Genomic DNA, 86,446 nt, shown 5'->3' with positions numbered 1-86,446 from the left:
AGCCAGCGCAGCGCGTTGAAGACTTCGCGCAGATCGTGCTCGCGCTGGGGCGCGCGCTGGTCCATCAGGCTCAAGTAGGGCGCAGCGAAGCTCCATTCTTCATCGCTGACATCCGTCAGGTACGGCTTGCGGGGCATCCGCAGACTCTACCTTTGACTTCCACTCCGAGGAACGAAGTTCATAACACGCTCTAGCCAACTGCCATCTTGCAGTCGCTCTCGCGCTGGCTGCTGAGGCTGGTGATCGACTACCGGAACCCCTGCCAGGTTCGCCACACCTACGCCTCCACGCTGCTGACGGCGGCCACAACCTCTGGTACGTGGCCGCCCAGCTCAGGCACGAGGACGTGCAGATGCAGATGGTCTTCCGTACCTACGGCAAGTTCATCCGCGAGGACTACCAGATGCCGGCGCCGGAGTTGCGGATGGTAGGTGGGTCTTAGATCGGTGCGAATTTCAGGACACCACCAGACTCCACAAGGCATAAAAAAACCGCCACACGCTGGGGCTTCCAATGTGTGGCGGTGCCTTTGTATGGTGGAGCTGGCGGGAATTGAACCCGCGTCCGCAAGCCTTCTTCGGGCAGATCTACATGTTTAGCGGTCTGTTTTGGATCTCACCTTCCAGGCCGCGCAGTCGCACGCTGCAAGGAAGGCCAGCACCCTTGGATCTCGCCCCATGCCAAGGTACCCGGCAGGAGGCCAGCTGACGTGAATAACCTTGCAGCCGGGAGGCCTTGCGGCCCCCTTGCCCAGCCCGTCAGCGTGCTGTTGCAAGGCTCACCGGTGTTTAAGCGGCGAGTGCGAAACGTTCGTCGTTTGCAGTTGGTTTGTTGAATGCAGATTTACGAGCGCCACTCAAGCTCGACATGCACCACACCGATTCCGAACCCACGTCGAAACCAGGGCAGCCCCAAGCCTCCATTTTAGGCCTTCGGAAGCCATTGCAAGAGGTCGAGGGGAAATTTAATCGCGCAGTGCGCACCCCAGAGCTCCGGCTCCTTGTGCTTGCCGAGGTACCCGTAGAGCGCCGCCACCGTTCCCATGCCGGCGGCATTGCCCGCGACGATGTCGCGCTCATCGTCGCCGACATAGAGGCACTCTTCGGGCGGCACGCCCAGGCGGACAGCGGCTTCCAGCAATGGCGCGGGATGCGGCTTGGAATGCGGCGTGGTGTCGCCGCTCACCAGCACGCCGGACGTGCGGAACATGGGAATCGCCTCCGTCAGCGGCACGGAGAAACGCGCAGCCTTGTTGGTGACCACGCCCCAGGGCAATCCCGCCCGGGCCAGCCGCTCCACGAGCGCTTCCACGCCGTCGAACACGGTCGTGCGGTCATGGATGCAGGCCTCGTAGTTGGCGAAGAACTCCTCGCGCAACGCCGGGAAATCGGGATGGTCGGGCGCCATGCCGAGCGCCACGGCGAGCATTCCGCGCGCACCAGCGCCGGCCATGGGCCGGTAGTCCGCCAGTGGCAGGGACGGCAGACCACGGTCCGTGCGGATCTTGTCGGCGGCCGCAGCGAGGTCCGGCGCGCTGTCCACCAGCGTGCCGTCGAGGTCGAACAGCACCGCGCTCACGCGCGAGGGAAAGGGAGACATGTCGGCCATCACGCCTCCACCCGGCGGCATGCCATGAGGTAATTGACACTGGTATCCCCGCTCAATGCATAACGGCGCGTGAGGGGGTTGTATTCCATGCCGCGGGTCTGCAGGACATCGAGCCGCGCCGCACGGCACGCCGTGGCCAATTCACTGGGCTTGATCAGCTTTGCATATTCATGCGTTCCACGTGGCAGCATGCCCAGCACATATTCAGCGCCCACGATGGCCAGGAGAAATGCCTTTGCATTGCGGTTGATGGTCGAGAAAAACACCCACCCGCCGGGCTTGACCAGCCGGGCGCATGCCTGCACCACCGATGCCGGATCGGGAACATGCTCCAGCATCTCCATGCAGGTCACGGTGTCGAACGATGCCGGCGACTCTTCCGCCAGCGCCTCGACGCTGACCTCCCGGTACTGGATATCGGGCGTGCCGGCCTCCAGCGCATGGAGCTGGGCCACCTTCAGCGACTTGGTGGCGAGGTCGATGCCCGTCACCGTCGCGCCCTTGCGAGCCATGGCGTCGGCCAGGATGCCGCCGCCACAGCCGACATCCAGCACCCGCCGCCCCTGCAATGGGGCCAGGCCATCGATCCAGCCCAGCCGCAGCGGATTGATCTCGTGCAGGGGCCGGAATTCGCTTTCGAGGTCCCACCAGCGGTGGGCCAGTTCGGAGAATTTGGCCAGTTCGGCCGGATCGACATTGGCAGTGGAAGAGCTCATTGACAAATTGTGCCCGCAATTGCCGCGGGCATAAAAAAAGCCCCGGAGACCGGGGCTTTCAGGGAAAGGAAACTGACCGAAATCAGTTGGCGCGGGTGCCAACCACTTCGATTTCCACGCGGCGGTTCTTCGCGCGGCCTTCCTTGGTCTTGTTGTCGGCGATCGGCTGCTTCTCGCCCTTGCCTTCGGTGTACACGCGGTTCTTCTCGATGCCCTTGGACACGAGGTATGCCTTCACGGCTTCAGCGCGGCGCACGGACAGCTTCTGGTTGTAGGCATCGGTACCGATGGAGTCGGTGTGACCCACGGCGATGATGACTTCCAGGTTCACGTTCTTGACCTTGGAGACCAGGTCGTCCAGCTTGGCCTTGCCTTCGGGCTTCAGCACGGACTTGTCGAAGTCGAAGAAAGCGTCGGCGGCGTAGGTCACCTTGTTGGCCACGGGAGCTGCCGGTGCGGGGGTGGGTGCAGCGGGAGCGGCAGGTGCGGGAGCAGCGGCAGGAGCCGGTGCCGGAGCCTGGGCCACCAGGGCGCCGTCGCAGCCTGCTGCGGCGGTGGCGGGCGTCCAGTTGGCATCGCGCCAGCACAGTTCGTTCGTGCCGTTCTTCCACACCAGCTCGCCGGTGCCGTTTTGCCAGTTGTCGATCACCTTGCCGCCGTCAGCGGCCTTGACTTGGGCACCAGCCGAGGTAGCCAGCACGGCAGAGGCCAACAACATCGCCACTTTGTTCAGTTTCTTCATGGTTCTCCTCTTGGGGAAAAAGCCGCAGCCGCGCTGCGAATATGGACGTCGTCAGTGACCATCACCAAAAACGCTGAATTGATTGTGCCATACGTAACAAGGCAAAGTGACCGCCCCCCAACCCTCAACCGTAGGACAAAAGCGCTTTACCCCCCGATCTGTTGCGCACTTGCGACAAGGCGTTGCGCCTAGAATGTCCGACCTCCGCCGCCTGATCCCGCATCCCCGATCCCATGACCCAGTTCGCCAAAGAAACCCTGCCCATCAGCCTCGAAGAGGAGATGCGGCGCAGTTATCTCGATTACGCGATGAGCGTGATCGTCGGCCGCGCGTTGCCGGATGCGCGGGACGGCCTCAAGCCGGTGCATCGCCGCGTGCTGTTCGCGATGCACGAACTCAATAACGACTGGAACCGCCCCTATAAGAAGTCGGCCCGTATCGTGGGGGACGTCATCGGCAAGTACCACCCCCACGGCGACAGCGCCGTGTACGACACGATCGTGCGGATGGCGCAGGATTTCTCGCTGCGGCACATGCTGGTGGACGGCCAGGGCAATTTCGGCTCCGTGGACGGCGACGGAGCGGCCGCCATGCGGTACACGGAAATCCGCCTGTCGAAGATCGCCCATGAGATGCTGGCCGACATCGACAAGGAAACCGTCGATTTCGGACCCAACTACGACGGCAGCGAGAAGGAGCCGCTGGTGCTGCCCAGCAAGCTGCCCAACCTGCTCGTGAACGGCTCGGCCGGCATCGCGGTGGGCATGGCGACCAACATTCCGCCGCACAACCTCAACGAGGTGGTGGACGCCTGCCTGCACGTGCTGCGCCACCCGGACGCCACGGTGGACGAGATCATGGAGATCATCCCCGCGCCGGACTTCCCGACCGCGGGCATCATCTACGGCATCAACGGCGTGAAGGAAGGCTACCGCACCGGCCGCGGCAAGGTGGTCATGCGGGCGCGCTGCCACTTCGAGGACATCGACCGCGGCCAGCGCCAGGCCATCATCGTCGATGAGCTGCCCTACCAGGTCAACAAGAAGACGCTGCAGGAGCGCATGGCCGAACTGGTGCATGAGAAGAAGATCGAGGGCATCAGCCACATCCAGGACGAGTCCGACAAGTCCGGCATGCGCCTGGTGATCGAGCTCAAGCGCGGCGAAGTGCCCGAGGTGGTGCTGAACAACCTCTACAAGCAGACACAGCTGCAGGACACCTTCGGCATCAACATGGTGGCGCTGGTGGACGGCCAGCCCCGCCTGTGCAACCTGCGCGACCTGATCGTCGTGTTCCTGCAGCACCGCCGCGAGGTGGTCACGCGGCGCACGGTGTTCGAGTTGCGCAAGGCCCGCGAGCGCGGCCACGTGCTGGAAGGCCTGGCGGTGGCGCTTGCCAACATCGACGAGTTCATCCGCATCATCCGCGAATCGCCCACGCCGCCGATCGCCAAGACCGAGCTGATGAACCGTGCGTGGGACAGCCAGCTGGTGCGCGAGATGCTCACGCGCACCCGCGCGGACGGCGGCGTCGTGAACGCCGACGACTATCGCCCCGAGGGCCTGGAGCGCGAATACGGCATGGGCCAGGACGGCCTGTACCGCCTCTCCGAAACGCAGGCCCAGGAAATCCTTCAGATGCGCCTGCAGCGCCTGACGGGCCTGGAGCAGGACAAGATCGTCGCCGAGTACAAGGACATCATGGCGGTCATCGAAGACCTGCTGGACATCCTTTCCAAGCCCGAGCGCGTCTCGGTCATCATCGGCGACGAGCTCACCGCGATCAAGGCGGAGTTCGGCCAGCACAAGCTCGGCATGCGCCGTACCCTGGTCGAGCACAGTGCGCAGGACCTCTCCACCGAGGACCTCATCACGCCCACCGACATGGTCGTGACGCTCTCGCACACGGGCTACATCAAGAGCCAGCCGCTGTCCGAGTACCGTGCGCAGAAGCGCGGCGGGCGCGGCAAGCAGGCCACGGCGACCAAGGAAGACGACTGGATCGACCAGCTCTTCATCGCCAACACGCACGACTACATCCTGTGCTTCTCCAACCGCGGCCGGCTGTACTGGCTCAAGGTCTGGGAAGTGCCGGCAGGCTCGCGCGGCTCGCGCGGCCGGCCGATCGTGAACATGTTCCCGCTGCAGGAAGGCGAGAAGATCAACGTGGTGCTGCCGCTGACCGGGGACATGCGCACCTTCCCCGCCGACCGCTTCGTCTTCATGGCGACCAGCATGGGCACGGTGAAGAAGACGGCGCTGGACGAGTTCAGCAACCCGCGCAAGGGCGGCATCATCGCCGTGAACCTGGACGACGGCGACTACCTCATCGGGGCTGCGCTCACCGACGGCCAGCACGATGTGATGCTCTTCTCCGACGGCGGCAAGGCCGTGCGCTTCGACGAGAACGACGTGCGGCCGCTGGGCCGCGCCGCGCGCGGCGTGCGCGGCATGATGCTGGAGGACGGCCAGAGCGTGATCGCCATGCTGGTGGCGGAAGACGAGACGCAGAGCGTGCTCACCGCCACCGAGAACGGCTACGGCAAGCGCACCAGCATCGTCGAATACACCCGCCACGGCCGCGGCACGAAGGGGATGATCGCCATCCAGCAGAGCGAGCGCAACGGCAAGGTCGTCGCGGCCACCCTGGTCCACGCGGAAGACGAGATCATGCTGATCACCGACAAGGGCGTGCTGGTGCGCACGCGCGTGGCGGAGATCCGCGAACTGGGCCGCGCGACGCAGGGCGTGACGCTGATCGCCCTGGACGAAGGCGCGAAGCTGAGCGGGCTGCAGCGCATCGTCGAGAACGACGCGAACCCGCCGGCCGCGGACGACGACGCGCCCTCTTCCGCCACGCCGGACGCGGACGGATCCGCGACCGAATGACGGCACGACGCGCCTGCGGAAAGTGCACGGCGCGCCGGAATGCTCCCTCCACCGGCCAGCCGCCCGGAAACGGCATGGCCTTCGACCGCTTGAACCGATGAACCGCCCCTACAACTTTTCCGCCGGCCCCGCCGCCATTCCCGCCGAAGTCCTCCAGCAGGCCGCTTCCGAAATGCTGGACTGGCACGGCAGCGGCATGGGCGTGATGGAGATGAGCCACCGGGGCAAGGAGTTCATCTCGATCTACGAGCAGGCCGAGGCGGACCTGCGCGAACTGCTCGCCGTTCCGCAGCATTTCAGGATCCTGTTCATGCAGGGCGGCGGCCTGGCCGAGAACGCGATCGTGCCGCTGAACCTCTCGCGCGCCGCGACGGTGGACATGGTGGTAACGGGCAGCTGGAGCCAGAAATCGCTCAAGGAAGCGCGCAAGTACGCAGCCGAGGTCCACGTGGCCGCATCGGCGGAGGACGGCGGTTTCACCACCCTGCCCGACCCGGCGAGCTGGCAGCTGAGCCGCGGTGCGAGCTACCTGCACCTGTGCAGCAACGAGACGATCCATGGCATCGAGTTCCACGAGCTGCCGGACCTGCGGGCTCTGGGCAGCGACGCACCACTGGTGATCGACTTCTCGTCGCACGTGGCCTCGCGCCCGGTGGACTGGTCGCGCGTGGGCCTGGCATTCGGCGGCGCGCAGAAGAACCTCGGCCCCGCCGGCCTCACGCTGGTGGTGGTGCGCGAGGACCTGCTGGGCCACGCGCTGCCGGCCTGCCCGAGCGCCTTCGACTACAAGGTGGTGGCGGAGAACCAGTCGATGTTCAACACCCCTCCCACCTGGGGCATCTACATGGCGGGCCTGACCTTCCAATGGCTCAAGCGCCAGCGCGAGGGCGAGCTCTCCGGCATCGCGGCCATGGAGCAGCGCAACATCGCCAAGGCCCGCCTGCTCTACAACTTCATCGACCAGTCGCAGTTCTACGTGAACAAGGTGTCGCCGAACGCGCGGTCGCGCATGAACATCCCCTTCTTCCTGCGCGACGAAACGCGCAACGAAGCCTTCCTGGCAGGAGCCAGGGAGCGGGGACTGCTGCAGCTCAAGGGCCACAAGTCGGTGGGCGGCATGCGTGCGAGCCTCTACAACGCCATGCCGCTGGCCGGCGTGGAGGCACTTGTCGCCTACATGCAAGAATTCGAACAGCGCAGCGCCTGAAACGGCGCGCGGCGCCCTACCGCCTGCTGACCGCAGACCGACCGATCCATGTCCCAATCCCCACAAGCGTCTCCCGATCTCGCCAGCCTGCGGGTGCAGATCGACAACATCGACCAGCAGCTCCTGACCCTCCTGAACCAGCGCGCGCTGGTGGCCGAGCGCGTCGGCGAGGTCAAGAAGCGCGAAGGCTCGCCCTTCTTCCGGCCCGACCGCGTCGCGCAGGTGATCGAGAAGATCCAGACCGCCAACCCGGGCCCGCTCAAGGGCCCGCACGTCGCGGCGATCTGGCGCGAGATCATGTCCGCCTGCCTGGCCCTGGAATCGCCCCAGCGCGTGGCGGTGCTGGGCCCGGCCGGCACGTTCTGCGAGCAGGCGGCCGTGGAATTCTTCGGCGGTGCCGCCGACCTCATGTACTGCGCCAATTTCGACGAGGTGTTCCATGCCACGGCGGCCGGCAGCGCACAGTACGGCGTGGTGGGCGTGGAGAACTCCGTGGAAGGCGTGGTCACGCGCTCGCTCGACCTGTTCCTGCACACGCCCTGCCACGTGGTGGGCGAGGTGAGCCTGCTGGTGCGCCACAACCTGCTGCGCCTGTCCAATTCGCTGGACGGCATCGAGGCCGTGCTGGCCCACCCCCAGGCGCTGGCCCAATGCCAGGCCTGGCTGTCGAAACACCTGCCGCACGCGGAGCGCCGCCCGGTTTCCAGCAACGCCGAAGGCGCACGGCTGGCCGCCGGAAACCCGGCCTGGGCAGGCATCGCGAGCGAGCGAGCCGGCGCGCAGTTCGGCCTGCACCTGGTGTCGCACGCCATCCAGGACGACGCCTACAACCGCACGCGCTTCGCCGTCATCTGCCTGCCGCACACGCTGCAGACGCCTCCGGCCTCCGGCAAGGATTGCACCAGCCTCGTGGTGTCGGTGCCCAACCGCCCGGGCGCGGTGCACGACCTGCTGGTGCCGCTCAAGACGCACGGCGTTTCCATGACCCGCTTCGAATCGCGCCCCGCGCGCACGGGCCAGTGGGAATACTATTTCTACATCGACCTCGACGGCCACCCCAGCCAGCCCCACGTGGCCAAGGCCCTGGAGGAGTTGCGCTCGCTCTGCGCGTTCTACAAGGTGCTCGGCGCCTATCCGGTGGCGCCGTGACGGAAGCAGGCACTCCGGTTTTCGAGCAGCTCGGCCTGCTGGGCTGCGGGCTGATGGGCGGGTCGTTCGCGCTGGCGATGAAGAAGGCCGGGCTCGTCAAGCGCGTGGTCGGCTACAGCAAATCGCCGTCCACCACCGACCGTGCGCGCCAGCTCGGGGTGATCGACGTCGAGGCCCCCTCCGCCCTGCTCGCGGTCGCGGGCGCGGACATCGTGCTGCTGGCCGTGCCGGTGGCTGCCACGGAATCCACGCTCAAGGCGATCAAGCACCTGGTCACTCCCAGGATGCTGGTCATGGACGTGGGCTCCACCAAGGCCGACGTGGTGCAGGCGGCGCGCGGCGCACTGCGCGACCAGTTCGGCTCCTTCGTGCCGGCCCATCCGATCACCGGCAGCGAATCCTCCGGGGTGGAGCACGCACAGGCGGATCTCTACGCAGGCCGTCAGGTGATTCTCACGCCGACCGAGCGCACGCTCACCGACCAGCTGGGCAAGGCCGAGGCCGTCTGGAGCGCGCTGGGCTGCCGCGTGCGCAGCATGTCGCCGGAGTCGCACGACGCGGCCTTCGCCGCCGTGAGCCACCTGCCGCACCTGCTCGCGTTCGCGATGATCAACAGCATCAATGCGCAGCCCGAAGGGGACGTATTCCTGTCGCTCGCCGGCCCCGGCTTCCGCGACTTCACGCGGATCGCGGCCAGCGATCCGAAGATCTGGCGTGACATCCTGCTGGCCAACCGCACCGAACTGATCGCCCAGTCGCGCCATTTCACCCAGGCGCTCCAGCAGATGGAGCAGGCCATGCAGCAGGGCGACGGCCAGGCGCTCGAAGACCTCATCACGCTGGCCAGCGAAACCCGCGCCCATTGGCGCATGGGCGCGCGCCGCACCTCCTAGATTCCCGCAGCCGATGTACAGCACCGCGTTTCTCGACCTCCCACCCCTGGACACCGCCGGAGGAGCCGTGCGGCTGCCGGGCTCCAAGAGCATTTCCAACCGGGTCCTGCTGCTGGCCGCGCTGAGCGAGGGGACGACGGAAGTCCATGACCTGCTGGCGTCCGACGATACGCGCGTGATGCTGGATGCGCTGCGGGAGATCGGCTGCGGCGTCGATGAAAGCGCCGCCGCGCGGGGCACGGTGCGCATCACCGGCCTGGGCACGACCCCGGCACGTTCGCCCGCGAAGCTCTTCCTCGGCAACGCGGGAACGGCCATGCGGCCGCTGACGGCGGCGCTGGCCCTGCTGGGCGGCGAATTCGAGCTCTCGGGCGTCCCCCGCATGCACGAGCGCCCGATCGGCGATCTGGTGGAAGCCCTTCTGCAGCTCGGCTGCCACATCAGCTACCTGGGCAACCCCGGCTTCCCGCCGCTGCGCATCGCACATGCGGGCGGTGTCCCGCCGCTGGCGCTGGACGCTCCCGTGCGGGTACGGGGCGACGTATCCAGCCAGTTCCTCACCGCCCTGCTGATGGCCCTGCCCCTGGTGGCACGCGAGCAGGACGTGGTGATCGAGGTGGTGGGCGAGTTGATTTCGCGCCCCTACATCCACATCACGCTGCAGCTGCTGGAGCGCTTCGGCATCCCGGTGCGGCACGACGACTGGCAGCGCTTCACCATACCGGCCGGCAGCCGCTACCGCTCCCCGGGCACCGTCCATGTCGAGGCCGACGCCTCCTCGGCCAGCTATTTCATTGCGCTGGGAGCCCTGGCGGCCCCGGCCCCCGGCCAGGAGCCGCTGCGCATCCTCGGCGTAGGCCTGGATTCGATCCAGGGGGACATCCGCTTCGCCGAGGCGGCCCGTGCCATGGGCGCGGAGGTCACGGGCGGCCCGAACTGGCTGGAGGTGCGCCGCGGCGCCTGGCCGCTGCGGGCCGTCGATCTCGACTGCAACCAGATCCCCGACGCGGCCATGACGCTGGCGGTGATGGCGCTGTACGCGCAGGGCACGACCACGCTGCGCAACATCGCGAGCTGGCGCGTCAAGGAAACGGACCGCATCGCGGCCATGGCGCAGGGGTGCCGGCGCCTGGGCGCCACCGTCCTGGAAGGCCCGGACTTCCTGCGCGTCACCCCGCCCGCCTCGCCGGCCGATTGGCGCGCGGCAAGCATCCATACCTATGACGACCACCGTATCGCCATGTGCTTTTCGCTGGCGGCGTTCAACGTGGCGAAACTCCCGGTGCGCATCGAGGATCCGAAATGCGTGGCCAAGACCTTCCCGGACTATTTCGAGGCCCTTTTCTCGGTCGCAGGAACACCCGTGGAGCACGTTCCCGTGATCTGCATCGACGGCCCCACGGCATCGGGCAAGGGAACGGTGGCGGCAGCGGTGGCGCAGCGGCTGGGCTACCGCTTCCTGGACTCGGGCGCGACGTACCGCATCACGGCGCTGGCGGCGCTGCGTGCCGGGCTGTCCATCGACGCGGCCCACCAGGACCGGATCGCGGCCCTGGCGCGCACCCTGCCGGTGCGATTCGAGTCCGGCCGGATCTGGCTGGGCGAGGACGATGTGACGGACGACATCCGCACCGAGGAGGCCGGCATGAACGCCTCCCGCGTCTCGGCCCTTCCGCCGGTGCGCGAGGCCCTGGTGGCGCTGCAGCACAGCTTCCGGCGCCTGCCCGGACTGGTCGCGGACGGCCGCGACATGGGCACGGTGATCTTCCCGGGCGCCGCATTGAAGGTCTATCTCACGGCGAGCGCGGCCTGCCGGGCGGAGCGGCGCCATAAACAGTTGATTTCAAAGGGAATTTCCGCTAATATCGACGATCTTCGCGCAGATCTCGAGGCGCGTGACATCCGGGACAGCACCCGGCCGGTCGCGCCCCTGAAGCCTGCGCAGGATGCGCTGGTGCTGGACAACTCCCTGCTCTCGGTCGAAGAAGCCGTCGAGCAGGTACTTGCCTGGTGGCAGCAGCGACAGCCCTTCGCGCACCCCGCGCAGGACTGAACCGGGCCCGCAAGGCCCCCCTACCGCGCCTGCAGCGCACGGCCTTGCGATGTGTTCAACCCCAACCGTGGCCACCCGCCACACAACCTTCCGCAGGCAACGATAGAAACGCCGGCAATGGTGCCGGCGGAAACGCGCCCGCGGACCTAGGAAATACATGTCTGAATCTTTTGCCGCCCTTTTTGAAGAGTCGTTGACGCGCACCGAAATGCGCCCCGGCGAAGTCATCACCGCGGAAGTCGTGCGCGTCGAGCACAACTTCGTCGTGGTGAACGCAGGCCTCAAGTCCGAAGCCTACGTGCCGCTGGAAGAGTTCAAGAACGACAAGGGCGAAGTCGAAGTGCAAGTCGGCGACTTCGTCTCCGTGGCCATCGGCTCCATCGAGAACGGCTACGGCGACACCATCCTGTCGCGTGACACCGCCAAGCGCCTGGCCTCCTGGCTGGCGCTGGAAAAGGCCCTGGAATCCGGCGAATTCGTCACCGGCACGACCAGCGGCAAGGTCAAGGGCGGCCTGACGGTGCTGGTCAACGGCATCCGCGCCTTCCTGCCCGGCTCCCTGATCGACACCCGCCCGATCAAGGACCTGACCCCCTACGAGAACAAGACCCTGGAATTCAAGGTCATCAAGCTCGACCGCAAGCGCAACAACGTGGTGCTGAGCCGCCGCGCCGTGGTGGAAGCCTCCATGGGCGAAGAGCGCGCCAAGCTGATGGAAACCCTCAAGGAAGGCTCCATCGTCCAGGGCGTGGTCAAGAACATCACCGAATACGGTGCGTTCGTGGACCTGGGCGGCATCGACGGCCTGCTGCACATCACCGACATGGCATGGCGCCGCGTCCGCCACCCCTCCGAGGTGGTGCAGGCTGGCCAGGAAATCACTGCCAAGATCCTCAAGTTCGACACGGAGAAGAACCGCGTCTCCCTGGGCTTGAAGCAGATGGGCGACGATCCGTGGCTGGGCGTGTCGCGCCGCTACCCCTCGGGCACGCGCCTGTTCGGCAAGGTCACGAACATCGCCGACTACGGCGCGTTCGTGGAACTCGAGCCCGGCATCGAAGGCCTGGTGCACGTTTCCGAAATGGACTGGACGAACAAGAACATCGCCCCGTCCAAGCTCGTGTCGCTGGGTGACGAAGTCGAAGTCATGGTCCTCGAGATCGACGAAGACAAGCGCCGCATCAGCCTGGGCATGAAGCAGTGCAAGGCCAACCCGTGGCAGGAGTTCGCGCAGAACACCAAGCGCGGCGACCGCGTCAAGGGCCCGATCAAGTCGATCACCGACTTCGGCGTGTTCGTGGGCCTGGCTGCCGGCATCGACGGCTTGGTGCACCTGTCCGACCTGTCCTGGAACGAGCCCGGTGAAGCCGCCGTGCGCAACTACAAGAAGGGCCAGGAAGTCGAGGCGATCGTGCTGGCCGTGGACGTGGACCGCGAGCGCATCTCCCTGGGCATCAAGCAGCTCGACGGCGACCCGTTCACCACCTTCGTGACGGTGAACGACAAGGGCCAGACGGTGACCGGCAAGGTCAAGACCGTCGATGCCCGCGGCGCCGAGATCGACCTGGGCGAAGACATCGTGGGCTACCTGCGCGCTTCGGAAATCTCCCGCGACCGCGTGGAAGATGCCCGCAACGTGCTGAAGGAAGGCGACGAAGTCACGGCCGTGGTGGTGAACGTGGATCGCAAGACCCGCAACATCCAGCTGTCGATCAAGGCCAAGGACATGGCCGACGAGCAAGGCGCCATGGCGTCGCTGTCGCAGCAATCGGCCCGCGAAAGCGCCGGCACGACCAGCCTGGGCGCCCTGCTGCGCGCCAAGCTGGACAACTCCGACAAGTAATCGGAACCTGAGCCCGCAAGGCAGAGAAAGGCCGTGCCTGCACGGCCGCAAGCGGCGGGCGCCTCGTGCGCCCGCCGCTTTTTTCCAAGTGCGCATTCCCGACCCATGCCACAGCGCCGCGCACAACGTCGGCGCTCCGGCATGGACCACATTTTTCGCCGACCCCCTGGCGCCACAGACCGGACCCCATGACCCGATCAGACCTCGTCGAAGAACTTGCCGCCCGCTTCGGCCAGCTCACGCAACGCGATGCCGAAGCCGCCGTCAAGACCATCCTGGATGCCGTGGGCGATGCGCTGGTGCGTGGCCACCGCATCGAAGTGCGCGGGTTCGGCAGCTTTTCGGTCAACCGCAGGCCGCCCCGCATGGGGCGCAATCCCCGCAGCGGTGAGGCAGTCCACATTCCCGAGAAGCGCGTTCCGCATTTCAAGCCGGGCAAGGCGCTGCGCGAGGCCGTGGACCGGCGTACCGCCGAGATGGGCATCGGCACCGCGACCGACGCATCCGACGCCGCCTGACGGAGCACGCCGCACCCATACCCGGCACGCGTGCGCGGGGCGGGCCTGACCGTAGAATCCTCCCACCATCGAGGAGACGCATGGCATGAAGTATTTCCTGTGGCTGCTCAAGGCAGCCATTTTTTTCACCCTCTTCGCCTTCGCACTGAACAACCAGCAGGACGCGACGGTGCATTTCTTCTTCGGCACCCACTGGACCGCGCCGCTGGTGCTGGTGGTGCTGTCAGCGTTCGCCCTCGGGGTCGCCGTCGGCGTGCTGGGCATGGTGCCCCGCTGGTGGAAGCACCTGCGCGCCGCGCGCCGCGCCGAGGCCGCGCTGCCGCCTTCGCCGGCTTCCGCACCTGCGTCCCCCCCCTCGGCGGGCAGTGCCGCTCCCGTGACCGACCTGCAGCAGCAGCCGCCCATCCATGGAATTTGACCTGAGCTGGCTCCTGCTGGGGCTTCCCTTGGCATTCGTGCTGGGCTGGCTCGCGTCCCGCTTCGATCTGCGCCAGCTGCGCCAGGAGAACCGCCGGGCGCCCAAGGCCTACTTCAAGGGGCTGAACTACCTGCTCAACGAGCAGCAGGACCAGGCGATCGACGCGTTCATCGAGGCAGTTCAGAACGACCCGGACACGTCGGAACTGCATTTCGCGCTCGGCAACCTGTTCCGCCGGCGCGGTGAATACAACCGCGCGGTGCGCGTGCACGAGCACCTGCTGTCCCGCGGGGACCTGGGCCGGGCCGACCGCGAGCGCGCACAGCACGCACTCGCGCTGGACTTCCTCAAGGCCGGGCTGCTGGACCGCGCCGAGGATGCGCTGCAGCGGCTGGAAGGCACGCCCTTCGAGGGGCAGGCCCGCATGGCGTTGCTGGCCATATATGAACGTTCGCGGGACTGGCCCCAGGCCACGGCGATCGCGCGCAAGATGCACGGCTCCCACCAGGGTGATTTCAGCGCCCGGCAGGCCCACTATCTGTGCGAGCAGGCGCTGGCGCACGCCGCACAGGGGGACCTGGATGCGGCGCAGGCGCAGTTCGAGGAAGCGCGGGCCGCCGCGCCGGATGCGCCGCGGCCGCGCATCGAGCTCGCGCGGCTGCAGCAGCGCCGCGGCGAGGCCGAAGCGGCCTTGGCCACGCTCCAGGAACTGGCGCGACAGTCACCCAGCGCACTGCCTCTGGCCGCGCCGCTGCTGATCGAACTGGCGGCCGCGACCGGGCGTCAGGGCGACGTGCTGCGTTTGCTGCAGGAGCACTATGCCCGCGCGCCCTCCCTGGACGTGCTTGACGCGATCGTGGCCATGGAAGCGGCCGCGGGCGATCCCGCGCGGCCACCGCGCGACTGGTATGTGCGCCACCTGGACAAGGAGCCTTCGCTGGTCGCCGCTGCCAAGTGGTTGTCGCAGGAGAAGCTCGAACACGAGGACTTCCACCCGCAGGTGCAGCGGGCGCTCGACCAGGCTGCGAAGCCGCTCACGCGCTACCGCTGCGCGGCCTGCGGGTTCGAGGCGCGCCAACATTTCTGGCAATGCCCCGGCTGCCAGAGCTGGGACAGCTATCCGGCCCGGCGCGTCGAGGAGCTGTGAAGGCGTGCATGCCGTCCACGCCGCCCCCTTGGAGGGGTGCGCCGATTCACCGTAGCCTGCTCGGGTTTTCATAGCGGCGCACGCGGACCTTCCCCGTAGAATGGTCCGCACATGCCCCTGATCCTCCTCGTCCTCCTGCCATTCGCCGGCAGCGTGCTCGCCGCGCTGCTGCCCGCGAACGCGCGCAATGCCGAATCGACGCTCGCCGGCGCGGTGGCACTGTTCTGCGCGGTGCAGGCGGCGCTGTATTTTCCGGAGGTGGCGGCGGGCGGCGTGGTGCGGCAGGAGTTCGCCTGGCTGCCTTCGCTGGGCCTGAACCTGGTGCTGCGCATGGACGGGTTCGCCTGGATGTTCTGCATGCTGGTGCTGGGCATCGGCTCGCTGGTGGTGCTTTACGCGCGCTACTACATGTCGCCTGCCGATCCGGTGCCGCGGTTCTTTTCATTCTTCCTGGCCTTCATGGGCGCCATGAGCGGCGTGGTGCTCTCGGGCAACCTGGTCCAGCTGGTGTTCTTCTGGGAGCTGACCAGCCTCTTTTCCTTCCTGCTGATCGGCTACTGGCACCACCGCAAGGACGCGCGCAGCGGCGCCCGCATGGCGCTCACCGTCACGGGCACGGGCGGGCTGTGCCTGCTGGCAGGCGTGCTGGTCCTGGGCCACATCGTGGGCAGCTACGACCTGGACCGGGTGCTTGCGGCAGGCGACCTCGTCCGCGGCCACCCCCTCTACCTGGCCGCGCTGGTATTGATGCTGCTGGGTGCGCTGACCAAGAGCGCGCAGTTCCCCTTCCATTTCTGGCTGCCCAATGCCATGGCGGCACCCACGCCCGTGTCGGCTTACCTGCATTCCGCCACCATGGTGAAGGCCGGCGTCTTCCTGCTGGCGCGCATGTGGCCCGTGATGGGCGGCACCGAACCGTGGTTCTGGATCGTGGGCGGGGCCGGCCTGCTCACGCTGCTGGTGGGGGGCTACGCGGCCATGTTCCAGCATGACCTCAAGGGCCTGCTGGCCTATTCCACCATCTCGCACCTGGGACTCATCACCCTGCTGCTGGGTCTCAACAGCCCGCTGGCGGCCGTGGCTGCAGTTTTCCACATCATGAACCACGCCACGTTCAAGGCATCGCTGTTCATGGCCGCCGGAATCATCGACCACGAGAGCGGCACGCGCGACATCCGGCGCCTGTCGGGTCTGCGGCGCATGATGCCGGTCACCTCCACTCTGGCCACGGTGGCTAGCGCGGCGATGGCCGGCGTGCCGCTGCTCAACGGCTTCCTGTCGAAGGAAATGTTCTTTGCCGAGACCGTGTTCCTCGAAGCCTCGCCCTTCGTGGCCACCGCGCTGCCCGTGGCGGCCACGATCGCCGGTGTGTTCAGCGTGGCCTATTCGCTGCGCTTCACGGTGGACGTCTTCTGGGGACCGAAGGCCCAGGATCTGCCGAGCGAGCCGCACGAGCCGCCGCACTGGATGCGCGTGCCCGTCGAACTGCTGGTGCTCGCCTGCCTCGTGGTCGGCATCTTCCCGGCCTGGTCGGTCGGCCAGTACCTGGCCGCCGCCGCCCTGCCCGTGGTGGGCGGCGACCTGCCCGAGTACAGCCTCGCGATCTGGCATGGCTTCAATACGCCGTTCGTGATGAGCCTGATCGCGCTCGCGGGAGGTGCCGCGCTCTACCTGCTGCTGCGCCGCCAGCGCGAGGCGGGCCGGATCGACGCCCCCCCGCTCATCTACCGCGTGAGCGGCAAGCGCATCTTCGAGGCGCTGCTCACGCTGCTCACGCTGGCCGGTTACCGCGGCCGCCGCATGCTCGGCACGCCGCGGCTGCAGTGGCAGATGCTGTGGCTGGTCTGCGCGGCGCTGGTGGCGGGGGCGCTGCCGCTGTGGTCCCGCGGCCTGCAGCTGGGCGACCGCGGCACGCTGCCGCTGTCGCCGGCCTTCGTCGCGATCTGGATCGTCGGTTCGGTCTGCGCCGTGGCCGCGGCCTGGCAGGCGAAGTACCACCGGCTGGCCGCGCTCACCCTGCTGGGCGGCGCGGGGCTCTGCACCTGCATCACCTTCCTGTGGTTTTCCGCGCCCGATCTCGCGCTGACGCAGATCGTGGTGGAGGTCGTCACCACGGTGCTCGTGCTGCTGGGGCTGCGCTGGCTGCCGCGGCGCGACGAGCGGCTGCGGGAGATGGCGCCCGCCGTCGGCCTGCCGAGGCTGCGCCGTGCGCGCGACCTGATGATCTCGCTGCTCGCCGGCGGCGGACTGGGCTGGCTGGCCTATGTGATGATGAGCCGGCCGTTCCCCGAGAGCACATCCACCTTTTTCCTGGAACGTGCGCAGTCCGAAGGCGGCGGCACCAACGTGGTGAACGTGATGCTGGTCGATTTCCGCGGCTTCGACACCTTCGGCGAGATCGTGGTGCTGGGCATCGTGGCGCTCACGGTGTACGCGCTGCTGCGCCGCTTCCGCCCAGCGCGCGAGGCCATGGACCTGCCGGAGCAGCAGCGCAACATGCCTGCCGACCTGCAGACCGACCTGCTGAATCCGCGCCACGCGACGGACACCGCCGTGGGCTACCTGATGGTGCCGGCCGTGCTGGTGCGGCTGCTGCTGCCGTTCACGCTGCTGGTCTCGTTCTACATGTTCATGCGCGGCCACAACCAGCCCGGCGGCGGCTTCGTGGCGGGCCTCGTGCTCTCCGTCGGCCTGCTGATGCAGTACATCATCTCGGGCACGCAGTGGGTCGAGGCCCACCTGTCCCTGTACCCCCGCCGCTGGATCGCCACCGGGCTGCTGTTCGCCCTGGGCACGGGCGCGGGCGCGCTCTTCTTCGGCTATCCCTTCCTGACCAGCCACACCGCCCACCTGCACCTGCCGGTGGTGGGCGAGATCCATGTGGCCAGCGCCCTCTTCTTCGACATCGGCGTATTCTCGCTCGTGGTGGGTGCCACGCTGCTGATGCTGACGGCGATCGCCCACCAGTCGGTGCGCGGCCACCGCTACCACGCGCGCCTCGCGGAAGAGCGCGAGGCGGAAGAGTCGGCGCAGTCCGCGCAGGCGGCCCACGCCGCCGAGAGCAAGCTGCCGGTGGCACTGGAGGGCGCCCGCGGTGGAGCCGCTGCCACGGCACCGGGAGGAAACCGCTGATGGAAATCGTTCTGGCCGTCGCGATCGGCGTGCTGACCGGATCGGGCGTGTGGCTGGTGCTGCGCCCCCGCACCTACCAGGTCATCATGGGGCTGGCACTGCTGTCGTATGCCGTGAACCTGTTCATCTTCAGCATGGGCCGCCTGGGCCTGGCCGTGGGCAAGGAGCCGGTGCTGGTGGACGGCGTGCCGAAGGACCTGCTGCACTATGCCGACCCGATGCCGCAGGCGCTGGTGCTGACGGCCATCGTGATCGGCTTCGCCATGACGGCGCTGTTCCTGGTGGTGCTGCTCGCCTCGCGAGGCATGTCGGGCACCGACCACGTGGACGGATCGAACTCGCGCGACGTGCAGGAGATGCCATGACCTGCACGACCCTCTCCACCCATCGCCGCATGGAACACCGCCGCGCTGCGGACGGGAGCTGCCTGTGAACGCGGCCATGCAGGCACAGTTCTCGCACTGGATGTCGGCCGCCATGCCGCACCTGATGCTCGCGCCCATCATGCTGCCGCTGCTGACGGCGGCGCTGATGCTGCTGTTGCGCGAGGAGCGCCAGCGGCTCAAGCTGGGCATGAACCTGCTGTCCACGCTGGCCGGCCTGTGCATCGCGCTGGCGTTGCTGTTCTGGACCCATTTGGGGGGCAAGCCTGTCACGATGGGCGTGTACCTGCCGGGCAACTGGCCCGCGCCCTTCGGCATCGTGCTCGCGCTGGACCGGCTGTCGGCGCTCATGCTCGTGCTCACGAGCTTCGTCGCTCTGTGTTCCATCGTTTTTGCCGCGGCGCGCTGGCACCGTGCGGGCGTGCATTTCCATCCGCTGTTCCAGTTCCAGCTGATGGGGCTGGCGGGCGCCTTCCTCACGGCGGACCTCTTCAACCTGTTCGTGTTCTTCGAGATCATGCTGGCGGCGTCGTACGGACTGCTGCTGCACGGCTCGGGGCGCACGCGGGTGCAGGCCGGGCTGCACTACATCGCCATCAACCTCGCGGCCTCGTCGCTCTTCCTGATCGGCGTGTCGATGCTCTATGGCATCACGGGCACGCTGAACATGGCAGACCTCGCGCAGACCATCCCGTACGTGGCCGATGCCGACCGGGGCCTGCTGCACGCGGCCGCCGGCATCCTGGCCACGGCCTTCCTCATCAAGGCGGCGGTGTGGCCGCTGAACTTCTGGCTCGCGCCGGCCTACAGCGCAGCCAGCGCACCTGCCGGGGCGCTGTTCGCGCTGATGACGAAGGTGGGTGTGTACACCATCCTGCGGCTGTGGACGCTGATGTTCGGCGCCGAGGCCGGCCCATCCGCGATGTTCGGCAGCCTGTGGCTGATCGGCGGCGGCCTCGTGACCATGGCGTTCGGCGCGATCGGCATGCTGGGATCGCAGCGCGTCGGCGTGCTGGCCGGCTATGCGGCCATCCTGTCATCGGGCACGCTGCTGGCGGCCGCGGGTTTCGGGCAGAACCTGCTCACGGCGGGCCTGCTCTTCTACCTGCCCAGCTCCACGCTGGCCATCAGCGCTCTCTTCCTGCTCACCGACCTGATCGACCGCTGGCGCAACGACGGTGCCACGCTCGCGCCCCACGAGCTGGACGACGATGCCCCGTTCCTCACACCCGAGCTGGTGCCCGCCCAGCGCCTGAACCTGGACGAACAGGAGATGGTGCTGGTCGGCCGCGTCATCCCGGCGGCGGCAGCCTTCCTGGGCCTGTCCTTCCTCGTGTGCACGCTGGTAATCGCAGGCCTGCCGCCGCTGTCGGGCTTCGTCGGCAAGTTCGCGATGCTCACGGCACTGCTCAATCCCCTGGGGCTCGGCGCGTCGGCCGGCGTGCGGGCCTCGTCGCTCGGCTGGTTGCTGTTCGGCATGCTGATCGCCACGGGGCTCATGGCACTGCTCGCACTCACCCGCACGGGCATGCGGCATTTCTGGACCACGCACGACCGCCCGGCCCCGCAACTGCGCGTGCTCGAAGGCATTCCCATCGCCCTGATGCTGGCCTGCTGCGTGGGCCTGACGCTGCAGGCGGGCCGGGTCATGGACTTCACGCAGGCCACGGCGAACGCGCTGCATGCGCCCGGCGGCTACATCGATGCGGTGATGTCGGCCCGGCCGAAGCCGGGACCCGCCACGCCCGAAGGCACGGGCGCCACCGTACGGAGGATGCCTCCCGCGCCTGTGCTCGCGGGCCCGCCGGTGGCCGACGCCGCGGCGGCGCCCCTGGTCGAAACCAAGGCCACGCCATGATGAAGCGCTTCTTTCCCGCCCCGCTGCTGTCCGTCGCGCTGGCCGGCATGTGGCTGCTGCTCAACCACTCGGTGAGCGCGGGACAGCTGATCCTTGCGGCCATCGTCGGCGTGGCGATCCCGCTGCTCACGCGCGGCCTGCGGCCGGTGCCGGTGCGCGTGCGCCGTCCGGGTGCGATCCTGCGCCTCGCGCTGTCGGTGGTGGTGGACACCTCGCTGTCCAACCTGAACGTGGTGCGCTTCCTCCTGTTCAAGTCGCAGCGCAGGCATCCGCCGGGCTTCGTGCAGATCCCGCTGGACCTGCGCGATGCGAACGGCCTGGCCGTGCTGGCGGTGATCGTCTGCATCACGCCCGGCACCTCGTGGGCCGAACTGTCGCTGGACCGCTCCGTGCTGATGCTGCACGTGCTGGAGCTCGACAGCCACGAGGCCGTGATCGGCCACATCAAGCAGCGCTACGAACGCCCCCTGATGGAGATCTTCGAATCATGACGATGACCACCAGCCCCGTGCTCTCCTGGGCCCTGCCCGTCGCGCTGGCCATGCTCGCGCTGGCCATCGTCTTCGCGCTCGTGCGCATCCTCAAGGGCCCCTCGGCGCAGGACCGGGTGCTGGCACTGGACTGCATGTACCAGAGCGGCATGCTGGCGATGCTGGTGCTGGGCATCTACTACGGCAGCACCCACTATTTCGAGGCGGCGCTGCTCATCGCCCTGCTGGGGTTTGCCAGTTCCACGGCCATGGCGAAGTTCCTGCTGCGCGGCGAGGTGATCGAATGATGCAGGCGATCCCGCTCTGGGCCGAAATCGCCGTGGCCGTGCTCGTGCTCTTCGGCGCCGCCATCGCGATGCTGGGCTCGCTCAGCCTGCTGCGGCTCAAGACCTACTTCGAGCGCGTGCATGCGCCTTCGATCATCGCCACCATGGGCTGCTGGTGCATCATGCACGGCACGCTGCTGTATTTTTCGATCGCGGGCCATGGGCTGGCGCTGCATCCGCTGCTGATCGCGCTGTTCGTCGCGGTCACGGTGCCGGTGACCAACATCTTCCTCATGCGCGCCGCACTGTTCCGCGCCCGGCGCGCGGGCCGGGACGTGCCGCCCAGCCTCAGCCGCCGGACGGACGCCACCACCTCGCAGCGCGATTCCTGACGGCCCCGGGCGGCGACCCCGCGCAGGGCCGCTCACGCCCCGGCCGCCATCAGGAGGCGCTGCCGAACCCGCCGCCACCAGGCGTGTGGATCTCGAACACGTCGCCCGCGCGCATTTCCGCCTGGCCGATATGGCCCAGCGCCTCCGCGCTGCCGTCCGCCCGCACGACCCTGTTCATGCCTGGCATGCCGGCCGCACCGCCAGCCATGCCGAAGGCCCCGGCCTTCCGTCCGTTGGAAAGGATGCTTGCCGTCATCGGCTCCAGGAAGCGGATGCGGCGCACTCCGCCGTCGCCGCCGCGCCAGCGTCCGGCGCCACCCGAGCCGGGCCGCAACGCGAAGCTCTCCAGCCGCACGGGAAAGCGGAATTCCAGCACTTCCGGATCGGTGAGCCGCGAATTGGTCATGTGGGTCTGCACCACGCTGGTTCCGTGGAAGCCCCCTGCCAACGCACCCGCAGCATCGAAAAGCCCACCCGCACCGCTGCCGCCGGCAACGGTTTCGTAGTATTGGAAACGCTCGTTGCCGAAGGTGAAGTTATTCATGGTGCACTGGCTGCCCGCCGATACGCCCAGGGCGCCCAACAAGGCATTGGTGATGCAGGTGGAGGTCTCCACATTGCCGGCGACCACCGCTGCCGGGGGCAGCGGGTTCAGCATGGAGCCCGGCGGGATGATGACCTGCAACGGCTTGAGGCAGCCCGCGTTCAAGGGAATATCGTCGTCCACCAGGCAGCGGAAGACGTACAGCACCGCCGCCATGCACACCGCGGTAGGCGCGTTGAAGTTGTTCGGCTGCTGCGGCGAAGTGCCGGTGAAGTCGATCACCGCACTGCGCTGCGCGGCATCGATGCGCACCGCGACCTGTATGCAGGCGCCGTTGTCGAGTGCCAGCGCGTAGGCGCCCTCGGGAACGCGCGCGGCCAGCCGCCCGATGGCCCGCCGCACCGATTCCTCCGCGTTGTCCTGCACATGGCCCATATAGGCCTGCACGACGGGCAAGTCGAACTGCGCGACCATCCTGCGCAGTTCCTGCGCGCCCTTTTCGTTGGCGGCGATCTGCGCCTTCAGGTCGGCGAGGTTCTGCTGCGGGTTGCGGGCGGGGTATTCGCCGCCGGACAACAGGGCGAGCATCCCGGCCTCGCGCAGCACGCCGCCCTCCACCAGCAGGACATTGTCGATCTGCACGCCCTCTTCCTCGATGCGCGCGGAAAAAGGCGGCATCGACCCCGGCGTGGCACCGCCCACGTCGGCGTGGTGGCCCCGGCTGCCCACGTAGAAAGAGGGGCGGGCGGCCTCCGCCTTCGCACCCTCCTCCAGGTACACGGGCGTGATCACGGTGATGTCCGGCAGGTGCGTGCCGCCGTGGTAGGGGTCGTTCAGCACGTACACGTCGCCGGGCCGCATGCGGCCGGCGTTGCGCGCGATCACCGTACGGATGCTTTCGCCCATGCTGCCCAGGTGCACGGGCATGTGGGGCGCGTTGGCGATGAGATGGCCTTCGGCATCGAACAGTGCGCAGGAGAAGTCCAGGCGCTCCTTGATGTTGACCGAATGGGCAGTGTTCTGCAGTTGCAGCCCCATCTGCTCGGCAATGTTCATGAACAGGTTGTTGAAGACCTCCAGCAGCACCGGGTCCACCGTGGTGCCCGCCGCATGGCGCTCCGCGCGGGCCACGCGGCGCTCCAGTACGAGATGGTCCTGCGCGGTGAGGCGGACCTCCCAGCCCGGCTCCACCACGGTGGTGGAGGTGCGCTCCGCGATGATGGCCGGGCCCTGCAGCACGTCGCCCGGGCGCATGTCGTCGCGCACGACCAGAGCCGCCTCGTGCCAGCGCGCACCGCCGTCGGTGCCTTCGGTATAGACGCGCACCGTGCTGCGGCGCGGCACCTCGCGCGGCGGATGGAGCGGGTGCAGGCTCTCGGCCGGCGCTTCGCCGGGTGCGACGGCTTCCACCGACACGGCCTCCACCACCATTGCCCGGCCCGCCATGAGGAAGGCGAAACGCTGCCGGTAGGAGGCCTCGAACGCGGCCCGCACCTCCGCCGGACTGCCGAAGGGAACGGCCAGGGCGGTGTCCGACCCGGCATAGCGCACGTGCATCCTGCGCAGCATGCAGGGCGCACCCGCCTGCACGCCCGGCCCCTGGGCGTGCAGTTCCTCCTGCGCGCGGGCGGCCAGCAACGCCAGGGCTGCTTCCACTGACGGCCACTCCTGCGGATCCAGCGGCACTTCCAGCGCCTGCTCGCGGATCACGCTCTGGTCTGCCAGACCCATGCCATAGGCCGACAGCACGCCGGCCAGCGGATGCACGAAGACGCGCTGCATGCCCAGCGCGTCGGCCACCAGGCACGCATGCTGTCCGCCCGCCCCGCCGAAGCACTGCAGCGTGTACGCGGTGATGTCGTAGCCGCGCGCGACCGAGATCTTCTTGATGGCGTTGGCCATCTGCTGCACCGCGATCCGGATGAAGCCGTGCGCCACGTCCTCGGGTGGCCGGCCCGTGCGGGCGGCCCATTCGCCGAAGCGCTCACGCACCACGTCCGCGTCGAGCGCCATGTCGCCGGACGGACCGAACACCTGGGGAAAGTGCGCGGGCTGGATCTTGCCCACCATGACGTTGGCATCGGTCACTGCCAGCGGGCCGCCGCGCCGGTAGCAGGCCGGGCCCGGATGCGCGCCGGCGCTCTCGGGGCCCACGCGGAAGCGCGCGCCATCGTAGTCCAGCAATGAGCCACCTCCCGAGGCCACGGTATGGATGCCCATCATGGGTGCACGCATGCGCACGCCGGCCACCTGCGTCTCGAACTCCCGCTCGAACTCGCCCGCGAAATGGCTCACGTCGGTGGAGGTGCCGCCCATGTCGAACCCGATCACCCGGTCGAAGCCGGCCGCCACGGCGGTGCGTGCCATGCCCACGATGCCGCCCGCCGGGCCGGAAAGGATCGCGTCCTTGCCCTGGAAGCGGCGCGCATCGGCAAGCCCGCCGGACGACTGCATGAAATAAAGGGGCACGCCCGGCATCTCGGCCGCGACCTGCTCCACATAGCGCCGGAGGATGGGCGAAAGGTAGGCGTCCACCACCGTGGTGTCGCCGCGGCTGACGAATTTCATCAGCGGGCTGGTGGCATGCGAGGTACTCACCTGCGTGAAGCCGGCCTCGCGCGCGAGCCGTGCCGCGGCAGCCTCGTGGGCGGTGAAGCGCCATCCGTGCATGAACACGATGGCCACGCTGCGCAGTCCCGCGTCGTACGCCGCCCAGAGGCGCTCGCGCAGGTGCGCCTCGTCCAGCGGCTGCTCGACCTCGCCGTGGGCACCGACGCGTTCCTGGGCCTCGATGACGCGGTCGTAGAGCAGCTCGGGCAGCACGATGTGCCGGTCGAAGAGGCGCGGCCGGTGCTGGTAGGCGATACGCAGCGCGTCGCGGAAGCCGCGCGTGGTCACCAGCAGCGTGGGCTCGCCCTTGCGCTCCAGCAGCGCGTTGGTCGCCACCGTCGTGCCCATCTTCACGCACTCCACCCGGTCGCGCGTGACCGGCGCGCCGGCCGGCAACCCGAGCAGATGGCGAATGCCAGCCACGGCCGCATCGCGGTAGTGCTCCGGGTTTTCCGACAGCAGCTTGTGCGTGGCCAGCGAACCGTCCGGCCCCCGCCCGACGATATCGGTGAAAGTGCCACCGCGGTCCACCCAGAACTGCCAGCTGTTTACTGCCATGTCGCGTCCTCTTCCGGAATTGCGTTCTGCGGGCTGACGCGCATGCGCGCCTGTCCGCCGGTTCCCATAATGTAGGGGTGACCCGCATCGGCCACCGTCCAGCCAGCCACCGAATCTTCGCCCCTCCCATGCACACCGCCCACCCGGACACGCCCCGAACGCTCCTGCTGCTCGATGCCACCGAGCCCCGCACCCTCGATGAATGGGTCGAGCGCTTCACCGCTCCCGGCTGGCGCGGCTGCTTCGTGGAAGGCTGGCTCTTCGAAGGCGCCTCCGCCAGGCGCGCGGCCGAACAGCGCCTGGCGGAGACCGGCGTGCAGGCACGGCTGCGCAGCGCCTACAAGCCGCTCGTGCACTGGTTCATCGAAGAACTGCCCGCCTGCTGCGGCAGAGAGCGGCCGGTGAGCGCCCGGGTGCGTTATCCAGTGCATCCCGATGCAGGCGCACAGCGTTTCCGCCTGGAAGCCTATCCGCTGGCCGCACTGGTTCCGGGCTGCGAAATGGCATTCGAAGCGGGTGGAAGCGATCTCCACTACGAAGTGACGCTGGCGTTCGCCGGCGGGGCGACGCATGTGCACCGGGTGTTCGCACCCAACCACGTGCGGCCCGATGTGCTGGGCACGCCGCAGCTCTGCGCCACCGGCTGGCTGCGCGCAGGCCGCTCGGAAGGTGCGGGCGATCTCCTGGACACCGCGCACGCAACGGAGTTCGAGTGCCTGTTCTGGCGTGCCGTGCAGGCCGTGGAATCCCATCCGTGGCCGCGGCAGGAGCCCTACTTCGAGCGGCTGGACCTGCGCGTGGACCTGCCGGGCTACGAATGCCCGCTGAATGTGCCCAACGAGTGCATCAGCACTTTCGAGGCGCTGCACGAGGACCTGTACTTCGGGCTGCTCGAGCTGTTCCAGCGGCACTCGGGCCGCGCCCAGGGCAGCCGGCTTCTGCAGCCGGGACAGCTCGTGCCGGATGTGCGCCCCTGCGCTCCCGGAGCCCCGCCGCGGGTGCGGGTGGAGGTGCGGCCTTTCGACACCGCCGCACAGGATGCCGCCGCGTGGCCGGACACGGACACCGGGCAGGCCCTCGAGGATCTCGACAGGAGCCCCGCGCCCGCGCGCATCGCGCAGGAACTGGAGCAACTGGGCGGCGAGCCTTTCGGCGCGCACTCGCGCCAGGGACGCGGCGTGTGGGGGCGCTACCTGCGCGGCAGCCGGGCTCCGGTCTTCGTGAGCGGCGGACAGCATGCCAACGAGACATCGGGCGTGGTGGGCGCGCTGCGGGCGGGCCACGCGCTGGCGGCTCAGACGGGAGCGCATTTCGCGCTGCTGCCCCTGAAGAATCCCGACGGCTACGCGCTGCACCGGGAACTGGGAGCGCACCATCCCCACCATATGCACCATGCTGCACGCTACACCGCGCTGGGCGACGACCTGGAATGGCGCGAGAGCGCCCCGTGGTACGAACGGCAGGCGCTCGAGCAGGGCCTGGCCCTCTCGGGCGCGCAACTGCACCTCAACCTGCACGGCTACCCTGCCCACGAGTGGACGCGCCCGCTGACCGGCTATGTGCCCCGCGGCTTCGATCTCTGGACCATTCCCAAAGGCTTTTTCCTGATTCTCCGCTACCACGCGGGTTGGGAGGCGCGTGCCGGGGCGCTGCTGGAACACGTGGCCGCGGAACTCGGCAAGGTGCACGGGCTGGAGGAATTCAACGCAGCGCAGATCGCTCTCTACGAGCGCCATGCCGGTGCCCTGCCGTTCGAGCTCATCCACGGCACGGCCTGCACCCGCTCCGAGGTGCAGCGCGGGGCCCCGGTCACGCTCATCACCGAGTTTCCCGACGAAACCATCCACGGGGATGCATTCCGGTTCGCGCACACAGTGCAATGCGCCACCGTGCTGGCGGCGGAGCGGGCCTGGCAGGACATCATGGCCGGCGGCTGATGCCCCATGTCCGGCCCGCGGCGCGCCTGGCACGGGACATGCATAGCACCAGCGCGGAGCTGGGGGCATCGGGGTCGCACCCGGGGTGCCCCTCCCCGGTACCCCGCTTACATTCGATGCGCCCTGGCGGCCTGCGTCGGCGTTCGCGCGGTGCCGGACCGCACAGCCCTTCCTGGATGACCTTCCTTCCGGAGCACCTATGCAGCGCAGAGCCCTTCCCCTCCTCGCCCTCGCCCTCGCCCTGGCCGGCGTCCTTTCCGCGGCGCCATCGGCCGCGCAGGTCCGCTGGGACCTCGCGGCCGCGTATCCGGCCACCAACTTCCATACCGAGAACCTGGTGCAGTTCGCCAAGGACGTGGAAGCCGGGACCGGGGGCAAGCTGCGCATCACGGTGCACGCGAACGCATCGCTCTTCAAGGCCAATGAAATCAAGCGCGCGGTCCAGGGCGGCCAGGCGCCGGCGGGGGAGATCCTTCTGCCCAACTTCGAGAACGAGAACGCGGTCTTCGGCGCGGACGGCATCCCGTTCCTCGCCACCTCGTACGCTGAATCCCGGCGCCTGTACGAAGCCCAGAAGCCCGTGCTGGAGCGCCTGCTCGGCGCGCAGGGGCTGCGCCTGCTCTATACGGTGGCATGGCCGCCGCAGGGCATCTACAGCAAGAAGGAAATCACCTCCGTGGCGGACCTGCGCGGCATCAAGTGGCGTGCCTACAGCCCTGCCACCGCCAAGATCGCGGAGCTCATCGGCGCGCAACCGGTGACCATCCAGGCCGCGGAGCTTTCGCAGGCCATGGCCACCGGCGCCGTGGAATCGATGATGACCTCCGGCTCCACCGGCTACGACAGCAAGCTCTACGAGAGCATCAAGTATTTCTACGACACGCAGGCCTGGCTGCCGAAGAACGCCGTCATCGTCTCGCGCAAGGCCTTCGATGCGCTCGACAAGCCCGCGCAGGACGCGCTGCTCAAGGCCGCCGCGGAGGCCGAGGCACGCGGCTGGAAGCTGAGCGCCGACAAGAACGAGTGGTACAAGAAAGCCCTGGCCGACAAGGGGATGAAGATCCTGCCGCCGCCGGCCAAGCTCACCGCGGACCTGCGCCAGGTGGGCGACGTGATGCTGGCCGAATGGCTGCGCAAGGCAGGTCCGGACGGCGAAGCGATCATCGCGGCCTACCGCAAGTCCACCCCCGCCGCGGCGGCCAGGTGAGGCGGCCGTGCGTCGCTTCCTCGACCGGCTGTACCTCGCGGCAGGGGCCCTGGGCGCCGCCTGCGTCGCGCTGATCTGCGCGCTGATGATCGCCCAGAGCATCCTGCGCGAGGTGGGCGTGCGCACCGGCGCGCTGAACGACGTGGTCGCCTGGCTTTGCGCTGCCGCTGCCTTCTTCGCCATGGCCCATGCGTTCAAGCACGGCGATTTCGTGCGTGTCACCCTGCTGCTGGAAAAGCTGCCACCGCGCCCGCGCCGTGCTTTGGAGCTGGCGGCGCTCGCCATCGGCACGGTGGCGACGGCCTACCTCGCCTGGTCCGCCTGCCTGTTCACCTACGAGAGCTGGGAATTCAACGACGTGGCCCAGGGCCTGCTGCCGCTCCCGATGTGGATTCCCCAGCTGAGCTTCGCCATCGGCTCGGTGCTGCTGCTGGTGGCGGTACTGGACGAATTCCTGATCGTGCTGCGCGGCGGCACGCCGAGCTTCGTGCGCGCGGTCGAGGAGCGCCACGCGCGCGGGGACTTCTCCGCCGACATCTGAGGCGCCGCCGTTTCCAAGAATCCAGGCTGCGCCATGCGCGGCAGAAAGACCAGTGCCATGGACATCCTGATGGTGGGCGGCATCCTGCTGCTGCTGATGATCGTGCTGCTCGCGGGCGGCGTCTGGATCGCGATGACGCTGGCCATCTGCGGCTGGGTGGGCCAGGCCTTCTTCACCAGCACCCAGCCTGGCAAGAACCTGTTCTCGGCCTTCTGGGAAAGCAACGCGAGCTGGGAACTGGCGGCGCTGCCCCTTTTCATCTGGATGGGCGAGATCCTGTTCCGCACCCGGCTGAGCGAGGAGATGTTCGAAGGGCTGCGGCCCTGGCTCAACCGGGTGCCGGGCCGGCTGATGCACACCACCATCCTGGGCTGCGGCATCTTCGGCTCGGTGTCGGGATCCTCGGCCGCCACCTGCGCCACCATCAGCAAGGTCGCCCTGCCGGAGCTGCTGCGGCGCGGCTACGACGAGCGCCTGGCCCTCGGCTCGCTGGCCACGGCCGGCACGCTGGGCATCCTCATCCCGCCTTCCATCACCATGGTGGTGTACGCGGTGGCCGCCGATGCCTCCATCATCCGCATCTTCCTGGCGGGCTTCCTGCCGGGGTTGCTGCTCATGCTTCTCTTCTCGGGCTACATCGGCTGGTGGAGCCTGCGTCATCCCGACCGGGTGCCGGCGGCCGACCCACCCACCACGCTGCGCCAGAAGATACGGCAGTCGGGCCACCTCATCCCCGTCACGGTGCTGATCGTGTTCATCGTCTGGGTGCTGGTGGCAGGCTATGCCACGGCCACCGAGTGCGCGGCCTTCGGCGTGGCGGGATCGCTGGGCCTGGCACTCTGGAGCCGGTCGCTGACATGGCGGAATTTCTGCGAGGGCCTGATGGGCGCGACCCGCACCAGCTGCATGATCATGTTCATCCTCGCGGGCGCGGCCTTCCTCACCAAGACCATGGCCTTCACCGGCATACCGCGCGAACTGGCCGAATGGGTCGAATCCATGCACCTGCCACCCTACGCCCTGATCGCGGTGCTGACGATCGTGTACCTGGTGCTGGGCACGGCGCTCGACGGCATCAGCATGATCGTGCTCACCAGCGCGGTGGTGCTGCCGATGATCCAGAAAGCCGGCTTCGACCTGGTGTGGTTCGGCATCTTCATCGTGCTGCTGGTGGAGATCGCCGAGGTCACGCCGCCGGTAGGGTTCAACCTCTTCGTGCTGCAGAACATGACGGGCAAGGACAGCAATACCATCGCCCGCGCAGCGATTCCCTTTTTCCTCTGCCTGGTGGCCTGCATCGCGCTCATCACCCTCTTCCCGCAGATCGTCACCGTGCTCCCCGACCTGGTGATGGGCAAGGACGGAGGGTAAGCCCCCGGGCGCCCGCGCGTCCTGACATACTCCGGGGCATGCTGCTCAACATCGTCGTCATCTGCCTGGCCGCCTGCGTCGGCGCCCTGATGCGCTGGGGATTCGCACTCTGGCTCAATCCGGGCGGGATCATTCCCTGGGGCACGCTGGCCGTGAACCTCATCGGGGGCTACTGCATCGGCATCGCGCTGGCGGTATTCACCAGCCGCCCGGACATCGATCCCGCGTGGCGCCTGCTCGTGATCACCGGCTTCCTGGGAACGCTCACCACGTTCTCCAGCTTCTCCGGCGAAGTGGTCACCATGCTCATGCAGCAGCGCTTCGGGCTGGCGTTCGGCACCATCGCGGTGCACCTGGGCGGTTCGCTGGCCCTCACCTGGGCCGGCATGCGCACGGCACTGTGGTGGCTGGCCCGCTGATTTGTCGCACACTCGCCACTGTCTCCCCGGCATGGCCACGGCCGTGCCATCTTTCCCCCGCACCATCGCTTCCATGGAATCCAATACCGAACTCAACGAAAGCCGGCTGGCCAACGCCTGGGCCGAGCTGCACAACCATGCCGTGAACGGCAACCCCCTGCATGCGGATGCCTACCGGCTCGCCTTCGCGGATCCGGAATTCATGCTGCGCCGCGAGACCCGCGGCATCCGCTTCCAGCTCGAGATGCTCAAGCCCGACCTGGGCCAGACCGCCCAGGGCATCGAGAACACCGTGGTGGTGTACGGCAGCGCGCGCTTCCTGGCACCCGAAGACGCCGCCCAGCAACTGGCCGACGCCGAAGCCAGCGGGGACGCTTCCCGCATCGCGCGCGCGCAGCTGGCCGTGCGCAATGCCCGCTACTACGACCTCGCGCGCCGCTTCGCCGGCGTCGTGGCGAACTACAGCCAGCAGCTTCCGCCCTCCGACCGCATCTACATCTGCACCGGCGGCGGCCCGGGCATCATGGAGGCCGCCAACCGCGGCGCGCACGAAGCCGGGGCGCTCAACGTGGGCCTCAACATCGCCCTGCCGCACGAGCAGAGCGGCAACCGCTACATCTCGCCGTCGCTGTCCTTCAAGTTCCATTACTTCGCGCTGCGCAAGATGCATTTCATGATGCGGGCGAAGGCGCTGGTGGCCTTCCCCGGCGGCTTCGGCACGCTCGACGAGTTGTTCGAGGTGCTCACGCTGGTGCAGACCGGCAAGGCCAAGCCCGTGCCCATCGTGCTCTTCGGCACCGAGTTCTGGAAGAGTCTCGTCAACTTCGACGCGCTGGTGGAACAGGGCACGATCTCGGCGGCCGACCTGAACCTCTTTCACTACACGGATGATCCGGAAGAAGCCTGGGGGCTCATCAAGGCGTTCTACAAGCTCTGACGCCCTGGCGACGCGAGGGAGCAGGAGCAGTCCTGGGCAGCATCTCGCGTACGGCGACCGGTCTTCGCAAAGACCGGTAACCGGTTCGGCCGGGAGGCCCCCGGCCCGCGCGGGCGTCGCAAAGAATGGAAGCAATCCAATTCCATGCAGACACTTATGCGCCGCATCTCCAACAGCGCCCCCAGCACATCCCGCGCCAGTTCATCGCGCAACGACGACTCCGATACGTCTCCCACGCGAGCACGACCAAGAGCCCGGCACGAAGCGCCCGAAGGCATGCCCCAGCGTCGAGCTGCCGGAGCCGACTTGCCGTCTCCCCGCACGATCTTGAGCCGTACCTACAACACCACGGCCGTGGGATTGATGGCCACGGGAGCCTTCCAGGCGGTGACCAACAGGGCACGCGGAGATGGAACGGCCGCGGCGCAGGGCGTCCAGATGGCGGGGTTGGGTTTCCAGATGCTCGCCGGGCGGGCGATCGTCCAGCTAAGTGCTGGACTGTTGCAGGAGGGCATCGCGGCTGTCAGAAGGATGCTCGCCCCGCAGATCGACCGCAGCCTGCTGCTCGGTGCCCTGAACCATGTCACCGTGGCCGCGGAAGGCGACCCCGACGACATGACCGATGCAACAGGGGTTCACACCCAGCAGGTCGTCGATCACCTTGCCGACCTGGCGGACGGCATCGCTGCCCCGAGCGTTGTGGACGCCGCCAGCAGGGCCCGGGACTCCAGGGCCCTGATCAATATTCTGCTGGGCCTTGTCAGAGGAGACCACGGCGAGCCGGTGCGCTCCCGCCGCGCCACTTCGTCCTCCCCCGGTCACTGACAGGGACAGCCAGGTCCCAGGTCAATCCTGCACCGCACCGTGCAGGGACCCGCTGCCTTGCCCCAGGTTGCGGGCGACCCGCGCACCCAGCCCCACGACGCCCCCCACCACCCAGAACAGCCCGGCCACTCCGATCAGCGCACCAGCCGAGCCGAACAGCACGGGCATCGCCACGCTGGACGCGTTGATCGCCATCAGGCGCAGGCCCAGCGCCTCGCCGTGGCGGTGGTGGGGCGTGATCTGGTGCAGCATGCTCATGATCATCGGCTGCACCGAGCCCAGCGCGAAGCCCAATAGGACCGAGCACAGGCCCAGCGCCCAGGCGGTGGGCAGCAGCGGATAGATGGCGAAGAGGCAGGCCGTCGCCACCATGGCCCACATCACCACGGAGGCCTCTTTCAGGCGCGCGGCTACCAACGGCATGAGCACGCGTATGGCCGCGGCGGCGATGGCGAACGCGCCCAGGATGGAGCCGATGACCGAGGCGGACAGCCCCCGCTCATGCCCCAGCAGCGGCACCACGAAGGTATGCACGTCCCAGCAGGACGACAGCAGCCAGTTCACCAGCAGCAGGCGGCGGAAGCCCGTGTCGCCCAGCAGGTCCCACGCGCGGGAGCGCGGGCCCCCTTGCGCCGCCGCGATGGGCGGCAGCTCCACCGTCGCACGCACCCAGAACCATGTGGCCACCGGCAGCAGCGCCGTGAGCGCGAAGGCTGCGCGGTAGCCCGCCGTGCTGCCGGGCACCGGCCCTGCATGGTCGATCAGCAGGCCGGTGAAGAACGGCCCCACGAAGTTGGACACGGCCGGGCCGATGGCCAGCCAGCTGAACACCCGCCGCAGTTGCTCGGAGCCATGCGCGGCGCGGCCGACGTGGCGCTGCAGCGCGATCATGGCAGCCCCGGACGCACCGCCGGTCAGCAGCGCGGCCAGGCAGAGCATGGGAAAGGACGGCCAGACAAGCGCGCCGGCCGCCCCCGCGCTGGCCACGCCCACCGCCCAGCCGACGGGCCGCTTCAGTCCGTGGCGATCGGCGTACCGCCCCGCCGGCAGCGACAGGAACACCTGGGTGAGCGCGAACAGCGCCAGCAGGGCACCGACGGCCGCCGCGCTGTAGCCCTCGCGCAGTGCCAGCAGCGGGGCTGCCAGGCGCATGCCGGTCATGCTGGCATGGATGCATATCTGGCCGGCGATCAGCCGTGCGAGCGCGGTGTCCATTTCAGTTCGGCGCTTCCGGGCGGTGGCCCGCCGGTGCTTCCACGGCCGGTACCGCACCGGCTTCGTCCGCAGGCAGCTCCTGCACGTCCCGCAGCCGCCGCTGGATGGCGCGCGTGCGCACGCCCACCTCGTCGAAGCGCTTGGCCGCGGCGTCGATCGACTTGCGCGTGGCCTCCACCACGTCGCCGAACTTGGCGAATTCCGTCTTCACCGCGCCCAGCAGCCCCCACACCTCGGAAGAGCGCTTCTCGATCGCCAGCGTCTTGAAACCCATCTGCAGGCTGCTGAGCATGGCCGCGAGGTTCGCGGGCCCGGCCACCATCACGCGGCATTCGCCCTGCAGCGCCTCCACGAGGCCCGGACGGCGAACCACTTCGGCGAACAGCCCTTCGGTGGGCAGGTACAGCACCGCGAAATCCGTGGTGTGCGGCGGCGACACATACTTGGCGGCGATCTTGCGCGCTTCGAAGCGGACCGCGGCCTCCAGCGCGTTGCCCGCCGCCAGGACGGCCGCCTTGTCCGCCGCGTCGTGCGCGTCCAGCAGGCGCTGATAGGACTCCACCGGAAACTTCGCGTCGATGGGCAGCCAGACCGGCTCCTCCTGGCCCCGGCCCGGCAGGCGAATGGCGAACTCCACCATTTCGTCGCTGCCCGGCACCGTCTTCACGTTGCGCGCATACTGCTCCGGCGCCAGCACGTTCTCGATGATGGCGCCCAGCTGCAGTTCGCCCCAGGTGCCGCGCGTCTTCACGTTGGTCATCACGCGCTTGAGGTCGCCCACGCTGGCGGCCAGCGTCTGCATCTCTCCCAGGCCGCGGTGCACCTGCTCCAGCCGGTCGCTCACCATCCTGAACGATTCGCCCAGCCGCTGCTCCAGCGTGGCGTGCAGCTTCTCGTCCACGGTGCGGCGCATCTCCTCCAGGCGGGCCGCGTTGTCCGACTGGATGGCCGCCAGACGCTCGTGCAGCGCGGTGCGCAGCGACTCCGAGGTCTGCGTCAGTTCGGCGCGGAAGGCGCCCAGGGCTTCCGCCAGTTCGCGGCGGGCCACGGCGGCATCGGCCTGCGCCTGGGCCATCCGTTGCCCCAGCCGGGCCTCGAAGGCATCGAAGCCTTCGCGCAGTTCCGCACGGCCCGAGCGGGCGTCGTGCACCGCCTGCGCAAGCCGCTCGTCCAGCACTTCCCGCTGGCCCTCCAGGTGCGCGTGCGTGGCCTGCGTGAAGCCGCGCAACTGCTGGGCCATGCCTTCCAGCGCGCCGTCATTCTTCGCCACCGCCAGTTGCGTGGCCTGGGCCACCTGCTCCAGGCGCTGCAGGCGCATGGCCCATTCGGGGGGAAGCTCGGGTCGGGGGCTGCGCAGCAGCAGCACTCCCAGGAGCACGGTGATGAGCGCGAGCAACGCGACCACCACCAGCCATTCGATCGACATGCCAATCCAGACGTTTCGTTGTCAACTGCCGGCCCCGCGGACCGGCGGGCAGTGGGGAGCCCCTCAGCGGGGCCGGGGCGTGTTCACGGGCGTGAGCGCACCGCGTCCATCGAAGAACGCGATCAGGTTGTCCGCCGCGAGGTTGGCCATCGCGCGCCGCGTGGGCACCGTGGCGCTGGCGATGTGCGGCGTGAGCACCACGTTGGGCACCGCCAGCAGATCCGGATGCACCTTCGGCTCGCCCTCGAACACGTCCAAGCCCGCCGCGGCGATGCGCCGCTCGCGCAGCGCCTGCGCCAGCGCGGCGTCGTCCACGATGCCGCCGCGTGCGATGTTGATCAGGTTGGCCGTGGGCTTCATCTGCGCGAGTTCCGTCGCGCCGATGGCGTGATGCGATTCCGGCGTGTACGGCAGCACGAGCACGAGGTGGTCCGCCTCGCGCAGCAACTCTTCCTTGGAGACGTACCGGGCCTTGCATCCGGCCTCGAGTTCCGGCGAGAGGCGCGAACGGTTGTGGTAGATCACGTTCATGCCGAAGCCGTGCGCGCCGCGCCGCGCGATGCCCTGCCCGATCCGGCCCATGCCCAGGATGCCCAGCGTGGAGCCGTGCACGTCCGAGCCCGCGAACATGTCGTAGCTCCACTTGCTCCAGCGGCCTTCGCGCAGGTAGATCTCGCTCTCGGTCACGCGCCGGGCCGTGGCCATGAGCAGCGCGAAGCCGAAATCGGCGGTGGTCTCGGTGAGCACGTCGGGCGTGTTCGTGGCCTGCACCCCCGCGGCCGTGAGCGCATCCACGTCGAAATTGTTGTAGCCCACCGCCATGTTGGCCACGATGCGCAGGCGCGGGCAGGCCGCCACGAGCGCCGCGTCGATACGCTGGCTGCCGGTGGTCAGCGCGCCATCCTTGTCGGCGAGGCGCCGGGCCAGTTCCTCGGGGCTCCAGATCGCATCCTCGGGATTGGCCTCGACGTCGAAATGCCGGGCGAGGCGGTCCACCACGTCCGGGAAGATGGCGCGGGCGACGAGGATGCGGGGTCGGGTCATGGAGCGTAGGTTCCTGGTGAAGAAAGGGACAAGGCCGAAACGCCTGCGGCCGGCGACGCGCGCCGGGCGGTCTCAGGCCGGCGCGGGAATCTCGAACACCTGGCGCAGATAGGCGAGGTATTTCTCGTCATCGCACATGCCCTTGCCGGGCGTGTCGGACAGCTTGGCAACGGGCTGCCCGTTGCAGCGCGTCATCTTGATGACGATCTGCAGCGGCTCGCAGCCCAGGTCGTTGGTCAGGTTGGTGCCGATCCCGAAGGCCAGCTGGCAGCGGCCGTGGAACTGCCGGAACAGCTCGATCGTGCGCGGCACCGTGAGCGCATCGCTGAAGATCAGCGTCTTGGTGAGCGGATCGACGCGGTTGCGGCGGTAGTGTTCCAGCAGCCGCTCGCCCCAGGCGAACGGGTCGCCGCTGTCGTGCCGCGCGCCGTCGAACAGCTTGCAGAAATACAGGTCGAAATCGCGCAGGAAGGCGCTCATGCCATAGACGTCGGACAGCGCGATGCCCAGGTCGCCGCGGTATTCGCGCGCCCACATCTCGAAGCCGTAGATCTGGCTGTCGCGCAGCCGCGGGCCGAGCGCCTGGCAGGCCTGCAGGTATTCATGCGCCATGGTGCCGAGCGGCGTGACCCCGAGCTTCATCGCATAGAGCACGTTGCTCGTGCCCGCGAACTGCCCGGGTCCCGCGCGGCCGTCGGTGCGCCGCTCGCCCGTGCCCAGACGGGCCAGCAGCACGCGCAGCACCTCTTCGTGCCACGCGCGGCTGAAGCGCCGCCGGGTGCCGTAGTCGGCGATCTTCAGTGGCCCCAGCCCGTCCGCCTGCAGCTGCGTGATCTTGGTATCCAGCCGGCGGCGCCCCTCCGGGAAATCCGGCACCTTCTGCGTATTGCGGAAGTACACCTCGTTCACGATCGCCAGCACCGGGATCTCGAACAGGATGGTGTGCAGCCACGGCCCGGTGATCCGGATGTCGATCTCGCCCGAGGCCAGCGGCGTGACGGTGATGTATTTCTCGTTGAGGCGAAACAGCCCCAGGAAGTCCACGAAATCGCTCTTCACGAAGCGCAGCGAGCGCAGGTACATCAGCTCCGCGTCCTGGAACTGCAGGCTGCAGAGCGAGCGGATCTCGTCGCGGATCTCGGCCGCATGGGGCGCGAGCTGCACGCCGGGGTTGCGGCACCGGAAGCGGTACTCCACCTGCGCTCCGGGAAACTGGTGCAGCACCACCTGCATCATGGTGAACTTGTACAGGTCGGTATCGAGCAGGCTGGTGATGATCATGGAAGAGGCATCGGCGCGCGGACCGGCAGCGGAGGCCGGGGCGCGGAAGGGAAAGCTGCAGGCGCGCCGTGCATTGTGTCACCAAGCGCGCCATCGCGTGCGCGCCTCCTGCACCGCGGCCGCGCCCTGCCCGCTGGCGCCGGCTGTGCAGTTCCACGATGCGGGCCGGACGCCCCCGGCGCCCCGCGCCCCCGGCGAACCACCTATGCTTGCGGGGCGCCCCGGGAAGGGAGACTCCCGGCCACCGCGCACTTCTCCACATCCTCTACCAAAAAAGAAAGCGATTCCGGATGCACAGCCTCGGCAAGCCTCATTCACCCTCTTCCCCGCCCCCCGCATGGGGCCTTCCCGCAGCGCTGGCCGCTGCGCTGCTGGCCCTCTCGGGCTGCGGCGGCAGCGGCAACGGCGGAACGGCCCTCGTTCCCAGCCAGGACAATGCCTGCGCCGTGACGAGCGACAACGGCCTGGTCACGGTCGGCTCCGGCCTGCCGGGCGATCCGGCCGCGCCGGAGCCGGCCTCCGGCTACCGGGTCGGCAAGACCGCGGTCCACGCGAAGCAGTACATGGTGACCACGGCCAATCCGTATGCGTCGCGTGCTGGCTGCGAAGTGCTGAAGAAAGGCGGTTCGGCCGTGGACGCCGCCGTCGCCGTGCAGATGGTGCTCGGGCTGGTGGAGCCTCAGTCCTCCGGCCTCGGGGGCGGCGCCTTCATGCTGCACTACGACGCGGCCCAGAAGAAGGTCCAGGCCTACGACGGCCGCGAGACCGCGCCTGCGGCCGCGACCGCCGACTACCTGCGCTGGGTCAGCGACGCCGACCGCACCGCGCCGCAGCCAGGCGGTGCGCGCGCCAGCGGGCGCTCCATCGGCACGCCCGGCGCCGTCCGCATGCTCGAACTGGCCTACCGCGACCACGGGCGGCTCGCCTGGGGCGACCTGTTCCAGCCGGCCGAGCAGCTGGCGCGCGGCGGCTTCCCCATCGGCGGCCGCATGGCCGCGGCCATTTCCGGCTCCGCCTCCGGCCTGGCGCGCGACGCGGAGGCCGTGGCCTACTTCTTCAATGCCGACGGCACGCCCAAGGCCCTGGGCACGGTGCTGAAGAACACCGCCTATGCCGACACGCTGTCCGCCATCGCCCGCAACGGCGCCGATGCCTTCTACACGGGCCCGATCGCTCAGGGCATCGTCGCGAAGATCCAGGCCACCAGCGGCGGCTCGCCAGCCGTCGCCATCACGCCGGGCCTCACGCAGTTGAGCGACCTGGCGAATTACCGCGCCAAGCGCCGCGACCCGGTGTGCACCACCTACCGCGACTATTGGGTGTGCGGCATGTCACCGCCCTCCTCCGGCGGCATCGCCGTGGCCTCCGCGCTCGGCATCCTGGAGAACTTCGATCTCTCGCAGTACAAGCCCACGGCCATCGACCTCGAAGGCGGCAAGCCCACGGTGATGGGAGTGCACCTGGTCAGCGAAGCCGAGCGCCTGGCCTATGCCGACCGCGACAAGTACGTGGCCGACACCGATTTCGTCCCCCTGCCCGGCGGCTCCCCCGCACGCATGCTCGACAAGTCGTACCTGCGCACGCGCGCCGGCCTGATCAGCACCACGCGCAGCATGGGCACCGCCGCGGCGGGCGACTTCGGCACCGGCGCGGCCGGCGTCGTGCCGCTCGAGGAACGCGGCACCACGCACTTCACCATCGTGGACAAGGACGGCAACGCCGTGGTCATGACCACCACGGTCGAGGCCAGCATGGGCTCCTTCCACATGACCCAGGGTTTCCTGCTCAACAACCAGCTCACCGACTTCGCCTCCACGCCCACGGACGCCTCCGGCGCTCCGGTCGCCAACCGCGTGGAGCCCGGCAAGCGACCGCGCAGTTCCATGGCGCCGACCCTGGTGTTCCGCAAGGCCGCCGATGGCAGCATGGGCGATTTCGTGATGGGCACGGGCTCGCCCGGCGGCGGCACCATCATCCAGTACGTGGTGAAGACCGTGGTCGGAGCGCTCGACTGGGGCCTGGATGCCCAGCAGGCCACGTCCCTGGTGGACTTCGGTGCCAGCAACAGCGCCACCACCTCGGTGGGCGGCGAGCATCCGAACGTCAACACGGCGAACAACGGCAACGATGATCCGCTGGTCACGGGCCTGCGCGCGCTGGGCCATACGGTCTCGACCTCCGCCCAGTCGAGCGGCACGGCCACGATCCTGCGGGTGAACCGCAACGGCGCCAGCGTGCTCCAGGGCGGAGCCGATCCGCGGCGCGAAGGCGTGGTGCTGGGCGACACCTTCAAGCCCTGACGCGCCGCCATCCGGTGCCGGTGCCGGATGCGGCGCCTGCCGGCGCGGCCCGCCTCAGCGGGCGGCGCCGGCGGCCTGGTTCAGCGGCTCCAGCGCCCGGCGCAACGGCTCCGGCAGCGTCCGCGGCCGGCGGTCCTCCCGCCCCACATATACGTGCACGAAGTGGCCTGCGGCGGCCGAGAACGGTTCGCCCTGGGCGAACAGCCCCACTTCATAACGCACGCTGCTCGATCCCAGGTGCGCGACGCGGATACCCGCCTCGATGGTCTGCGGGAACGCCAGCGGCGCGAAGTAATTGCACTGCGTCTCCACCACCAGCCCGATGGTGTCCCCGCCATGGATGTCGAGCGCGCCCTGCTCGATCAGGTAGGCGTTCACGGCGGTGTCGAACCAGCTGTAATAGACGACGTTGTTGACGTGCCCGTAGATGTCGTTGTCCCCCCAGCGGGTGGTGATGCTGCGGAACACGGGATAGCGGTCGCGCGCCTCGGGCGCGCGCCGCGGCGCTGGCGGGGCGGCCGAGAGCTTGGCGGTGGTCATGGCGGCCCATTCTGCCAGCCGCTCCGTGCCGGCCACGAGGGATGGGCCTCAACAGGTTTTGGAGGCACGACTCTAAACATGCTGCAGTGCAGCAAAAAGGCTTGCACCGCCCGGCAAAGTCTCTAGAATTCGTTCCATGCTGCACTGCAACATGAACATGGCGTAGCGCGGTTCCATCCACTTGGCTTAGGTCCGGCCACCGGACTGTTTTCAGAGGAGATACCTATGTCGCTGACCCCCGAACAACTCATCGCTTCCCAGAAGGCCCACCTCGACACGCTGTTCGGCCTGACGAACAAGGCCTTCGAAGGCGTGGAGAAGCTGGTCGAACTGAACGTGACCGCCTCGCGCGCCACCCTCAGCGAAGCCGCCACCCATACCCAGGCCCTGCTGTCGGTCAAGGATCCGCAGGAACTCCTCTCGCTGCAAGCCGCCTTCTTCCAGCCCCTGGCCGAGAAGACCGCCGCCTACAACCGCCACCTGTACGAAATCGCCTCCGGCACCACCGCCGAGTTCGGCCGTGCCTTCGAAGCCCAGGCCGCTGAAATCCAGCGCAACTTCAGCAACCTGGTGGACACCGCCGCCCGCAATGCCCCCGCTGGCACCGAAACCGGCGTGGCCGTGTTCAAGAGCGCCGTGTCCGCCGCCAACAATGCTTTCGAAACCGTCCAGAAGGTCGTCAAGCAGGCCAGCGACGCGGCTGAAGCCAACTTCAACGCAGTGACCAACACGGCCACCGCCAATGCCGCCTCGGCCACCAACGCCGCCGCAGCAGCCACCTCGGCTGCCCTGCGCAAGCGCTGAGCCGCGGGCTACCCGTTGTCTCCTTGGATCCTCCCGAACGCCACGTTCCTGGATCCATTTCAAAGCCCGGCGCCCGCCGGGCTTTTTTTTGCCTGCACGCAGCGGGACCTGCAGGCTGCACCACGGATCGGGAACATTCTTGCGGCGTCGGACTCCAATGATTGCAAATGCGATGAATTCGCATTTATAATGCATCGTCGTCCACACCAGCCAAGACTTCAGCCCCATGATCGTTTGTGTATGCCGCCGGGTTTCTGACCGGGAAATCGCACGCCACGCGCATGCGGGGTTGAGCTTCGACGAGATCCAGTTCGAACTCGGCGTGGCCACCCAGTGCGGCCGCTGCGAATCCTGCGCACGCGACGTCATCGCCCGTTGCGGCACCAAGCATTCGGTGGCCGCCCTGCACAAGGAAGAGATCGCGCCGCAAACCATCCAGCTTGCCGCTGCCATCCTGGAAAGCAAGGCATGGAACTCCTCTTCATCCTCGCTGGCAGCCTGATCCTCGTCGTGGGATCCATGTGGTGGATCTTCCGCAAGTAAGCAACTCCCCTTTGCCTTTGCCCTGCACGGTGCGCCTGCACCGACCTTCCCTCCACTGCGCAGGCAAATACCCATTCTTATGTCCCAGTTTGATCGCTATGGCTCCCCCGGGGGCGTGAGCCGCAATGCGGTGATCGCCGGTTCGGTCGTATTGCTCCATGTGGCGGGCCTCTGGGCCCTGCAATCCGGCCTGGTGCGCAAGGCGGCCGAAGTCATCATTCCCGCGGAAGTGCTGAGCGAATTCATCACGCCCCCCGCACCTCCGACGCCGCCGGCTCCACCGCCCCCGAAGCCGGCCCCTCCTCCACCCAAGCCCGCACCGCGCACGCCGGCCCCGCGTCCCGCGCCCATGCCCGTGGCCATCCCGGATCCCGCACCGGCGCCGAGTGCGCCGGTCGGCATCACCGAGCCGCAGCCGCCTGCGCCCCCGATCGCGGCGCCCCAGGCGCCGCCCGCACCGCCTCCGGCCCCGCCAGCGCCGCCCGCGCCCCCCAAGGTCGAGCTGCCCTCCAGCGATGCGGCCTACCTGAACAACCCCAAGCCCTCCTACCCGGCGATCAGTCGCCGGCTGGGCGAGCAGGGCAAGGTGGTGGTGCGAGTATTGATCGGCGCAGACGGCCTTCCGCAAAAGGTGGAACTCAACAAATCCAGCGGTTATGACCGGCTGGACCGCCTGGCGATGGAAACGGTGATGCGCTACAAGTTCGTGCCCGGAAAGCGCAACGGTGTCCCCGAAACCATGTGGAACCTGGTTCCGTTCAATTTCGTCCTCGATTAAACGTCTCGCATATCTCTTTCAGCTTCAGGAGTTCTCATGGAATCGCATTTCGGCATTGCCAACGTCTGGATCCAGGGTGATTTCGTCACCCGGGCCGTCGCCGTGCTGCTGCTCGGCATGTCGCTCGCCTCGTGGATCGTCATCCTCATCAAGGCGCTGGACATCATCAAGTTCAAGAAACACGCCCGCGCGGCACGCGACTTCTGGCACAGCGAGGATTTCGCCGCCGGCATGGAAAAGCTGGGCAACGATCCGTCGAACCCGTTCCGGCACCTTGCGCTCGAAGGCCGCGAAGCCACGGCGCACCACCGCAACACCAAGGCACACCTGCACGACAGCCTGGACGTCAGCGACTGGATCACGCGCAGCCTGCGCAACTGCATCGACGAATTCACCGCCCGCCTGCAATCGGGCCTCGCCATCCTGGCGTCGGTCGGTTCCACCGCGCCGTTCATCGGCCTCTTCGGCACCGTCTGGGGCATCTACCACGCCCTCGTGGCGATCGGCACCTCGGGCCAGTCCACCATCGACAAGGTGGCCGGCCCGATCGGCGAAGCGCTCATCATGACCGCCCTGGGCCTGGCCGTGGCCATTCCCGCGGTGCTGGGCTACAACGCACTGGTGCGGGGCAACAAGTCCATCCTGAACGGCCTCAACAGCTTCGCGCACGACCTGCATGCCTACTTCGTGACCGGCGCCCGCGTCAGCGCCCCTGCCGACCAGGGCAAGGTCCTGCCCATCAAGAAAGGCTGACGCGCCATGGCATTCGGAACCCAGGACGACGCCGACGAGGTGATGAACGAGATCAACATGACGCCCCTGGTGGACGTCATGCTGGTGCTGCTCATCATCTTCATCATCACCGTGCCGGTCATGAAGCATGCCGTGCCGGTGGACCTCCCGCGCGCCTCCGCGGAGCGCGAGAACGTCAAGCCCGAGACCATTCGCCTGAGCGTCACGGCCGACGGCAAGTACCACTGGAACGAGACGGACATCAGCGACGAGGAGCTGGAGCCGCGCCTGAAAGCCGAGGCCGCCAAGGACCCGCAGCCCGACCTGCACATCCGCGGCGACAAGAGCGTACGCTACGAGCGCGTGGCCCAGGCCATGGCGGCCGCGCAGCGCGCAGGCGTACGCAAGATCGGCTTCGTCACCGATCCGCAGTGAGGCAACAAATACTTGCAATAAAGCCGGGTCCGGACTTGACGCTCAATTGAGAATGGTTATCATTAATCCATTGCCAACGCACCGAGGATCCACCCCATGCACGCCAGCTTGACCGCCCTGTCCCCTTCCGCAGCCTTCTTCGGCGCCCCGGGCTCCGACCGGCAGGCCGAGGCCCATGGGCGCGCGGCGCCTTCGGCCCCCGCGGTGGACAGCAGCGAACTGCTCAAGGGGCAGAAGACCGTGGCGATCTTCCACAACGGCTCCATCTACCGCCTGCAGGCCACCAAGCTCGGCAAGCTGATCCTCACCAAATAGGTTTCATCGTGGGGCGACTCCCGGGCCGCCTGCCGGTCCGCCGGGTCGTATTCGCCAGCCAACGGTTCGCCCGCGTAGCCAGGCTTTTTTTCCCCACTGCATCTCCCAAAGAAAAACCGGCCTCTCGAGGCCGGTTTTTTTGCTTGCGTCCTGCACCCCGGGGGCGCCGGCGGGGGCGAGGTCAGAGGCCGATGGCCGCGATGCCGGCGCGGGCGATCTGCGCGTCCTCGCTCGATTTGACGCCGCTCACGCCGACGGCGCCCAGGCACTGGCCGTCCTTCATGATAGGCACGCCGCCCTCGAGCATGCCGTCGATGAACGGGGCCGTCAGGAAGGCGGTGCGGCCGCCGTTGATGATGTCCTCGTACACCTTGCTCTCGCGGCGGCCCAGGGCCGCCGTGCGGGCCTTGCCGGGGGCGATGTGGGAAGACAGGGGCGCGGCACCGTCCAGGCGCTGCAGCGAGAGCAGATGGCCACCGTCGTCCACGATGGCGATGGTCACCGCCCATCCGTTGCGCAGGGCTTCCGCTTCCGCGGCAGCGGCGATTGTCTTGACGTCGGCGAATTCGAGCTCGTGTTTGGTCTTCATGGGATCCGGTGGAATGGAAAACGGGTGGAGGAACGGCAGGCCGCAGCCGCGTCCTGCCGGTACGGAACCTGCGGAGGATATCGCCCGCATCGCCCGCCAACGGGCTGTCCACGGCAAAACACTGCATCCCAAAAGGTCGGGAGTGGCAAAGGTTATTTGAAAGCCTGCAGAAAGCCACCACCTAGAATTTGCCGGTCTGCACTTCGCAGGCCTCAACAGGCAAAGGGAGCAAGAGAAGATGAATGATCAAGTCACCGTTCTGGGTTCTGCGGGCTACGGCGTCTCGCAGGAGCAGCGCCAGCGCGTGCTGCGCAATACCTACTGGCTGCTCGCACTGAGCATGGTCCCCACCGTGCTGGGCGCCTGGCTGGGCGTGGCCACCGGCATCACACAGTCCCTGCGGGGCGGCGTGGGCCTGATCGTCTTCCTGGGCGGCGCCTTCGGCTTCATGTTCGCCATCGAGAAGACCAAGAACTCGGCAGCCGGCGTGCCGGTGCTGCTGGGCTTCACGTTCTTCATGGGCCTCATGCTCTCGCGCCTGATCGGCATGGTGCTGGGCTTCAAGAACGGTACCGACCTCGTGATGACGGCCTTCGCCGGCACGGCGGGCGTGTTCCTGGTCATGGCCAGCCTGGCCACGGTGATCAAGCGCGATCTCTCCGGCATGGGCAAGTGGCTCTTCGTGGGTGCCATGGTCCTGCTGGTGGGCTCGGTCATCAACGTGTTCGTGGGATCCTCGGCCGGCATGATGGCCATCTCGGTGGCGGCCATCGGCATCTTCAGCGCCTACATGCTGTATGACCTGAAGCAGATCATCGACGGCGGCGAGACCAACTACATCAGCGCCACGCTGGCGCTGTACCTGGACCTCTTCAACGTGTTCCAGAGCCTGCTGGCCCTGCTGGGCATCATGGGCGGCGAGCGCGACTGACGCCCCGGCATGCCCGGGGGGGCCCCGGCCCTCCCGGCAGGAAAAGAAGGCCTCCCGCGTGGAGGCCTTTTTGCTTTTCCTCAGGGCGGGCGCACACGGGCCTCAATGATCCGGCGCCGCGGCCGATAATGACTGGAAGATGCCACACCGCCTCACAGCCCTCCCCTTCGCCCGGCCGCCCGGCCGCCGGCTTTCCTGGCTCGTGGCATGCGCGGCGGCCCCGCTGCTGCTGTCGGGCTGCGACATTCCAGGGCTGGGCCCCGATCCGCGCGCGGTGCAGAAGGAAGCCGAGGCCAAGGCCATCGGCGGTGCCTGCCGCCACGCCCTGCGGGGCCTGGAGGACTGCTTCACCCTCAACCCCAAGGCCTCGAAGGCCCAGGTGTTCGCCGGCTGGAAGGAAATGGACCAGTACATGCGCGAGAACAAGCTGGAGGGCGCACCCTCGGTACTGGGCAACCTGGAGAAGCCTCCGGCCACCCCGGCCCGCCGCACGGAGGAAGGCCGCACCGACGAAACCCGCGAAGGCGGGTCGGGCCGCAGCCGGAGCTGAAGCCGGCTTTACCTGGCAGGCCTGCCGGTCTGCGCCACCCGAGCCCGCCAGCGCGGCCCGTGGGCCGCTCAAGCAACGGCGGCCAGGCTCACGGAACCATTCCCGATCTCAGGCGCGCTCGAACACCGCCATGCTCTCGACGTGCGCCGTGTGGGGGAACATGTTCACCACACCGGCCGCCACGCAGCGGTAGCCCGCCTGGTGTACCAGCAGGCCTGCATCCCGAGCCAGCGTGGCCGGATTGCAGCTCACGTAGACGATGCGCTGCGGCGGCGTCCAGCCTTCGGCCGAGGCGGGCAGCGCTGGCGCATCTTCCGCACCGATGCGTGCCTGGTGGATGTCGGCCAGGGCCTTGGCGAGCGCGAAGGCCCCCTCGCGCGGAGGATCCACCAGCCACTTGTCGGCCACGCCGTCGGCGACGAGCATGTCGGGCGTCATCTCGAACAGGTTGCGCGCCACGAACGTGGTGGGGGCCAGTACCTGCCCCTGCGGCCGGTCGTCCTGGTTCTTGCGGTAGTTCTCTCGCGAGCGGGCGACGAGCGCCTCGCTGCCCTCGATGCCGACGACCTCGCGGGCCTGCGTGGCGATGGGCAGCGTGAAGTTGCCCAGGCCGCAGAACCAGTCGATCACCCGATCATCGCGGCCCGCATCCAGCAGGCGCAGCGCACGCGTGACCAGCACGCGGTTGATGTGCGGGTTGACCTGCGTGAAGTCGGTGGGCTTGAAAGGCATGGTGATGCCGAAGTCCGGCAGCGCGTAATTCAGCTGCGGACCGCCTTCTTCCAGCAGGTGCACGGTGTCCGGGCCCTTGGGCTGCAGCCACCACTGCACGCCATGCGCGGCGGCGAAGGCGCGCAGCCGGTCCATGTCGGCCTCGGACAGCGGCTCCAGGTGGCGCAGCACCAGGGCGGTGACGTCGTCGCCGCAGGCCAGCTCGATCTGCGGGCAGGTGTCCCGCGCATCCATCGAGGCGATGAGCGCGCGCAGGGGCAGCAGCATGGCGCTCACGTGGGGCGGCAGCACGGGGCAGACTTCCATGTCGGCGATGTAGCGGCTCTTGCGCTCGTGGAAGCCCACCAGCACCTTGCCCTTTTTCTCGACATGCCGCACGGCCAGGCGCGCCCGGTAGCGGTAGCCCCAGGCGGGCCCTTCGATCGGCCGCAGCACGGTCTCGGCCTTCACCTTGCCCAGGTGCCAGAGGTTGTCCTCCAGCACGCGCTGCTTGACGGCCACCTGGGCGCCGACGTGCAGGTGCTGCATCTTGCAGCCGCCGCAGGCGCCGGCATGCAGGCCGAAATGCGGGCAGCCGGGACGCACGCGCTGCGGCGATTCGCGGTGGATGGCCGTGAGGCTGGCCTGTTCCCAGTTGTTCTTCTTGCGGTGGGTGTTGGCGCTCACCCATTCGAAGGGCAACGCGCCGTCGATGAAGACGACCTTGCCGTCGGGCCTGCGGGCCACGCCCTGGGCGTCCATGTCCATGGAGGTGACCTCCAGCCAGCCCGGCGGGAGGTCGGTGCGCCCTTGCGCGGGTGCGGAAGAAGATGGGTCCTGGAGGATCTCGGGATGTTCTGTGGGGTCGCTCATCCCCCGATTGTCTCAGGCCGGCCATCGGACGGACGGCGGCGCGCGGCGCTCAGTGGATGCCGCTGACGAGGCCGCTGCGTCCGTCCTTGTCCAGGCGCAATGGCGGCAGCGAAAATTGGTCCAGGTCCTGCTTCGTGGCCGCGATGTCGAGCCCGACGACAACGGACGTGTCCGGATCCACCTCCAGGCCCAGTGGCATCCTGGCGAACTGGACATAGTCGCGGCTGGCGTTCCACCGGGGATGCCCACCGATCGCCTGGAGTACCGCGCCCGCGTCCGCCCCCAATGCCAGCCCCGGGAGACCGAAGCCGGGCAGCTCGCCGTGGGGCCCGAAGGCGATGACGTTGACCACATGGTCGTCGCGGACACGGATGGCCAGCTCTCCATGGGCCAGCGAGCCGGCGGGCAGTGGATGGCGAGCCAGCCGCTCGTTCAGTCCGCGCGGGTACAGGTACACGAGGACCGTGTCCGGCCGGGCCGCACCGTGCCGGGTGGCGTCCGGCTTGCCGAGCGCGTCCACCACATCCTGCTGACGCATGCCCAGCGCCACCGGCCCGAGGCGCCGGCATGCCTCAGGAAGCGCTGCGGCCGGGTCCTGCGCCGAGAAAGCCTGGCGGAGGGCCCCACTGCACGCGGCGCCTTCCTGCACGCCATCCGGCGCGGGAGCCGCCTGCGCGAGGCCCAGAAAGACCACTGCGCACAGCAGGCAGGCGAAAGATGGGGGCCTGGGAATCATCGGGCGCTCCTTCGTGGACCGCGATCGGAAAGGATGGGGACGTGGTTGCCCGGCAGTCAGCTGCGTGCGGGGCGTACCAGCCGCGGCACGGGATCGGAAGGCGGCAGGCCCACGCGGGAGCCGGGCACCGAGGCACTGGCCGGAAGGCGGTTGAACTCGATCTGGCAATCGCCGCTGTCCAGCGAGAAGACCAGGGTGGAACCCGGCGCGATGCGCGGCAGCGTCTGGTGGATCTGCTGCGCCAGGTCGACCGGCGGCGTCTGCGACCGGTAGATCACCTGCTGGCTGGAGGAATAGACCACGTAGCACGCGGCGGAGGCCGAGGCGCTCCACAGTCCGGCGGACAGCGCGGCGGCGGCGAACAGGACGGAACGGCAGGCGGACATCGGCGAAGCTCCTGGGTAGGGGTGGCGGGACGGCCGGAACCGGACGGCGCGAGGCCGATTATTGCGGACTTTGCGGCGCCTGCCCTCCCCTGCAGCGCGGTCAGGCGCGCACGGGGCGCTCATCCAGCGCGAGATGGAACGAATGCTTGACCTCTTCCATCACCGCATAGGTGCGCGTCTCGCGCACACCCGGCAGCTGCCAGAGCACCTCCCCGGCGAACTGCCGGTAGGCATTCATGTCGGCCTGCCGGGTCTTGAGCAGATAGTCGAACCCGCCCGCCACCATGTGGCACTCCATGATGGCCGGATGGACCTGAACGGCGGCCTTGAACTGGTCGAACACATTGGGCGTGGTGCGGTCCAGCAGCACCTCGACGAACACGAGCATGCCGGCGCCGAGCTTCTGCGGATTGAGCCGGGCCTCGTAGCCCAGGATGTAGCCCTCGCGAGTGAGCCGCTGCACCCGCGCGAGCACGGCCGTGGGCGACAGCGCGACGCGCTCGGCGAGCTTGATGTTGGAGATGCGGCCGTCGTCCTGCAGGATTGCCAGGATCCTGCGGTCCACCCTGTCTATCTCATCCACGTCACATCCAATCCATAGTGAAAGATTCATTCATGTCCGGCATTTTTGCGCATTAATTCAATCGCCTCGGCGAGATGATCGCAGGCATTCCCTCCACCTTCGTCCCGCCCCCGGACCGCACCGCCATGAACGCCCCGCCCCCTTCCCTGCATACCCGGCCTTTCGCGGCCTTCGCACCGCGGCCCCCTGCCGGGGCCGCGCCGCTGCGCGACGCGATCACCGCGGCCTGCCGCATTCCCGAGCCGGAAGCCATCGCGCCGCTGCTGGAGCAGGCGCGCATCGAAGGTGCTGCGGCGCAGCGCGTGCATGCCCTGGCACTGCGGCTGGCGGGCGGGCTGCGCGAGCGCAAGGGCGCGGGCGGACGGGCCGGCTGGGTGCAGGGCCTGCTGCAGGAGTTCGCGCTGTCCTCGCAGGAGGGCGTGGCGCTGATGTGCCTCGCCGAGGCGCTGCTGCGCATTCCCGACAGCGGCACGCGCGACGCGCTGATCCGCGACAAGATCGGCGGCGGCGACTGGGAATCGCACCTCGGCAAGAGCCCGTCGCTGTTCGTGAATGCGGCCACCTGGGGCCTGCTGCTCACCGGCAGGCTCGTGGCCACGCACAGCGAGCAGGGCCTGGGCGCTGCGCTGCGCCGCATCACGGCGCGCGGCGGCGAACCGCTGGTGCGCAAGGGCGTGGACGTGGCGATGCGCATGATGGGCGAGCAGTTCGTGACCGGCGAGACCATCGCCCAGGCGCTGTCCAATGCCCGCCCGCGCGAGGCCCAGGGCTTCCGCTATTCCTATGACATGCTGGGCGAAGCCGCGCTCACCGCGGCCGATGCCGGGCGCTACCTGCAGTCGTACGTGGACGCGATCCATGCCATCGGCAAGGCGTCGGCGGGCCGCGGCGTTTACGAGGGCCCCGGCATCTCCATCAAGCTGTCGGCGCTGCATCCGCGCTACAGCCGGGCACAGCACGGCCGGGTGATGCAGGAGCTGCTCCCCCGCGTGCTGGAACTCGCGGAACTGGCGCGCGGCTATGACATCGGGCTGAACATCGATGCCGAGGAAGCCGACCGGCTGGAGATTTCGCTGGACCTGCTCGAAGCGCTGTGCGCGGCGCCGTCGCTCTCGGGCTGGAACGGGATCGGCTTCGTCATCCAGGCCTACCAGAAGCGCTGCCCGTTCGTGATCGACCACGTGGTCGATCTTGCGCGCCGCACCGGCCACCGCCTGATGGTGCGGCTGGTCAAGGGCGCCTACTGGGACAGCGAGATCAAGCGGGCCCAGGTGGACGGGCTGGAGGACTACCCGGTCTATACGCGCAAGGTACACACCGACGTGTCCTATATCGCCTGCGCGCGCCGGCTGCTCGCGGCGCCGGACGCCGTCTATCCGCAGTTCGCCACGCACAACGCGCACACGCTGGCCGCGATCCACGAACTGGCCGGCCCGGATCGTTACACGCCGGGCCAGTACGAATTCCAGTGCCTGCACGGCATGGGCGAGCCGCTGTACGAGCAGGTCGTGGGCGCCGCAGGGTTGAACCGGCCCTGCCGGGTCTATGCGCCGGTCGGCACGCACGAGACGCTGCTGGCCTACCTGGTGCGCCGGCTGCTGGAAAACGGCGCCAACACCTCGTTCGTGAACCGCGTGGCCGACGCCACGCTGCCGCTGGACAGCCTCGTGGCCGACCCGGTGGCGGCGGTGGCCGCTGAACCCGTCCCGGGCCGGATGAACCCGCGCATTCCGCTGCCGCCCGCGCTTTATGGACCGGCGCGCCGCAATTCCGCGGGGCTGGATCTCGCGAGCGAGGCGGTCCTCGCGCCCCTGGCCGATGCCCTGCAGCACTACGCGCAGCAGGATTGGGAGGCGGTGCCGCTGCTCGCCGGGCCTGTGCAGGAAGGCCCTCGCCTGCCGGTGCGCAACCCCGCCTGGCATGCGGACGTGGTGGGCACGGTGCAGGAGGCGAGCGCCGGCGACGTGGACCAGGCGCTGCAGTGGGCGCAGGCAGCAGCCCCCGCATGGGCCGCAACGCCCCCCGCGGAGCGGGCCGCCGCGCTGCGCCGCGCCGCCGACGCGCTGGAGCAGCGCACGCCCGCCCTGCTGTCGCTGCTGGTGCGCGAGGCGGGCAAGACCTGCGCGAACGCCGTGTCCGAGGTGCGCGAGGCGGTGGACTTCCTGCGCTTCTATGCGGCCCAGGTGGAGACGCTGTTCGGCCCGGGAGCGGAAACGGGCGGGGACGCATGGACGCCGCTCGGCCCCGTGGTGTGCATCAGCCCCTGGAACTTCCCGCTCGCGATCTTCATGGGCCAGGTGGCGGCCGCGCTCGCCGCCGGCAACGTGGTGCTCGCCAAGCCCGCCGAGCAGACGCCGCTGGTGGCGGCCGAGGCGGTGCGCATCCTGCACGCTGCCGGTGTGCCGCGCGCGGCCGTGCAATTGCTGCCCGGCCAGGGCGAGACCGTGGGTGCCCGGCTGGTGGGCGACGGGCGCGTGATGGGCGTGCTGTTCACCGGCTCCACCGACGTGGCCCGCATCCTGCAGCGCAGCGTGGCGGGCCGCCTGGACGCTACCGGCCGGCCGGTGCCGCTGATCGCCGAGACGGGTGGCCAGAACGCGATGATCGTGGATTCTTCCGCCCTGGCGGAGCAGGTGGTGGCGGACGCCGTCGCCTCGGCCTTCGACAGCGCAGGCCAGCGCTGCTCCGCGCTGCGCGTGCTGTGCCTGCAGGACGACGTGGCGGACCGCGTGCTGGAGATGCTGCGCGGCGCCATGGCGGAACTGTGCATCGGCCGGCCCGACCAGCTCGCCACGGACGTGGGGCCCGTGATCGACGCCGAAGCGCGCGAGGGCATCCTGCGCCACGTGGCGGCCCTGCGCGAGCGTGGCCGCACGGTGCACCAGGTGCCGGTGCCGCTGCAGGCCGGGGCAGAGGGCACCTTCGTGCCACCCACGCTGATCGAGCTGCAGGACCTGTCGGAACTGGAGCGCGAGGTCTTCGGCCCGGTCCTGCACGTGGTGCGCTATCCGCGCAGCGGGCTGGACACGCTGCTGGACCGCATCGCGGGCACCGGCTATGGGCTCACCCAGGGCCTGCACACGCGCATCGACGAAACGGTGGAAGGCGTGCTGCGCCGTGCCCGCGCGGGCAATCTCTACGTGAACCGGAACATGGTGGGCGCGGTGGTCGGGGTGCAGCCCTTCGGCGGCGAAGGTCTGTCGGGCACCGGGCCGAAGGCCGGCGGCCCGCTGTACCTGCTGCGGCTGGTGACCCAGGCACCCACCGGCGCGGCGCGAACTGCCATCGCAGCGATGGCCGCCCCGGGCTCCGGTGAAGGCAATGCGCCCACCGTCCCAGCCCCGCTGCAGGCGCTGCAGGAATGGGCGCACGGCGCCGGCCAGGGCGCACTGGAGTCGGCCTGCCGCCAGTTCGCGCAGGACACGCCCACCGGCCGCCTGCGCACGCTGCCCGGCCCCACCGGCGAGCGCAACCAATACGGCGTGGCACCCCGTGAACGCGTCCTCTGCCTCGCCGATGCCGATGCGGACAGGCTGGTGCAACTGGCTGCGGTGCTGTCCGTGGACGGGCACGCCGTGTGGCCGTCGGCCGCAGCCACGCTGCGTGCCAGCCTGCCGGCGATGGTGCAGGAGCGCATCGTGCTGGTAGCCGACTGGCGTGCGCCCGCGGTGGCCGTGGATGCCGTGTTGCACCATGGCACCGAGGCATCGTTGCGGGAGGTGTGCCAGGCCATGGCAACGCGGCCGGGGCCGATCGTGGGCGTCGCGGGCCATGCGCCCGGCGATGCCGCGGTACCGCTCGAACGCCTGGTCCTGGAGCGCGCGGTCAGCATCAACACCGCGGCGGCTGGCGGCAATGCCAGCCTGATGACCATGGAGTGAGCCGGCAGCCGGCCCGGGCGGAATCAGCCTTCGGCGACGGCCGGGGCCGCACGCGCCAGGCCGCGCATGACGTGCACCACCTGCGGCTGGTCCACCAGCACGCAGGGTTTGCCGGTACGGCGGCAGTGGTCCTGCACGCGCCAATAGTCGTCGTGGCCCACGCAGCCGGTCTGGCAGATCACGAAATCCGCGGCCCGCAGGCTGGCCTCGAAGGCCGCCGCGTCGCCGGGCAGGCTGGAGGCCGCGTCAGCCTGTCCTGTATCGCTGGAAGCGGGAAGCTCGCCCGGGCCGAGAGGTCGCGCCACCAGCGCCCCGCCCGGTCCGCGCGCGATGCACACCACGGCCTGTGGAGCCGGCCCGTCCGGCTCTGCCCGCTGGGCCGTGCCCTTCCCTGCTCCAGCGGCATGGTTCGCACCGGCCGGCGCGGCCGCGCGCCACTGCCAGTGCAGCACTTCCCGCATCAGGCCCTGCAGCCGCTGCGTGAGCCCCTCCACCTGCCGGGCCAGGGCCCGGCGGCGGCGCAGGCCCGGCAGTGCTTCTTCCTGGCAGCGCCGATCCTCCCGTGCATACGCCAGCGCGGTTTCCGCCACGAGCGCGCGCGCCCGCAGCCTCAACACTTCGGCCTGCAGCACCTCGATCTGCCGCGCCTGCTCTGCCAGGTCGCGGCTGCAGCGCTGCTGCGCCCGCCCGTACTCCGCCAGCAGCGCTCGGTGCTCATCCAGCACCGGTCCAGGAAAACCTTCCATGCAACGTCCCTCCAGAAGGCATGGCCAGTGGCCATGGCAATGACCACCCGGCAAAAATGTATTGATAAGCATTCTCATTTAATGCTACACTGCCGTCAATCGCTGCCCCACCCCACTTGCGGTGGGGCAGCCGCCCAGACAGGTTTCATCGTGGGGCGACTCCGGGCCTGAACCAGGCCCCATGGGTCGTTTTTGCCAGCCAACGGTTTGCCCGCGTAGCCAGGCTTTTTTTGCGATGCCCTGTCGAGACTCACATGGTGCCGCTGCCGCGCCGCAGCAGCACGATCACGAAACACGCCCCCAGCCCTGAAGTCACGATGCCCACGGGCAGTTCCTGCGCGCCCAGCAGCGACCGGGCCACGAGGTCGCTGGCCAGCAGCAGGGCCGCACCCGATACGGCGGCGACCACGGAGGAGGCCCGGTGCAGCGGCCCGGCCAGGCGGCGCGCCAGGTGGGGCACCATGAGACCGACGAAACCGATCAGGCCGGAAAGGGCCACGCAGCAGGCGGTGGCGAAAGCCGCCACCACGAAGGCCTGGCGGCGCAGCCGCTGCGGCTCCACGCCCAGGCTGTGGGCGGTGTCGTCGCCCGCCAGCAGCGCGTCGAGCGCCCGGTGGCGCCGCGCAATGAACAGTGCCGTCACCAGCAGCCCGGCACCGGCCAGCCAGAGGTTGTCCCAGCGGGCGAGGCCCAGTCCGCCCAGCGACCAGAACACGACGGAATGCGCGGCGCGCTGGTCGCCCGCAAAAATCAGCGCATGGGTCAGCGCCCCGAAGAGGAACGACACCGACACGCCGGCCAGCACGATCCGCGCGGGCCCCTGGCCCTGGCCGCCCTGCACGATCAGCAATACGGCCCCGGCGGCAACCAGGGCTCCCGCGAACGTGGCCAGCGGCAGCGTCCACATGCCCAGCGCGCTTCCAGCCAGGGTGATGACGGCGACCGCGCCGGCGGACGCGCCGGACGACAGACCGAAGAGGAACGGGTCGGCCAGGTCGTTGCGCGTCGTCGTCTGCAACAGGCTGCCCACGAGGGCGAGCGCCGCACCTACGGCCATGGAGAGCAGGACGCGCGGCAGGCGCAGATCGCGCACGATGGTCTGCGCCATGGCGCCTGTGCCGTCAGGCGCGCAGGCGCCCAGGGCTGAAAACACGTCCTGCCAGCCGACCTCCACCCCGCCGAACTTGAGCGACAGCAGGGCCAGCGCCGTGAGCGCCAGCCCCAGCAGGCCGGGCATCCAGCGCTGCCAGTGCGCCGGATGCGCGGTTCCCGGGGCGTTCAACGCACGCCCCGCAGCGCCCGTGCGATCTTCTCGATCGCCCCGATGTTGAAAGGCCCGGGCGTGAGCTCGGCATAGCGCAGCACGATGAAGCGCCCTTCGCGCACGGCATCCGCAAGGCGCATGGCGGGATGCTCCCGCAGTACGCGTTCAAGATGGTCCGGCCCCTGCCCGTTCTGGTAGTCGAGCAGGATCACGAATTGCGGATTGCGCTGCGCCACGGCCTCCCAGGAGGCGGTGCCCCAGCTCATGGGCAGGTCGTCCAGCACATTGCGCCCCCCCGCGGCATCGATGAGCGCGGTGGGCATGGCGGCCCGGCCGGCGGTGAAGGGCTTGTCCTCGCCGGAGTCATAGACGAAGACGCCGGGCCGGTGCGCCAGCGCGGGACGGTTGGCCGCAGCCACGCGCGCTCGCCAGCCTTCCACGAGGCGCTGCGCCTCCGCGTTGCGGCCGAACACCTGGCCCAGGCGCAGCACGTCGCCGTAGAGCAGGTCCATGGTGGCGCGGGGCTTGTCCGCCTGGTTCTGCGCGCAGCTTTCGGTCAGCACCAAGGTCTGGATGCCCCGCCGCGCGAGCGTGGCGGGAGTCACCTCGCCACCGGGTTGCATGCCGTAGTACCAGCCCGCGAAGAACAGGTCCGGCCGCGCCGCCACCAGCGTTTCCATCGTGGGGTACTTGGGCGCCAGTTCGGGCACCCCGTCCAGGGTGCGCAGCAGAGCCTCGCCCGTCTGCTTGTACCAGCCGGTGATGCCCGTCACGCCGACCAGCACCGGACGCAGTCCGAGGGCGAGCGCCATTTCGGTCATGTTGAGGTCGTGCACGACCAACCGGCGCGGAGGCCGCTCGATGCGCAGCGGCTCCCCACAGTTGGACACCGTCACGGGAAATGCGGCACCGGCATCCGGCGGGGCCACGCCCGCCGCCACGGCAGCCGGCAACAGCGCCATCGGTAACGCCAACCCGGCAATCCGGCGCAACCAGCCCGTCATGCGGCCTCCCGCTCGAAGGACCAGAGCGTGCCGCCGTGCCGGGGGTGCCGAGTGTGCACCAGCTCCATGCCGAACACCTGCGCCACACATTCCACGCCCAGCGCCCGGGCGGGCGGCCCCTCGGCAACCAGGCGGCCAGCCTGCAAAACCCAGGTCCGGTCGGCGAATGCCGGTACCAATGCGAGTTCATGCAGCACGGCCACCACGGTGATGCCGAGGCCGCGCACCAGGGCCAGCACGTCGGCGCGCGCCGCCAGGTCGAGGTGGTTGGTCGGCTCGTCGAGCAGCAGGAGTTCTGGCGCCTGGGCGAGCGCCCGGGCCAGGTGCATGCGCTGGCGCTCCCCGCCCGACAGGCTGCCCAGCGGCCGCTCCGCCAGCGCCTGCACGCCACAGGTGCGCAGCGCGCCCTCCACGGCGCGTGCGTGGTCGGCGGCTGCCACGCGGCCTTCGTGCGGCAGCCGGCCGAGCGCCACATAGTCCCGGGCCCGCAGGCGGCCCTGCGCCCCGTCATCCTGCCCCAGCACCGCCACGCTGCGGGCGCGCTCGGCCGCCGGCCAGCGGGCCACGTCCCGGCCGCAGCAGCGCACCGAGCCCGCGGAAGGCGCCATCCGGCCCGCGAGCAGCTTCATCAGCGTGCTCTTGCCCGCGCCGTTGGGGCCGACCAGCGCCACGCACTCGCCGCGCATGGCTTCCAGGCCCACGCCCTGCAGCAGCCAGTCGCCGCGCGGCGATTTCCATCCGAGGCCCTCGGCCTGCAATGCCACGACCATGCCGCCGTCCGCGATCAGAGCGTCCAGCGCAGGGCCAGCTCGAAACTGCGCGGCGCGCCGAGCAGGATCTGGTCCGGGTAGAACGGATCCGCCCAGGCGGCATAGACTTTGTTCGCCAGGTTGCGGCCCCGCAGGGTGAGCTGGGTGCCCGGGGCCACGTCCACGCTCCAGGCCGCATCGATCACGCGGTAGGCCGACAGGCGGACCGTGTTGGCGTCGCTGTGGAAGCGCTCGCCCACGTGCCGCAGCGAAGCAGAGACCTGCATCGGCAGGCCCGCGTTGAAGCGGTAGGCTGCGCCCACGCTGGCCATCACCTTCGGGGTATTGGGGGGCATGTTGCCGGAGAAGGAAGTGCCATTGGCGAGCACGAAATCGTCGTAGCGCGCGCGGTTGAGGGCGAGCTGCGCCCAGACGCTCCAGGCGGCCGCGGGCCGCAGTGCCAGGGACATCTCCGCGCCGCGCGATTGCAGCGCGCCAGCGCGCGCCAGCGATTGCCCGCCCTGCCCGGCATAGACATTGCGGCGTTCGGCGTCGTAGAGCGCCAGCGTCCATTCCCCACGGTCCTGCCAGAAGCCCTGCTTCACGCCCACCTCGGCATTGCGCGCCCGGGTGAGTTCCAGCGGCTGGGCGGGGCCGAGCAGGAAGATGTTGTTGGCGGCCACGTCGGCACCTGTCGCGGCCTGGGCGTAGAGCATGGTGCCCGCCGCGGGCTCCCAGGTCAGGCCCAGCCGGCCGGTGGTCGGGTGCCAGGTCTTGCCGTAGGGAAAGCCGCGCCGCGCCGCGCCGGCCGCGTCGGTGGAAGTGCGGTCGAGCTCGATGGATTCGTGCCGCAGGCCCGCGATGAGGGCCACGGCGGGCGTGATGCGCAGCCGGTCTTCCAGCGCGATCGCCGCATTGCGCAGCTGCGTCGTCTGCCGCTGCTGCACCAGCGGTCCGTAGAACCCGCGGTCGGGCGCAATCAACGACACGCTGTCGCCGGGGAAGTTGGCGGCGCCGGGGCGGTCCAGGTCGGTATCGCTCAGCTCCAGGGCGGCGACGAAGCGGTTCTCCCGGCCCGCGAGGCGGCCGTCCCACTGCACTTCTGTCTTGTTGCCGGAGGTCGTCTGGTCCTGCGCCACGAAGAAACGCTCGCGGTCCACCAGCCCGGTGCCGGTATTGAACGCGAGCACTTCGTTGTTCAGCCACGAGCGCGTGGCGGTGTAGCGGTAGAACTGGCTGCGCAGCGACCACGCCGCGTCGATGCGCCAGTCCACGCCCGTGCGCAGCCAGGTCTCGCGCGCTTCGTTGCGGTTGTCCAGCACGTTGTAGTTCGTGCGCAGCGTGCGGCGGTCGATGGCCACCGGTGCGAGCACGCTGCCGTTGAAGCCCGAGACATAGGTGCCGGACACCACGCCCGGCTGCGACTGGATGCCCGGGGCCGACGCGGAGACCAGGGGCGTGCCCCAGTACGGATGGCCGCGGTCGCGCTGCACTTCCGCGGCCACGAACAGCTTGAGCCCCGGCCGCAGGTACCAGTCCAGGCCGCTCGACAGGTGCCACAGGCGCTGGCCCGTGTCCCGCACGAAGCCGTCATTGTCCGAGCCGCTCGCGTCGAGGCGGAAATCCACGTCCTTCCAGGCCGTGGTGCCGCCGGTGCCGATGGACAGGCGCCGCTCGCCGAAGGATCCGGCCGCGGCGGCCACTTCGGTCTCCACCGGGCCGCGGTGCGGGGCGCGCGTGACGAAATTCACCGCGCCGCCGGCCGCGCCTTCGCCCGACATCAGCGACGCGGGCCCCTTGAGGAACTCAACGCGCTCGAGGTTCGCCGTGCCCATGACGCGCGAGGTCATGTTCGGCGGGCCGATCTTGATGCCGTTGTAGAGGGTGTTGATCTGGCTGTTGGCGAAGCCGCGCATGGAAAACGCGGCCGGCTCTGCCGGGAAATCCCCCGCCAGCACGCCCACCGCGGCCTGCGCGGCTTCGGACACCGTGCGCAGCCCGCGCTCGGCGAGCATATCGCGCGGCACCACGTCGATGGAGGCCGGCGTATCGCGCACCGTGAGCCCGAGGCGCGAGGCCGCGGCGGCAGGCTGCGCGAGGCGCGGCGTTTCCGCGCGTTCGTGCACCTCCACCGCCGGCAGCTGGGTGGGCGACGGCCCGGAAGCGGACGACTGCGCCATAGCAGCCACGGGCACGGTACCCAGCAGGACGGCCCACGCGCGGGGCCGGGAAACGGAACAGAGAGGCATGGAATATTGTCGGCGACGCGCGGGCACGAACCGCCGTGCCGCTGCCTCCGATGTTAACGCAATCGTGTTGCATTAACAAAATGCATGCCCCCCATGCAATGCGTCAGATGTAGGTCGATGCCAGTCCACCGTCCACGGGCAGGTTCACTCCGCTCACCCAGCGCGCCGCGTCGCTGCAAAGGAAGCCGATGGCGGCCGCCACTTCGTCGCTGAAGGCGGGCCGTTTCATGCGGTGGGCATCCTTGCGCACGCGCTCGTCGCCCAGCATCCGCACGAAGTCGCCCAGGATGGGCGTCATCACCGGGCCCGGCGCCACGCAGTTCATGCGCACGCCGCGCCCCATGAAGATCGCCTGCGACTGCGTGAGCGTCCAGACGATCAGCGCCTCCTTGAAGTACTGGTAGCACGTTTCCTGGGGCACCGGATGCTCCGCCAGCCAGGCCTGCCCCGCCGCGAAGTCCGGCGTGGCCGCGAGCGCGCGGTGCGGCTCGAGCCGCTGCGGCCACTCGGCCCCCAGGATCGAGGCCACGTTCACCACGCTGCCGCCCTCGGGCATGCGGGGCAGCAGCGCCTGCGTGAGGTGCCGCAGCCCCAGGTAGTTGATGCGCGCCACGAGGTCGGCCGGCGCGGTGCCCGGCACCCCCGCGATGTTGCACAGCGCATCGATGCGGCCGGGCAGCTGCGCCACGGCGGCATCGATGGCCTCGGGCCCGGACAGGTCGGCCTTCACGAAGCCGTCCAGCGTGAGCGCCGGATCGTTGCGGTCGATGCCGATGACGCGGGCGCCCTGTCCGCGCAGCAGCTTGGCGGTGTCGCTGCCGATGCCGGAACTCACGCCCGTGATGACGATGGTCTTGCCGTGGAATTGCATGGTGTCTGTCTCCTGGTCGTTGTCGCTGTCTTCAGAACGGGAAGGCCGGCGGCGCGGCCTTGACGGTCAGCCACTGCCAGCGGGTGTATTCGTCGAGGTCCGCGGGACCGCCGACGGAACTGCCGTTGCCGCCCAGGCCCGGGCCGCCGAAAGGATTGGTGCAGTCGTCGTTCACCGTCTGGTCGTTGACATGCACCATGCCGGCATGGAGCCGCTGGGCCAGCGCCATGGCGCGCGCCACGTCGCGGCCGATCACCGCCGCGGCCAGGCCGCCTTCGCTGTGGTTGGCCAGGGCCACGGCCTCGTCGTCGGTCTGGAAGGTGACGAGGTTCACCAGCGGCCCGAAGGGTTCTTCGTCGAAGCTGCGCATGCCGGGCCGCACGCCCGAAAGCACCGTGGGCCGGTAGCACAGGCCGTCGTGCGTGCCCCCGGCCTCCAGCGTGGCACCCTGCCCCACGGTGTCCCGCACGATGGCGTCGAAGCGCGCCAGCTGCCGGGCGTCGATCATCGGCCCGAGGGCCACCTGCCCGCCGGCGCCGTCGCCGACCGGGAGGTGCCGCGCCTTGGCCACGAGGCGCTCCCGGAGGGCCGGCGCGATCGAGGCATGCACCAGCACACGGTTGGCGGCCATGCAGATCTGGCCCTGGTGGAACCAGGCACCGAAGGCGGCTGCGCTCGCCGCGGCATCCAGGTCCGCATCCTCCAGGATCACGAGGTTGTTCGCGCCGCCCAGTTCCAGCGACACCTTCTTGAGATGGCGCCCCGCCAGTTCGCCGATGCGCCGTCCCACCGAGGGCGAGCCGGTGAAGGCGATCATGGGCACGCGCGGATCGGCCACCAGTGCCTCGCCGGCTTCGGCATGCCCCGGCAGCACCTGCAGCAGGCCGGCGGGCAGGCCCGCTTCCTCGAACACGCGGGCCAGCAGGTAGCCGCCGGCGGCCGGGGTGCGCGGGTCGGGCTTGAGGACCACGGCATTGCCCAGCGCCAGCGCCGGGGCCACCGAACGCAGCCCCAGCACCAGCGGGAAATTGAACGGCGAGATCACGCCCACCACGCCGTGCGGAACGCGCCGCGCGATCGAAAGCCGGCCGGGCGTGGACGGCAGCACCTGCCCCTGTGCCTGCAGGGGCAGCCCGCCGGCGATGCGGCACAGGGTGGCCGCCTCGCGCGCTTCGAGCTGTCCCTTGGGCAGGATGCCGCCGGTTTCCCGGGCGATGGCCAGGGCCAGCTCGTCGAGATGCCGCTCGAACAGGCCGGCGGCGGTGAAAAGGATGGCGGCGCGTTCGCGCGGCCCGGTGGCGGCCCAGGCCGGCTGCGCGGCGTGGGCGCGGCCGATCGCGGCCTGCATGTCGGCGGCGTCCGCGATCCCCGTGCCCCACAACGGCTGGCCGGTAGCCGGCTCGATGACCTCCTCGCGTCCGGCCAGGCGGGTGGACCAGCCGCCATCGAAGGCGGCGCCGTCCCAGCACTCCGGCCGGGCCCAGGCCAGGTGCGCATGTTCGGATGAACCCATGTCTGTCTCCTCTGAAGATGGAAAAAGCGCGGTTGGAACCGTCCGCGCCGGCCTGCATTGCGCAATCCGCATACCAGCACGGCCTGCGGCAGGCCCGGGCCGGGCGCAAGGCAGTCCCCTTCCCGAGGCGATCTCGGGGGTTTTCCCTGATGCAAAGGCAGCATCGGGCCATGCACTCCACCCTGCCCCCAAAGTTATGCTGGCATGCATTCGTGGATGCCGAAAATGGATGCTGACAGACAAAAACAGATGAACCTACCCACCCGCGTTTCACTTGCGGAGCTGGCGAAAGTGGCTGGCGGGGGCGCGGGCTGGCGTTTCGACCTGCGCGAGGTCGATGCCGACAGCCACCCCACGGTGGCGGACCTGAGCGAATGCCTCTTTTTCTCACCTGGCGACGGCCGCATCTGGCTGCAGGACCAGCGCATGGTGCTGGTGCATGCCCAGGCGCTGGGCTCGCTGCGGCGCGAACTCATCGAGACCATCGGCCTGGACGCCGCCAGGGGCCTGCTCACGCGCACCGGCTATCTCTCGGGCGTGCGCGACGCCGAGCTGGTACGGCGGCAATGGCCGGACGCCGACCCGGCGGTGGCCGCCGTGGCGGGCGCGCGCCTGCACTCCCTGGAAGGCGTGGTCCATGTGGAGGTCGTGCATGTGCGCTATGACGCGGCCACGGGTGACTACGACGGCGAATTCCTCTGGCACAACGCGAGCGAGGACGACGGCCACATCGCCGCCTACGGTGTGACCGGCTCGCCGGCCTGCTGGATGCAGACCGGCTATGCGACCGGCTACGTCAGCACCCTGTTCGGCCGGCTGATCCTGTTCCGGGAAACGGAGTGCCGCTCGGCGGGCGATGCACACTGCCGCGTGGTGGGCCGCACGCTCGAACGCTGGGGCGGCGACGTGCAGGAAGAACTGCGCCACTTGCAACTGGGTAACTCCGCACCGGCCGCCCCGGCTGCGGCTCCGCCGGCATGGCGCCCGCCCGCCAGCACCGTGGCGGCCACTACCGGGCCGGGAGACAGCACCTTGATCGGTGCCTCGTCCGCCTTCAATGCGGCCTTCCACATGGTGCGCCGCGTGGCGCCCACGCAAGCCACCGTGCTGTTCACCGGCGAATCGGGGGTCGGCAAGGAGATGTTCGCACGCGCCCTGCACCGCGCCGGTGGCCGCACGCAACGGCCGTTCGTGGCCCTCAATTGCGCCGCCATTCCGGACACGCTGGTCGAGACCGAACTCTTCGGCGTGGAGCGCGGCGCATACACGGGTGCGGGCGCCTCGCGGCCCGGTCGCTTCGAGCGTGCGGATGGCGGCACCCTGTTCCTGGACGAAATCGGCACCCTGGGCCTGGCGGCCCAGGGCAAGCTGCTGCGCGCGCTGCAGGAGGGCGAGATCGAGCGCGTGGGCGGCACCCGCACGCTGAAGGTGGATGTGCGCGTGGCCGCAGCCACCAACGTGGATCTGCGCGAGGCCGTGCGCGCCGGGCAGTTCCGCGCCGACCTGTTCTACCGCCTCAACGTGTTCCCCATCCACCTGCCGCCGCTGCGCGAGCGGCGCGACGACATCCCGCTGCTGATGCAGCACTTCCTCGCCCACTACCGGAAGCGCCACCAGCGCGACGCGCCCGGATTCACGCAGCGGGCAGTGCAGGCGCTCTTCCACTACGGCTATCCGGGCAACATCCGCGAACTGCAGAACCTGATCGAGCGCGCGGTCATCATGGTCAACGACGGCGAGGCCATCGATGTGCACCACCTCTTCCGGGGCGGGGAAACGCTCCCCACGGGCGTGCTCTCCCTCGGCGCGGGCGGCCGGAAGGATGCCGGCGGCAGGCTGGCTGGTGAATGGTCCGGCGCCCGGCAACCGGATGCCGCACCGGCCGCGGGAACGCTGGAAGAAGCCGAGGCTGCGCTCATGGCCGACGCCCTGCGGCGGACCGGGGGAAACGCCGCAGCCGCCGCACGGCTGCTCGGCATCACCCGGGCGACGCTGCTTTACCGCGCCCGGCGGCATGGCCTGGCTGTGGGCCGGCAGCGGCGCTGAACCGCCGGGCCACGCACCTCCCGCCCAGGCCCGCACGCCAACCCCTGGCAGCGGCGCGACACGGGCAACCCAGCTTTTACCGCAATACAGAAAAATCACCACCCCGGTGCGGGCAGCCGAGCCGCGCGCCGCCATGGCACGCCCACCGTGCCTGCACGCACCTCCATGGCGCGGAACAGCCTTTTTTTTGGTGTTTACACCAGTATTACCCACGCCAATTGATTGGCACATTTATCGCATAGCAGTAATTCAACAATTTTTTGATCACCAAAAAGGCCATCCGCCATGAAGCTTTATCACGAAGTCCGAGGATGCTCGCTCGCTGTGGACATCGTCGCGAGGGAACTGGGCCTGCCGCTCGATCTGGAATGGGTGGACATGAAGACAAAGCGGCTGCAGGACGGCACGGACTACCTGGCCATCAATAACAAGGGCACCGTGCCCACGCTGGAGATGCCGGACGGCCAGCACCTGAGCGAGGGCTGCGTCATCACCCAGTACCTGGCGGACCAGTGCCCCGGCAATACGCTGCTGCCCGCGGCCGGGCTGGCGCGCTACCGGGTGCTGGAGTGGATGAGCTTCGTCGCCGCGGACCTGCACAAGGGCGGCTTCATGCCCCTGTTCAAGGCCGTCACCCCGCCGGAGTACAAGGCGATTGCGCGCGGCTACCTGCATGCCAGGCTGGGCTGGCTGGACAGCCGGCTGGAAGGCCGCGACTACCTCACCGGCAGCACCTTCACGCTGGCCGACGCGCACTGCTACACGATCGCGATGTGGACGCGGGCGCACGCCATCGACACCGGCGGCTGGCCTCACCTCGAGGCCTACCTGGCACGCTGCGGCCGACGGCCCGCCGTCCTGGCGGCCGAGGCCGCCGCCGCGGCCCAGGGCGAGCGGGAACGGGCGGCCGCGCGCTGAGCCGCCGCCGAACACGCGCCAGCACCCTCCACGACAGGACCGACACCATGCGCACGATCCGCCGCCTGCTGCTCCTCGCCTGCCTGGCCGCCGCCCAGGCTCCCGCCCTGGCCGGCGGCTATCCCGACGCACCCCTTCGGATGGTGGTGGCGTTCCCGCCGGGCGGGGGTACCGATGGCGCGGCACGGCTCATCGCGGAGAAACTGGCAGTGGAGCTGGGCCAGGCCGTGATCGTCGAGAACCGGGCGGGCGCCGGCGGGGTGATCGGAGCGCAGTCGGTGGCACGCGCCAGGCCGGACGGCTACACCCTGCTCTTCGGCACCGGTGCCGAGTTGCTGATCAATCCCGTCACCCGCAAGGTGGCGCCCTACGACCTGCTGCGGGATTTCGTGCCGATCACCGAGGTGGGCAGCGTGGGTTTCGTGCTGGCCGTGCCGGGCGCGTCGGCTGCACGCAATGTGCCCGACCTCGTGGCCGCGGCGAGGGCGCAGCCCGGCAAGCTCAATTACGCCTCTTTCGGGATGGGCTCCACCAACCACCTGATCGGCGAGCTGTTCCTCCATTCCACCGGCACCCGGGCCACCCATGTCCCGTTCCAGGGCAGCCAGCAGGCGATGGGTTCGCTGCTGGCGGGCGATGTGGATTTCACCTTCGATACCGCCGCCGTGGTGTTGCCCCAGTTGAAGGCCGGCAAGCTCCGCGCGCTGGCCACGCCTTCGCCCCGGCGGCTGCCCTCCCTGCCGGACGTGCCCACGCTCCAGGAGCTTGGATATGGCGCAGTGGTCGCCGAAGGATGGATGGGCGTGTTCGCTCCCGCCGGCACCCCGGCCGATATCGTGAAGACGCTGGCCGCTGCACTGGACAAGGTGATCCGCGCGCCCGACATGCAGGCCCGCCTGGACGCACGCGGCGTGGCCGCGAGCGCCGCCGACGGCGCGCAGTTCACCCGCAAGCTGCAGGCGGAACTGGAGAAGTGGCGGCGCGTGGCCCGCCAGGCCGACGTATCGCTGGACTGATCCACCACACGGGAAACCCCATGAACCGCAGACTCCTCTCCGCCGCGCGTCCGGCCGGCCTGCTCCTCGCCGTGGTCGCGGCCCTGTCCGGTCCGTCGCCGGCCACGGCGCAGGGCTACCCTTCGCGCCCCATCACCCTGATCGTCTCCTTCGAGCCCGGAGGGTCCACCGACGTGTCGGCACGGGCCGTGGCCCAGGAACTGGGCGCGCAGCTCGGGCAGCCGGTGATCGTCGAAAACCGCTCCGGCGCGGGCGGGCGCATCGGCACCAAGGTCGCGGCACAGGCCCGGCCGGACGGCTACACGCTGCTGTGGGGCAGCGGCAGCAGCCTCACGGCCGCGCCGGCGCTCTATCCCCAACAGGAACATGTGGCCACGCTCGTGCCGGTGAGCCTCGGCGCCACCCAGCCCTTCGTGTTCGCCACCGGCCCGGCGGTCGGTGTCCGGTCGGTGCGGGAGTTCATCGCACTCGCCCGCAGCCGCCCGGGACAACTGAATTTCGCCTCGGCAGGCATGGGTTCCAGCAACCACCTGCTGGGCGAGATCTTCATGGCCGTGAGCGGCATCCAACTGGCGCATGTGCCCTACAAAGGCGCCATCATGGCCAAGGACGCGGTGATCCGGGGCGACGCCCAGCTCATGGACGAGGCAACCGGCCCCCTGCTGGGCGCCCTGCGTGCCGGGCAGCTGGTGCCTCTCTTCACGACCGGCGAGCAGCGCGACCCCGCCCTGCCCGACACGCCCACCGCTGCCGAGGCCGGCCTGCCCGAACTGACGATCCAGGGCTTTTTCGGCCTGCTGGCGCCCGCGGGCACGCCCGCGGACATCGTGGCCCGCCTCAACGGCGCGATGCGCTCCGCGCTGGCGTCCACGGCCGTGGCGCGCGCGTTCGCCCCGCTGGGCTTCACGCCGGCCTACAGCACGCCCGGGCAGATGGCTGCGCGCATCGCCGAAGGCCGTGCCGTCTATGCCCGCATCGTCAGGGAGCGGCAGATCCGCCCCGAGTGATTCCCAGCCCTCCACCGGACACGCCATGCCGTCTTCTTCACCGACCGTTCCCCGCCGCCAGGTCCTCGGCGCCCTTGCCGCGCTGGCCGCCGCGCATGCCGCGCCAGCGCGGGCCGCGCACTGGCCGGAGCGCCCCGTCAGCCTCGTCGTGCCCTTCGCCGCAGGAGGCGGCACCGACACCATCGCCCGGCTGATCGCGCAAAAGCTCCAGGCCCCGCTGGGCGTCCCGGTGGTCATCGACAACCGCCCAGGGGCGAACGGGCTGATCGCCGCGCGCAGCGTGCTCCAGCAGCCCCCGGACGGCCACACCCTGATGTTCGGCAGCAACTCCACCCACGTGATCGCGGCCCTGGCATCCCACCAGCCAGTCGCCCCGGGGAAATCGATGCAGGACAGCTTCTCGATCGCCAGCGTGCTCGCCAATGCACCGCTGGTGTGGGCCGTGCGCGCCGCCAGCCCCGCCCGGGACCTGCCGGACTTCCTGCGCCGCGCGAAAGCGGGCCGCCTGAGCTACGGCAGCTTCGGCGCCGGATCGTCCGCCCACGTGACGGGTGAGACCCTGGCGGAATCGGCGGGCGTGGAATTGCTGCATGTTCCCTACAAAGGCTCTGCCCCGGCGCTGACGGACCTGCTGGGCGGCCAGGTGGACGCGGTGTTCCTCACCGTGGCCGCCATCGAGGGCATGGTGGCCTCCGGCGCGGTGCGCCCGCTGGCCGTCACCGGCGAGCGGCGCGTGCGCTCCCTGCCGCCGGTACCCACCTTCGAGGAGCTGGGCGTTCGCGACATGGGCAATGCCGGCTGGTTCGCGGTGTTCGCTGCTGCTGGCACGCCCGCGCAGACGATCACGGCGCTCGCGAAGGCGCTGCGCGACATCGTCGCCCAGCCCGATGTCCAGGCCCGCATGGTGGCGCTGGGGCTGGAACCCGTGCTGAGCACGCCGGAGCAGGCGGCGGAGATCTGGCGCCGCTCGCTGTCGCGCGCCGCCCCGATCGTCCGGCGCGCGAACATCACCCTGTGACGGGCGGGCGATGCCTCCTGCCTACAGGTGGCCGTCGGCCGAAAGGCGCACGCTGACCATGTGGGCCGTGCGCCGCACCAGTTCGGCGATCGCCTCCTCCTTGAAGAGCGCCATCCGCGCATCGCTGCCCAGCGCAGTGACGCTTGCCACCACCAGTCGCCCGCGTCCGAAGATCGGCGCGGACACCCCCGTCCGCCCCTCGTTCAACTCGCCCGACGTGCGGCAGTAGCCGTCGCGCCGGATGCGCTGAGCCATCTCGTAGAACTCCTCCCAGGAAGGCACCTCGCCGGATTCGCCGGCCAGTTCCTGGTGCAGCCGCCGCAGCCGCGCGGCAGGCAGGAACGCCACCAGCGCCTTGGAGCTGGCCCCCTGCAGCACGGGCACCGGGCGGCCCCGCCCGTAGCGCAGCCGCGGCTGCGGATCATGGGACTCCGTATGCACCGTGATGATCGAGTGGCCGTATAGCTTGGACAGGAACACGTCCAGCCCGGTCTGCTCCGCCAGTTCGCGCATCGGCGGCACTGCAGCGCGGATCACCGGATCCGATTCACGGATGCAGCGGTCCAGCTCGATGATGCGGGGGCCGAGCGTGATGCTGCGGTCCAGACGCACCAGCAACCCGACCTTCGTGAGCTCCTGGATGTACCGGTAGGCCGTGCTCTTGGGGACGCCCAGCTCGGCGGCGATCTCATCGGCCATCAGCGACGGCCTGGCCGTGGAGAACAGCCCCAGGGTCGCGAGCAGGCGCGACAGGCTGGACTCGGATGAGCGCCCCGCGCCATCCGGTCCCGAGCCGCCATCGGCCACCTCTTCGGGCCCGGCCATGGACTCCGCCATGGCAGGCCTGCGACCACGGCCTGCGGCCGGCGGTGCGGCATCCGCCTCGGCGCGCGCGCTTCTACCCTGGTGCCGGCCCCTTTCCTGCGGCGACCTGCGCCCCGCTGTCTGCTCCATGAAAACTGTGCCTCCCTCGAATGCGATGACCACACCCGCATGTTAGCGAAGCGCGGATGGCCGGAGGATGGGCGCGAATGGCAGGAGCCCGCCTGCAGCATCACTCAGAGGTACGCGACCGCGGTCCGGTTGCGGCCCTCCCGCTTCGCGCGGTAGAGCAAGGCATCCGCAGCCTCGAGCAAGCCATCCGGTCTCCGCTCCGCGACCTGCAGGCAGCACGCCGCGCCCACGCTGGCCGTCACCCGGCCGGAGGCCGCTGCGGCGTGGGGAATAGCCAGCGCCTCGATCGCTCGGCGCAGTCCCTCGGCCATGTCCGACGCTTCCTCCAGGCCGGAAGCGGGCAGGATGCAGGCGAACTCCTCCCCCCCATAGCGCGCTGCCAGATCGCAGGGCCATCGCATGCGGGTGTCGATCGCGGCGGCGACGCGCTGCAGGCAACTGTCTCCGCCCGGATGCCCGTAGTGGTCATTGAAGGCCTTGAAATGGTCGATGTCGATCAGCACGACGCATAGTGGCTCGCCGCTGCGTGCATGGCGCGCGAACTCGCTGCCCAGCATTTCGTCGAACCGGCGCCGGTTCGCAATGCCCGTCAGGCTGTCCGTGATGCTCAACTGGTAGATGCGCTCGTTGAGCGCCTGGCGCTCCACTTCATTGCGGCGGCGCTCCGTGATGTCGCGCACCACCGAACAATTGAACAGGGAGCCATCGAACACCACCAGACTGGCGGTGACCTCGATGGGAACGCTGGTGCCATCCTTGCGGGTGTTCACGGTTTCCAGCGTGACAGAGCCCAGGCGTTCCAGGTCGGCCCAATGGCTGCGCCAGCGCTCCTCGCTGAACAGCGGATCCACATCGCACACGCGGAGGCTGCGGAACTCCTCGGGCGTATAACCCAGAAGTTGCTGCGCCGCCCGGTTGACCGTGACATACCGACCGTCGCGATCGGTCCAGATGATCATGTCGGCAATGGCATCGATCGAATAGAGCGCCAGCCGGGCGTTCAATTCGAGCAAGGACGCACTCGTCGTTCGGTCATCGGTGAGCTCGGCCATGCGGTGGATGATAGCCGCGGGGCCTTCGCGCATGCGCAGGCGGGACGGCCTGCGAGAGTCCCTGGATGTCCTGCCCGCCGCTGGCAGACCCGATGGCCTTGGGGTGCGCCTTCGCTCGGCTCGCCCGACGCGGGCTGACCATTTCCGCCCGAAGCAGCACCCTGCATGCAACGGAAAGTAAACAGCTTGGGCTGATGGGATGGCAAAACGAAACCAGGTGTTACGCTATACCGACCCAGGGGGGGTGCCACGGCATAGCCGGGAGATAAAAACTGCCAGGCCCAGGAAGAAGGCCCCATCGGGTCCATGCGGGTGCGCTTGCCGCGCCCTCCCACCTCGGCCATTACTGCCCGCCCGTACACGGTCGCTGCCACATGCCGCATGCCAAGCCACAGGCCTGCGCCGGCACGCCGCCGCCCGGAGGCTCCATCCATGCAAGGAGAAACCATGAAAAGAATCCACCCCATTTCCAGGGCAGCCGCTGCCCTGCTCGGCACGATGGCCGTCGCCGGAGCAGCCCATGCGGGCGTCATCGCCGGAACCGGCGCCACCCCCTCCGGCGCGCAGCTGGGCTATACCAACGCCGCCGCCACCCGGGTGGTGGAAGGCAAGACCGGCCACGCCCTGCTGGTGCCCTACTTCACCGCGCAGAACGGCCAGATGTCCGTGCTGCACCTGGTGAACATGGACCGGGACAACGGCAAGGTGGTGAACGTGCGCTTCCGCGGCGCCAACAACGGCGACCGGCTGCTGAGCATGCATGTGCTGCTGGGGCCCGGCGACATCTGGACGGGGGCGGTGACGGCCGGTGCCGACGGCACCGCGCAACTGACCACGGACGACCTCACCTGCACAATGCCGCAACTGTCCCGGAACGTGCCACAGCCCTTCTCCACGGACCGCCTGGACCCCGCATGGAGCGCGGCCACCAAGGCCGCCCAGACCCGGGAAGGCAGCATCGAAGCCATCGTGATGGCCGACGTACCGGGCGCCCGCGCGTATGGCGACGACGGGGCCAGCAACTCGACCCTGTTCACATTGATCAAAGCAGTGAATGGCGTCCAGCCCTGTACCGAGCGCTACGGAACCCTCAACACGCTCTTGCTGGACGACATCAGCGGTGAACCCGCCGCCGCCTCCCGCGGGCTCGCCACTCCTACGGGACAGGTCTCGGCCACGTGGTACATCATCGACGTGCCAGGCTCCACCACGTTCTCCGGCCCGGCCACCGCCATCCAGGCCGTCGACATCGCCGGCCAGCCCGCGCGCGGCAACTACATGCTGTTCCCGCCCACGGACGGGGTGGTGGGGCAGCCCGAGCTCTATACGGCCGACCCTCTGCTGGTGTCCGCAGGGCTGGCCTACCGCTACAAGGATGCCCAGGGCAGTACCGCGCAGCCCACGGCCGCCCCCGTGCTGGCAGCCCGGTTCAACGACCTGCCCGACCTCTCCACCCCCATGTACCTGCCGCCTTCCGCCGAGAACGCCCGGCGGACCGCCGGCGATCTCTCCCGGCTGATGGCAACGCGCGAGGTCAGGAACCAGTACGTCGTCGAGCAATCGATTTCGGCCCGGACAGACTGGGTGCTCGCCACCCCCACCAAGCGGTACAGCGTCGCGAAGGACTACAGCCAGTCGGACGCGTCGAGCCAGCGGGTGTATTCCGTCGTTCCGCCCGTCGGTGCAGGCCCCCAGTATTTCCATGCCGCCAATACCCAGGTCGGTCAGAGCGTCTGCAGCCTGTCCAGGAGCTGGGGCATGGCAATTTTTGATCGCGCCGCGACCCTGTCCGACCGCTCCGTGCCTCCTGCATTCGAGCAGTACGAAAGTTGCGGTGCCGTCTCGGTTCTGAGTTTCGCCTTTGAAAGTAACGCATTGGCGTCTTCGGTCAATTGGCGATCCATGTCTGCAGCCTTCAAATATGGCTGGGCCAGCATCCTGGTGCCCGATGCCCAGGGCCTGCCGATCATCGGCGCCTCGTTCATGAAGCTGAGCAACCCCAACGCCACGCCCGGCATCGCCGCCAACTACGGCATGAGCTACCCCCACCTCTTCAAGACGCCCTGAGAGCGCAAGCCAGAGCACTGCCGCCCGCCCATCGGCGCGGGCGGTGGAACCCGGGCTTCAGTGCCCGGTGGTGAACACCCTGCTGCCGTTCACCCAGGTCTCCAGCACCCCGATGTCGCGCATGCCGGCGGCGTGGGGTGCCGACCACTGCAGCGGGTTCTTCGCCAGGATGACGAGGTCCGCCTGCTTGCCCGGCAGCAGCGAGCCGATCTGATGGTCGAGGTGGCACTGCCAGGCGGCGTCGATGGTCACGGCGCGCAGCGCCTGGGCCACGTCCAGGCACTCCGGCGCATTCAGCACCTTGCCTTCGCCATGCGCCGGAGCCCCGTGGGCCGGGTGCTTCACGGTGGCCTCCATCACGCGGCCGACCGCCTGCTCCATGCAGCGCAGGGGTCCCAGCGGCGTCACGAAATGGTCGCTGTGCAGGCTGATCCGCAGGCCGGCCTGCAGGGCGGAGGCGCAGCGATCGAGCAGCAGGGAGCGGTCCTTGCCGAGGATCGTGTCCTGGAAGGCCTTGCCCCAGTAGCCCACGTGGCCGATCAGGAAGCTCGGCGAGATCTCCATGCGCCGCATCAGGCCGATCGTGTCATCGTGCAGCAGCGAGGCATGCTCGATGCGGTGCCGCTGCCGTGCCCAGGCCGGCGCCTGCGGCAGGGAAGCCGCGGGCGCATCCGTCGGCGCCGGGGGCGGCACCTTGCTCAGGGCCATCTGGTAGGCGGCCAGCACGTTGGTGATGGCTTCGTCGCCATTGGCGTGCGTGAGGATGGGCCAGCCCGCCGCGGCCACCACGGCCATCACGTCCGCCAGCTTGCGCGCCGGATCGAAATTGAACAGGCCCCAGGCACCGACGCCGGGCACCGAATGCTCGTTGCAGCACAGGTACGGCCGGCTCTGGAATCCGGTCAGGCCCTGGTTGGAGCCGTCGGAAATCAGTTTCAGCGCGCGTATCGTGAACAGGCTGTTGCCGTCGCTCGACAGCTCCGGCTGGTAGCAGTTCACCCAGGTCATCAAGTCGTTGCTGTTGCCGTACAGCGCGCCGCCCATGCGCACGGTCATGGCCGGTGTCTGCGCCAAGGCCTTGAGCATGGTCACTTCCTTCGGCCCGTTCAGCAGCCCGACGCTCGCCTCGAACACCGTCGTGATGCCGCGCTGGTTCGCCTGCTGGAAGACGCGTTTCAGGCCATCGAGCATCTGCTCCGGGCCCGGCTGCGGCATGGCCACCAGCATCGCTGCGGACTGCTGCTCCGTGAGCACGCCGTCCGGAAAATCCTTGTCGAGCTTCGCCGCCTGCAGCGCGGGCGTGTTCGCATAGCTGATGTGGCCCGATGCATTGAGCAGGAACATCTTCACCTCGGTGCTGATGCCGTCGAGGAACTTCGCATCGATATCCGTCCAGACCTTCATCAGCGACGGGTCCACGCCGAAGCCCATCACCCAGGGCTTCGGCGGCGTCGCCTGCTGCGCCGCCTTCACCGCCGCACGCAGCCGCTTCTCGATCAGCTGGATGTCGTAGTGCGTGTCCAGGTCCTGCCCGTCGAACGGCGACAGGTCAGTCCAGTCGATGATGAGCGCGCTGGTCAGCGTGTGGGCATGCGCGTCGATCAGGCCGGGCAGCAGCGTCTGCTCGCCCGACAGCGGCCGCTCCAGCGGCTCGAACACGGTCATCGCCTTGCGCACGTCGTGCAGCCTGCCGCTCACGATGACCTTGCCGTTGGCGATGCCGATCGCCTCGACCTTCCTGTCGGGATGCTCCGGATCCGGATGGATGTGTCCGCCGTGGAAGATCACGGCCTGCGGCGCCCCGCGTGCCCCATCCTGCGCAGCGGCATCCGCGAGCAGGGATTGCCATTCCGCATGGTCGTGCCGGTACGCAGGCAGCATGCGGGGGCTGCAGCAGGCGCAGCCGAATGAAACGCTATCGGACGACATGGAAACCTCCCTCGGTTCGTGATGGTGTGGCGGTCGTGGCTTCTGCCACGGGCCACGATATCGCGGGAACGCACCGGGAAAGGCGGGATTCGGCTACATCCCATTACACGGGGACCCAGGCCGTCAGCCGTCGCGGCCCCGGGACGGACCCAGCAGCCGGTCCTTCGCCTTGAGCAACTTCTGGACCTTGGAGCCCATCTTCATCAACTGCGCCATGGACTCGGGCGACAGCCGCTGCAGGTCGTCGAACCAGTTGTTGGCCAAATCCACCAGGTCGTGCATCTCGCGCATGCGCTGCTGCGCGAAGGCGTCCTCAGGCGACGTCGTGCCGGCCATGAGCGACTCGCGCAACACGGACAGCGTGGGAGCGATCTCGCGGCGGCGGCGCTCGGCCGCCACGACGCGGAAGATTTCCCACACGTCGCCCAGGGAGGAGAAATATTCGCGCCGGTCCCCCGGAATGCGGCTTTGCCGCACCAATCCCCACGACTGCAGTTCCTTGAGTCCGATGCTGACGTTCGAGCGGGAAATGCCGAGCTGCTCGCCGATGTCGTCTGCGTGGAGCTGCCGCTCGGTGACGAACAGCAGGGCATAGATCTGCCCCACCGTCCGGTTGATACCCCAGCGGCTGCCCATCTCGCCGAAGTGGCTGACGAAGGTGTGAACGAGTGGCGTCAATTTATTGAAATTTTCGAAGATTCAGAAATTTTCATTATCACACGGGCTTTTGTCCTGCATCAAACGAAAGCCCCGTTCTTGCCCGGGATCAAGACTTTCCAGTGACGCGGTTCGCGGCGACACCTAAAATTTCAGAGATTTCTGAATTTTTGGAAGCTTTCACAGCACAGCTGCGAAGGCGACGCCCCTACCGCATGTCCCGGCACCGTCCGCGCTCTCCCTTCCTCTGGCTGGCCATCGTGGCCATCCTGTGGGGGAGCCTCATGCCTGCATGGAGCAGCGTGCTGGCCGCCCCGGCCGGAAAGACCTGGATCGAGGTATGCACCTCGCAGGGTCCCCGGCTGATCGCCGCGGACACGCAAGGCCTGCCCGCCGACCATGCACTGCCCTCGGGCATGGATTGTCCCTTCTGCCGGCTGCTGCAGGACGTGCCCGCCATCGCGTGCTTGCCCGGCACGCCGGTCGTTGCCGGCACCGCCGCGCGCGGCATGGCCGCGACATGCCTGCCGTTGCCGCCCCGCCTGGTGGCGGTCTGGTCCGCGCACCCCAGCCGCGCGCCCCCGAGCCTTTCCTGACGCCCCCTCCTTCGCGGTCCGCCAGCCGCTGCCCGCCGCCACCGGCACGGGCAGGCCGGCCTGCGCGCCGCCCTCCGCGATTGCCTTTCTGGAGAGTTTCCATGCCCCATCCTGCAGCGGCAGGCACGCCCACGGCCGATGCGCCCGCGGAGCCGCCGCTTCCACGCTTCGATCCGCCTTCCGGATACCGGGTCGGCGCAGCCTGCATCGCCGCCGCCTCGCTGCTGTGGATGCCCCAGGCGGCCCTGCTGGCCTGGGCCGTGCATCGCCTGGCCGCCGGCGGCGGCTGGCAGGACGTGACCTGGCATGCGGCGGCCTACGCGGCATTGGGCGCCGCGCGCGCCACCGGCGAAGCCTGGGGTGCCCGCAGAATCTTCGCCGCATCGCGGCGCTACATCAGCCAGTTGCGCGGGCAGGCCTGTGCCGCGCTGGCCGGCAGCTCGCCGCTGGACCGTGGCCGACCCGCCTCCGGCCGGGCCGCCAGTGCCGTCGCCGAGCAGGCCGACGCCCTGCTGCCCTGGCTGCTGCGCTACGAGCCCGCGCGCTGGCGCGTGATGGCCGTGCCGGCCGCGATCGCATTGGCCGTTGCGGGCGTGTCCTGGGCTGCCGCACTGATCCTGGTCGCCGCCGCACCGCTGATTCCAGCGGCCATGGCGCTGATCGGCTGGCGTGCCCAGGCAGCCAGCGCGGAACAGCTGCAGGCGCTCGGGGGCATGAACGGCTTCCTGCTCGACCGCCTGCGCGGCCTGAGCACCCTGCGCGCGCTGGGCGCGGTGGATGCCACGGCCCTGCGCCTGCGCGCCTCGGCCGAGGACCTCCGGCGGCGCACCATGCGCGTGCTGCGCATCGCCTTCCTGTCCTCGGCATCGCTGGAATTGTTCTCCGCGCTCGCGGTGGCCTTCGTGGCGGTGTATGTGGGCTTCCACCTGCTGGGCCAGATCGGCATGGGCAGCTGGGGCCGGCCGCTGGGACTGGGACAGGGGCTGTTCATCCTGCTGCTGGCACCCGCATTTTTCGAACCGCTGCGCGACCTGTCGGCCGCCTGGCACGACCGGGCCGCGGGCCGGGCCGCGCTGCAGGCGCTCGCCGCACTGCGCGGCGCGCGCCTGCCCCTGCCCGGCGCACTGGATGCTTGCGCCGCAGCACCGGGCAGCGCCGCGCCGCGTCCGCCGGCCGTGGACATCGAAGGGCTGGGCTTCTCGTATCCCGGCGGCGATGCCGTTTTCGAAGCAGCGAACCTCCGCATCGGCGCGGGTGAACACGTGGCGCTCGTCGGTGCCAGCGGGGCCGGCAAGTCCACCCTGCTGTCGCTCATCGCCGGCCTGGTGCCGGCGAGCAGCGGGACGGTGCGCATCGAGGGCATTCCGCTGGACAGCGGCAGTGCCGCCGCCCTGCGCGGGCGCATGGCCTGGGTGGGCCAGAAGCCGCACGTCTTCGCGGGCTCACTGCATGACAACGTCGCGCTGCACAGGGCGGAGATCACGCGCAGCGATGTCGCCACAGCACTGCGCCGCGCCGGCCTGGAGCGGGGCACCCCCCTCCTGCCGGAAACCCCGCTGGGAGAAGGGGGAGCGGGGCTGTCCGGTGGAGAGGCGGTCCGGCTGGCTCTGGCCCGCGCTGCCGCGACGCCGCAGGCCGGCCTGTGGCTGCTCGACGAGCCGACCGCACACCTGGACCGCGGGACCGCCCTGGCCGTGGCCGATTCCCTGGCGCGCATGGCACACGGGCGCACGCTCATCGTCGCGACCCACGACAGGGCGCTGGCGGCCCGCATCGGCCGCGTCATCGACATCGGCGGCATCGACGCCGCCGGCATGCACCGGAGGGCCGCATGAACGCCCGCGCCCGGTCCCGCCACGCGCTGGCAGCGGTGCTGCGCCTTTTCATGGAGGCAGGCGGCCGCCGGATGCTGCTCGGAGCGGCGCTGTCGTGCGCCACGGTGCTGGCAGGCATAGCCCTGCTGGGCCTCTCCGGCTGGTTCATCACGGCGACCGCGCTCGCCGGCCTGGCCAGCGGTGCCGCCCTGGCATTCAACGTGTTCATGCCCAGCGCCGGCATCCGCCTGCTGGCGCTGGGGCGCACCGCGGGGCGGTACGCCGAGCGCATCGTGACCCACGATGCCACCCTGGCCGTGCTGGCCGCGCTGCGCGAGCGCCTGCTGCGGGGCTGGGCCCGTCCGCAGGCTGCGCAGGCGCTGCTGCGCCGTCCGGCGCGCCTGCTCTTTCGGCTCACACAGGACATCGACGCGCTGGAATCCATCTACCTGCGCGTGCTGGTGCCCGCCGCCGCCGCACTGGGCGCGGCGCTGCTGGCGGCCGGCGTGCTGGGCTCCCTGGATGCACGCCTGGGCGCCGCGGCCTTCGCCTGGCTGGTGGGGTGCGGCGGCGGCGCGGCCCTCCTCGCGACCCGCCGGGCGCGCGCCGCCGCGCTGCGCCGCGCCCTCGGCATGGAGCGGCTGCGCGCGCAGGCCATCGACCTCGTCGCAGGCCAGACCGAACTGGCCATGACCGGGCAGTTGCCGACGCAGTGCCAGCACATCGCGCGGACCGACGCCCGCCTCGCACGCGCCGACGACGAACTCCATCGCATCGACACCCGCTGCGGATGGCTCCACGCCGTGGCCGGGCACCTGGGCGTGGCTGGCGTCCTGCTCGCCGCTGGCGCACTGGCGGGTGCCGGAGCGCTGGGCGCACCGCTCGCGGCGCTGGCCCTGCTGACGGCGCTCGCCGCGCTGGAGCCCTTCCAGGCCTTGCGGCGGGGTGCGCTGGAGGCCGGCCGCAGCATGCTGGCCGCGCGCCGCCTGGCTCCCCAATGGGCCGGACCGGACCTGAAGCAGCGCGCACCACGTTCCGGCCATGCGGCCTGCGACATCGAAGCCGCCGCCTGTCTGGCGGGTGTCGAGGCCGGCGGCGCGGCCACCGGCGCACCGGTACTGCGCGGCATCGACCTGCGCCTGGCCCCCGGCGAACGGGTGGCCGTGGTGGGTGCGAGCGGCGCGGGCAAATCCACGCTGCTGTCGCTGGTCGCGGGCGAGCTGCCCGCGCGCGCGGGCACCGTGCAGGCGCAACCCTGCACGTGGCTCACCCAGCGGACCGAACTGTTCCAGGACAGCATCCGAGACAACCTGCGGCTGGCCGACCCCGCCGCCACCGACGATCGGCTCTGGACGGCGCTGCAGGCCAGCGGCCTGGCCGGCGACGTCCAGCGGCTGCAACACGGCCTGGACACCCGGCTCGGCGAAGGCGGGCTGGGCCTGTCGGGCGGGCAGGCGCGCCGCCTCGCCCTGGCACGGCTGCTGCTGCATCCGTCCGCGTTCTGGCTGCTGGACGAACCCACCGAAGGCCTGGACGGCCCGACGGCCTGCGACGTGCTCGCCCGGCTGGACCGGCATGCCGGGCGCAAGACCCTCCTGATCGCCACGCACCTGCGCCGAGAGGCCCGCCTGGCCGACCGGCTCGTGGTGGTCGTGCACGGACGCATCGCCGCGCAGCACCAGCGCGGCACGCCGTCTTTCGACGCCGCGCTGCAGGCATTGCGCGCCCACTGAGTCAACGCTTTTTCCCTCCAAGAAAGGATTTCCACCATGGACCTCGACGTCGTCGGCCTGTCGCGACTGCAGTTCGCGATGACCGCGCTCTACCACTTTCTTTTCGTGCCGCTCACGATCGGGCTGGCCGTGCTGCTGGCCATCATGGAGACGGTTTACGTGATGACCGGCCGCACCGTCTGGCGCCAGATGACCAAGTTCTGGGGCGTGCTGTTCGGCATCAACTTCGCGCTGGGCGTGTCCACCGGGATCGTGATGGAGTTCCAGTTCGGCATGAACTGGAGCTATTACAGCCACTACGTGGGAGACGTCTTCGGCGCACCGCTGGCCATCGAAGGGCTGATGGCCTTCTTCCTGGAGGCGACCTTCGTCGGCATGTTCTTCTTCGGCTGGGAGCGCATGTCCAAGGTGGCGCACTGCGTGGTGACCTGGCTGGTCGCGCTGGGCACCAACTTCTCGGCCCTGTGGATCCTGATCGCCAACGGCTGGATGCAGAACCCCGTGGGCGCCAGGCTCAACCCGCAGACCCTGCGCATGGAAGTGGACAGCTTCTACGACGTGGTGTTCAACCCGGTGGCGCAGGCCAAGTTCGTGCACACGGTGTCGGCCGGCTATACGATCGCGGCGCTCTTCGTGCTGGGCGTGTCGGCCTGGTATCTGCTCAAGGGCCGGCACGTGGAGCTGGCCAGGCGCTCGATGACCGTGGCGGCCTCCTTCGGCCTGGCCGCCGCGCTGTCGGTAGTGGTGCTGGGCGACGAGAGCGGCTATGCCACCAGCGAGCACCAGAAGATGAAGCTCGCGGCGGTCGAAGCGATGTGGGACACCGAGCCCGCGCCGGCATCGTTCACCGCCATCGGCTGGCCCGACCAGCAAGCGCGCACGACGCACTATGCGGTGCACATCCCGTGGGTGATGGGCCTGATCGGCACGCGCTCGCTCGATACGCAGATCCCCGGGATCAACGATCTGGTCAAGCAGGCCGAGGGCAACATCCGCGACGGCATCCAGGCCTACGACGCGCTGCAGCAGATCCGCGCCGCCGGCTCGGACGCGGCCATCCCCAACCACGCCCGCATGGTGTTCGAACTGCACGGCCGCCGGCTGGGCTACGCCCTGCTCCTCAAGCGCTACGTGGACGACCCGCGCCAGGCCACCGAGGCGCAGATCGCCCAGGCCGCCTGGGATACGGTGCCGCAGGTCGCGCCGCTCTACTGGTCGTTCCGCGTGATGGTGGGACTGGGCATGTTCTTCATCGTGCTCAACGCCGTGTTCTTCTGGCTGTCGGCACGCCGCCGGCTGGACGCCCATCCCTGGCTGCTGAAGCTGGCCGTGTGGTCCATCCCGCTGCCCTGGATCGCCGCTGAATGCGGCTGGATCGTGGCCGAGCTGGGCCGCCAGCCCTGGGCCGTGGAAGGCGTGCTGCCCACGGCCGTGGCCGTGTCCGAGCTGGGCGCGGGGACCGTGCTGTTCACGCTGCTGGGCTTCGCCGCCCTCTACACCGCACTGATCGTGGTGGAGATGAAGCTCATGCTCAAGGCCATCCGCAAAGGGCCCGATCCGGAGACGCCCCTATCGCACGGCGCCGCCGCGCCGCTGATCGGCGCCGTGCCCCCCGGCACCTCGCAACCCACCACCTTCGAACCCGCCGGAGACGCAGCATGACTCTGCACACCCTTCTCGACTACGACACCCTGCGCATCATCTGGTGGCTGCTGCTGGGCGTGCTGCTGGTGGGCTTCGCCGTCACCGACGGCTTCGACCTGGGCGTGGGCACGCTGCTGCCCTTCGTGGCCCGCACCGACCTGGAGCGCCGCGTGGTCATCAACACCGTCGGTCCCGTGTGGGAAGGCAACCAGGTCTGGCTGATCCTGGGCGGCGGTGCCGTCTTCGCCGCCTGGCCGCACATCTACGCGATGTCGTTCTCGGGCTTCTACCTGGCGATGTTCGCCACGCTGTTCGCGCTGATCCTGCGGCCCGTGGGCTTCAAGTACCGCAGCAAGCGCGAGAGCGCCGCATGGCGCGGGACCTGGGACTGGGCGCTGTTCATCGGCGGTTTCGTGCCCGCGCTGATCTTCGGCGTGGCCCTGGGCAACGTGCTGCAGGGCGTGCCCTTCCGGTTCACGGGGGACATGCGCATGGTCTATGCCGGCAGCTTCATCGGCCTGCTCAACCCGTTCGCGCTGCTGGCCGGGCTCGTCTCCGTCGCCATGCTGGCCATGCACGGCGGCGCCTGGCTGGCGCTGAAGACCGAAGGTGCCGTGGCCGATCGCTCGCGCCGCTTCGCCACCGTGGCTGCCGTCGCCACCATCGCGCTGTACGCGCTGGCCGGCGTCCTGCTGTGGAAGCTGGTGGGCAGCTACCAGCTCACCAGCGCCCACGTGGCCAACGGCCCTTCCGACCCGCTGGCCAAGACCGTGGCCTCGGGCGTGGCCGGCGGCTGGTTCGCCAACTACGCGCGCCATCCGTGGACGATGCTGGCACCCGCACTGGGCTTCGCCGGCGCGCTCCTGGCGCTCGCCGGCCTGCGCGCCCGGTGGGAGGGCATCACGGTCGTCTTCAGCGGCTTGTCCGTGGCCGGCATCGTGCTGAGCGTAGGCGCCTCGATGTTCCCGTTCATCGTGCCGTCCTCGCTGGACCCTCGCTCGTCGCTCATGGTGTGGGACGCCTCGTCCAGCCACCTGACCCTCTTCATCATGCTGGTGTGCGCGGTCATCTTCGTCCCGCTGATCCTGGCCTACACCAGCTGGGTGTACCGCGTGATGTGGGGCAAGGTGCGCGCGCACGACATCACCCACGGCGACCACGCCTACTGACCGCCCCGCCCTCCCCGGATGAATGAACCGATCCACCAATGACTGAATGCTGAAAGGACAACACCATGTGGTACTTCGCCTGGATACTCGGCCTGCTCCTGGCCGCCGCCTTCGCCGTGCTGAACGCGATGTGGTACGAACTCATGGATGACCAGGCCCTGCAGCGGGCCTCGGGACACGGGCCCGGCCGGCAGCCGGGAACCTAGCGGCGCGCAGCTACGGGCAGGAGCACCGTCCCTGCCCGGCCCGTGCCCGGCAGGCATCCGCGGCCAGTGGATAGACTGCCGGGACACCGCCTCGCCAGGCGGCAGGAGACACCATTGAGCATCGCCCACCGTATCCGCATCGAAGACGTCACCACCCTCTCGGACGACTGGTACGTTCTGAAGAAGACCACGTTCTCCTTCCAGCGCAGCGACGGCAGCTGGCAGCGCCAGTCGCGCGAAACCTACGACCGGGGCAACGGGGCGACGATCCTCCTCTACGACCTGCAGCGCCGCACCGTCATCCTCACCCGGCAGTTCCGCTATCCGGCGTTCGTGAACGGCCACGACGACCTGCTGATCGAAACGCCTGCCGGCCTGCTCGACGACGCCGCGCCCGAGGACCGCATCCGCGCCGAAGTGGAAGAGGAAACGGGTTTCCGGGTGCGCGAGGTGCGCCAGGTGTTCGACGCGTTCATGAGCCCGGGCTCGGTGACCGAGCGCCTGCATTTCTTCGTCGGCGCGTACCAGCCCGGAGACCGGCAGTCATCGGGCGGCGGCATCGCGGCCGAAGGCGAGGACATCGCCGTGATGGAGACCGGCATCGACGAGGCGCTGGCCATGATCGATGCGGGAACGATACGCGACGGCAAGACGATCATGCTGCTGCAGTACGCCGCGCTGCACCTCTTCCCCGGGGCGGGAAGCGCTGGCGATCCCGGCTGAGCGCGCTTGCACGCCCTGCCTGCAAGCGGCCCGAAAAATATAAACCGGTGAAACCGGCACGCCGACAGCAATGCGCGTACCATGGGTTCGTTGATATGTGCAAGGCCTTCATTGCATCGGTCTTTTTCCGCTTCCCCCGGTTCTTCCGGCGGCTGTGTCGAACCTCCCTTGGTGATTTTCTTCGCGTCTCTTCGCCGGATGCGTTTTTGGCTTCCGGCAATCTGGAAAGGAAATCGACATGACCACACAAACCGGCATCGTGAAATGGTTCAACGAAGGCAAGGGCTTCGGCTTCATCGCCCCCGACGACGGCAGCAAGGATCTCTTTGCCCACTTCCGTGAAATCCAGGGCAGCGGCTTCAAGACCCTGACGGAGAACCAGCACGTGCAGTTTGAAGTCACCCAGGGCGCCAAGGGCCCGCAAGCTTCCAACATCCGTGCCGTGAGCTGATGGGCCATGGGCCACACGGGCCCAGCCGATCCTCTCCCAGGCCCCTGGGCCATCCCCGAAAAGCGCGGCTCGTCCGCGCTTTTTCTTTTTTCTGGAAGGCATCGTTGCCATGAAGAATCTGCAGGAAGCCACCGAGCGCATCTGCGAACTCAAGGGGAGCCTGATCGCATTGGACACGTTGCTTCCATCGATCGTGGAAGCACTGCCATCCGACACGCTCGACACATTGGTGCGTTCGTTCGAAGCCCGCGCCGAGGCAGCACGGACCGTCATTCTGAACACCCCCATCTCGGACCATGTGCTGGCCGCCTTCGAGCGGGACATCACCAGAACGCACGCGATGCTGGCGTCGGCCGCACCGCCCCCGGCAAGCATCCCGCAGCGCGAGGCCGTCGAAGCCATTCTTCTGGCCACGACATACATCCGCACGTACTCCGGAACCCGGTTGCTGACGGGTGCCAGCGGCTTCTTCTTCCGCCGCGACGGCCTGCTGTTCCTGGTAACGAACCGGCATGTCTTTTCCGACGAGCCCAGCAGCCACTTCCCGGACCGCATCGAAATCGGATTGCATACCGACGCACGCAATCTGACCCTGCACGCGACCTTCTCGATACCTCTCTATGGCCACGGTATCGCGCTGTGGCGGCAGGCCACCGACACGGGCGGGCCGGTGGACATCGCCGCCATAGAAATCCACACCGGCCGCCTTCCGGGAGACGCGGTGCTGCAAGCCTTCGACCCATCCCACCTGGACCCCGCAGGCGAGGAAGTGGCCATGGGAGACAACCTGGCGATCGTCGGATTTCCTTTGGGGTTTCACGACACTGTTCACCACCTCGCCGTGGCCCGCGGCGCATCGATCGCTTCGGCCTATGGCGTGCGCTTCCAGCAACAAGGCTGCTTTCTGACCGACGCCAGGACGCACAGTGGCAGCAGTGGCGCACCTGTCCTGCGGCGCAGGCGCGGCGGGCGGGCAGACGGAGCCTCGCTGGCGAACTGGCAGTTGCTCGGAGTGCATTCCACGCGCATGGACATGCTCACCCGCGACCTGGCCAGGGACGAGTCGCTTGGGCTCAATTGCGCCTGGTACGCGGATATCTTGATGCTTCTGAGCCAGCCTGCATAGGAAAAAAGGCCGGGACGGGCATCCGGTGGGCGCTCGCCCGTAGCCTGCGGCACCACGGCCGGTCACCGTCGCCAGGGCAGCGCTGCTTGACATGCCGCCCATCATGCAACATCATTAGTTACATGAAACACGACAGCCGCCTGTCCTCCGTCCTCCATGCGCTGCTGCACATGGCCGAGCACGAGGGCCCCATGACATCCGACGCCCTCGCGCAATGCCTGGGCACCAACCCCGTCGTCGTCCGGCGCACCATGGGGTACCTGCGGGAGGCGGGCATCGTCACGTCGGACAAAGGCCATGCGGGCGGATGGCGCATCCATGCAGACCTGGGCACCGTCACCCTGCGCCAGCTGCACGAAGCGCTGGGCGAGCCCGCCATGTTCGCCATCGGCAACCGCAACGAATCGCCGGAATGCCTGGTGGAGCAAGCGGTGAACGCGGCACTGGAAAGCACGTTCGCGGAAGCCGAGGCGCTGCTGCTGAAGCGGTTTTCGGAGATCACCCTCGCCGACCTGGCCGCCGACTTCGCGCGCCGGCATGCGGCGGCACGGCGCACAAGGAGTTAGTTGACCATGCGATATGACACCATCATCGTCGGCGGAAGCTATGCAGGAATGGCTGCCGCCCTGCAACTGGTACGGGCGCGCCGATCCGTGCTGGTGATCGACGCGGGCCAGCGCCGCAACCGCTCCGCCAGCCATTCGCACGGTTTCCTGGGCCAGGACGGCGTGCCTCCGGAGGACATCGCGGCGAATGCGCGCCGGCAGCTCGCCGCCTATCCATCACTGAGCTGGCAGGAAGGGCAAGCCGCGGCCGTCACTGGATCCGCAGATGCATTCACGGTCACCACGTCCGACGGCGGCTCGCACCATGCCCGCCGCATCCTGCTGGCCACCGGCGTGGCCGACCAGCTTCCCGCCGTCGCAGGCCTTGCCGAGCGCTGGGGCACGGCCGTCTTCCATTGCCCGTACTGCCATGGCTACGAACTCGGCCAGGGCCGCATCGGCATCGTCGGCGCCAGCCCGATGTCCGTCCACCAGGCCGAACTGCTCACCGGCTGGGGCGACGTGACCCTGCTCGTCAACCGCGCCCTGGACCTGACCGACGCGTCCCGCTCCGCCCTCGCCCGACGGGGCGTGGCCATCGAGGAGACCCCCATCGACAGGATCGAAGGGCATGCCGACGTGGTACTGGCCGACGGACGGCAGCTGCGCTTCGCCGGACTGTTCACGGCGACGCGCACGGCCCCTTCCAGTCCGCTCGCCGAAGCCATGGGCTGCGCGCTGGAAGAGACACCGATGGGCATGCAAATCCGCACCGATGCCGAGAACAAGACATCGGTGGCCGGGGTGTTCGCCTGCGGCGACGTGGCGAGAATCCCCCACTCGTTGTCCCTGGCCGTGGGCCATGGCGCCATGGCAGGCGCACAGGTCCATCGTTCGCTGGTGTGGCCCGAGAGCCTCGCACCGCAGCCGGCGTAAGACCGCACGCGATGATCCCGTTCTCCGATCCTGCAGCCGTATCGGGCTACGCCGAGAGAACCGAGAGGCTGGTGCCCGGCCTGCGGGACCTGCACAGGATGGCCGGCGTGCTGCTGGCCGAACAGGCCCCGGCCGACGCCCGCATCCTGGTGCTCGGCGCCGGTGGCGGATTGGAACTGAAGGCCTTCGCCGAGATGCAGCCGGCGTGGCGCTTCGACGGGGTCGATCCCTCCGCCGAGATGCTCGGCCTTGCCCGCACGACCCTCGGCCCGCTCGCGCCGCGCGTGGACCTGCACGAAGGCTATATTGACAGTGCACCGGCAGGCCCTTTCGACGGCGCGACTTGCCTGCTGACGCTCCATTTCCTGCCGGCAAACGAGCGCCTGCGGACCCTGCAGCAGCTGCGCGCGCGGCTCAAGCCCGGAGCGCCCCTGGTCGTCGCGCACCACAGCTTTGACAGCGAAATTCCTGCAGGGCACCGCTGGCTCGCACGCAATGCGGCATTCGCTGCGGCATCCGGCGTGCCCACGGCACAGGCGGAAGGGAGCATCGCGGCGATCAGGCAAAGGCTGCCTGTGTTATCCCCGCAGCAGGACGCCGACCAGCTCCGCGAAGCGGGATTCACGGACATCGAGCTGTTCTATTGCGCGTTCACCTTCAAGGGGTGGGTGGCGCGTGCCGGGATTACTGCGGCTTGAAGCACCGTCCTGCTGCCGCCTGGTTTTAGAGGCCTTGGGCCGAGCTCGCAGATGTTTCCGACCACGCTACCTTGCATAGTTAGGGAAGGTCTGCAAAACCCCATCGCTGACTGGCGCGTGAAGTGAGCCGCAGGCAAGATGGCGAGCATGACGCATGAGCAGCAGCAGATGCTGGGGTTCGATCCCCTGCCCAAGAAGACCCGCAAGGAGATCTTCCTTGAAGAGATGAACCGGGTGGTGCCGTGGGCGGCGCTGGTGGCGCTGATCCAGCCGCATGCGCGCGGCGCGCACCAGGCACTGGGTGGACGCCCGCCATTCGCCGTGGAGACGATGCTGCGCATCCACTGCCTGCAACTGTGGTGGAACCTGAGCGACCCGGCCATGGAGGAAGAACTGCACGAACGCCCGCTGTACCGGGAGTTCGCAGGGCTCTCGGGGC

77 protein-coding genes and 1 other RNA gene are annotated in these 86,446 nt (G+C 69.1%); 51 read left to right on the top strand and 27 right to left on the bottom strand.

The window, feature by feature from the left end; genetic code table 11:
• From T336_RS27420 to ompA, 5 genes are all read right to left on the bottom strand, one after another.
• Positions 1–137, bottom strand: a 137-nt coding sequence (locus T336_RS27420; RefSeq protein WP_156957886.1) for a transposase, incomplete at its 3' end; no start/stop codon positions are given.
• Positions 138–534: 397 nt separating this feature from the next.
• Positions 535–913, bottom strand: a transfer-messenger RNA (tmRNA) gene (gene ssrA, locus T336_RS26215).
• An 11-nt stretch (positions 914–924) separates the two neighbouring features.
• Positions 925–1,608: a phosphoglycolate phosphatase gene (gene gph, locus T336_RS0117270; RefSeq protein ID WP_026433500.1), complete on the bottom strand. Its 684-nt coding sequence runs from the start codon at positions 1,606–1,608 to the stop codon at positions 925–927.
• Complete coding sequence (gene ubiG / locus T336_RS0117265; RefSeq protein ID WP_019700363.1) at positions 1,608–2,324, bottom strand: bifunctional 2-polyprenyl-6-hydroxyphenol methylase/3-demethylubiquinol 3-O-methyltransferase UbiG; 717 nt, start codon at positions 2,322–2,324, stop codon at positions 1,608–1,610. The genes gph and ubiG overlap by 1 nt, the downstream gene beginning before the upstream one ends.
• 82 nt (positions 2,325–2,406) lie before the next feature.
• A complete protein-coding gene (gene ompA / locus T336_RS0117260; RefSeq protein ID WP_013594407.1) occupies positions 2,407–3,066 on the bottom strand; it encodes an outer membrane protein OmpA in 660 nt (219 codons plus the stop codon).
• 233 nt (positions 3,067–3,299) lie between these two features.
• Between ompA and gyrA the strand changes: the two genes are divergently transcribed.
• From gyrA to T336_RS0117185, 15 genes are all read left to right on the top strand, one after another.
• Positions 3,300–5,954, top strand: coding sequence for a DNA gyrase subunit A (gene gyrA / locus T336_RS0117255; protein WP_019700362.1), 2,655 nt, complete (start codon positions 3,300–3,302; stop codon positions 5,952–5,954).
• Between the two features lie 97 nt (positions 5,955–6,051).
• Positions 6,052–7,161, top strand: a complete 1,110-nt coding sequence (serC, locus tag T336_RS0117250) for a 3-phosphoserine/phosphohydroxythreonine transaminase (protein WP_019700361.1) — start codon at positions 6,052–6,054, stop codon at positions 7,159–7,161.
• 48 nt (positions 7,162–7,209) lie between these two features.
• A complete protein-coding gene (gene pheA / locus T336_RS0117245; protein ID WP_013594404.1) occupies positions 7,210–8,310 on the top strand; it encodes a prephenate dehydratase in 1,101 nt (366 codons plus the stop codon).
• Positions 8,307–9,203 carry a prephenate dehydrogenase gene (locus tag T336_RS0117240; protein WP_019700360.1) on the top strand — a complete coding sequence of 299 codons (897 nt, stop codon included), beginning with the start codon at positions 8,307–8,309 and terminating at the stop codon, positions 9,201–9,203. Before pheA ends, T336_RS0117240 begins: the two co-directional genes overlap by 4 nt.
• A 13-nt stretch (positions 9,204–9,216) precedes the next feature.
• Positions 9,217–11,256, top strand: a complete 2,040-nt coding sequence (locus tag T336_RS0117235; RefSeq protein ID WP_026433499.1) for a bifunctional 3-phosphoshikimate 1-carboxyvinyltransferase/cytidylate kinase — start codon at positions 9,217–9,219, stop codon at positions 11,254–11,256.
• Between the two features lie 157 nt (positions 11,257–11,413).
• A complete protein-coding gene (gene rpsA, locus T336_RS0117230) occupies positions 11,414–13,099 on the top strand; it encodes a 30S ribosomal protein S1 (protein WP_026433498.1) in 1,686 nt (561 codons plus the stop codon).
• A gap of 188 nt (positions 13,100–13,287) precedes the next feature.
• Entirely contained in the window at positions 13,288–13,617 is a 330-nt protein-coding gene (locus T336_RS0117225; RefSeq protein ID WP_019700358.1) for an integration host factor subunit beta, read from the top strand.
• An 85-nt stretch (positions 13,618–13,702) separates the two neighbouring features.
• Positions 13,703–14,035 (top strand): LapA family protein, encoded by a 333-nt coding sequence (locus T336_RS0117220; RefSeq protein WP_026433497.1) that lies wholly within the window; start codon positions 13,703–13,705, stop codon positions 14,033–14,035.
• Entirely contained in the window at positions 14,025–15,182 is a 1,158-nt protein-coding gene (lapB, locus tag T336_RS0117215) for a lipopolysaccharide assembly protein LapB (RefSeq protein ID WP_026433496.1), read from the top strand. The genes T336_RS0117220 and lapB overlap by 11 nt, the downstream gene beginning before the upstream one ends.
• A gap of 111 nt (positions 15,183–15,293) precedes the next feature.
• Positions 15,294–18,314, top strand: a complete 3,021-nt coding sequence (locus T336_RS0117210; protein WP_026433495.1) for a monovalent cation/H+ antiporter subunit A — start codon at positions 15,294–15,296, stop codon at positions 18,312–18,314.
• Positions 18,314–18,679, top strand: a complete 366-nt coding sequence (locus tag T336_RS0117205) for a Na+/H+ antiporter subunit C (RefSeq protein ID WP_013594396.1) — start codon at positions 18,314–18,316, stop codon at positions 18,677–18,679. Before T336_RS0117210 ends, T336_RS0117205 begins: the two co-directional genes overlap by 1 nt.
• A 76-nt stretch (positions 18,680–18,755) precedes the next feature.
• Positions 18,756–20,555: a monovalent cation/H+ antiporter subunit D gene (locus T336_RS0117200; protein ID WP_035226394.1), complete on the top strand. Its 1,800-nt coding sequence runs from the start codon at positions 18,756–18,758 to the stop codon at positions 20,553–20,555.
• Positions 20,552–21,046 carry a Na+/H+ antiporter subunit E gene (locus tag T336_RS0117195; protein ID WP_019700569.1) on the top strand — a complete coding sequence of 165 codons (495 nt, stop codon included), beginning with the start codon at positions 20,552–20,554 and terminating at the stop codon, positions 21,044–21,046. The genes T336_RS0117200 and T336_RS0117195 overlap by 4 nt, the downstream gene beginning before the upstream one ends.
• Positions 21,043–21,333, top strand: a complete 291-nt coding sequence (locus T336_RS0117190; RefSeq protein ID WP_019700568.1) for a K+/H+ antiporter subunit F — start codon at positions 21,043–21,045, stop codon at positions 21,331–21,333. Before T336_RS0117195 ends, T336_RS0117190 begins: the two co-directional genes overlap by 4 nt.
• Positions 21,330–21,704 carry a monovalent cation/H(+) antiporter subunit G gene (locus T336_RS0117185; RefSeq protein ID WP_019700567.1) on the top strand — a complete coding sequence of 125 codons (375 nt, stop codon included), beginning with the start codon at positions 21,330–21,332 and terminating at the stop codon, positions 21,702–21,704. The genes T336_RS0117190 and T336_RS0117185 overlap by 4 nt, the downstream gene beginning before the upstream one ends.
• A 49-nt stretch (positions 21,705–21,753) precedes the next feature.
• On the opposite strand, the gene T336_RS0117180 is transcribed toward T336_RS0117185, so the two are convergent.
• Positions 21,754–25,416 carry a hydantoinase B/oxoprolinase family protein gene (locus tag T336_RS0117180; protein WP_026433493.1) on the bottom strand — a complete coding sequence of 1,221 codons (3,663 nt, stop codon included), beginning with the start codon at positions 25,414–25,416 and terminating at the stop codon, positions 21,754–21,756.
• A gap of 128 nt (positions 25,417–25,544) precedes the next feature.
• Between T336_RS0117180 and T336_RS0117175 the strand changes: the two genes are divergently transcribed.
• The 7 genes from T336_RS0117175 (at position 25,545) to T336_RS25345 (ending at position 32,653) form a co-directional block, all read left to right on the top strand.
• The gene (locus T336_RS0117175; RefSeq protein WP_026433492.1) at positions 25,545–27,353 is read left to right on the top strand and encodes a M14 family metallopeptidase; all 1,809 of its coding nucleotides are present in this window, start codon (positions 25,545–25,547) and stop codon (positions 27,351–27,353) included.
• A gap of 199 nt (positions 27,354–27,552) precedes the next feature.
• On the top strand, positions 27,553–28,560 hold the full coding sequence (locus T336_RS0117170) for a TRAP transporter substrate-binding protein (protein ID WP_026433491.1): 1,008 nt from the start codon (positions 27,553–27,555) through the stop codon (positions 28,558–28,560).
• 7 nt (positions 28,561–28,567) lie between these two features.
• Entirely contained in the window at positions 28,568–29,101 is a 534-nt protein-coding gene (locus T336_RS0117165) for a TRAP transporter small permease (RefSeq protein WP_026433490.1), read from the top strand.
• A 57-nt stretch (positions 29,102–29,158) separates the two neighbouring features.
• Positions 29,159–30,472, top strand: coding sequence for a TRAP transporter large permease (locus T336_RS0117160; RefSeq protein WP_026433489.1), 1,314 nt, complete (start codon positions 29,159–29,161; stop codon positions 30,470–30,472).
• 38 nt (positions 30,473–30,510) lie between these two features.
• On the top strand, positions 30,511–30,891 hold the full coding sequence (gene crcB, locus T336_RS0117155; protein WP_019700561.1) for a fluoride efflux transporter CrcB: 381 nt from the start codon (positions 30,511–30,513) through the stop codon (positions 30,889–30,891).
• A gap of 73 nt (positions 30,892–30,964) precedes the next feature.
• A complete protein-coding gene (locus T336_RS0117150) occupies positions 30,965–31,828 on the top strand; it encodes an LOG family protein (RefSeq protein WP_026433488.1) in 864 nt (287 codons plus the stop codon).
• A gap of 327 nt (positions 31,829–32,155) precedes the next feature.
• On the top strand, positions 32,156–32,653 hold the full coding sequence (locus tag T336_RS25345; protein ID WP_156957885.1) for a hypothetical protein: 498 nt from the start codon (positions 32,156–32,158) through the stop codon (positions 32,651–32,653).
• 21 nt (positions 32,654–32,674) lie between these two features.
• Here T336_RS25345 and T336_RS0117140 read toward each other — a convergent pair whose 3' ends face one another.
• The 4 genes from T336_RS0117140 to pncB form a co-directional block, all read right to left on the bottom strand.
• Positions 32,675–33,868 (bottom strand): MFS transporter, encoded by a 1,194-nt coding sequence (locus T336_RS0117140; RefSeq protein ID WP_026433487.1) that lies wholly within the window; start codon positions 33,866–33,868, stop codon positions 32,675–32,677.
• 1 nt (position 33,869) lies between these two features.
• On the bottom strand, positions 33,870–35,294 hold the full coding sequence (locus tag T336_RS0117135; RefSeq protein WP_026433486.1) for a DNA recombination protein RmuC: 1,425 nt from the start codon (positions 35,292–35,294) through the stop codon (positions 33,870–33,872).
• 63 nt (positions 35,295–35,357) lie between these two features.
• On the bottom strand, positions 35,358–36,338 hold the full coding sequence (locus T336_RS0117130) for a 2-hydroxyacid dehydrogenase (RefSeq protein ID WP_019700555.1): 981 nt from the start codon (positions 36,336–36,338) through the stop codon (positions 35,358–35,360).
• Positions 36,339–36,410: 72 nt separating this feature from the next.
• On the bottom strand, positions 36,411–37,619 hold the full coding sequence (pncB, locus tag T336_RS0117125) for a nicotinate phosphoribosyltransferase (protein ID WP_026433485.1): 1,209 nt from the start codon (positions 37,617–37,619) through the stop codon (positions 36,411–36,413).
• A gap of 290 nt (positions 37,620–37,909) precedes the next feature.
• Between pncB and ggt the strand changes: the two genes are divergently transcribed.
• The gene (gene ggt / locus T336_RS0117120; RefSeq protein ID WP_019700553.1) at positions 37,910–39,919 is read left to right on the top strand and encodes a gamma-glutamyltransferase; all 2,010 of its coding nucleotides are present in this window, start codon (positions 37,910–37,912) and stop codon (positions 39,917–39,919) included.
• Between the two features lie 54 nt (positions 39,920–39,973).
• Here the strand turns inward: ggt and T336_RS0117115 are convergent, their stop codons facing one another.
• Complete coding sequence (locus T336_RS0117115; RefSeq protein ID WP_026433484.1) at positions 39,974–40,459, bottom strand: acyl-CoA thioesterase; 486 nt, start codon at positions 40,457–40,459, stop codon at positions 39,974–39,976.
• A gap of 225 nt (positions 40,460–40,684) precedes the next feature.
• On the opposite strand from T336_RS0117115, the gene T336_RS0117110 reads away from it, so the two are divergent.
• The 6 genes from T336_RS0117110 (at position 40,685) to hemP (ending at position 44,066) form a co-directional block, all read left to right on the top strand.
• Positions 40,685–41,263, top strand: coding sequence for a phasin family protein (locus T336_RS0117110; protein WP_019700551.1), 579 nt, complete (start codon positions 40,685–40,687; stop codon positions 41,261–41,263).
• A 226-nt stretch (positions 41,264–41,489) separates the two neighbouring features.
• Positions 41,490–41,765 (top strand): (2Fe-2S)-binding protein, encoded by a 276-nt coding sequence (locus T336_RS0117105; RefSeq protein WP_026433483.1) that lies wholly within the window; start codon positions 41,490–41,492, stop codon positions 41,763–41,765.
• A 120-nt stretch (positions 41,766–41,885) separates the two neighbouring features.
• Positions 41,886–42,584 carry an energy transducer TonB gene (locus tag T336_RS0117100; RefSeq protein ID WP_019700550.1) on the top strand — a complete coding sequence of 233 codons (699 nt, stop codon included), beginning with the start codon at positions 41,886–41,888 and terminating at the stop codon, positions 42,582–42,584.
• A gap of 36 nt (positions 42,585–42,620) precedes the next feature.
• The gene (locus tag T336_RS0117095) at positions 42,621–43,337 is read left to right on the top strand and encodes a MotA/TolQ/ExbB proton channel family protein (protein ID WP_026433482.1); all 717 of its coding nucleotides are present in this window, start codon (positions 42,621–42,623) and stop codon (positions 43,335–43,337) included.
• Between the two features lie 6 nt (positions 43,338–43,343).
• A complete protein-coding gene (locus tag T336_RS0117090) occupies positions 43,344–43,751 on the top strand; it encodes an ExbD/TolR family protein (RefSeq protein WP_013594373.1) in 408 nt (135 codons plus the stop codon).
• Between the two features lie 96 nt (positions 43,752–43,847).
• Complete coding sequence (gene hemP, locus T336_RS0117085) at positions 43,848–44,066, top strand: hemin uptake protein HemP (RefSeq protein ID WP_013594372.1); 219 nt, start codon at positions 43,848–43,850, stop codon at positions 44,064–44,066.
• Positions 44,067–44,247: 181 nt separating this feature from the next.
• On the opposite strand, the gene T336_RS0117080 is transcribed toward hemP, so the two are convergent.
• Positions 44,248–44,655 carry a GlcG/HbpS family heme-binding protein gene (locus T336_RS0117080; protein ID WP_019700548.1) on the bottom strand — a complete coding sequence of 136 codons (408 nt, stop codon included), beginning with the start codon at positions 44,653–44,655 and terminating at the stop codon, positions 44,248–44,250.
• A gap of 238 nt (positions 44,656–44,893) precedes the next feature.
• Between T336_RS0117080 and T336_RS0117075 the strand changes: the two genes are divergently transcribed.
• Together T336_RS0117075 and T336_RS0117070 are read left to right on the top strand one after the other, a co-directional pair.
• On the top strand, positions 44,894–45,586 hold the full coding sequence (locus T336_RS0117075) for a Bax inhibitor-1/YccA family protein (protein ID WP_013594370.1): 693 nt from the start codon (positions 44,894–44,896) through the stop codon (positions 45,584–45,586).
• Between the two features lie 139 nt (positions 45,587–45,725).
• Positions 45,726–46,136 (top strand): hypothetical protein, encoded by a 411-nt coding sequence (locus T336_RS0117070; protein WP_035226372.1) that lies wholly within the window; start codon positions 45,726–45,728, stop codon positions 46,134–46,136.
• 108 nt (positions 46,137–46,244) lie between these two features.
• Here the strand turns inward: T336_RS0117070 and rlmD are convergent, their stop codons facing one another.
• From rlmD to T336_RS0117050, 4 genes are all read right to left on the bottom strand, one after another.
• On the bottom strand, positions 46,245–47,720 hold the full coding sequence (gene rlmD, locus T336_RS0117065) for a 23S rRNA (uracil(1939)-C(5))-methyltransferase RlmD (protein WP_026433480.1): 1,476 nt from the start codon (positions 47,718–47,720) through the stop codon (positions 46,245–46,247).
• Positions 47,721–47,769: 49 nt separating this feature from the next.
• The gene (locus tag T336_RS0117060; RefSeq protein ID WP_051647286.1) at positions 47,770–48,456 is read right to left on the bottom strand and encodes a secreted signal peptide protein; all 687 of its coding nucleotides are present in this window, start codon (positions 48,454–48,456) and stop codon (positions 47,770–47,772) included.
• 56 nt (positions 48,457–48,512) lie between these two features.
• Positions 48,513–48,842: a hypothetical protein gene (locus tag T336_RS0117055; RefSeq protein ID WP_026433478.1), complete on the bottom strand. Its 330-nt coding sequence runs from the start codon at positions 48,840–48,842 to the stop codon at positions 48,513–48,515.
• A 100-nt stretch (positions 48,843–48,942) separates the two neighbouring features.
• The gene (locus T336_RS0117050) at positions 48,943–49,455 is read right to left on the bottom strand and encodes an Lrp/AsnC ligand binding domain-containing protein (RefSeq protein WP_051647284.1); all 513 of its coding nucleotides are present in this window, start codon (positions 49,453–49,455) and stop codon (positions 48,943–48,945) included.
• Positions 49,456–49,550: 95 nt separating this feature from the next.
• On the opposite strand from T336_RS0117050, the gene putA reads away from it, so the two are divergent.
• Positions 49,551–53,306: a trifunctional transcriptional regulator/proline dehydrogenase/L-glutamate gamma-semialdehyde dehydrogenase gene (gene putA, locus T336_RS0117045; RefSeq protein ID WP_026433477.1), complete on the top strand. Its 3,756-nt coding sequence runs from the start codon at positions 49,551–49,553 to the stop codon at positions 53,304–53,306.
• A gap of 23 nt (positions 53,307–53,329) precedes the next feature.
• Here putA and T336_RS0117040 read toward each other — a convergent pair whose 3' ends face one another.
• The 7 genes from T336_RS0117040 to T336_RS0117010 form a co-directional block, all read right to left on the bottom strand.
• A complete protein-coding gene (locus tag T336_RS0117040; RefSeq protein ID WP_026433476.1) occupies positions 53,330–54,052 on the bottom strand; it encodes a DUF2325 domain-containing protein in 723 nt (240 codons plus the stop codon).
• A gap of 250 nt (positions 54,053–54,302) precedes the next feature.
• Entirely contained in the window at positions 54,303–55,334 is a 1,032-nt protein-coding gene (locus T336_RS0117035; protein ID WP_026433475.1) for a FecCD family ABC transporter permease, read from the bottom strand.
• The gene (locus T336_RS0117030) at positions 55,331–56,320 is read right to left on the bottom strand and encodes an ABC transporter substrate-binding protein (RefSeq protein WP_156957884.1); all 990 of its coding nucleotides are present in this window, start codon (positions 56,318–56,320) and stop codon (positions 55,331–55,333) included. The genes T336_RS0117035 and T336_RS0117030 overlap by 4 nt, the downstream gene beginning before the upstream one ends.
• Positions 56,317–57,090, bottom strand: coding sequence for an ABC transporter ATP-binding protein (locus T336_RS0117025; RefSeq protein ID WP_019700599.1), 774 nt, complete (start codon positions 57,088–57,090; stop codon positions 56,317–56,319). The genes T336_RS0117030 and T336_RS0117025 overlap by 4 nt, the downstream gene beginning before the upstream one ends.
• A 14-nt stretch (positions 57,091–57,104) precedes the next feature.
• Positions 57,105–59,318 carry a TonB-dependent receptor gene (locus T336_RS0117020; protein WP_026433473.1) on the bottom strand — a complete coding sequence of 738 codons (2,214 nt, stop codon included), beginning with the start codon at positions 59,316–59,318 and terminating at the stop codon, positions 57,105–57,107.
• Positions 59,319–59,421: 103 nt separating this feature from the next.
• Positions 59,422–60,189 (bottom strand): coniferyl-alcohol dehydrogenase, encoded by a 768-nt coding sequence (locus T336_RS0117015; protein WP_026433472.1) that lies wholly within the window; start codon positions 60,187–60,189, stop codon positions 59,422–59,424.
• 31 nt (positions 60,190–60,220) lie between these two features.
• Positions 60,221–61,702, bottom strand: a complete 1,482-nt coding sequence (locus tag T336_RS0117010; protein ID WP_051647282.1) for an aldehyde dehydrogenase family protein — start codon at positions 61,700–61,702, stop codon at positions 60,221–60,223.
• Between the two features lie 249 nt (positions 61,703–61,951).
• Here T336_RS0117010 and T336_RS0117005 point away from each other — a divergent pair, with 249 nt between their 5' ends.
• The 5 genes from T336_RS0117005 (at position 61,952) to T336_RS0116985 (ending at position 67,707) form a co-directional block, all read left to right on the top strand.
• A complete protein-coding gene (locus tag T336_RS0117005; protein ID WP_026433470.1) occupies positions 61,952–63,748 on the top strand; it encodes a sigma-54-dependent Fis family transcriptional regulator in 1,797 nt (598 codons plus the stop codon).
• Positions 63,749–64,033: 285 nt separating this feature from the next.
• The gene (gene gstA / locus T336_RS0117000; protein WP_026433469.1) at positions 64,034–64,666 is read left to right on the top strand and encodes a glutathione transferase GstA; all 633 of its coding nucleotides are present in this window, start codon (positions 64,034–64,036) and stop codon (positions 64,664–64,666) included.
• Positions 64,667–64,713: 47 nt separating this feature from the next.
• Complete coding sequence (locus tag T336_RS0116995; RefSeq protein WP_026433468.1) at positions 64,714–65,682, top strand: Bug family tripartite tricarboxylate transporter substrate binding protein; 969 nt, start codon at positions 64,714–64,716, stop codon at positions 65,680–65,682.
• 20 nt (positions 65,683–65,702) lie between these two features.
• Positions 65,703–66,689, top strand: a complete 987-nt coding sequence (locus T336_RS0116990; protein ID WP_019702103.1) for a Bug family tripartite tricarboxylate transporter substrate binding protein — start codon at positions 65,703–65,705, stop codon at positions 66,687–66,689.
• 25 nt (positions 66,690–66,714) lie between these two features.
• Positions 66,715–67,707 carry a Bug family tripartite tricarboxylate transporter substrate binding protein gene (locus tag T336_RS0116985; protein ID WP_026433467.1) on the top strand — a complete coding sequence of 331 codons (993 nt, stop codon included), beginning with the start codon at positions 66,715–66,717 and terminating at the stop codon, positions 67,705–67,707.
• Between the two features lie 21 nt (positions 67,708–67,728).
• Here the strand turns inward: T336_RS0116985 and T336_RS25340 are convergent, their stop codons facing one another.
• Positions 67,729–68,544 (bottom strand): IclR family transcriptional regulator, encoded by an 816-nt coding sequence (locus T336_RS25340; protein ID WP_244883977.1) that lies wholly within the window; start codon positions 68,542–68,544, stop codon positions 67,729–67,731.
• Between the two features lie 221 nt (positions 68,545–68,765).
• Complete coding sequence (locus T336_RS0116975; RefSeq protein WP_244883976.1) at positions 68,766–69,713, bottom strand: GGDEF domain-containing protein; 948 nt, start codon at positions 69,711–69,713, stop codon at positions 68,766–68,768.
• 447 nt (positions 69,714–70,160) lie between these two features.
• Between T336_RS0116975 and T336_RS0116970 the strand changes: the two genes are divergently transcribed.
• Positions 70,161–71,780 carry a hypothetical protein gene (locus T336_RS0116970; protein ID WP_026433464.1) on the top strand — a complete coding sequence of 540 codons (1,620 nt, stop codon included), beginning with the start codon at positions 70,161–70,163 and terminating at the stop codon, positions 71,778–71,780.
• Between the two features lie 57 nt (positions 71,781–71,837).
• Here T336_RS0116970 and T336_RS0116965 read toward each other — a convergent pair whose 3' ends face one another.
• Positions 71,838–73,709: an amidohydrolase gene (locus tag T336_RS0116965; RefSeq protein WP_026433463.1), complete on the bottom strand. Its 1,872-nt coding sequence runs from the start codon at positions 73,707–73,709 to the stop codon at positions 71,838–71,840.
• Between the two features lie 123 nt (positions 73,710–73,832).
• A complete protein-coding gene (locus T336_RS0116960) occupies positions 73,833–74,387 on the bottom strand; it encodes a GbsR/MarR family transcriptional regulator (protein WP_019702097.1) in 555 nt (184 codons plus the stop codon).
• Between the two features lie 194 nt (positions 74,388–74,581).
• Between T336_RS0116960 and T336_RS0116955 the strand changes: the two genes are divergently transcribed.
• From T336_RS0116955 to T336_RS0116895, 13 genes are all read left to right on the top strand, one after another.
• Positions 74,582–74,962 (top strand): DUF2946 domain-containing protein, encoded by a 381-nt coding sequence (locus T336_RS0116955; protein WP_026433462.1) that lies wholly within the window; start codon positions 74,582–74,584, stop codon positions 74,960–74,962.
• A 101-nt stretch (positions 74,963–75,063) separates the two neighbouring features.
• Entirely contained in the window at positions 75,064–76,797 is a 1,734-nt protein-coding gene (cydD, locus tag T336_RS0116950) for a thiol reductant ABC exporter subunit CydD (RefSeq protein WP_084151454.1), read from the top strand.
• Positions 76,794–78,509 (top strand): amino acid ABC transporter ATP-binding/permease protein, encoded by a 1,716-nt coding sequence (locus T336_RS0116945; protein WP_026433460.1) that lies wholly within the window; start codon positions 76,794–76,796, stop codon positions 78,507–78,509. Before cydD ends, T336_RS0116945 begins: the two co-directional genes overlap by 4 nt.
• Before the next feature lie 36 nt (positions 78,510–78,545).
• Positions 78,546–80,171, top strand: coding sequence for a cytochrome ubiquinol oxidase subunit I (locus tag T336_RS0116940; protein ID WP_026433459.1), 1,626 nt, complete (start codon positions 78,546–78,548; stop codon positions 80,169–80,171).
• On the top strand, positions 80,168–81,322 hold the full coding sequence (gene cydB, locus T336_RS0116935) for a cytochrome d ubiquinol oxidase subunit II (protein ID WP_026433458.1): 1,155 nt from the start codon (positions 80,168–80,170) through the stop codon (positions 81,320–81,322). Before T336_RS0116940 ends, cydB begins: the two co-directional genes overlap by 4 nt.
• A gap of 65 nt (positions 81,323–81,387) precedes the next feature.
• Positions 81,388–81,528 carry a cytochrome bd-I oxidase subunit CydX gene (gene cydX / locus T336_RS0116930; RefSeq protein WP_026433457.1) on the top strand — a complete coding sequence of 47 codons (141 nt, stop codon included), beginning with the start codon at positions 81,388–81,390 and terminating at the stop codon, positions 81,526–81,528.
• A gap of 114 nt (positions 81,529–81,642) precedes the next feature.
• On the top strand, positions 81,643–82,251 hold the full coding sequence (locus tag T336_RS0116925; protein ID WP_026433456.1) for an NUDIX domain-containing protein: 609 nt from the start codon (positions 81,643–81,645) through the stop codon (positions 82,249–82,251).
• Between the two features lie 238 nt (positions 82,252–82,489).
• Positions 82,490–82,702 (top strand): transcription antiterminator/RNA stability regulator CspE, encoded by a 213-nt coding sequence (gene cspE / locus T336_RS0116920; RefSeq protein WP_026433455.1) that lies wholly within the window; start codon positions 82,490–82,492, stop codon positions 82,700–82,702.
• 109 nt (positions 82,703–82,811) lie between these two features.
• A complete protein-coding gene (locus T336_RS0116915) occupies positions 82,812–83,828 on the top strand; it encodes a S1 family peptidase (protein WP_084151453.1) in 1,017 nt (338 codons plus the stop codon).
• A 122-nt stretch (positions 83,829–83,950) separates the two neighbouring features.
• Positions 83,951–84,394 carry an Rrf2 family transcriptional regulator gene (locus tag T336_RS0116910; RefSeq protein WP_026433453.1) on the top strand — a complete coding sequence of 148 codons (444 nt, stop codon included), beginning with the start codon at positions 83,951–83,953 and terminating at the stop codon, positions 84,392–84,394.
• Positions 84,395–84,400: 6 nt separating this feature from the next.
• Positions 84,401–85,309: an NAD(P)/FAD-dependent oxidoreductase gene (locus tag T336_RS0116905; protein WP_026433452.1), complete on the top strand. Its 909-nt coding sequence runs from the start codon at positions 84,401–84,403 to the stop codon at positions 85,307–85,309.
• Positions 85,310–85,320: 11 nt separating this feature from the next.
• Positions 85,321–86,007: a class I SAM-dependent methyltransferase gene (locus T336_RS0116900; protein ID WP_026433451.1), complete on the top strand. Its 687-nt coding sequence runs from the start codon at positions 85,321–85,323 to the stop codon at positions 86,005–86,007.
• 147 nt (positions 86,008–86,154) lie between these two features.
• Positions 86,155–86,446, top strand: a 292-nt coding sequence (locus T336_RS0116895; RefSeq protein WP_167333656.1) for a transposase, incomplete at its 3' end; no start/stop codon positions are given.

This window comes from Paracidovorax oryzae ATCC 19882, assembly GCF_000687165.1.
Classification (GTDB): domain Bacteria; phylum Pseudomonadota; class Gammaproteobacteria; order Burkholderiales; family Burkholderiaceae_C; genus Paracidovorax; species Paracidovorax oryzae.
Note: the sequence above shows the minus strand (reverse complement) of the source record. Positions and strands in the feature narration are given on the sequence as shown.

Bases quoted from the DNA above. Each gene is read 5' to 3' on its own strand.
- T336_RS0117140 (WP_026433487.1), bottom strand. From the start codon at position 33,868: ATGGACACCGCGCTCGCACGGCTGATCGCCGGCCAGATATGCATCCAT.
- T336_RS0117030 (WP_156957884.1), bottom strand. From the start codon at position 56,320: ATGACGGGCTGGTTGCGCCGGATTGCCGGGTTGGCGTTACCGATGGCG.
- T336_RS0117080 (WP_019700548.1), bottom strand. From the start codon at position 44,655: ATGAAGACCAAACACGAGCTCGAATTCGCCGACGTCAAGACAATCGCC.
- T336_RS0117170 (WP_026433491.1), top strand. From the start codon at position 27,553: ATGCAGCGCAGAGCCCTTCCCCTCCTCGCCCTCGCCCTCGCCCTGGCC.
- T336_RS0116900 (WP_026433451.1), top strand. From the start codon at position 85,321: ATGATCCCGTTCTCCGATCCTGCAGCCGTATCGGGCTACGCCGAGAGA.
- pheA (WP_013594404.1), top strand. From the start codon at position 7,210: ATGTCCCAATCCCCACAAGCGTCTCCCGATCTCGCCAGCCTGCGGGTG.
- T336_RS0117115 (WP_026433484.1), bottom strand. From the start codon at position 40,459: ATGACCACCGCCAAGCTCTCGGCCGCCCCGCCAGCGCCGCGGCGCGCG.
- T336_RS0117055 (WP_026433478.1), bottom strand. From the start codon at position 48,842: ATGTCCGCCTGCCGTTCCGTCCTGTTCGCCGCCGCCGCGCTGTCCGCC.
- T336_RS0116910 (WP_026433453.1), top strand. From the start codon at position 83,951: ATGAAACACGACAGCCGCCTGTCCTCCGTCCTCCATGCGCTGCTGCAC.
- T336_RS0117235 (WP_026433499.1), top strand. From the start codon at position 9,217: ATGTACAGCACCGCGTTTCTCGACCTCCCACCCCTGGACACCGCCGGA.
- T336_RS0116990 (WP_019702103.1), top strand. From the start codon at position 65,703: ATGAACCGCAGACTCCTCTCCGCCGCGCGTCCGGCCGGCCTGCTCCTC.
- T336_RS0116985 (WP_026433467.1), top strand. From the start codon at position 66,715: ATGCCGTCTTCTTCACCGACCGTTCCCCGCCGCCAGGTCCTCGGCGCC.
- T336_RS0117040 (WP_026433476.1), bottom strand. From the start codon at position 54,052: ATGGAAGGTTTTCCTGGACCGGTGCTGGATGAGCACCGAGCGCTGCTG.
- pncB (WP_026433485.1), bottom strand. From the start codon at position 37,619: ATGATCATCACCAGCCTGCTCGATACCGACCTGTACAAGTTCACCATG.
- T336_RS0117025 (WP_019700599.1), bottom strand. From the start codon at position 57,090: ATGGTCGTGGCATTGCAGGCCGAGGGCCTCGGATGGAAATCGCCGCGC.
- T336_RS0117015 (WP_026433472.1), bottom strand. From the start codon at position 60,189: ATGCAATTCCACGGCAAGACCATCGTCATCACGGGCGTGAGTTCCGGC.
- T336_RS0117075 (WP_013594370.1), top strand. From the start codon at position 44,894: ATGAATGATCAAGTCACCGTTCTGGGTTCTGCGGGCTACGGCGTCTCG.
- T336_RS0116995 (WP_026433468.1), top strand. From the start codon at position 64,714: ATGCGCACGATCCGCCGCCTGCTGCTCCTCGCCTGCCTGGCCGCCGCC.
- T336_RS0117225 (WP_019700358.1), top strand. From the start codon at position 13,288: ATGACCCGATCAGACCTCGTCGAAGAACTTGCCGCCCGCTTCGGCCAG.
- T336_RS0117175 (WP_026433492.1), top strand. From the start codon at position 25,545: ATGCACACCGCCCACCCGGACACGCCCCGAACGCTCCTGCTGCTCGAT.
- ompA (WP_013594407.1), bottom strand. From the start codon at position 3,066: ATGAAGAAACTGAACAAAGTGGCGATGTTGTTGGCCTCTGCCGTGCTG.
- T336_RS0116955 (WP_026433462.1), top strand. From the start codon at position 74,582: ATGTCCCGGCACCGTCCGCGCTCTCCCTTCCTCTGGCTGGCCATCGTG.
- ubiG (WP_019700363.1), bottom strand. From the start codon at position 2,324: ATGAGCTCTTCCACTGCCAATGTCGATCCGGCCGAACTGGCCAAATTC.
- T336_RS0116940 (WP_026433459.1), top strand. From the start codon at position 78,546: ATGGACCTCGACGTCGTCGGCCTGTCGCGACTGCAGTTCGCGATGACC.
- T336_RS0117190 (WP_019700568.1), top strand. From the start codon at position 21,043: ATGACGATGACCACCAGCCCCGTGCTCTCCTGGGCCCTGCCCGTCGCG.
- T336_RS0117185 (WP_019700567.1), top strand. From the start codon at position 21,330: ATGATGCAGGCGATCCCGCTCTGGGCCGAAATCGCCGTGGCCGTGCTC.
- T336_RS0117135 (WP_026433486.1), bottom strand. From the start codon at position 35,294: ATGTCGATCGAATGGCTGGTGGTGGTCGCGTTGCTCGCGCTCATCACC.
- ggt (WP_019700553.1), top strand. From the start codon at position 37,910: ATGCACAGCCTCGGCAAGCCTCATTCACCCTCTTCCCCGCCCCCCGCA.
- T336_RS0116945 (WP_026433460.1), top strand. From the start codon at position 76,794: ATGAACGCCCGCGCCCGGTCCCGCCACGCGCTGGCAGCGGTGCTGCGC.
- T336_RS0117195 (WP_019700569.1), top strand. From the start codon at position 20,552: ATGATGAAGCGCTTCTTTCCCGCCCCGCTGCTGTCCGTCGCGCTGGCC.
- T336_RS0116970 (WP_026433464.1), top strand. From the start codon at position 70,161: ATGAAAAGAATCCACCCCATTTCCAGGGCAGCCGCTGCCCTGCTCGGC.
- T336_RS0117200 (WP_035226394.1), top strand. From the start codon at position 18,756: ATGCAGGCACAGTTCTCGCACTGGATGTCGGCCGCCATGCCGCACCTG.
- rlmD (WP_026433480.1), bottom strand. From the start codon at position 47,720: ATGAGCGACCCCACAGAACATCCCGAGATCCTCCAGGACCCATCTTCT.
- T336_RS0117050 (WP_051647284.1), bottom strand. From the start codon at position 49,455: ATGAATCTTTCACTATGGATTGGATGTGACGTGGATGAGATAGACAGG.
- lapB (WP_026433496.1), top strand. From the start codon at position 14,025: ATGGAATTTGACCTGAGCTGGCTCCTGCTGGGGCTTCCCTTGGCATTC.
- hemP (WP_013594372.1), top strand. From the start codon at position 43,848: ATGCACGCCAGCTTGACCGCCCTGTCCCCTTCCGCAGCCTTCTTCGGC.
- T336_RS0116915 (WP_084151453.1), top strand. From the start codon at position 82,812: ATGAAGAATCTGCAGGAAGCCACCGAGCGCATCTGCGAACTCAAGGGG.
- T336_RS0117220 (WP_026433497.1), top strand. From the start codon at position 13,703: ATGAAGTATTTCCTGTGGCTGCTCAAGGCAGCCATTTTTTTCACCCTC.
- T336_RS0116965 (WP_026433463.1), bottom strand. From the start codon at position 73,709: ATGTCGTCCGATAGCGTTTCATTCGGCTGCGCCTGCTGCAGCCCCCGC.
- cydX (WP_026433457.1), top strand. From the start codon at position 81,388: ATGTGGTACTTCGCCTGGATACTCGGCCTGCTCCTGGCCGCCGCCTTC.
- T336_RS0117110 (WP_019700551.1), top strand. From the start codon at position 40,685: ATGTCGCTGACCCCCGAACAACTCATCGCTTCCCAGAAGGCCCACCTC.
- gstA (WP_026433469.1), top strand. From the start codon at position 64,034: ATGAAGCTTTATCACGAAGTCCGAGGATGCTCGCTCGCTGTGGACATC.
- T336_RS0117095 (WP_026433482.1), top strand. From the start codon at position 42,621: ATGGAATCGCATTTCGGCATTGCCAACGTCTGGATCCAGGGTGATTTC.
- T336_RS0117020 (WP_026433473.1), bottom strand. From the start codon at position 59,318: ATGCCTCTCTGTTCCGTTTCCCGGCCCCGCGCGTGGGCCGTCCTGCTG.
- cydB (WP_026433458.1), top strand. From the start codon at position 80,168: ATGACTCTGCACACCCTTCTCGACTACGACACCCTGCGCATCATCTGG.
- gyrA (WP_019700362.1), top strand. From the start codon at position 3,300: ATGACCCAGTTCGCCAAAGAAACCCTGCCCATCAGCCTCGAAGAGGAG.
- gph (WP_026433500.1), bottom strand. From the start codon at position 1,608: ATGGCCGACATGTCTCCCTTTCCCTCGCGCGTGAGCGCGGTGCTGTTC.
- T336_RS0117150 (WP_026433488.1), top strand. From the start codon at position 30,965: ATGGAATCCAATACCGAACTCAACGAAAGCCGGCTGGCCAACGCCTGG.
- T336_RS0117210 (WP_026433495.1), top strand. From the start codon at position 15,294: ATGCCCCTGATCCTCCTCGTCCTCCTGCCATTCGCCGGCAGCGTGCTC.
- cspE (WP_026433455.1), top strand. From the start codon at position 82,490: ATGACCACACAAACCGGCATCGTGAAATGGTTCAACGAAGGCAAGGGC.
- T336_RS0117060 (WP_051647286.1), bottom strand. From the start codon at position 48,456: ATGATTCCCAGGCCCCCATCTTTCGCCTGCCTGCTGTGCGCAGTGGTC.
- T336_RS0117130 (WP_019700555.1), bottom strand. From the start codon at position 36,338: ATGACCCGACCCCGCATCCTCGTCGCCCGCGCCATCTTCCCGGACGTG.
- T336_RS0117160 (WP_026433489.1), top strand. From the start codon at position 29,159: ATGGACATCCTGATGGTGGGCGGCATCCTGCTGCTGCTGATGATCGTG.
- T336_RS0117090 (WP_013594373.1), top strand. From the start codon at position 43,344: ATGGCATTCGGAACCCAGGACGACGCCGACGAGGTGATGAACGAGATC.
- T336_RS0117105 (WP_026433483.1), top strand. From the start codon at position 41,490: ATGATCGTTTGTGTATGCCGCCGGGTTTCTGACCGGGAAATCGCACGC.
- T336_RS0117100 (WP_019700550.1), top strand. From the start codon at position 41,886: ATGTCCCAGTTTGATCGCTATGGCTCCCCCGGGGGCGTGAGCCGCAAT.
- T336_RS0117010 (WP_051647282.1), bottom strand. From the start codon at position 61,702: ATGGGTTCATCCGAACATGCGCACCTGGCCTGGGCCCGGCCGGAGTGC.
- serC (WP_019700361.1), top strand. From the start codon at position 6,052: ATGAACCGCCCCTACAACTTTTCCGCCGGCCCCGCCGCCATTCCCGCC.
- T336_RS0117070 (WP_035226372.1), top strand. From the start codon at position 45,726: ATGCCACACCGCCTCACAGCCCTCCCCTTCGCCCGGCCGCCCGGCCGC.
- putA (WP_026433477.1), top strand. From the start codon at position 49,551: ATGAACGCCCCGCCCCCTTCCCTGCATACCCGGCCTTTCGCGGCCTTC.
- T336_RS0117005 (WP_026433470.1), top strand. From the start codon at position 61,952: ATGAACCTACCCACCCGCGTTTCACTTGCGGAGCTGGCGAAAGTGGCT.
- T336_RS25340 (WP_244883977.1), bottom strand. From the start codon at position 68,544: ATGGCGGAGTCCATGGCCGGGCCCGAAGAGGTGGCCGATGGCGGCTCG.
- crcB (WP_019700561.1), top strand. From the start codon at position 30,511: ATGCTGCTCAACATCGTCGTCATCTGCCTGGCCGCCTGCGTCGGCGCC.
- cydD (WP_084151454.1), top strand. From the start codon at position 75,064: ATGCCCCATCCTGCAGCGGCAGGCACGCCCACGGCCGATGCGCCCGCG.
- T336_RS0117205 (WP_013594396.1), top strand. From the start codon at position 18,314: ATGGAAATCGTTCTGGCCGTCGCGATCGGCGTGCTGACCGGATCGGGC.
- T336_RS0116975 (WP_244883976.1), bottom strand. From the start codon at position 69,713: ATGGCCGAGCTCACCGATGACCGAACGACGAGTGCGTCCTTGCTCGAA.
- T336_RS0116905 (WP_026433452.1), top strand. From the start codon at position 84,401: ATGCGATATGACACCATCATCGTCGGCGGAAGCTATGCAGGAATGGCT.
- rpsA (WP_026433498.1), top strand. From the start codon at position 11,414: ATGTCTGAATCTTTTGCCGCCCTTTTTGAAGAGTCGTTGACGCGCACC.
- T336_RS0117180 (WP_026433493.1), bottom strand. From the start codon at position 25,416: ATGGCAGTAAACAGCTGGCAGTTCTGGGTGGACCGCGGTGGCACTTTC.